Origin of the sequence: Paenibacillus sp. 2RAB27 (assembly GCF_052115445.1) — a bacterium.
Classification (GTDB): Bacteria; Bacillota; Bacilli; order Paenibacillales; family NBRC-103111; genus Paenibacillus_E.
Genome location: NZ_JBFRGR010000010.1, coordinates 57,672 through 173,014 on the forward strand (window position 1 = coordinate 57,672; position 115,343 = coordinate 173,014).

Genomic DNA, 115,343 nt, shown 5'->3' on the forward strand with positions numbered 1-115,343 from the left:
ACGTTCTTCTTGCTCGTTTCGGGTATTATCGGTACGTTCAAAGTTTTCGATGTCATTTCCGTACTTACGAATGGCGGTCCTGCAAATTCAACAAGTGTTGTGGTATTTCGTTTATATGAAACAGCCTTCGTTAACCTACAATCTGGTTATGCCTCTGCGATGGCAATTGTGCTTGTGATTCTGGTTCTTTTGATTACGCTAATTCAATGGTTCGGCCAACGTAAATGGGTCAACTACTAAAATAGAATGGAGGTACACACATGGATAACAAAAAAAGTACCAAAAAGATAATTGTAACGATACTGATGGCTCTCTTCGGCATCCTGTTCATGACGCCATTCCTTTGGATGATCTCGGCATCCATGAAGCCAGAAGCCGACGTATTCATCTTCCCAATCCAGTGGATTCCGAAACATTTTAGCCTAATTGAAAATTATAAAACAGTTTGGACGACGAAATTTCCGTTGTACTACTGGAATTCGATTAAGGTTTCAGTCATTACGACAGCATTATCCGTACTATTTTCATCCATGGCAGCTTACGCTTTCTCCAAAATTAAGTTCCGTGGTTCGAATGTTCTCTTTGTTCTCGTTCTTGCTATTTATATGATTCCAAGTCAGGCGATTCTGGTGCCACAATTCCTTCTGCTTCGTTCGATGCACCTGTACGATACGCATCTAGGACTTATTCTTCTAGGGTCTTTCAGCGTACTGGGTACATTCATGCTCCGTCAGTTCTATCTAGGTATTCATGATGAGTACATGGAATCTGCAAGGATTGATGGTGCAGGTCATGCTCGCATTTTCTGGACCATCTGTACACCGCTTGTACGTCCTGCGATTGCAACATATGCCATTCTGCGCTTTATCTGGACGTGGAATGATTACCAGAATCCATTGATTTTCCTAAGAGACAAGTCGTTATTCACGCTTCCACTGGGCATTCATTCCTTTGCCGATTTGAATGGCGAGTTCTACTCCCTCATCATGGCCGCATCTGTTTCAGCGATCGTGCCTTTGTTGATTATTTTCATCATTGGACAGAAGCAAGTTATCGAAGGGATTTCCATGGGTGGGGTAAAAGGTTAAACACTGGTTACAAGCAAGATGTCAAAATAAGAGTGCATGAGGTTAAAATATTGCCTAGTGTGCTCACACCAAGTTTGTTACGATTCGTCATGTAAAGGTTTTCAGTCATTCGCAGCATATACAAATATCTTCTTGGAGGGGTTCATATGAAAAAGAGTTTACTCGTATTAAGCGGTGTTCTAGCAATCAGTACTGCACTGGCAGGTTGCGGAAGTAAAAGTGAAGATAACGCCACATCAACGACAACGCCTGGCGGTACAGCAACATCATCAACTAAAGCGCCTGTAACCATTAAAGTACAAGCATGGTACACAGAAGCTCAAGGTAACTGGAACAAAACAGTTGAAGCCTATAATGCAACTCATCCGAACGTTAAAGTCGTTTATGAAAGCATGTCCGAGAAAGGCGATTCCCAAGAAGGGATGAAAAAACTTGATCTACTAGCTGCTTCCGGCGAGCAAATGGACGTTGTGATGTACTCCAGTGCTTCTGATTTCGCACAACGTGTAGGTGCAGGGATTCTTGAACCGCTAGATGAGTATTTGAAAAAAGATAATATCGTTGTGAAAGACGAGTACAAACTTGATCCGGTTGTTAACGGTAAATACTATGCTTTACCTGGTAAAATGATCGAGTGGTTCGTTCTTTTGAACAAAGATAAATTAGATGCGGCTAAGCTTCCTGTTCCGACTGAATGGACTTGGAATGACTATGCGGACTATGCGAAAAAATTAACATCAGGCGAAGGCGCTGCGAAACAATATGGTTCTTACTTCCATAGCTGGAAAGACTATGCGCTTCTTGGTTTGAACAACAACATGGATAACCCTTACTTGGTAAAATCCGATGGCACAGAAAACATTGATAACCCACAAGTTCGTTTCTCCTTGAACCTGCGTAACCAAATGGAGAACGTGGACAAATCGTCCGTACCTTACTTCGAAGTTGTTTCGCAAAAAATGGCTTACCGTGACGTATTCTACGCAGGTAAAACAGCTATGCTAGCAACAGGTAACTGGATGGTTGGTGAGCTAGCGCAAAACGCGAAGTTCAACACGGTATTCGCTCCGTATCCGAAATATGATGCAAAAGATACAAATGGTTTGACAGAAGTAGGCGCTGACTTCATGGGTGTAGCTGCAAACTCCAAGAACAAACAAGCGGCTTATGACTTCGTGAAATGGTACACAACAGAAGGTATCCAAACACAAGGTCTGTTCTTCTCCGGTTGGAAAAAAGCAGATATTAACAAAAACGTAGACGCGATCCTTGCAAGCGGCAAGCCAGATCAAGTTAAGTTCATTGACAAAACTTCCTTGCTGTCTACTTTAAAAGTGAACAAATCCACAAAATTGGTTGTTCCTCCAACGTATGCCTTGCAACAAGAGAAAGAATACTTAACGCAAGTTGAGTTGTTCTTGACAGGCAAACAAGATTTGGAAAAAACAATTTCTACAGCGAAAGCTAAAATTGAAGATATCAGAAAAAGTAATGCAAAGTAATCGGTAACGATTAGGCTAGCTTTACTGGTATAATGTGTATAGGAAGCAAGAGGAGGCCACCCGGCCCCTCTTTTTTCCCATTTCCAAAGGGAGAGGCAGGAAACGTTAGTGCTGCAATGGTTTCGTACATTATCTCTTCGCAATAAATTAATGCTAACGATCCTAGTTTGTCTAGTATTACCATCGATCGTGTCGATGAATGTTTCTAATTTTTTTACAAGAGATGCTGTGCGCACACAAGTGGCAGACAATTCACGAGAATCGATGCGAATTGTGAGTCAAATTGTTTCATCACAAATGAAGAACATGCTCTATATTATGAACTTCATGCAATTTGATCAAGATCTGCAGGAACCCATTCTGAATTTAAGTCATGTGGATGCCAGCACGTCCATTGGGGACATTTTTGTAAATAAGAATACGATTGATAAAAGGCTCTCAACGGTTATGAGTCCACTTGATAAAATGTATGTCACGTTGCTACTCCCGAATGGGCAGTATGTGGCTTCGTACACGACGATTAATTTCGATCCGAGAACGTTTATGCAGAAAAGTTGGTTTCCAGAAGTCGAACAGATATCTGGTTATAATGTGAAGTGGATTGGGGCAGAGCCAAATTACAGTAACGAGTCAAGCCAGCCCTACGTACTGGCTGCGGCGAAGAAGTTGAAGAAGAATGAATTGACGAAAGGCTATGTCATTGTGGGGCTAGAGATGACTCCGCTACAACAACTGTTCAACCAATATGAGAAAACGGAATCCATGGCGATTATTGACGGTCAGGGACGAATCATTGTAGATCAAGACAACTCGACGATAGGTCAGTCATTTCCCTACTACGACCAATTGCCCGATGAGAATGAGGCGGCTTTTGTGAAGGTGAATGGGGAAGATCACATCTTGCTTAGCAGTCAAATTACACCGGAGTGGAAACTCGTAAATATGACTCCGTATAAGAATGCTGCCCAACAAATCCAGTCATTTCGGAAGACCGATTTTGGTATACAGCTGTTTTTTCTAGTGTTGTTCGCTATGGTTCTGTTATATGTGGTAGGAACCCTTACGAAGCCGATCGCGAAGCTTGTCCAAACGGTAGTGCGAATTGAATCCGGACAGTTGAGTGAGCGATCTAACATTAGTGGCGGGGATGAAGTCGGTCGACTTGGGTACGTATTTGACCGTATGATTGATCGCATCGAGCAGACATTAGTTGAAAATCGGAGAGAGCAAGAGCTCAAACGTAAAGCAGAGCTGGCAATGCTGCAGGCGCAGATTAACCCGCATTTTCTGTTTAATGTTTTGAATTCGATCCGGTTGAAGATTATGATGAAAGGCGACGAGGAAAACGCGGAGTTGATTAGTTCATTGTCGGCTTTGTTGCGGATGACGATCAATCGGAACAATGCCTACATCACGCTTCATGAAGAGATTGGCATTAATGAGCATTATGTGCGACTCTTGAATTCGCGGCACGGCGACCGGGTTGTCCTGCGGGTATCCGCGGCTTCAGAAACGCTGCTGGTTCAAATACCGCGCTTCCTTTTACAACCGATTATCGAGAATGCTTATATTCATGGGCTTAAAAGTAAAGCTGGTGAAATCACAATCGCTTCCCGTATTGCTGAGGATGGCAGACTCCAGGTGTGGATTGAGGATTCTGGTATCGGCATGTCACCAGAGCGGTTAGCGGAGCTGCGCAATCAATTAGAGGTTGGCCCGATGGTGCATGTGGAAGAAGAGGCAAGCAGTCCAACGTTATCAGGTATTGGTTTACATAATGTTTTTGAACGGCTGCGAATCATCTATGGTCATCAATTTGATTATGAAATTGAAAGTAAGCTAGAGCAGGGAACTCAGATCATCTTGCGCTTTCCACAGCAACCCAAAAAGGAGGTGTGACCATGTATACGGTCATGATCGTCGATGACGATGTCCCAGTTCTTGAATTTTTGCAGGCTACGATTAAATGGGAAGAGCTAGGGTATCAATTAACGGGTGCTTTTGCCAATCCCCTAGAGGCATTGAAGGCAGGTCAGCAAGCAAAGACCGATGTGCTGTTGAGTGATATTGGGATGCCAGAAATGAACGGACTAGAGCTCATTAAAGCGCTGCGTCAGGATGATCCGAATGTGAAGGCTGTCATTCTCTCGTGCCATGATGAATTCCATTACGCGCAGGCGGCGGTTAAGCTGTCTGTGAGTGAATATATCCTGAAGGAAACGATGAATGCAACGAATATTACGGAAGTGCTAGTCAGGCTCAAAGAGCAGCTGGATGCCGAGGATCGGCAGCAGTCCAAGAGCCGCAAGCTGGAGAAAGAGGTGTCTCAGCAACGCGGCGCGTCGAAGCGCCAGTTCATCCGAAGTACTGTGAATGAGCCATTATTTGACGCTGTAGAGTGGAGCACCAAAGCGGAGGATTTTGGGATAAGGCTTACGAAGCATGCGGTTCTGCCTGTTTTCGGCTATGCCAATCGGGTGAAAGAGGCGAATAGTCGGTTTCAATCGACAGATTTATTCGAATATACGATTCAGAATATCGTGGAAGAGCTGCTCGTGGATCAAAAGGAAGTGACCCTGTTCACCTACGATACGGGTGAAATTGTATTGTTATTCCCACATTTCTCGGAGCTGCATGTGAACAACAGCCAGAAGATGGAGCAGACGCTGCGGCAGCTGCAGGCTTGCTTGCAGAAGTATGCGAAAATCTCCTTTTCGTTCATCACGGGAACCCCGGTGAAGGATGTTCGGGCGTTGAAGGATCAATTAATTCGCATGGTAGAGGCTAAGGCGATCCGATTCTACATGCCAGAGTCCTCGATCAGCAAGCTTGAGCATTTGCGGGAAGGATTCGGGGACGGCGGGGAACTGCTCGCTCAGTATGCGCAAGCGTTGGATGAGTTCCGCGGTGTGGTGTTCGATGAGCGTGCAGAAGGGATTGATGCCTTCGTCTCGAAGTGGGTCGATTACATCCAGTACAATCGGTTCCGTCCCCTAGAGGTGAAGGATTGGCTGCTCAAAATGATCCTCGATGTGCGGATGCGCCTCAAGTCGCTGCAGCACTATCAATCGACGTTTTCCTCGGAGTTGCTGCATCACGATGTGCACGAATTGTCCTCCATCCGCGAAATGGAGCTGTGGCTCAAGGATTATTTGCAGCAGGCCATCGAGTGGGCGGGACAAGTGTATCGCGAGTCGCATAATCGTGAAATTCTGGAATGCCAGCGGTTCGTGTACAACCATCTCGATACGAAAATATCACTAGAGGATGCCGCGGCGCATCTGCATCTGCACCCGAGCTACTTGAGCCGCTTGTTCAAGCGAGAGACTGGCGAGAACTTCATCGAGTACGTGACGCGGATGAAGATGGAGAAAGCGAAGGAGCTTCTGGAGATCACGGATAAAAGCGTAGAACAAATCTCGGATATGCTCGGCTACGAGAATAAAAACTACTTCGGCAAGCTGTTCAAGGCGCATACCGGCTTCGTGCCGAATGCGTATCGGGGGCAGACGAAAGGGAGCTAGCTAGTGATCCCCGCTGTGAAAGCACAAAAATCCTGCAAAAAACTTGCAGGATTTCTTTCTAAGTGTGGCTAAAATTGTGCGGAAGGGAAGAATCTCCGTCGGCCGTCGCGGGCTAGCGCACAAATATTGTGCGGAAGGGAAGTATCTCCGTCGGCCGTCGCGCGCTAGCGCACAAAAATTGTGCGGAAGGGAAGTATCCCCGTAGGCCATCGCGGACTAGCGCACAAATATTGTGCGGAAGGGAAGTATCTCCGTCGGCCATGGCGGGCTAGCGCACAAATATTGTGCGGAAGGGAAGTATCCCTGTCGGCCGTCGCGGGCTAGCGCACAAATATTGTGCGGAAGGGAAGTATCCCCGTCGGCCGTCGCGCGCTAGCGCACAAAAATTGTGCGGAAGGGAAGTATCCCCGTAGGCAGTCGCGGGATAGCGCACAAATATTGTGCGGAAGGGAAGTATCTCCGTCGGCAGTCGCGGGATAGCGCACAAATATCAAAATGGGCGGCGCATGCCGCCTTTTTTCACATGTGATGGCTTATTTACATGTTCCGAAAAAACGCTCAGCCGCCTCTCCTACATGCTTCACAGTAAACGTAGCCGCGGTAACTGAACTTGCCTCACCGTTGCGAATTAATATCGTGGTTCCGACTCCAGCGCGCAAACCTGCTTCGATGTCACTCTCTTTATCACCTATGATCACCGATGAGGCAAGATCCAACTGAAACTCTCGCATAGCTTGCAGAATCATACCCGGATTAGGCTTTCGGCAACAGGCATCTTGTTTGTATTCGCCAATGCCATGTACCGGGTGATAAGGACAAAAATATACGTTAGCGATCCGGATTCCATGTGCCTCGAATTGCTCCGTCATCCATGCCGTTAACGCCATAAAGTCGTGCTCCGTGTAAAATCCCCGCCCAATCCCCGCTTGGTTGGTTACGATGATGAGTAGAAATCCAGCATGCTGGAAACGTAAGAGTGTTTCGAATATCCCCTTGCTAAACTCGAAATCCTCTACTTTGTAAACATAAGATTTATCAAGGTTAATGACACCATCCCGGTCAAGCAAAAGCGCCTTCGGTCTCATCCGTCCCGACCTCCGGAGCCAAGCTCAGACTTCGCACGCTCATAGTCTTCCGGAATGCCGATATCGATAAAATAACCTTCACTCAGGAAGCCATACAGGTTAAGCTTCTGTGCACCAGGATTTCCTAGAAATTTTTCAAAAGAAAATGGGGCGGACAGATGGAACGGATCCCATAAATCGGTACGAGCTACGTAGACACCACCATTAATCAAGCCAGATTCGCACATCCGCTTCTCCTGAAAGCTGAGCACCCTACAGTCCGAACTTACGATAACGGCACCGTATCGGTCAAATTGTTTCATCGGCTTAAGTGAAAGCGTCAAGTCTGCAGCGCGGTCACTATGAAACTGCATCAACTGCGGGATATCGACGTGGAACATCGTGTCTCCATTTACTAACAGCACCTGATCGCTGGCAATCTGAGTCATCGCCTTCTTCAGTGCTCCTCCGGTTCCTAGCGGTTCTTCTTCCACCGAATAGGCGATTCTTATTTCTCCGAAGCTATGGCCGAAATAGGAGCTAATGGCTTCATGTTTGTATCCAACCGCCAGGATCACCCTGCGAACCCCTTGCCTCTCCAATCGCTCGAGAATATATTGAAGAAATGGTTTGCCCCCTACGGGAGCCATCGGTTTGGGTAAATCCCATATAACTCCCCGCAAACGTGTCCCCAGCCCGCCAGCTAAAATGATGGCTTCCATAGGGTTAAAATCCTTTGCCAAATATGGATTCTTCTACGATCGCGCACAAAATATGGCCAATCAGAATATGCGCTTCTTGAATTCTCGGGGTTTCTTGGGAGGGTATCCGTATGCAGATATCGCAGAGGGCAGCCATACGGCCTCCTGACTCACCAGTTAATCCAATTGTCGTGATGCCCATAGCACGGCACATTTCTAAACCTCTGATCACATTGGGCGAGTTACCGGATGTGGAAATGCCAATAAATATGTCTCCACGTTGGCCGTTAGCTTGAATTTGCCGTGCAAACAACTGCTCATATCCGTAGTCGTTACCAATTGCAGTAAGAATGGAGGTATCCGTCGTAAGCGCGATGCAAGGCAGGCCGGGACGGTCGAAATAAAAGCGACTGACGAATTCGCCTGCAATATGCTGGGCATCGGCCGCACTTCCTCCATTACCGCCGAGCATTATTTTATTACCGTTTCGGTAAACCTCGATCATTTTTCTTGCTGCCTGCTCAATTAAACGAAGTAGATCGCTATCTTTTGAAATCGCCCTTTTAATCTCCATCGCCCGTAAAATTTCGCTGCTAATATACGCTTTCAAACTTATACCCTCCATCCTTGCGTTCCGCTCTTTGTAAAATGGAATTGAAATACTTTACCTCCTAATTCGTTCAAGCGATGTACAACCTGTATGCGTTTGACGGGATCCACGATAAACATCATAAATCCGCCACCCCCTGCTCCAGATACCTTGCCTGCTAGTGCACCGGCATTCATCGCCGTATCATATATGAAGTCAATTCGTTCGTTCGTAATAGAGGTGGCCATCTTTTTTTTGGCACTCCAGGATTTTCCCAAGTGCTCAGCAAACTTGTTGATTTCACCCTTTAATATACATTCCTTAATCGAGTAAGCCTCCGCTTTCAAGGTATGGGTTGCTTTTAGGGTGGACTGTTTGTTATTCCGTGTATTGCGGACTTGTTCGTCAATGATCTTGGCAGATTCCCTTGATGCTCCTGTGTAATATAAAATCATAGAGCTTTCCAACTCACTGATAATCCAGTTTTTTATCCGAAGTGGGTTCACAATGACCMGATTATTTTCATAAAACTCAATAAAGTTGAATCCACCAAAGGTGGCTGCATATTGATCCTGCTTACCGCCACCCCATCCGACATCGATACGCTCAATGTCATAGGCTAGTTGAGCAATTTCATACTCCCCGAGCGGCAGATTAAGCCATTCTACATAAGCCTTCAGCATAGCGACCACCATCGTGGATGATGAACCGAGACCAGATCCTGCGGGAGCGTCAGAATAGGTGGTCATCCGAAAAGAGAGTGGCTCGTCCTGCCTAAACTGTTTAACAATCCGGTTATACACGCCTTTATGCAAGCTTAGACGGCCATCCAACTCTAGTTCTGGGAGAGGGACCGTGGTGAATTCTTCATTGAGATCCGCAGCGACAAAAGTAAGGTTACCTTCATCGAGGACCTCAATCGTGCAATAAGCGTATAAATCAATCGTCGCATTCAGTACGCATCCTCCGAATAAGTCGCAGTAGGGCGACACATCCGTTCCGCCTCCGGCTAGCCCCAATCTTAAAGGAGCTTTAGATCTGATGATCATGTGCTTCCTCCGTTCCATGTTGTCCAATATACTTCATAACCAATTCAGCATATGTTTGAATAAGACAACTTGTATGGACGTATGGCGCAGCGTCGAATATTTTCCACCCTTCGTACTTTTTGAAAATAAACGTTTGTCCCATTCAGACCTTTTACAGAGGGAATAGTATAGCTATGTGATAATGAAGTGTGCCGGGAGGTGTTGTGGTGAAGCTAAAGGCTAGGAGAACGAAGAGAAAGATATTGGGGTCTATACGCGTGCGTAAGCTCCGTAGATCTAAACCAGGCCGGCGTCTAGTGCTCAAACGTGGGAAATCCGTACGTTCAAGGTGGAAGAATCGGAGAAAACGGTCAGTTATGAAGCTTTATAAACGCAACAGGAACCGACGGTTCAAAGGTCGCCGGATCCATAAAGGATTGCGACTCGTGAATAGGCTGGTGGTACCGAGCTCATCTCAGCCATTGGTCAGTATAATTATTCCGGTCTACAACAAATGGCGTTTTACTTACAAATGTTTGATGTCCATCGTTCAGCATACACATGGAATTCCTTATGAGATCATCGTGATGGATGATCGGTCAAACGACTTAACAGCCCGTATCGGACATTATGTCAAAGGAGTCACTGTCATTCGCAACAAGGTGAAGAGGGGATTTCTTCATAACTGCAATCATGGGGCAGCGATTTCCAAAGGAAAGTATGTATTGTTTTTAAATAACGATACGATCGTGACTCCCGGTTGGTTGGCACATCTGTTGTCTTTACCCGAGCAAGATCCAACCATTGGAATTATAGGGTCTAAGTTGATATATCCGGATGGGAGACTTCAGGAGGCCGGCGGTATTGTCTTTAATAACGGGTATGCAAGGAATTACGGTCGATTAGATAGTCCAGACAAACATGAATATAATTATGTTAAGGAAGTGGATTATATCTCAGGGGCATCGATCATGATTCGTAAAGAGGTATGGAATCGAATAGGTGGTTTTGATCAGCATTTCGCACCTGCTTACTCAGAGGATGTGGACATTGCATTTAAAGCAAGACAACATGGGTTCAAAGTTATCTACCAACCCAAATCTGTTGTCGTACACTATGAGGGCGTATCCCACGGCACAGACCTTAACACAGGGATAAAGAAATATCAGGTGATTAACCAGCAGAAATTTAGAGAAAAATGGGCGGGCGTACTGCAGCGGGATCAACTTGCTGATGGTGAGCACCTCTTCTGGGCGAGAGAACGCTCAAGGAGTAAAAAAACCATCCTGGTTATTGATTACGGCGTTCCAAGTTTCGACAAAGATGCGGGCAGCCGAACGACATTTATGTATCTGAAACTATTTGTGGACATGGGCTTTAATGTCAAATTCTTACCAGATAACTTCATCAAACCGGAGCCTTATGGCACAGAACTAGAACAGCTTGGCATTGAGATCCTTTACGGACCGCAAGATCGTGGGTATTACGAGCACTGGATTGTTAGGCACAATGAATACATTGATTATGTTCTTTTGAACCGGCCCAACATTTCACATCACTATATGGATCTAATCAAGACTTATACCCGTGCAAAAATTCTGTATTATGGTCATGATATGCATTATGTCCGAGAGCTGAGGCGATTCGGTTTGGAGAACAACCGCGAACTGCTGCAAGCCTCCGAGTTCATTAAAAAGCTGGAGTTCGACATGTTCAGCAAAGCGGATACGGTTCTGACCTGCAGCGACTCGGAAAAACGAATTATCGAAGGGAATTTTCCAAATAAACAAACGGTATTACTTCCAGCCTACTACTTTGATCATACGATACCGACAACAAGGCAATGGAGTGAACGCAATGGTCTGCTCTTTGTTGGCGGCTTCAACCACAGCCCTAACACCGACGGTATGTTGTGGTTTTGTCGCGATATTCTGCCTATTGTCCAACAAGCGATTCCACATATACACGTATTCATCGCCGGTTCCAATCCACCGCCCGCTGTAGTAGGCTTACAATCGGATCGGATTACTGTCACCGGATTTATACCAGATCATGAACTAAAACAACTGTATGGGAATACGAAGATTGCCGTCATTCCACTTCGGTACGGTGCAGGCGTGAAAGGCAAAACGGTGGAAGCTATGCGCCATCATATGCCATTAGTTACGACCAGCACGGGGATAGAAGGGCTCAAGAATATTAGGCAGATTATTGAACCTGTGAACGCCCCTCATGCATTTGCTGAACAAATTATCCAGTTATACAACAATGACAGTCTATTAGCGCATAAGGCCGAACAAAGTAGGATGTACGTGGAAACTTACTTCTCCAGAGCAAAAGCCTTAGAGAGTATGAGGTCAGCCTTATAGTGCAGGAAAAACGTAGAGAAATAAAATAAACGGCTACGCCGTCCTCTTAGGACGAGAGCGTTTATGGAGAAATATAGCCGACTTATCTGGTGAAACTTATAAATTCTTATATTTTGATAAAAAGTGACTGAAAGTTTCGACTTTCAGTCACTTTTATCTTTTTTCACATCTTTTTAGCAAAATAACGTTCCATAACAGCTGGATGTTTCCCAGTGAAAGGCTTCGTCACGATGTCATATTCGATTCGACCCACCGATTTTCCTAAATATTGATCGACATCGCGTCGGCGGTTATCATTCGCTTTCACTTGGGTACCGAAAGCATAATGGTAATGGAAGGCTGAAATAGGCTCAGCCCTATTGGGGATTTCCCACATGTAACGTCCGAACAGATGCACTTTGCAGTGATTCTTGGCATCGTCGTATCGTATACCCATATGATTGCGCCACATAAGCCATTTATTGACAGACCAGTGTTCGTCGTTCGGTGCACTTATTCGTATGGTTTGGGGATTCATCCAGAATTGCACCCACGGAAATGAGATAGCATCTGCTTCTTTCTGGGCCATAAGCCGAGGCAAGGCATCACGGAAGCTATCATCCATGATTTCATCTGCATCGATCGCCATAATCCAATCTCCAATTGCTTGGTCAACCATGAAATTCCTTACGACGGACTCGTTCCAGTCATCGGAGTAGGGTAAGCCCGTCTGCTTAATATGGAATAGCCGAATATTCGCACGGTTTTTCCACTGATTGATGATATTTATACTGTCGTCGGTGCTTCCTCCATCCACAAAAAGAATTTCATCTGCATAGGAAGCGACACTTTCTAGAAACAGCGGGAGGAACTTTTCCTCATTCAAAATCGGCACGATAACCGAAAGCTTGGGTTTCGGTTCTAATAGCGGAGCGTGTGGAACATTCAGCGGTTCATAAACGACAGGAACATTTAATAAAGGAGGAGGCTGCTTGGCCTGGGGAGTCGATCGTAATGATCGGCTTCTTCGCAGGCGTTTTTTAACTTTTCGCAGTAGACGCTTGCGGAGTTTGACAGTTCGCAACGGACGCTTGCGTAATTTGATTCCATTTTTCCTGCGGCTTCTCTTAAGCAGCTTTTGTTTCCGGTTTGGTTTGGCCGTCTTTCTAACTGCCTGCCGGAGAACTTTTTTCATAGAGGACCTCCTTCGCTGTAAGGTGAGCGATCTGTAATCCAACTTAGTATATTCAGGCGTTTCTACCTACGAATGGACGAATAACTACGTATGAGTTTTTGTCTGCCCAATCGCGGCGAAAGAAAGCAGCAGTGGATAGATAGCAAAGGAGCTAAGCACAAATCTGCTTAGCTCCTTTTATTCGACTATTTACTTTGTCCAATCTACATATAAAATTTCCATCTCATCTAATTATGGTTCGGGGATAGGGTCCTTGGCGTTTTCGTAAGCATGTAGGATCGAATTGAGCAGACCAGGGAATTTTTCTTCTAAATCACCCTTGCGTAATGACAAGAAGCGCTGGGTTCCTTGCACGCGGACGTGAACAACACCAGCTTCACGCATTGTGCGCACATGATGAGACATTGTTGATTTCACGACACTAACATCAATGCCGCCACATGTACACTCTCCTTGTTTGTGGAGATCGGAGACGATAGATAATCGGACGGGATCGCTTAACGCATAGAGGACGGATGAGAGATGCATATCCGCTATGTCTGGGTGAAATAGTACTTTCAGGATGCTTCCTCCTCGTTAACGCTTAGTGATTGCATTTTACCACATTGCGTGCTATATTTCTATTGTTCGATAACAATCGAATTAAAGAAATGATAAGTGCGGGGAATGCATAGTATAAACAAGCCCTACCCCCAAATGAAACGGAGGAACGACCATGCCTACTACCAATACCAATCAAACGACGCAATCCCATTCTGTGGAGGCGTTGTTTCAACCTTTTACACTAGGCAATCTTAAACTTGCGAATCGAGTCGTGATGGCTCCGATGACACGAGCCTTCTCGCCAGGAGGTGTTCCTGGGCAGGACGTGGTGGATTATTACCGCCGCCGCGCGGAGAATGGCGTTGGTCTTATTATTACCGAAGGAACCCTGATCAATCATCCAGCGGCAACCGACAATCCCAATATCCCTAACTTCCATGGAGAAGAGGCGCACGCAGGTTGGAAACGTGTTGTCACTGCTGTGCATGAAGCAGGAGGACGTATCGTGCCTCAGCTCTGGCATGTCGGAATGACTCGCGCGAATGGGTCACTTCCGCACCCGGAAGCGCCATCGATTGGACCGTCAGGCCGCACGTTAACGGGCGAACAAGTGAATGAACCGATGACGCAGGCGGACATCGATCAAGTCGTGCAAGCCTTCGCGCAAGCGGCAGCGGATGCGAAACGGATCGGCTTCGACGGCATCGAGCTTCATGGCGCCCACGGTTACTTGATTGATCAATTCCTATGGGAGAAAACGAATCAACGCACGGATAAGTACGGTGGTAGTATGATGGCTCGCACGCGATTTGCCGTTGAAATCATTGAAGCTTGCCGCCGCGCAGTAGGGCCAGATTTCCCGATTATTATTAGGTTGTCACAGTGGAAATCGGCTGAATATACAGCTAAACTCGCTGCTACACCTGAATTGCTCGGTCAATTGCTTGCACCACTCGTTGAGGCAGGCGTGGATATATTCCATTGCTCGACCCGCAGATTCTGGGAGCCCGAGTTCGAAGGATCTAACCTCAATTTTGCAGGTTGGGTGAAGCAGTTAACGGGCAAACCTACGATTACAGTCGGATCCGTTGGTTTAGATGATGAATTCTTGGGCTCCTTCAGTGGGAAAAGCTCAGGCACAGCTGACATCAATGAGCTGCTTGTTCGCCTAGAGCAGAATGAGTTCGATCTCGTTGCGATTGGGCGCGCGCTGTTGGTTGACCCTGCTTGGGCTGACAAAGTGCGAGGCGGTCGACTCGACGAATTGCTGCCATTCACCGCTGATGCTCTAAAACGTTTATATTAAACCGTCAGACATGTGAAACTAGCTATCTGGCTACAACGAAGCAAGGCAACCGGATGAACCGGCTGCCTTGTTTTTCTTTTTTCCGCTATCAGACAGATGCTCAGTAATTCGTACGCGTAAATGTTGCATCACTTTTCACGGTTGCTGTGCTAGAAGCGTTAATCACTTCGGCTCTCAGTACGTAATTGTAATGACGGATGTAGTACGTAGGCGCGCTATAGGATTGGAACGAGACCTTGCTGCTGTCGGCCCAACAGGTCACAAGGTTGAAGGTGGCATCCTGGTTAAAAGCCGTCGTTCCATCAAATTGTGCAAGGACGATCCCATTACTCGCATTTTTCCGGATAAAATAGCCTGGGAAATTGATGGATTCGAGTGAAACACTAGATGCGTTAGCCAAACCAGGCACCACGCGGAACTGTGAATCCAGAGCAGATGAAACGTTAGGATCTATGCGAAGCGTGTAGTTAGAGTGACGTATGAAGTACGTAGGGAAATTGTACGACGCAAATTTACTGTAGCCAGTGGCATCGGCCGTGGAAGGCCCGAAGAGACGAACCTCGTATAACGTCGGCGTGTACCAGTTGCTCGGGTTGTTGAACAGCACAGCATTCACGAGGTTGATCCGCACATAGCGCGCTGTGAAATGCACCGTATCCGTTGTAAAACTATAGGCGTGGGTTGGCTGACTCTTCCTCCTCCCACTGAATAACTGGAAAACCTCCATCTAAATTGGTGATTTTCGAGGTGTTTGATGAACTAACTGGAAAACATGCAGCTAAATTTGGCCTTTCTCGCCATTTTCACTGAATGGGGTTGAATTAGCTGTACCTTTTCCATCTAAATCCAATTTATGAGGAAAATTGCTTAAAATAACTGGAGAATTTCCATCTAACTTAAGGCGGGGGGAGGTGGAGATGAGAGTAGATGGAGGTAGGTGGGGTAAGTGGAGATGAGAATAGAAGATGAGTAGGTGGATGAGTGTTGATGAGATTCGAGGGAGGCAAGGGGGGAGTGTGGATGAGATTAGGGGAGGCAAGTGGAGCGCGATATTAGGTGGCACAAGTGGAGATTAGATTAGCGGGTGGGCAGGTAGAATCCATACCCTTTTGGAAATCCATCTAGTTCTTTGGCTTTTTGCACAAATTTTCATGTCTTTACAATAAAATAGCAAATTTCGCAATTATCCTATGGTAAAATAAGGTGGTTGTTAGATAGCTTGTCTGTCCGATAAGCAAGCGCTTATGTAGAAAAGATTTTGACTCAGCCAATAAGCTAAGGAGGAATTGTAATGAGTAAGCTCAAAGGATGGAAGTCGAGGTTATGGAAGACAACGTTGGCGTTGACAGTAGCAATACCGTTCCAAGTGCTGGCGACAAGCAGCTGGCAGGCCGTGATGGCGGAGGGACCGACAGATCCAGCGCCGTTCATTGAAGCCAAAGTCGTCAACGGGAATGCAGGGAAGAAAGTGCTTTTTGACAATACACATGAGCAGACAGCTGGAGCAGCGGATTGGGTCATTGATGGGGCTTTTTCGGATTTCGGCAATGCGTTAGCGAACAATGGTTATTATGTAAAAGAACTGCGCAAAACGACGCCAATTACGTTGGCCGATTTGAGCGGTTATGATGTGTTCGTGGTAGCAGAGTCCAATGTTCCGTACAAAACAAGTGAGCAAAACGCCCTAGCCCAATATGTGGCGGCAGGCGGCAGTATATTTTTCATCGGCGATCATTACAACGCCGACCGTAACAAAAACCGCTGGGATGGCTCCGAGGTATTCAACGGCTATCGCCGTGGAGCCTGGACGAATCCAGCAGCAGGCATGAGCGCGGAAGAGTCAGCGTCTTCGGCGATGCAAGATGTAGCTAGCTCAGACTGGCTAGCGACACAGTTCGGTCTGCGTTTCCGCTATAACGCCCTCGGCGATATTAATGCGAATAACATCGTAGCGCCTGCGCAAGCTTTTGGGATAACGACAGGTGTCTCCAGTGTGGCGATGCACGCAGGATCTACGCTAGCCATTATTGATCCGACGAAGGCGAAGGGCATTGTGTACTTGCCACAAACGAATGAGGCTTGGGCGAATGCGGTTGATCAAGGTGTGTACAATGGCGGCGGAGTAGCAGAAGGGCCTTACGTGGCTGTTGCCAAAGCAGGCGCAGGTAAGGCAGCTTTCATCGGGGATTCCTCACCGGTCGAGGATGCAACGCCGAAATATGTGCGCGAGGATACAGGCGCGAAGAAGACGACGTATGATGGGTTTAAAGAAGTGGACGACGGCAAGCTGCTCGTCAATATGGTGAACTGGCTTTCGACCAAAGAAAGCTATACCAGCTTCGCTGAAGTAAGCGGCTTGCAGCTGGATCAGCCGACGGCTTTGCTGCCTTTTGAAGCTCCGGCGGCATCGACGGAACCACAGCCAGAGCCTTGGGCAGCACCAAATGCTGGCTACAAATGGTACGACCGCAGCACGTTCAAGGCCGGCTCGTATGGCGGACCTGCAGCTACGGCGAATACGACGTACAGCTTCGTGAAACAAGCGGTCTTGCCGAACGCGGCAGACTTCCCGATCAGAGTCGTTGTGGATAACTTACCGCCATCGACAACCGTCTCGGGCTTCAGTCTTGGTATTTACCTGGTTACCGGTGGGTCACAAATCGCCAAGGTACAAAATGCAGATGGCACGTGGCCAACAGCTTATGCGTATAGCTCCGCTTTTAGCGTAACGGCAGATATCAACGGACACGCCACGAAGGACCTGAATGTACGCGTTGTTCCAGGAACGACAGCGCCAGCGAATCTCAGATTGCGCCTGAATGGCACGAATCTGAAAACCGAAGCCGTCACGCTTGGTAACGTGCCTGCAGAAAACTTGCCGGAAGAGGAAAATCCGATTCCTGCCAAGATTGCCATTTCCGAAGCACGTGCGAAAGCAGCAGGTACGTTGGTGACAGTTGAAGGTGTCGTTACGACAGAGCCGGGTGCTTTTGGCGGGCAAGCCTTCTACTTGCAAGACGCAACAGGCGGCGTGTATGTATTCCAAAGCTTGAGCGGCTTCCACCGAGGGGATACGGTAAAAGTAACAGCTTCAACAGCGCTATTCAACACGGAGTTTGAGCTTGCTGATCCTGTAGAGATTGTCAAAACAGGCGTCGCTGCACTCCCAGCATCCACCCCAGTATCCGCTGTGACAGCGGACAACCAAGGGCAATTGCTCACACTGAATGACGTGACAATCAGCAATATCATCACGGCAACGCCGACGGGTTCTTTTGAATTCGACGCTGTCAAAGACGGCGTAAGCAACCACATTCGTGTCGATACACGAACAGGTTTATCTTTAAGCACCTTCCCTTACTCAGCGGGGCAAAAGGTGACGATTCAAGGTGTTGGCGCGATTTTCAAAGGTGTATTCCAATTGAAGCCACGGGGCTTGAGCGATTTCAGCGTAGCTGCTGATACCGCAGCACCATTAACGACAGCAACCTTATCAGGTGCACCGAATGCAGCGGGTTGGCTCAAGGATGACGTTACCGTCACATTAACTGCTGTAGATGATCAAGCGGGTGCAGTGACTACGCAATATGGCATCAATGGCGGAACTTCTACGGCATACACAGCGCCAATCTCGATTAGTTCTGAGGGCTCAACAACATTGAGCTATTCCTCTACGGATGCTGCGGGCAATGTTGAAGCGGCAAAGTCCTTGCAAGTGAAGCTGGATAAAACAGCGCCAATAGCGACCCTTACGGAGTCGGGGCATGCCGTCAAGGATGTGACTTATGGAACTTCGGTGACATTTAATTTGGTCGCCAACGATGCCATTTCGGGAGTTGTAACGCAATCCCTGACCTTGGATGGTCAAGCAATTACAAGTGGTCAAACGATTGCCGCAGGCAGTTTAGCCGTAGGTGCACACACGGTGGCATATCTTGTAACGGATGCTGCAGGGAACACGACAACTGCTTCGCAGACATTTAACGTGGTTAAACCATTATCGAACGGCGCTCCTGGCCAGCCTGTTTTATCTTCCAACAACGGCTATACTGGTTTAAAAGATGGCAACTACACGATCACGATGAACATGTGGTGGGGGAATAATGGTTCCATTTTCAAACTATACGAGAACGGTGTTCTTATCTCTACAAAAACACTTTCCGATGCCTCCCCAGCGGCTCAAGTCGCCAAAGTGGATGTATCCGGTAAACCAAACGGTACGTACACGTATACAAGTGAACTTATTAATTTATTCGGTACGACAACTAGTCAGCCTATCGTTGTAACGATCACAGAGGCGTCCCCAGGTAAACCAGTCCTATCACAGAATAATTGGGATGGCGATGGCAACTACAATGTGACCATGAACATGTGGTGGGGCACCAACGCAACAGGGTATCGCCTCTACGAAAATGACGTGCTCATTGATGAGAAAAGTTTGCAAGCCGCTTCGCCAAGTGCACAAAGCGCTGTTACAGCCATCGCTGGTCGCGCAAAAGGTGTTTATAAGTATCGTGTCGAGATGTTCAATGCAGCTGGCGTGACAACGAGCGACGTGGTGAATGTCACGGTTACGAAGTAACCGGAGGACAGAGCTTGAAGGAAAGCCCTTCTGGTCTTAGACCAGAGGGGCTGTTTTCTGTTTCGGCTGAAGGCCTCCAGCTCCCGTCTCCAGCTCCCGTCTCCAGCTCCCGTCTCCAGCTCCCGTCTCCAGCTCCCGTCTCCAGCTCCCGTCTCCAGCTCCCGTCTCCAGCTCCCATCCCCAGATCCACGCCCCAGCCCACTGCTATCCCCTTACTCTCCCGCCAGCCCACCGCCAAGAAAGGGAACGAGAGGACGCTATTTCGCGGAATTAGCTGTGTTTGGCAATATTGGGGAACGAGGGTGCGCTATTTCCGAGAAAAGGGAGGGATTTGCGCCAAAATGGCACAAATAGCGTCCCTACGTTCCCTCCCATTGCCAAAAGCACCGTTTTAGTCGACAATAGCGTACCTAGGTTCCCTTTCACATTCCATCGGGGCTCTTAAGCAGCAGGGCTTCCCTTCAGAATGAACCAACTAGACAAAATCATATCCCAATGGTAGGTTAAATGGATAATTAGGAAAGAATGTGATCGCTTATGTCCATTGCTTCTCAAGCCAAAGAAACAACGAGCGGCAGCCGCTTATGGATGGTGCTGGTGCTCGGTTTACTCGCCTCCTTCGGGCCGCTTTCTCTCGATATGTACCTGCCGGCCCTGCCTGTCATTGCGGGTGATCTCCATACAACAACTTCGCTCGCACAAATGAGCTTAACCGCCTGCATGCTCGGTCTCTCTCTAGGCCAGCTCATTGCTGGATCGGTGAGTGATGTGCGCGGAAGACGCATGCCTTTGTTGGTCGGCCTCCTGATTTATGGCGTCGCCTCCGCACTTTGTATGGTTGCGCCATCGATCTGGGCATTCCTGATCCTGCGCTTTGTGCAGGGGATGGCAGGAGCTGCAGGAATCGTTATTTCCCGAGCGATCGTTCGTGATATGTATGAGGGCGTGGCGTTGACGAAATTTTTTGCACTGCTGATGCTCGTGAATGGTTCAGCTCCTATCCTAGCTCCGATTATCGGCGGCCAGCTGCTGCAATTCACCTCATGGCGCGGTGTATTTCTTGTGCTTAGCTTGATCGGTGTCGTGATGCTCATCATTGTTGTACTTGGGCTAAAAGAAACCCACCCGCCGGAACGCCGCTCCAAAGGCGGGCTTACGAATACCCTGCGCATATTCCGAGGTCTGCTCACGGACCGTTTGTTCATGGGCTATGCGTTAACGCAGGGGCTCATCTTCGCTGGTATGTTCGCCTATATTTCGGGGTCGCCGTTTGTTCTGCAGGATATATTTGATGTTTCTCCCCAAATGTTCAGTGTGATCTTCGCCGTGAATGGGGCTGGCGTCATCCTAGCCGGGCAAATTACGGGACGACTTGCGGGCAAAGTCAGCAATCACCGTTTGCTAGCCGGAGGCTTAGTGATAGCTGTTCTAGGAGGACTGCTGCTGCTCGTGGCAACGCTTAGTGGGGCTGGGCTGATTGTGATATTGCCAGCGTTCTTCCTCATCGTGGCCTGTATTGGTCCTGTTTCGGTTTCAACGTCCTCTTTGGCGCTGCAAAATCAAGGCAAAACAGCCGGCAGCGCCGCAGCCTTGCTGGGCTTAATGACCTTCGTCATCGGCGGTTTAGTAGCACCGCTAGTCGGTCTTGGCGGCAGCCAGACAGCTGTACCTCTAGGCATAATCATCGCCGTCATGGAGCTGGGTGGTGTACTCTGTTTCGTGTTCATGACGCGAGAAAAAGCGTAAGATCGACTCACTTTTTTTAAAAAATTCAAGGATTTTTCACAATTAAGGTTTATACTGAAAGAAGAATTGACCAAATTGTGAAAAAGGTGGCTAACACGGATGAAGCGCATTCATAAAACGTGGATTATCGGCACACTCGCAGCTGGATTATTGATCAGTGGCGGCTTCGTACTTCAGCATAATCAAGCGTTTGCTAACGACACCAACACGACACCAACACCTAAGAAATTTCAGGATAAACATAGCTTTGAGAGGCAGCAAGCACCAAGGGGCGGTTTTGATTTTGGTAAAGGCGGCGGTTTTGGAGGCGTAATCGATTTTTCTTCCATCCTTGGCTTGGATAAAGCGACTCTTAAAGCAGAAATTGATGCGGGCAAAACCCTCGTTCAAATCGCACAGGAGAAAGCCAACCTCAGTGAAGACGCGTTGCTTGCTAAATTGACAGAGGCAGAAACGAAGAAAATCGATACAGCACTTAGCGAGGGCAAAATCAAGCAAGAACAGGCAGATAAGCTCAAAGAAGGACTTGCGGATCGTTTGAAAAAAATGGTAGAAGCCAAACCTCATGCAATGAATTTCGATAAAAAGCCGATGCCTCGCGGCGGCAACATGCCTAACATGCCAATGCCCGGTGGCGTTGGGGTTGCTCCGCACGAAATCGCTGCGATTCTCGGTATAACCGAAGAAGAACTGGCGACTGAGCGTAAAGCAGGGAAGTCCCTTGCCGAGATCGCAGCTGCGAAAGGCCTCACGGAGGATCAGTTGATCGCTAAGCTCAAAGACAGCCTGACAGATGAACTGAAAAACTTCGTCGAACGCAAAGGCGGCGGTGAGCGACCAGTACCACAGCTCCGTGAAGACGGTGGTTCGTTCAAAGGTAAGCCAGGCCACGGTGGGGAGCGCAGACCAGCTCCGTCGACACCGTCAGCAACACCTTCGGCTACGTAATTCGTACTCATGATCGACTTATAGAGATAGCAAAAGGTTGCCACATTCGATTACATCGAGCGATGGCAACCTTTTTCGCGCTGAGTTGGGCGCGATGGAGGGAAGCGGTTAGTTGGCGTGGAAGTTTTTCACAGGAAGATCATGTGGCGAAGGAAGAGAAGAGAAGCTTGAAGGAGGAGTGGCCGATATGGAAGAGCTCATTGGGCATTGTCGCACATGTGAGAAGCCCATTTATTGCAAAATGGGATTTCTGGATGGCGTCGTGCAGGCGGATAAATCGTTAGTATGCTATGAATGCTCGAGTGAGATGCCGAAGGAGAATCTGACTGTGGAGCCGCAAAAGTGAGTGGTTAGTTGAGTTAATTAGTGAGTTCCAGTAAGAACAGATTAACAGTATTAACTATTAACCGTTGATTCACATGCGGAACAACTTAGTTGCTCCAACCGCTGATTCACGGCAGTCTAACTTAGACACGCTAACTGGTGATTCCCGTCAGAACAAATTAGCTTGCTCATAATTCCCAATTCCGATGGACATTTGTTTATGCCTGCTACCGATGCTCCCTTCACTTTCTATTCATTTCAATCTACTCTAATTCACTCTCATGTACTTTAATCCACTCTTCACAGAACTCTCACCCTCACTCTGCAACTTGCACGTGATCAGCACCAAGTTTCTCACCCCCGAACACAATAGAAGTCACCCAACACCTCCTAGCCCCTAAATAGTGCAAGTAATCCATCACTTCCTCCTTCACTCTCCCAACATTGCAATTTACCCAACATTAGATGGAAAAAGTACAGCTATTATTGATATATTTCGCTGAAATAAACATTTAGCTGGATAACATGTAGTTATTTTCAGCTGTTTTACTCAAAATGGTGAAATGTTGACGAATTAGCTACATGAAATACAGTTAAATGGATTTATAACCGAGTTTCGCCGAAATTAGCTACAAAAAATACAGTTATTTCAGCGGCGGCGGAGGCGGGGCGATAGGGATAGCTTAGGCGGGGGGGGGGGTTAACGCGGGCTGCGCCAAGTGCCCAGCCGCGCCCCTACCGCGGCTAATACAAAACCCGCCACAAGTAAAACGTGGCGTAAGCTTCCCATCCCCGCCAACCCTCCGCGAGCTGGCGGATCTCTTCAAGCGAGGGCTTGGCCTCCAGGCCAAGCACATGCTTCAGCGCGTTATGCAGGCCGACGTCGGCCAACGGGAACGCAGCGGGGTTGCGCAGACAGCGCATCCCCACATAGTTGGCCGTCCAGGGGCCGATGCCGCGAATGCGCAGCAGATCTTTTTCCATGGCGAGGAAATCGCTCATCGCAAGCAGCCCAGCCTTGGATAACGATCCTTCCGCCATGAGATTGGCAACGCCAATGAGGTACTCTGCTTTTTTACCCGTGAATTGTAAAGCGGTGAGATCTTCTGTCCTGAGAGCAGCAATCCGCTCCGGCGTCGGGAACGCCCAATACGTTCGTCCCTCCCAATCTAGYGATGTGCCGAAGGTTTCGACTAGGCGTCTTTTGAGCGTATAGGCGAAAGCCAAGTTAATCTGCTGACCGATTATCCCCCAGCTCATCGCCTCAAACAAATCGGGAATCCCCATCAGACGCAGCCCTCGGAATTCCTCCGTCACTTGCTGCAGGATCGAATCCTCCATCGCATACAATGGCGTCAAATCCGTCCCCAAATCAAACCACTCCCACACATAGCGAGCGATATCATCGCGGACCGCAGCGGTTAAACTAGTACCACTATAGTGGACAATTCGGATATGTAGCTCCTCGTCGTCCTCACTGTGGACAGCGATAAGCGCGAGGTTATCCCCAACTGGCAGCAGCTTATAGATACTGGAGTTATCCACAACGAATAGGCACTCATTGGTGGAGCGGCTTAAATAACCGATATTTTGCTCATATCGAAAAGGCCCAGGCAGAGCTAGCGAGAGCGTGCTCGATGGTTCGTGCCATTGTAGGCGGGATGGGTCAAAAGCTTGCAGGTGTGGCATCATCATTCTCCTTATTGGTAGGAAGTCTTACTTGCATTATCGCCGAGAGCGGCTTTTGTAATCTTGCTTTCTCATCTCGGAGCCCTTACAACCACAGGTCTGTTTGGGTATACTGAGCTTATAAAAGGAACGCAAAGAGAGGGGCATCCGGTATGCAGGAGCGGTATTGGCAAGCCATCGTTGCGAATGATGCGGCGTATGACGGGACGTTTTATTATGCGGTGGCGACGACAGGGATCTTCTGCCGGCCTTCCTGCAAATCGAGACTTCCAAAGCGGGAGCATGTGCGTATTTTTCATCACAGCCAAGCAGCAATGGCAGCAAGTTTCCGTCCTTGTAAAAGGTGTCGGCCTGACGGCATCCGGCTTCCCGATGAGGCATGGGTTGCGGAAATGAAGGCGCATATCGAAGAGCACTTCGCTGAACCGCTGTCGTTAGCGACGCTTTCGGAGCATTTCTATGCGAGTACGTATCATCTGCAAAGGACTTTCAAACGAGTAGCTGGCGTGACGCCGCTTATGTATATCCAAGAGGTCCGGCTTGCAGCAGCAAAAAAGCTTCTAATCACCACGGACATGCCCGTGCAGGTGATCGGGTCACGGGTGGGTATGGCGAATGCTGCGCATTTTGCGACATTGTTTCAGAAGAGAACAGGACTTACGCCGACAGAGTTTCGGCAACAGCCTATGCATTAACGATAACCGAGTTGGGAGGTTGGTTGCAACATGGTGAGAGAAGTTGCGGAAAGTGTGGGTACCCAAACGATTTACTGGGGTGCGGTTCGGGTGCAAGATCGTCATTTCGTGATGGCGGTAACGGATGTAGGGTTGGGTTACTTGCAGTTTCAGAAAGGTGACGCGAGAGATGGCGTTGACGTTGAAGCGTGGCAAGAATTCACCCAATGGGCGAGAAAGATTGGACATCCGAGCGGCTGKATTCAGCAAGCGGATAAGTTAAAGCCTTACATGCTGCAACTGGACGAATATTTGAGTGGGGAGCGAACAAGTTTTGAACTGCCATTGGATCTGCGGGGGACGGAGTTTCAACAGTCGGTGTGGAGAGCGCTGCACGAAATTGCGCATGGTGAAACGGTGAGTTATTCACAGGTAGCCCAAATGCTAGATAGATCCAGTGCCGTACGTGCGGTTGGCACCGCCATTGGCGCAAATCCTGTACTTATCGTTGTACCTTGCCATCGCGTCGTAGGGAAGGATGGCGCACTGACGGGCTATCGCGGCGGTTTGGGGAATAAGGAGAAGCTTCTGCATTTGGAGGCGCAGGGGAAGTAGGACGTTGAATTTCTATCCTATGTAGGAAGGGTTTTTCAACTTTGTGGGAGTTGTTTATTGTCACTTATCGATGACAGTAAGCGGCTCCTATTCGCCGTTATTGATAATAAATTCACTCTCATTCACGCCTCCATGCATAAAATCCCAAATATAGATAAAAATACGGGGAAGGAAATGAATGGGAATAGGAAGCTGAAATCATCTTGAGTGTATGTACAGGGACAGGGGGCGAATTGCGTGACCTTTTGGAGTTGGAATAAGCTACGGACCAAACAAACATCCCAAAGTCAGCATCCTCGTATGATCCCGCTGAAGGATTCACCTGCTCATCAGATTATGGAAGCCAACCATGAGGCGAGTGTCAGCACGCAACTGGAAGCGACGATTACATATGTTCAACAGATACTCGGTGAAAATGACGATTTCATCATACGCCGGTTTTGCATATTTTCCGATCAGCCAGCTGTCGTGATGTATTTCCCTGACTTGATTGATAAACAGTATTTGAACGATCATATTTTAAAGCCGCTGATGCTAACGTCTTCTCAGGAATTTGCTAAAGCAGTAAGCCGCCCCATGAAGGAGTTTCTCTTAAACGATATCCTTTATGCGTGTGAAGGAAGAACGGAAACAGGGCTGAATGAAATTATCCAGGCCATCGTTGAAGGGAAAACGGTTCTTCAAGTTGACGGAATAACGGATGCATTTATCTTCAGTACACGCCATGTTGACAAGCGATCGATCACGCAACCAGAAACGGAACAGGTGATCCGTGGCGCAAGGGAAGGCTTTATCGAAATGTTGGGTACGAATCTAGCCCTGCTTCGCTACCGTCTCCCCACGCCGGACTTACGGATAAAAACGATTCGTATAGGACGTATCACCAAATCCAAAGTGGCGCTCTGCTACATTGACGGCATTGTGAATCCTGCACTCGTAGAAGAAGTGTTCAGACGTTTATCGTTGATTGATATTGATGGCATCCTGGACGTTGGATATTTGGAACAGTTTATCGAAGATAACCATTTATCCCCGTTCCCGCAAATTCAAAACACAGAACGACCGGATAAAGCGGTCGCCAATCTTTTGGAAGGCAGAGTCATCCTGCTTGTTGACGGATCACCGTTTGCCCTCATATTGCCTACGGTATTCAGTCAATTTTATCAAACGGTCGAGGATTACTCAGAGAGGTATCTTCTCGTCAGTTTCATACGGCTGTCACGCTTGGTAGCCCTGGTTTTCTCGCTGATTTTCCCATCGTTATATGTGGCCTTAATTTCGTTTAATCCAGAACTCATCCCTACCGAGTTTGCGGTAGCAGTAGCCGGGGGGAGAGCGGGAGTGCCTTTCCCTTCTGTTATCGAAGTTCTGATCATGGAGATATCCATGGAAGTACTGAGGGAAGCAACACTTCGGCTGCCGCAGCAGGTTGGTGGAGCCCTCTCCATTGTTGGTGTGCTTGTTGTTGGGCAGGCAGCGGTTGCGGCAGGATTTATCTCTCCGATCACGGTTGTTATCATCGCTTTGACGACGATTGGTTCCTTTGCCACACCGGCTTACAATGCGGCCTTGGCCCTTAGACTGCTGCGCTTTCCACTTGTGATTTTATCTGGCATATTCGGTCTATATGGGGTGATGATCGGGTTGATTCTGATCGCCAACCATATGCTTTCCTTAAAGTCGTTCGGTGTTCCTTACTTAAGCCCGCTAGTCCCAGGTAATTTCCAAGGGATGAAGGATACGCTAGCTCGGCTGCCGCTGTGGTCCATGCCGAAGAGGCCGGCACTTTTACACACACCTAATGACACCCGTCTTGGGAAAATAACAAAAGAAATGAGTGAAGAAGCGCCAAACAACACATTAGACCCTTTGAAAGTCGGAGATACAAGGAGGAACGTAACCAATGGAGCATCCTCGCCAGGTAACAGTCATACAAGCGGCGATCATACTGATTAGTACAATCATTGGGGTGGGGGTGTTAGCCCTCTCGTTATTTGCTGTCAGAGCAGCCGATTCCGGGGCGCCTCTTGTCACTTTGCTAGGCTTTTTGGTTGGTTTATTAGGACTTTGTTTATTAACCAAGCTCGGGATGCGTTTTCCCACGAAATCTATTATTGAGTACAGCGAGGAGCTGATTGGTAAATGGCCTGCGCGTGGATTTAGTGTTTTGATTATCATGTTCTTTTGCTTGATTACAGCCCTGGCATCACGTGAATTTGGAGAGGTTGTCGTCACTTCCGTTTTAACTAAAACACCCCTAGAAGTGACGGTGATCGTTATGTTGCTGCTAGCGGCTGTTTCTTCTCGCGTAGATATAACGACATTTACATACTTTCACCATTTTTATTTCCCGATCATCGTATTTCCGGGACTAGTTATTGTCGTGCTCTCCCTAAAGAATGCACACTTAATTAATCTTCTGCCCCTGTGGGGCAATGAACCAACCGGTATGCCATTGGGAATTCTCACGATGGCTGCCTTATTTCAAGGCTCATTTGTCATGACGATCGTCATACCTGCGATGCGCAGGCCGGAGAAAGCCATGATTGCTGGGTTTATTGGTATGTTAGCAGCTGGGTCCTTTTATATCCTTATCGTGATTGCTACCGTAGGCGTCTTCGGAGCTGAGGAAATTAAAAAATTAGTCTGGCCGACACTGGAATTAGCCAAGACGACATCATTGCCCGCCAATATCCTGGAGCGTTTAGACGGTGCATTTCTTGCTGTATGGGTTACCGCAGTGTTCACGACATTGTTGTCTACCTATTATTTAGCCATTTATTTCTCAAGCCAGCTTTTACGTTTGCGAGATCATAAAATGTTTGCCTTCTTGCTTGTTCCCTTTATCTATGTTATTGCGATGTTCTCACAAAATCTGCTGCAGATGTATGAAATCATTCAAATTGTCGGTCGCTGGGGACTAGTCTTCACAGTTGCGTATCCATTGGTCTTATTTGTTGTGGCCATGATTCGAAAGAAAAAAAATCGGGGTGATCAACTTGTGGCAAAATCTGATTAAACAGATTCTTGTTTTCGTGTTGGTTGCCCCTTTGCTTACAGGCTGCTGGGATCGCCTAGAAATCGAAGATCGCGCTGTCGTCCTGGCGATTGGCATTGATAAGGCGAAGCCAGGTGATGAGAAGGAAAGCAGCAATGCTACGCATATTCTGAACCTGGATCCAGAGGCTAACAAGGGACTCATTCGTATCACCGTCCAAATTGCTGTTCCGGGCCGCATTCCGCTAGGTGCAGGGAGCGGAACCGGCAACCCTTCTGGGGAAAAACCGGTTTGGGTGTTGACCAGCGTCGGATATACCATTGATGACGCATTATTGAATCTTCAGCAACAGCTCGCAGATAAGTTGTTTTTTGGCCATTTACGGGTCATCGTGATTTCGGAAGTTGTAGCCAAAAAAGGGATCGAGAATGAAGACGACTTCTTTCGGCGTCAACCTCAGGTCAGAAGAACCGTTTGGATGGTCGTATCCAAAGGAAACGCAGCCGACATCATTAAAGCCAATCCGCAATTAGAGCGCGTTCCGACTTTATATTTGCTCGCTACACTGGAACATTCTAGAGAAAGGGGCACTCTGCCCAACATTTTCATGGGTGTCTTTTTAAGTGCGAATTCTGCCAAGGGGCAGGAAGGGATGCTTCCTTATATGGAATTAAAGAAGGAATCGAACATTGAGCTTGCTGGGATGGCCTATTTTAAAAACGATAAAATGGTTGGCGTCACAACACCCTTGCAAATCGGACATTATATGGCGATCAAACAAATCAACCCAGGGGGGTATAGTGTTATTCAGGAAATGCCAGGCTCAAAAACGTTGGTTATTTTTAAATCTACTCACCGAAAGTCGCGAATAACGACAACTATCAAAAATGGAAAAGTGCATACCATCATAAAATGTCAAATCGAAGGGGATTTAACGGAGAAATCGAATGAGAAGGTACTCATTACAAAAGATAATTTGAAGAAGCTGGAGGAGAAAATTCAAGAAGACGCTAACGTGGGATTCGGGAAATTAATTCAGCAGACTCAGAAGGATGGCAGTGACATTTTCGGTTTCGGTGAATATGTGCGCGCGACGCAGCCAGCCTACTGGAACAAGGAAATCAAAACCGAGGAATCATGGCATGATCAATATAAAGAGATGTCCTTCGATGTCACGGTACACGTTAAGATTAGACGAATTGGGACGAAAACCAACTAGGGAAGGATTCGGCCAATGATTACCTTTAACAATTACACGGTTTTGCTGCTGTTGGTCTCTGGGTTGCTAGTGTTAGTTTTCGATGTAAAAAATTATACGAAGGCCAACATGCTCAAAGAGAAAAAAGCAGCTTTATTTGCAGGATGGTTCAATATCTCTTTAGGAGTCCTTTCGTTCTTCGGCTATCTGGTGTATGAGAGGTGGTTCTGGAAATAAAGGGAGGTGTATCCATGCAGGTCGATGTGAAGCGTAAGCAGTCGAAGTCGATACTGACGAAAGCGAGCGGATTTCTCGAAGGCTACTCGCATACGTTAAATCCATACACGGGCTGCGCATTTGCCTGCTCCTACTGCTATGTGCGGCAAATGCCGGTGGCCTTGTTCCGCAGCGAACCCTGGGGCAGCTGGGTTGACGTGAAGGAGAACGCGCCCGCACTCCTTGCCAAGGAGCTGGCGCGGGCCAAGAGCAAAGGGCCCGTCACGATCTTCTTCTCCTCGGCGACGGACCCTTATCAGCCGATCGAGTACAAGGAGCGCCTCACCCGTGCGCTCCTCGAGGTGATGTCCGTGGCGCAGCCGGACTTCTTGTTCGTGCAAACCCGCAGCCCGCTCGTGACGCGGGATGCGGACCTGCTTCAGCTGCTCGGCGACCGCGTCCGAGTCAGCATGACGGTGGAGACGGACCGCGAGGATATCCGCCGCGCGTTCACCCCGTCCGCGCCGCCGATCGCGGCGCGGCTGGAAGCACTACGCGAGCTCGCCGCTCGCGGAATCCCGGTGCAGGCCACGATAGCGCCAGCGCTGCCCAGCTCGGACGGCTTCGCCGAGCGGCTGGCGGGCATCGTGGATCGGGTGTGCATCGACGATTACTTCATGGGCGATGGCAGTGGGGGAGGGCGCACGGCACGCATCGGCGTGCGCGCCATTTATGACGCGCTGGAGCTGACCGACTGGTACAGTCGGGATGCGTATCGGCGCGTACACGAACAGCTCCTGCGGCATTTCCCGCAGGAGCGTGTCTTCATCAGCCAGGCGGGATTCCTCCCCTAAGGGCCCGCCGATCTTCATTCTGTTATTGCCCCGACCGGTTGCTCATCCTGCACCTCCGTATGATCCCGGAGCCGCTGCTTAAATTCTTTAGGCGAGCATTGATTGTATCGCTTGAACAGCTTGTAGAACTGAGCCATATTCTGAATGCCGGCTTCATAGCTAATTTCCATAATACTGAGATCCCCAGTGAGCAGGAGGCGCTCGGCTTTTTTGATACGTTTATAATTCACATAATCAATAAAGGATAGTCCCATCACTTTTTTAAAATACTTAATAAAGTAATGATAACTCAGATTTAGAATGCGGCACACATCTTCGACCGTAATCCGCTCTGTCAAATGCTCGTCGATATACGTCAGAGCTGGGCGTAAACGTGAGATGCCGGAATCCTCAGTAAGCCCAGCTAGATCACGTTTATCATTGCGCAGAAGGAGCAACAGGAGGTGCTTAATGGCAGCAACAATGGCTAGTTCATAGCCGACGGTACGCGTTTGTGACTCCTCATGAATTTGCCGGATGAGCTGGTAAGCGTTTGCTCTAACCGTGCTATTTGAACGAAAAAGTTCATTAAACGGTTCGAGGGAATGCGTCAACTCCGAAAATAAATGCAAATAAGCGAGTGTACTCAAATCGAAATGCTGTGTCAGATCAATTTGAAATACAATTTGGTGCAGGGGCGCTTCGGAGTATTTATGTGTGCGATGGGGCTGTGAGGAACCAAGCAACAACACATCCCCTGCCTCCATAATCGTGTAGGCATCTTTCGTTTGGATGCCGAGTTGACCCTGGGTTACGACGAGAAACTCAACTTGCTTATGCCAGTGCCAGGTCCAAGGGTCAGGCAAGCCACATTGGGGAGAGTCGTATTGGATTTCCCATATTTTCAAGAAAAGAAGCGGGTTCTGGTACACGACTTCTTCATTTCTAATTTCAGTTAAATTTGCAGGACTAAGAGTAGGGTTCATAGGCATGGAATACCTCACTAAGCTGGACATTTTCGAATAAGATTTCGTCTCAGTAAGTATAACATTGCGAGACATCCGATGACACTATTGAATAAGAAGTAAGCACAATTCTGCCTTTCCTTGGCACTTGAGAAAACCTATACTCAGAAGTAAGAATGAATACGCTATCGTGGAGGCATGAAATGATGAGTAAACCATTAAATGTAACCGTTTGGAACGAATTTCGTCATGAAAAAGAAAACGAGAAAGTCCGCGCTGMCTATCCTGATGGTATTCACACAGCCATTGGCGAGGGACTGAGCGGTTCCGTCCAAGTCGCCTATGCAACATTAGACGATCCCGAGCATGGTTTGACGGAAGAAGTCTTGAACAACACGGACGTCCTGATCTGGTGGGGGCATAAAGCACACGGCGAAGTACAAGATGAGATCGTAGCTCGTGTTCAAAAGCGTGTGTGGGCAGGCATGGGCTTAATCGTCCTGCATTCCGGCCACTTCTCCAAAGTGTTCAAAACCCTTATGGGCACATCTTGTGATCTCAAATGGCGCGAAGCCGACGAGAAAGAGCGCCTATGGGTCGTTGCTCCAGGTCATCCGATCGTGGAAGGCATTGGCGAGTACATTGATCTTGAGGCAGAGGAAATGTACGGGGAGCATTTTGACATCCCACAACCGGATGAACTTATCATGGTTTCTTGGTTCGAAGGCGGCGAAGTATTCCGCAGCGGATGTACGTTCCATCGTGGGAACGGGAAGATTTTCTACTTCCGTCCAGGCCATGAAACATACCGTACGTACTACAATGAGCAAATCCGCCGCGTTATCTCCAATGCGGTTCAGTGGGCAGCGCCAACTACGCGCGAGTACCCGAAATACGGTAACCACAAGCCATTGGAAGAGATTAAAGCGAAGGTTAATGCTTAAAATCATAGCGTAGCGAAGTATCGAGCATGCTCCCAAATCTTTGGGGGCATGCTTTTTGCTGTTATCAATGAGTTGATTTTGCTCATCTTGTGATTTAAACTTCATACATAGTTGAGCGACCTCCTGGCCGATTAATCCTAAAAGAATAAGTAACATTGAGCGACGCCTCTGGGATGACAATCATGTTATCTCAGGAGCTTTTTTGTCGTAACCATACCCAATAAGGAGTGAATCCAATGTCAACTCAGATCGAGGATCTATATGCGATTACGCTGTTTGATGTTAAAAAAATACAATACTACTCTCGGATCATGTTTGATTTCGATCAGCCTTATCTGACGGTATCTTACATCAAAAAAGGAGAGGTTATTACAACAGACGACGGTAAAGAGTATATAGCCAAAACCGGAGATGTTATGATTCATCGCCCCCATACGCCTTTTAATGTTATCTCACAGGAAGAAGGTGTTCATTACCTACTCAGCTTGAAAATACATGTCAGGGAAGGCGAAGATTTCTTCCAGCTGTTTCCTTTGAATAAAGTGATTAAAATTAGGGATTCCGCTCTGTATGAGAAGAAGTTCGACGAGCTTCAAGACTTATGGCAGCAGAAAAATGAGGAACTCTCTTCTATGCAGTCCGTCTTTCTAGCGCTCTTTCTGATTCATGAAATTGTAGAAAGCTCTAAAATCGGTGATAAGCGCAAATCCAGAGAGACGTTCGAGATCGCCCGATTTAATTATGCCCTGCATTATATTGAGAAAGGGCTGGAGCGCAATATTACTCGCGAGGAATTAGCGGAAATTTACCATATGAATCCGGTCTATTTTAGCCGGGCCTTTAAACAGGTGTATGACCTAACGCCGATGCAGATGCTTCAAAAAATGCGCGTCATGCAAGCCAAACGAATGCTGGGAGACCCCGAGAATACGATTGAATTTATTTCTCAAAAATGCGGCTTCTACGATGCGTCTCATTTCAACCGTGCTTTTCAAAAAACATTCCGCATGTCCCCTAATCAATTTCGAAAAAGTATCAAAAGTACAAAAAGTGGAATCGCGTCTACATGGTCTGAGGATAAATTGTAAGTTAACATAATAGTTAAATCGAAGGCATCCAATCCTCATTGCGCACCCTACACGAGCTTTCGTTCAGGAAGTAATTTTTTCAAAAATAAAGGGGGATATACCATTGGTACAAAAACGGAAGTATGCTGCCTTATTCATCGGATCTGCTCTAATTGTAGAAAGTATGACGGCGTGTTCAGCTTCAAATCCGAATCCGAATAGCACAGTAACTCCTGTTGCAACAGGAACTGCCGGGGACAAAGCTCAGACGTCGACATCCGGAGAAAAAGTTACCTTGCGCGTGATGGACTGGGCAGACAGCGAGAAGCCTTTTCGTGAAAAATTTATCAAAGATTTTGAAGCCAAATATCCCAACATCAAAATCGAATATACGCTAATGAGCGTCGATCAGTTTCAGAATACCATTACAACCGCGATTAAATCGGGGGATGCACCAGATCTATACCCAATACCCGGTAACATGTCATTAAGCATGGCGGTAAAGGGAGAGTGGTATCAGCCGTTAGATCCTTATATTGATGACGCTTTCAAAAATCAATTCGCAGATGGCGCCTTTGTTGAAGGCTCGACCATGCTAAATGGGAAAGTCTATTCCATTCCGGCCCTGGCGAGTGTGCCGAGTACGCTCGTATTTTACAATAAGCAGTTGTTTCGAGATGCCGGATTAGACCCCGAAAACCCGCCAAAGACGTACACAGAATTCCGCCAAGCCGCTAAGAAAATCACAGAAGCAGGTAAAGGCAAAGCTTTCGGTATCATCGAGGGCGGTAAACAAATCGGTCGATGGAAATTAGCGGCTATGGACTGGTCGGCACTGGGAGGCAGCGGTCTAAATCAACAATCGCCGATCAGTTTGATCACGCATGTTGCTAACTATGACAGTAAAGAAGTACTTGATGTCATGAATTTATTCAAGGGGTTGAAGGATGACGGAAGTTTCCATCCGAAGACGATGAGCATATCTGCACCTGAAGCTCGAGCATTATTTGGAGAAGGTCAAGCCGGTTTTATATTGCAAGGGGAATGGTCGATTGGCGTATGGAAACGTGACAACCCTAACTTGGACTTTGGTGTCATGGCGCCACCTGTTCCGGATGCAGGTCAGAAGGGCTTCCTGCCTAGATCCAGCTATAGTCCTTGGATTGGCATGTCCAAAACAACGAAGCATCCCAAAGAAGCTGCCCTGTATTTAAAGGAGTACTTCAATAAAGATTATCAGTCCGTGCTTGTTAAAGCGGGAGATCGCTTCTCTATTCTCAAAGAGGTCAATGAGAGCTCATCGGAAATACCACAATTCAAGCAGTACTATGACATTGCTCAGAAGTATTCGCGTTTAGTGCCTAATCCGCAAATCAGGAACCCTGAGCTTGCAAGTGTTTATGGGAATTACAAGGATGTTCAGCCAGGTGTAGGTGATATTCTCCAAGGCGTTGTTGCTGGGGCAATTAAAGAACCCAATGCTGCACTTAAACAGTTATCTGATATTGTCGATAAGTCATTAGATACAGCGATTGCTAAGGCAAAATCGGAAGGTGCGAAGGTAGATAAAAATGATTTCATTTTCTCTAACTGGAGTTCTGACAAAAATTACTCACAGCAAGATTATAAGTCAATTCAATGACGGGGAGTTCGCGCATCATGAAAACCAAGTGGAGAATTGAATTATGGTGTTGGTTATTCCTACTTCCTACTGTAGCCCTTTTCGTTCTGTTTCAAGGCTGGCCGATTGCGGCCAGCTTCTACTACGCCATGTTGGATTGGTCGGGTTTAACGTCAGATTCAACTTTTGTCGGACTACGTAATTTTGTTGACGTGGCGAAGGATCCTTATTTTTGGAATGCGTATAAAAATAGTTTTAAATTCATGTTGGGTGTCGTGCCATTAAATCTCCTTGTACCCTTAGTACTTGCCGTCGTTCTGAATCGTCCAAGGCTTAAGGGCGCCAGCATATATCGGACGTTAATCTTCTTGCCGGTAGTCACGACGACATCGATTGTCGGTATTATCATGGTTTTCATCTGGGGCAGTGACGGAGCGGTGAATGATGCGCTTATGAAAATAGGTTGGCTCGAGACACCGATTAATTGGTTAGGCGACGCCAAATGGTCGATGTTTACCGTTATTCTCATCTCGGTGTGGAAAAACTTAGGGATTAACATGATTTATTGGCTAGCCGGATTGCAGAGCATCCCGAAGGATCTTTATGAGGCGGCTGAAGTGGATGGCGCAAGAGGGACCAAATTATTCGTTTATATCACGATACCTCTTCTATTGCCGATAGGAGCCGTCATCTTATTGCTAAATGTCGTCAACTCGCTGAAGGTGTTTGATTTAATTAAAACGATGACGAACGGGGGCCCCTTCTTTGCCACGGATGTTGTGTCCACGTATATTTACAGGTACGCATTTTCCAGTGAAATGGGATTGCCTCAATTGGGATATGCTTCGGCTGCGGGTCTGTTCTTTGCAGTAACGATTAGTATTCTAGCCATTATCCAATCCGTGCTGAATAAACGAATTAAAGGTCGTGCAAAATCATGAAGATCATTCGATTATCCATGTTTCACGTCGTCATGACTGCTTTTTGTCTCGTATGGATCTATCCGTTCTTATGGATGGTTTCAGCGTCCTTCAAAACCCAGAGTGAGTTTTTTGCAAATGGCCTTAAGCTGCTTCCGAACAGCTTTCAGATGGGCAATCTGATCAGAGCGTGGAATGAAGCGAACTTTGAGCGGTACTTTCTAAATAGTGTGGTTATCTCCATCAGCACCATCCTTATCGTACTTATCGCAACAGCAACTTGCGGCTATGTGCTTGGCAGGTATACGTTCAGAGGGAAGAAGTTGCTCTTAGGGGTACTAGTTGCCAGCATGTTTGTTCCCATGGAGTTTGCGATTATTCCGATCTATGATCTTATCAAACATTTGGGACTGATGAACAATTTGCTTGGGGTTATTCTTGCGGAAGCGGGAGGGGCGCATATTATATTTATCCTGCTTTTCTCAACTTTCTTCAGTCAGATTCCTAAGGAGCTGGAGGAAGCTTCCATCATGGATGGATGCGGATTTTTAAGAACATTTCTTACGATCATGCTTCCGTTATCCAAGCCCATCGTCGGCAGTGTGACGATCATGCAGTTCATTTGGTCTTGGAACTCGTTCATGATTCCTTTAATACTAACGCTCAGTTCCCCCAATCTCCGTCCTCTTGCTGTTGGATTGTATGCATTAAGGGGAGAGAACGTTGTAGATTGGACAGGGATTGCGGCTGGAGGTACGATCGCCATTCTTCCGATTATCGTTATTTTCTTGTTCTTGCAGCGCTACTTTGTAGATGGGATTGCTGGGGCAGTGAAGGGTTAATGAATAGATACAGCATGTACAATAACATAAGTGAAAGGCTGGTTACATAATTTATGAGAATCCTTTATTTGGATTTAGATTCTTTGCGTCCTGATCATCTCGGCTGTTATGGTTACCATCGTGCGACCTCACCGAATATTGATCGTATCGCAGCCGAGGGTGTTAGATTTAACAACTATTACTGCTCGGATGCGCCGTGTATGCCATCGAGAACAGCTTTAATGTCTGGCAAATTCGGCATCCATACAGGCGTTGTCGGACATGGCGGGACAGCTGCGGATATGAGACGCGAAGGAATGGAGCGCGGTTTCAGCGATCGATTAGCGTCGGAGAGCCTTCCTGGCGTATTGCGCAAGATTGGCATGAAAACGGCATCGATCAGTACCTTTGCAGAAAGACATTCCGTGTGGACGTTTAATGCAGGGTTCAATGAAGTTTTCAATGTGGGGGATAAAGGGGGAGAATCGGCTGATAAAGTGCTGCCGATCGCACTCAAATGGTTAGAAGATAATGCGAAGACAGAAGATTGGTTCTTGCATCTGAATTTCTGGGACCCGCATACGCCGTATAGAACGCCAGACCACGTAGGCAATCCTTTTGTTGACGATCCCATGCCGGCATGGATCACAGAAGAGGTGTTTCAACAGCACAAGCTCAAAAATGGGCAGCACAGTATTGAAGATATGAATAAGCTTGCCAAGTCGCATTATTACAGACATCCAAGGCATAGCCAAATGATTGAGGAGCATAATGATTTAAGGACGATTATTGACAATTATGATTGCGCAATTCGCTATATGGATGAACATATCGGGCAGGTGCTGCACATGCTTGATCAACTGGGTGTATTGGAGGATACAGCGATTATAGTTAGTGCGGATCATGGGGAGAATATGGGGGAATTAGGCATTTACTCCGAGCACGGAACAGCGGATCAGGGGACCTGCCGAATTCCAATGATTTTCCGCTGGCCAGGTGGCCTTAAAGGAAATGTAGACGAAGGTCTCCATTATCAACTTGATCTCGCCCCTACACTGGCAAGCTTGCTTGATACGGAGAAACCTGAGTCATGGGATGGCTTGAGCTATGCAGAAAGTATTACGGAAGGTACACAGACAGGCAGACCTTATCTGGTAGTATCCCAGTGCGCACATGTCTGCCAGCGAAGCGTCAGATTTGAGAATTGGTTATATATCCGAACGTATCACGACGGTTATCACGGATTTCCCAAAGATATGCTGTTTGACTTGGACAATGATCCCTACGAACAGTACAATCTTGTTGAAGAAAGAAGCGATATCCATATGAAAGCTGTCTATTTGCTGAATGAATGGCACGATGACATGATGCAGTCGATGAAAGAAGACATAGATCCGTTGTGGACCGTTATGAAAGAAGGCGGACCTTACCACGCGAAGGAATATAAGCAACTGATGGATGCTGTGAAATGATTGTTGTTGTAGTTTAGTAGTCTAACGACAAGAAAGTACCTACAACGAAACCTTGTAAAATCAAGGTTTTTTTTCTTTTGTAGGGATTGCAGATATGTTTTTAGCCTACCATAACATGTCTTACTTAATGGCAGCTGAGAAAAGTGGCGGCTTGTGGACTATTTATACTCGATATTTTGATTTATATAATTTCGAACCGTGGGCTTATACGAGTGGAGGAGTTTCAACTCTTCCAAGCAATTTCGTTAGTTTAGTAGTTAATTATGCCGTTAGTGCGCAAAATGTAGGAGCAATTGTTCCTTATAACGTAGCTGTTTATACCAGAAACTAACTCTGCTGAATGCGGTAAATAAAGAGTTATACACAATAAAAATGAGTTGCATTCATCAATTTATCATGAAAGAATGTGTGTATTTTCTATGAGTAAAGCCTAAATCATTGCACTCGATGAATCTAATCAGAGGGTCTTCGAGTGCAATGAAAAGGTGTATTGTTAATGTTTGATGAAAATAAAGTATTAGACTGGAATCGTTGAACTGGCGCGGTTTCTGAGTTATAAAATGGTCAGCTTATGAAAATAAGTATTAGACTAAGTAATGTCCGCTGTGGCGACAACGGGACCTAATGGAACAGAAACCCGCATTCTATAAGGCTTCGCAGTCTATAACTATTATTGAGTCTAACACTTTATTTTCAGTCTAATACTTTATTATTTGCGGACAGTTAAGTCGTTGAATGTTGCATGACAACAGACCATTTTTTCTATAGTTTTGCTCTTAGATTTCATTCGTTTTTCTTCGAACTGGTCCAAATAATCATAACTCAAGTTTTACTTCTGCTTTTGTTATGATATTATTTTTATGACTACATTGGGTTTTGTACGACCCTTATAATATATTTAGGTGGTATAACAGTCCTGTAGTTAGAATATTTATTTGTTGGGGTGATATGAATTTGACAAATAATGAGCTCAACAAAATTGGTAAAATAGTCGGATTCTTAATTTTAGGTTTTACCATATTAATTGTAATTCTCTTTTTGATATTCTACAAAGGAATTCTCGATCTCGATAAAAAAATGAGAGGTTATATTACTTTGCCAAACAAATTTAATGTCTTTCAGGTCAGTTTAGAAGGACCTTATGAAATTGCTGAATGGAATAATGATGATAAACAAGTAGTAAAACCAAACATTTTAGAGATTGCTTGGGATGAACGGTATGTAATATTTAAACGTGTAGATGGAAAGGGGGAAGAAATTGGTGTTCTAGATACTACAACAAAAAAAGTTAAAAGCCTTTCTTACAGTTCTGATAATTTACAAAATTTGAAGTCAGAGTTTAGTATAGCTCAAGATATTACTTTAAAAAGTATAACTAGTTTGTGGTATGATGAAAACTCCAAAAGAAGATAGAAAATAGCTTTATTGCTCAAATATTTTAATAACAAGTAGCTATGTAGCGATACTATCTTCCGTAGCAAGCGATACAGAACAACAAACAGCTGCCCACGCATGAGGTTACTGCTGCTGCGTTGCAGAAATTATTGTATCTTAACCATACCCAAGTGTTCTTTAAACCGCCGCTCACATTGCTCGCAGCCATGCTTCCCTAAAAAAACTTAAAGAGGAGCCGCATCTCCAGCAGCTCCTCATTCCTTATTGTGCGATTGTATTTTTCTTTACCTTATTGAGTAAATCCTGGACATCACCAATCATTTGGAGAGATGCTGTAGGCCAAACGAGAAGTGAGAGCTTATACAGCATGTGCAGGGATTTTAAGAGATATAGCTTTTTATTGTACCAAGGGAAGTCGGTTGATAAGTGTGCAGGCCCCGTGTAGTCCCCTTCAATTGAAACAGCATTATCATGAGGTCTTATATAGATATTACGATGTTGAATTGCACTCATAGGTATAATGATTTTATAAGTAAGTTGAGTTGATTCCGTGCAGTGGGAATTCCAAAACGAATTGAAATCTGGCTCATCCGAGTTGTTCTCATGTGAGAGATGAAAGCACACAAATTTTCCCTCTCTGTCTTTAGGGTACATAGAGTAATTTGATCTTCTGCTACCATTTGCAAACAGCTGAATTGTACCTGTGTTTTTGTATTGGTTCACATCATTTTCGGATAAGTAGTCCGTGTAATGAATCTAATTTCGGTTCGCGAAGCGTTGGTATTCCTCGGAACTTATTCGCCGGTTGTAGTAACCGTCGTGTCGCATTACATAGAGTGCTCACCATAACTAATGCGTGTAATAGGGAAGAGCTACATAGAAACCCTGCAGAGGCAACCCTTGGCTATTCTTTTTAATAATGGCTGCACATACTGTAGGTGATTTTCTTGTCGTGATTTTTGTTATTGCACATATTGTAGGGATTTTCTTGAGGTGAAATTCTGTTGTTTTGATGTTTGTAGGGATTTTCTTGTCGCTAATGAGGGTAATTTCTTGTCGTTAGACTTTAGTAGTAGTGATCCCAACCACTTGCTTTTACAAAAAAAGTGGTCTATAATTCATTACACGATCGTTGAATGAAACAATGAGAGCGAGATTATATGTATGAAAAGAGTGCCCAAAACAAGCCGCGATCTTCAGGCTGCCGAACGTAGAGAGCAAATCTTACTGGGTGCTAAGCAACTGTTTGCCGAGCATGGCTATCACGGGACGTCGATTCGCGCAATGAATAAGCATATCGGGATCACAGATGGCTTGTTGTATCACTATTTTCCAGGGGGAAAGCAGGAGATATTGGAGACCATTTTCCATGAGGCTCAGCGAGATCGCATGGAGCTTATGGACCAGTTAATTAAAGGGATCCATCCAGGCCAGCCGTTGGAAGAAGCGTTATATCTGTTTATCTCAAGATTGGTGAGCACCCTTGTTGGGGATCCGGATTTTATAAAAATTATGCTGCGTGATTCAGATAATATCTTATCTGAGGATAAGAATTTTATGACCCAGCTAATCATGCAGCGCCACCAGGCGTTAACGGAAGCTCTGACGAAAAGAGCTGAGGCTGGGGAAATCCGAGAGATGGACTTCCGTTTAGCTGCCAAACAAGTTATTTCCGTTGGTATGATGGCCGTTCTCGGACAATTCACAGCAGTGAATATGATAGAAACCGATGTCGATAGTTATTTGAAAAATATGGTCGCTTTCACCGTATCACTTTGGAGAAAGTGATTCTTTTTTAGTAATTTCGTTCACACAACGTTGAATGAAATATATGAAATTATAAATCAAAGGAGGCTTTACAATGAATCATTTTTTTAAACAGAAACATCCGTATCTAGCTATTATTGTCGTTTTCCTTGTTATTCTTTTACTAGGGGTTGCTCAACTCGGCTCGACGGTGAATCCTGTTCCAAAGAATCTGCCCGTGCTGTTAGTTCAGTTGGATACGGGTGAGAAGCTTCCAACCGGGCAAGAAATGAATTTCGGCAAGCTGATTCAGGAGAAGATAACCGCCTCCCCAGCACAAGCTGACACCGTATCTCCACTCAAATGGGCGACTTTAGCCAGTGAACAAGAAGCGATCGATGCGATGGATCGAGAGCAAGCCTACTCGGCGATCATCATTCCGGCAGACTTCAGCCATAAGTTAGCGAGCTTATTATCCCCTCAGCCACAAGCTTCATCCGTAACCGTATACGTGAACCAAGGGATGAATAATACCGCAGCTACGATGGCGAACGGTGTTCTGACCCAGATCCTTAACGGTGTTAACGGTCAAGTTAGAGAGCAGCTGCTAGCACAAGCTAGTCAAAAAGGCGGCACCCTCACAGTAGACCAAACTAAAGCATTTGCATCACCGATTGTTGTCACGAGCAAGAACATAAATGCTGTTGGCACGAACAGTGCGAATGGGAATGCACCTGTTGTATTGACCCAACTTGCTTGGTTTGGAGCCATGGTGACAACGCTGTTACTCTTCATGGCCGCTGGCAAAGCAACACAAACGGGCTCGCGCGCGCATCGCTTTGGTATTCAAGCGTCCCAATTGCTTAGTGGTGTCGTCATCACCGCGGCTTCTGCTGCCAGTATTCTACTTGTAGCAGGTAAATGGTTGGGCTTAACCATCCCAAGTTATTGGGAGATGGGGTTATTCCTTACTTTTGTCGGTTTTGCCTTCTTCCTATTGCAAACGGCCGTTGTCAGCTGGTTAGGTTTAAAAGGAGTGCCACTGTTCGTGCTGGTTTTCTTCTTCGGTGCACCAGTGCTTTCCCTGCCAGTCGAATTATTACCAACATTTAGCCAAGACTGGCTGTACTCATGGTTGCCGCTTCGTTTCTCGGCGGAAGGACTTCGTGATTTGTTCTACTTCCGTCAGAACTTGAATTTGAGCAGTCCGATGTGGACGTTAGGCATCATTGGTGCCGTGGCTATCGTGGTTATTTTCTTATCCCTGTTGAAAAAGCACGAGCAACCTGCAGCTAAGGTAGAGGCTTCTCGTTCTATGTAACTCGGTCTTTCTGTTGTAGATACAACAGAAATGTGATTCAGGCGAAGGAGGGTCACCCTCCCCACTATAGTCCCTTCTAGTTAGTAGGTCATTTATGGGGTTAACTAACCAGAGAGGGATCGAGGATACGCTATTTCACGATTTATGAGCTGTTTGGCTTCGAAGGGGAACGAGGGTGCGCTATCCTGCTACTTTGGGAGGAAATACAGGTAGTAAAGGCAAAATAGTGTACTGACGTTCCCCTTCACGCGATAAGCACCTCGTTATTGACCAATTAGCGCACTCACGTTCCCTTTTCCTGTGGCCAATATGAGGCCGATGACAATAAGCCTCCAACCTGACAATCAGGTTGGAGGCTTTTCAGTTTATAACATCAACGCAAATCATTATAATGCTGCATCTTCAAGAAGTGAATGGTGACCGTAGTCCCCACGCCAACCGCTCCCGTAATCGACAGATCATGTCCCAGTTTCAGCGCCATTTGTTTGGCTAAGTAGAGTCCCATCCCGGTAGAGCGGCTGTGTGTTCGGCCATTATTCCCGGTGAAACCTTTATCGAACACGCGCCCTAGATCGGCGGCATCGATCCCTATCCCTGTATCTTGGATGATGAGTCGTTTCTCGGAGTCGGTTTCCTCGGAACGGAAGGTGATACTGCCACCATTGTCGGTGTAAGTCAAAGCATTCGCAATGATCTGGTTTACGATGTAGCCCAGCCATTTGCTGTCACTGTTCACGCTCAGGGCCAGCGACTCCATATCCGGACGTATCCGTTTGGTGATGAACAGTTTGGCTACTTTCTTGATGCTCTCCTTCACTAGGGGCGTTAACGACAACTCCGAGATGAAATAATCTCTGGAGAAGGAGTCGATTCGCGAGTAATAGAGCGCTTGCTCGACATAACTATCGATCTTGCTAAGCTCGTCCTCGAGCTTGTCTACGAGGTATTCCGCGGTTTTGCCGGCGCGGTTCTCCATAATGAGACGGCTGGCTGCAATGGGCAGCTTCACTTCATGGATCCAGGAGAGGATGAACTCCTGGTGATTGCGGATTTCCGCTTGCAGGAGATGCGTTTCGTTGGCTTGATCCTTAGACAGCTGCGTTAACAGCTGTAGATAAAGCTCTTGCTCGTTGGTTTGAGGTTCGGGCATCGCCGCGATGGCCCAATCTTGATGTTGGTTTTTGCCAAGAAATGCATTGAGCTCCTTGTAGAAGGACTTTCGATAGAAGTAGCCAAAGGTTATATACAAGGCAGCGAATAGAAAACAGCCCGCATTCGTATAGGTGATATTATTAAGGGCGGCCTGCCCTTTTACACTGACAAGCATGATCATTGAAATGAACAGCATCGTCACCGCATACATTCCTATGAAATATCGTTTATCCTTCAAATAGGAGAGAAAGCTCATGGGATCATATACCCTTGCCCTTTCTTGGTGGTGATGAAATCATCGCGTCCAAGTTCAGCAAGCTTTTTGCGCAGGCGGGTAATATTAACGGTTAACGTATTATCGTCAACGAAACTTTCATCCTCCCAGAGGCCTCGCATCATCTGCTCTCGGCTGACGATAGCGCCTTGATGCTGCATGAGAATGGTGAGAATTTTGAATTCATTCCGGGTAAGCTCTGTTTTCTGATCCCCACAAGTGATGTCACCATCTTTCAAATTCAGGACGACGCCATTATGGGTCATTACGTTAGCCGATGTCTCCATGTAGGAGTAGGTTCTGCGCAGCAGGGCATTGATTTTGGCCACGAGGACGTCGGTGTAGAAAGGCTTCTGGATAAAATCATCGCCACCCATATTCATCGACATGACCATATCCATTGGTGTATTACGAGACGAGAGGAAGAGAATGGGGACATTCGAAACTTCCCTGATTTGGCGGCACCAATAGAATCCGTCGTATGCCGGTAAATTAATGTCCATCAGCACGAGATGGGGATTTTCGTTCACATACACGGTGAGCACCGCGTCGAATTGTTCGATAATAATCGTTTCAAAGCCCCAGCGGCCAAGGGCTTCAGCCACCGTATCGCGTATCGTTTTATCATCTTCCACGATCATAATTTTCACAGACAGTCGATGCCTCCTCAAGGGACGAATGAGCCGATTATACCACTTCATCAGAAATGGTAGCATAATCATGACAAAATTGTAAGGTAAGGCTGAGGAGTTGTAAGTTACTTCGATGGTTGCAAGGTCCCGGAGATAGTAGGATAGAGGTATCAGGAATCAAACCATGCTAATTGGAGGAATGACCGATATGAAAACGATCGTGGAAGCGAAACAACTGAAGAAAGTGTACGGCACCAAAGGCAATGTATTTACAGCGCTGAAAGATATCGATTTAACCATAACGCAAGGTGAATTTGTAGGTATTATGGGCCCGTCTGGATCGGGCAAAACAACCCTGCTAAACATGTTAGCCACGATCGATCAGCCAACCTCAGGGGAAATCATCGTTGACGGGATTAGTCTTACGAAGATGAAGGAGGCAGAGCTGGCGAACTTCCGCCGCGACAAGCTGGGCTTCATTTTTCAGGACTATAACTTGCTGGATACGTTGACTGTGAAAGAGAACATCATTCTCCCGCTTGCCTTAGCAAGAATGAATGTGGCTGAATTGGAGCGCCGCGTAGCGGTGATCAGCAAGAAGTTCGGCATTGACCCGTTGCTGGATAAGTACCCCTACCAAATTTCTGGAGGGCAAAAGCAGCGAACAGCCGCATGCCGCGCCATCGTGTCGAACCCCAGTCTCGTACTGGCCGATGAGCCGACAGGGGCGCTGGATTCCAAGTCTGCGACAGAGCTTCTGGAAAGCTTGCAGAGCTTGAATGTGCAGGATAAATCGACGATTCTCATCGTGACGCATGATGCTTTCGCAGCCAGCTATTGTACACGTGTTGTCTTTATTAAAGATGGTCAATTATTCACGGAGTTAAATAAGGGGAACGCTTCGCGCAAGGAGTTTTTCAACAAAGTCATGGATGTGCTCTCGGTGCTAGGGGGTGGGGCAAGTGACCTTATTTAGTCTGGCTAGAAGGAATGTCATCGGTAATCTGAAAAATTATTTGATCTATTTCATCTCGATGATTTTCAGTGTCGTGATTTACTATACGTTCGTTTCCTTGCGCTACAGTGAGGAGATTGCGGCGAATATGCAGAAATGGGAAGGCATGAAGTCCGTTTTCACACAAGCTTCGATCGTGCTCATCCTGTTCGTTGCGGTGTTTATCTGGTATTCCAACTCGTTTTTCACCAAAAAGCGGAAGAAAGAAGTAGGCTTGTACGCGTTGCTTGGCGTGAGGAAGCGTAAAATAGGCACCATGTTATTTTATGAAAATATGATCATGGGCATTGGCGCCGTTGCAGTAGGTATCGTGCTGGGGACGTTACTGTCCAAGCTGTTTGCGATGATGTTCCTCAAATTGCTGGATTCAACCGTTGAAGTCAGCTTCAGTATTTCTTCTGAGGCGATTGTGAACACACTAATCGTATTTGCCATCATCATCGTCGTTACTTCGATCCATAGCTACCGATTGATCTATCGCTTTCAGCTCGTGGAATTGTTCAAGGCAGAGCAAGAGGGGGAGCAGGTACCGAAGCCATCGGCATTTTCAGCAGTTTTGGCCATGGCCCTATTGATTCTCTGCTATTGGACAGTGTTCCAGCCTATGGCGACTTCTGCCCAGTTGGGACGGAACCTCCTCATTATCTTCGGCACCTTGATCGCTGGCACGTATCTGCTATTCCGGTATGCACTCATTTATATCTTGAAAATCGCCCAAAAGACGAAGTCTCGCTACTATAAAGGCATAAACATGATCTCCACAGCGCAATTGATTTATCGCATTCGTGGAAATACGCGAATGTTCACGATGATTGCGCTGCTCAGTGCGCTAACGCTTTGTGTCGTTACAGTGGGTTCAAGCTCCTATTTCACGATCACCAAAGAAGCAGAGGAAGAAGCTCCTTTCAGCTACATGCACATATCACAAGGTGCAAGCTTCGATGGGCAAGTTAGCACTATGCTGGAGCAGGATACAGAACATCCAATCGAAGCCAAGCTAGATGTACCGATTATACGAGTTACGGCGGACGTGACGAATTTCTACTATCGTCCATCAGGTCACTCGCCAAGTTCAGTTCCAATCAAGATGGTGTCAGCCTCCATGTACAATCGTACCTCAGAGGTGTTGAATAGAGAGGGTCAAGTGGTACTCCAAGATCAAGACATCGCGGTCATACAGCCGAGATATTCGACCTTCACCTTGAATGAAGTGAAGGGAGACACGATTACTTTCAATACTCAGGGGGGCAAGCAAACGCTAACGGTCCAGCAACTCATCGTAGGAAGAATATTGCCATGGAGCTTCCCCGATCTCGTCTTCATCGTCAGTGATTCCCTGTATGCCAAGCTGGTCCCAGGATCAGAAGAAGTGACGTACAAAGGGTATGTTGTTAAGAATCAAGGGTCAACGAAGCTGACCTCTAATTCCCTAATGAAGCTGAAAACAGAGCAGTACGGGCTGTCCTCCTACTATTATCAATATCGCCAAAACATGGAGTCAGCAGGCATGGACATATTCACGCTTGGTTTCCTAGGACTTGTCTTCCTGGCTGCGACGGGCTGTATGATTTACTTCAAACAGCTGACGGATGCGAACGAGGATAAAGAGCGCTATGCGATGCTGCGCAAAATCGGTGTCAGCCGCAAAGAAATTAGGACGACGATCGCCAAACAGACCCTGTTCGTATTCATGCTGCCGCTAATACTAGGTGTTGCGCATAGTATCATGGTTCTCAGGGCGCTGACGACGATCAAGCTGATTAGCGGTGAGATCCTCATTCCGGTGATTACGACGACGGTCCTTTATGCAGCTATTTATTTCTGCTACTTCGTGCTATGTCTCGGAGCCTCGAACCGTATCGTCAGCAGGTAAAATGGTGAAAGTGACACCGTCACTTTCATTCTTAGCCTGAACGCTCATCGCATGATGATCCATAATTTGTTTCACAATAGCCAGGCCGAGTCCGAACTGCCCCTTGCCGCCGGTGCGGAAAGGCTCGAACAGATTATCCGCGATTGTCTCATCGAGCAGCGGACCGTCGTTACTCATCCTAATTCCAAAATGAGGAGCGGGACTCATGCGGATCCGAATGCAAGTTTCGGCATAACGAAGCTGATTATCGAGCATGTTTTCCAAAGCGATCTTCCATTGTTCCTGATCTCCATGGAGCGTGTGAGGAGCTAGGTTCAGCTCCCAGGTGATCTCAGGACGCTTATAACGGAGTCGTTCGACAACATCTTCGATGACTGCTTTGATTTCAAAAGCATGGAAAGGCTTCTCTTTGGCCGTAAAATAATTCAATTTGTTCAGTAATAACAGATCGCGGATGCGCTTCTCCAGGCGTTCGCCTTCTTTCATAATGACGCCTAAACTGGCACTTAACGTGCCTTTGGGAAAAACACCATCTTGTATGGATTGCGCATAACTGCGGATCACCATGACCGGTGTTTTTAGTTCGTGCGACGTATGCTGCAGGAAGAATTGCTGCGCACGATCTTGCTTTACAAGCCGCTGCCGCATCAATTCAATGGCTTTGCCTAGGCGGCCAATCTCATCTTTACGGCGCCCCGTGTCGATGGGCTCATGCCAATCGCGTTCGGCCATACGTCCCACATGGCGCTCCATCTGAACGAGCGGACGTGTGAAATACCGAGCCAGCAGTAAGCAGGGGAGCCAGCTGATCACGATAAGGCCAACCATCAATAGGATCAGTCGGACGAACATCGACATGATGAGATCATTGCGGTAGTTGCCCCAAGCGTAGGAAACGATAAAGTTGGGTGCTCCTTGGACGATCTCTTTGCGGATGACATAAAAGATACTGTTATTATCAATACTGCGCGTATACTTGGCAACGGGCTGCATCTGGGCCAGCGCATCTTTCTCCATGGCTGCCATGAACGGCTCTGCAGGACGGAGTGTTGTTGCTGCTACGGCCTCCGCTGCTTGTGTGCCACTGATCGTAAAATGCCGAATGGAAGGGCCGGTCAGTGTTGTGCTTTCAAAAGGAGCTGTTATCTGGGCGGAAAGCTTAGAAACTTCGGTCATTGTGGGAGCAGAAGCGCTCGATGAAGCTCCCATTTGCATGATACTGCTTCCGTCAGCGTTAGGGACAACTAGGACGCGACTTCCAAGCGATGGATCGGATCCTGAGATTGAAGTCATGTTCATAGGCTGTGGTGATAGGGGGATAGCGAAAACAGGACTCGCAACTCTTGTTGCTTCCATCTGGAGACCACTTTGGGTATCCATCAAAATATCATAAAGCTGCTCCGTGAAAAATCCCTTTAACGTCCAAGGCAATAACACCGCGAGCAGTGTGAAAATGAGTAGGGTTAATGCGGCGAATGCTCCCCATAATTTCATGGCGAGCGGCCACTGGCCTAGTCGAAGACTCATGCTTTCACCATCCTATACCCGTATCCGTATACGGTTTCTAAACGCATGTCGGGCAGCTTGCGGCGCAGTCTGCGTACTAAATCATCAACGACACGATCGGTGCCGAAGTAGTCGATGCCCCAAACCGCGCGCAGCACTTGCTCGCGTTCGAGCACCTGTCCTTGATGCTGCACGAAGTAGAGCAGCAGTTCGTATTCCTTCGAAGTCAAATCGAGTGTGGTGCCACCATTATCACTTACGGTGCGAGCGGGCTCGTCGATCGTGTAGGAAGCTAGCGTAGTAAGCTGCGCGCGGCGCTCCATGGAGGCTGTCAGCACGCTGTTCCCTTGCCGTGCGTATACGCGCTCTAGCAGCTTGCGGCAGCGGATGACTAGTTCGCGTGGCAGAAACGGCTTCGCCAAATAGTCGTCGCTCCCAAGCTCAAGACCAATGATGCGATCGATATCGGCATCGCGAGCTGAGATGAAGATCACGGGCTGTGAGGGTTGATCGGCTTTAATCTCTCTGATGAGTTGGAAGCCATCCACGCCTGGCAGCATGATATCGAGGACCCACAAGTCCGGCCGCTCCGAGATCGCTTCTCTGGCTGAGGTTCCATCGGGGAACGAACGCACCTGCCACCCCTCTTTCTCCAAATAGGCGCCAAGTACGCCTCTTAAATGTTCTTCGTCTTCTACTAAAAAGATGCTATACATCGTATATCACGCCTTCCAAGCCTTTTAACATGTGGAAAAGTGGAGCCGATTCGCCATGTTGTGCGATCGGTTCCACTATACTTCATGCTTATTTATTTTTTCTCAGCTTCCGTTTGCTGTTCTTTGATTTTTTTAGTCATGTCACGCATGTCTTCTGTTCCCTTTACAAAATCCTTCAATAAATCCGGCAAGATCGCACGGATTGCATTTGCATCATCCGCTTCTACCGCCTCTGCTAATTTTTGTTGAAGTTTCATGCTTTCAGACTCTACAGGCTTTGCTATCATTATATCACTCGCAACTCCATCCTCAACTGGAAGAAGACGGGTAATCTGCTCTGGAGCTGTCCCATCGGACTTCGTAATGCTTGTAACGAAGCCTTTGGTGGTAGCTGCTACCCCTTCGGGTAGGTTTTTCAGCTCATCAGCAGTGAGAGCAGGTAGTAGAGGTAAAGCTTCGATGTCTTTTCCACCTTCTAAGGACGTTGTGAATGTAGCATCCGAAGATGGGAATACTTGCATTTTGCCATCTGCATCTTCTTTGGAAATGGTTACTGTTTTAGCGAAAGTGGGTTTTGGCAGATCCGCTTCTGCTTGCTTTCGATCGTCTAGCGCTTTCTTCCAGTCAGTCAGGGTATCTGGTGCGTACGTAGTGGCTAGCATTTTCAAATAGTTGCGCTCATGAGCAGGTTGGTTAAGCAAGCCTGCACTCGAAGAGCGGAAGTGAAGGGCTGGCACTGCTCCAACAGCCTTTACCATTTGGATAGCCCCAGTAGGCTTCGCTTCTGTTGTTGTATCTGCCGCAGATGCACTTACTGCACCGAATGCGATGGTTGTCATAATAGCTAGCAGGCTTGTTTGAACGGCGCGTTTTTTCCATGTTGTTTTCATAGTTTGAAAACTCCTTTCGATTTATGTAGCATGCAGGGATGGTTGATTTCCCTTACACCCTTACTGTACCGAAAGATTATGGACATCCTATCGTAACATTGTGGGAAATTGTGTGTTGATAAGAAAACACCACCCCAGGGACAATGCCACTGTGGGGTGGTGTATATAGAAAGGTTCATTCTCCACTTTATCCGATTTCGGCTTTCCCACCCCGGCTAAATGGAAAACATACAGTTAATTCTCGCAAATTCCTCCAAATTTCAAGATTAGATGGAATTTATGTTGTTAGATCATTGAATTTCATCTGCATTCACTTGAAATCTTGAAATTACATGGATAATTTCCAGTTAAATTATGGAAACACGAAGTAGACGTGAAATTAGCTGTACAAACTACAGTTACTCTAGTGTTTAGCCATGGCTGCCCGCATCCCTACACGAGAGAGGAGCGCCAACGTGGCTGCTGGCGTATACAAAAAGGGACGTACTTCTCAAGTACAGTCCCTTTTCCTGTATTTCTCCATAAACGCTCCCGTCCTTGAAGGACGGCGTAGCCTTTTATTTTGCCTACATATTCAAATGCAGCTTACGTGTATTCAACATCCCAGCAAGACCCGTTGGATCTTGACTCACTTTATATTGCACGAAAGCCTCCGCTTGCTCAGAAGTGCGAAGACGAAGCGGCTTAGGATCCATCTCCGTGACGAGTTTAACGACAACATCTGCAACAGACTCTGAGGTTTGCGGCACGGTATTGCGTTTGGAGAAATTATCCAAATATTGCGTTATGATCGGTTTGTAGTCATCTTCCAAGATGCCGCCGGTTTTCTGCACGTGCCCCAGTACCGTAGCATTGAAATTCGTCGCAATCGCACCAGGCTCCAGAAGTGTGACATCAATACCAAAGGCAGGCTTATAGTAGGTAGCTAAGCTTTCAAGCAATCCCTCTACAGCGAATTTTGCAGCGCAGTAGATTTCATTGAAGGGTTGACCGACCAAGCCGCCAACACTCGTTGTCGCGATAAGATGAGCCGAATCCGATTTCCGAAGCAAGGGAAGGCCTGCTCGAATTGTATGCATCACTCCGTATACATTCGTATCGAATACAGTTTGAATTTCCTCGAAAGTCGCCTGCCCCAGCGCACGCAGAAAACCAAAACCTGCATTACAAAGCAGTACATCGAGATGACCATGCTTGGTTTCAATCTCGCCGAAGGCTTTTTCCATAGAAGCGGGATCCGTTACTTCCATTTCCATAAAATGAAGGTTTGAGATACCACTATACTGCTCTTGATCGCGAGCGACATTACGCGTACCTGCATAGACGGTCCAGCCAAGCTCGGCAAACTTCAAGGCGGTTGCAAGTCCGATACCTGAGGATGCCCCCGTAATAGCCATTATTTTATGCATACGATAAACTCCTTATGTGTTTATTTGTTTAACTGTTTAGAAACTAAACAATATACCTGAAAGCCGAATTCGTCAAGAGGAAGATGAAAAGGGTTGTCACACAAGTCCACCAATGTAGTGGGAACGAGGATGCTCTATTTGCGGAAAAATAGGTGAAATCGTCATCGTAAGGGAACTACCGTATCTTATTTCTTTGAAAACTCTCATAACTCACGAAAATTGAGCCTGTAGTGCCTTTACGTTCCCCTTAGTTCTCGTTTCGTCTGATTACGGCCTAATAAGGCATCTTCGTTCCCCTTCGGAGTCTGTTTCGGCTAATTTTAATGAGTTGGAAGAGGAAGCAGCTCTACTAGTAAGACATATAAAAAAGCTGTCCATTATGTAGAAGAATCTACTTATGGTTACAGCTTCTTTAAACAGGCATTTTAGCTAATAGCTGTTGCAATGCCGCGAGCTCTTCTTTTGTATAAGAAGTAAAGAGCTGTTCGATTTTCTTATTATACGCAGCGAGAATGTGAATGATGAGCTCGTTCCCTTTATCCGTCATTTGTAGAAGATGACTGCGGCGACTGGTCGGATGGGGTTTGCGGACAAGTAGTCCTTGCTCCTCCATTTTATCCAATAGCTGTGTAATCGCTCCCCGGGTTAACCCGAATTCGTTGGCCATATCCACCGCGATGCAGTCGGGATGCTTGCGTAGATACTCCAAGACATACATCATAATCGGTGATATCTGAAATTGAGGCAGTACCTGCGTTAAGTAGGAGGAAATGACATTCTTGATTCCGCGAAATTTGGTCGTCATCCATTCATGGTCAGGTGTTGTCATACGTAGCCGCCCTTTAGTGTTTAGTGTCTACCTAGTATGCCAAAAAAAATGACCCACAGCAACGGGCTGTGGGTCTAAGTATATATATTTTAAAGGGGGGTTGGTCTTTATTATAGGCAAGTTACATTAAAACAACATGAAAGTTAGATTTCATTTTCATTACAAATTTGTCAGTGGTAAAATAAGTTGGAAAGCAAACAAAAGCTTGAACCGGAGAGCGGGGTATTTCCAATTGAAGCATTATTCCATGAGGTCACATTTAACGATTACATTTGCCCTGATGGCCTTGATTCCGATCCTGATTCTAGGCGGCTTTCAGGTTTCGCAAATTAAGCATATTACACAGGAAACGAACCAAAACCAGCGGCAGACGACGTATCGCCTTGGAGATGCGGTGGAAGCTTATATGTCCTATCATCGCAATGCCGTTGAAACCTTGGCGGCTACGATCTCGGCATCGGATGCGGCTTTTCGAACTCGGGAGAGTCTGACGTTGAAGCTGCAATCGCTGCAAGAGAATCTGGAGGGATTCACAGGCATCTATGTGGTCGATGATAAAGGTACGATCAAAGCAACACACCGGATGTCGACGGATCTGATTGGTGTTGATGTTAACGATCGAGACTATACGGCACGTGTGAAGGCTGGACAGAAAGCGATTATATCTTCGTTATTCAAAGGCCCTGAGAGCTTGAACCAACCAGCTATAGCGATTGCCGTACCGATTTACAAGGGCAGCAAGCAGGTGGATGGCTTCGTATTAGCTGTACTTGAACTAGGGCCAATTAAGACGCTCGTTACCAAATACGATTATGGGACAGAGGCGTATCCTGTTGTGCTGGATCATGCCGGCAAGCCGATTTATCATCCGAATGCAGCGTTAACGGAATCCATGGCGGATTTATCCAAGGAGCCCGTCGTCGCCGATGCCAAAGTGCACAAACAAGGCGAAGGCACCTACACATTAAGCGCCTCATCGCATAAAGAACTTATTACATACAAGCTTATTCCAGACTTGAATCTCATTGTATGGGTAAGCAGGTCGACCGCAGCCGTCAATGCAGCATTCACGGAATCTTTACGGATCACGTTGCTGTTGTTAGTGTTTACGCTCATTTTAACCTTACTGCTAGGCAGTCTGTTGGCCAAAAGATTGAACGGCACGATCCACGCCTTAGTCGGCTATACACAGCGATTAGCTGGAGGATCATTCGCTCAGCCAGACCAGAAGGTTGTACCGCGAGGAGCACCCGCAGAGCTGCATCAGCTTGCCGAGCATTTCTTCCGCATGGCCGCGCAGATCAAGGAAAACCAACGCGCCTTGCTGCAGCTGAATAGCGAGCTTGAGCATCGCGTAGAAGAGCGCACACAACGATTGCAGGACGAGCATGCGACGCTGAATGCTGTTTTGGAAAGCATGTCAGATGCGATTGTCCTAATTGATGTGCAGCATAACGTGCTGTATGCCAATCATCAGATGGCGGAAAGTTTCGCGATTCCAATGGGTGAATTGTCCCATATGCCAGAAGCTGATTTATTTGAGCGGATTGCTGAGCTATTGCCTGAAGATCAGGACGAGCTCCAATTATGTAAGTTGACAGCAGAGCCGAGAGTTCAGAGCGCCTTAACGGTGAAAACAGAGCAAGGCAAGCCACGCTTTATGATGGTATCCGCGTTTCAGGTTGCGCGGGAGGGGCGGGTATTTGGCCGCGGCTACGTGTGGCGTGACAGAACGAAGGAGCATGAAATCGATGCGCTGAAGAACGATCTCATCTCACTAGCGTCGCATGAATTCAAAACTCCGATTACGAGTATCCGCGGCGGTGTGGAAACATTGCTGCGCAGGGATGCCCACTGGGATGAGGACTTTAAGCTGGAGCTGCTGGAAGGCATTCACGAGGATATAGGCCGAATCCAAGATCTTATCGATGAGTGGCTGGATATATCCAAAATCGAATCAGGTGCGATGGGGATACATCCGCAACCGTTGAGGCTAGCCGCCGTAATCGAAAGTGCTAGACATAGACTGCCTGAAGATATCAGCGCTGCACGACTTCAATTGGAGGTTGCGTTATCTTCGGATACGCCTCTAGTTTTTGCAGATAAGCTCCGGATGGAACAGGTTTTCTTGAACTTGTTCATCAATGCAGTTCGCTATAACGAGCGGGAACCGATCATTCAGGTGACCACACATGCAGATGAAGAGTATGTCTACGTTCACGTACAGGATAATGGGATCGGTATCGCAGAGGAACATTTGGAGAAATTATTCGATCGCTTCTATCGCGTGGACGTATCGTCCAGTCGTCAAACCGGGGGCACGGGGCTTGGGTTGGCGATTTGCAAAGGAATTATGGAAGCCCATGGCGGAGCCATTCAGGTTGAAAGCCAACTGGGTGAGGGAAGCCGATTCACTTTGATGATTCCACGGTTTAATGGGGGAGATGAGCTAGCATGAGCGCAAAGAAAATCATGATCGTCGACGATGAGCCCAAAATCATTCGGTTCATCGCGGCGAATTTGAAATCCTTAGGTTTCGAAACGGTGGCCTGTCAGAGCGGGGCCGAGGCGCTGGAGAAGATGGAAGCCGTCGATCCAGATTTGATATTGCTGGATCTAATGATGCCGGGGATGGATGGCTTCGAAGTATTGCGCAGACTGCGCGCTTATTCGAGTGTGCCTGTTATTATGCTAACAGCAAGAAGCAATGGTGCAGATAAAGTGCAGGGGTTGAATCTCGGGGCGGATGATTATTTGACCAAGCCGTTTTCGCTGGACGAGCTGTTCGCCAGAGTCAATGCGGTGCTCCGTCGCTTGGATGGACGTATGCCTTCACCATCTACGGTGAGTGAATTGACCGTTGGACCTGTGAACGTCAATCTAGCTCAGCGACGCATCCGACTAGGTGGAACGGACGTGAAATTCACCGAGACGGAATATAATTTGTTCGTTCTACTCTTGCAGTATGAAGGCAAAGTCATGACGCATGAGCAGTTGTTGAGCGAGATTTGGGGAAGTGAGTATCGCGATGAGGTTGAGTATTTGCGCGTTACCATCGCGCGCATTCGGCAGAAGCTGAAGGCCCACACCGAAGGGCAGGAAGTGATTGTGACCTACCCTGGTGTTGGTTATATGGCGAAGGGGGATTGATTTCCGGCGATACAGGAAGAAAGCGGCTCTTGAGCAATTCAATACCTACCGAGATACTTTTATAAAGTTGGCGAAGAATTAGGGCATGATGATGTGTGAAATGCTGGTCGCGAGTAGAGTAACCACTGTCTTCCAGGTAAATAAATGGATTTTATACAGTTAAATATTGAGGTTTTCCGTACAAACGCAGATTAGATGGAAAAACTGTAGTTAATTTCGACCACTTTAGCCGATATGCACCAAAGAGGCAATATTAACTACATATTTTCCAGTTAAATCGATTATTCTAAGAAATTTCACCTTAATAGATGTATATTATCCAGTTAATCAGATTTGTGAATCAAGACTGTCTCCAAACCTAGGAACTCTAAGGATCGGCTAAGACTAGTTATTCGTCAACAGCTGCACATCAAGCGGGTAATCAGGCAGCTCGAATTCACGTGTCGTGCCTGCTGCCAGGTCGACCACCGTCATTCCATTCCAGCCCGTATCGGCATAAGTGACGCCCCCTGTGAGATAGGCATAGCGCCCATCGGCGCTGCTGGCGACCATTTGGTGCATGCGAGTTAACGGGATTATCTTTTCCTTATAGGTATTGGCGTCGAGCACAGTCAAATTGGGCTTGCCCGTAGCACTGCCTGCCGAACCGATGCCAACGACCAGCAGCTGCTTGCCGTCCGGGGTAAGCGTGACACCTTCTTGGTGTGTGTTCCCCGTCAAGGGCTCGGTTGTGTAGCTGCCGCTCTTCGGATCCAGCACCACAAGGCCGCGGCCTTGGTAAGGCAGAAGTAAGCGGCCGTCAGCTCGAACTGCGGCATAGTGCGGCTTCTCGAAGCCCCCTTTACCGAAAGGAGCAGCTTCTAACGTGCGAGCTTTGAGGTTGGAAGGATCAACAGCCGTCACGGTGTAGCCGTCGTGATCGATACTGTAGACTTCGCGACCGTCAAGGCTGGTTACAACGTCAAAAGGTCGTACGCCAACAGCGACTCGGCCTGTCATTGCAAGCTTTTCCGAATCTAAGATCTCAAGTTGGCTCTTACCTCCATCGAGATACACACCGACATATATGAATTTACCGTCTGGCGATACGGCAACTCCCATGCCGCCCGAGCGGTATTCACCAAAGCGTGGTGGTTTACCCACATTAGCCTGATAAGGGACAAGCGCAATTCGTGAACGAAGCTTTGTATCGATGACGGCTACGCCTTCAGCAGTCGACACATAAGCGCGATGATTCGGCCCTTCTGCGATGGCAAAAGGGGCCGTTCCTACGACAAGTTTCTCCATCCGGCCTGAAGCGGGATCGAGGAAGGACATGTAGTCACTTTTCGAATGCGTCACCATCAGGGTTGTATCCACAGCCGCTGGAGGTGAAGGGCTCGCAGTCGCCGGTAAGGAACTTGTCGCCGGTGTTTGGGTTGCAGCAGCAGTAGGAGAAGGCGTTGCTGTCTTCGTTGGGTTGATGGTGTTGACTGCGTTCGGCTGTTGGCCGCTACAGCCAACTAACACAAGAAACAGCGTGAGCGGTGTTAAGCGTGCGAATAGAGAACTATTCATGAATGCCATATAGAAGGTCACCTCTGGATTTAGAGTAAAAGAAGCCAAGGAAACACAGTACCTGTGGATAAGTTTAGCAAACAAAGGTAAGGAAGAGAACCTGATCACAGGTCATCTTCCTTATCTTTTTGTCATTCGATTGTTGAGGTTACACTTACTTTTTCAAGTTTAAAGTGACGCCTGTTGCTGTCGCCCATGCACCTACTGGCGCAACTGTGTATGTTGTGTCTGGAACCAACTGATCATTGTTGAGAAGCGTGAACGTACCCACGGCACCTTTGCGTGTCGTCAAGCTGTATTCAGCAGTCAGAACTTTGCCATCGGCAGCAGTTAGGGTTACGCGGCGGGAAACGAAGATTTCATCCTTCGGATCCTGCGTTAGTGTGACTGCAATTGTCTTCGCATCAACCGCGGCAGCGGATTGAAGCTGGAGCGGAGCGAATGCTTTTGCCGTAAAAGTAGGGTTCTTTAGGGTCGCCCAGTCTGCGGAAACCGTATAGGTCACACCAGGTTTGAAGGTCTCTCCGTTAGGCAAAATGAACTTCGGCGCTTGGCGACCATCGGTTGCTTGCGTGAATGGCAAGTAATTAGCTGTCATCGTTGCACCGCCCGCAGGGGTGATTTGAACTTGGCGATTACGCATGGAAGATAGGATCTGGTAAGTCATGCCGTTGTAACGATTCGATGCATCAACGATAAAGGAACCAGGACGACCCTTGCTGTAAGCGGCGATGACATAACCATAATCCGCAACACCGTCAGTCAGATGGGATTCAACTTCGAATAGATCATTGGCAACCTGAGCCGTGGAATCCAAACGGATTTTCTCTGTGCTAGCTGTGAATGTTACAGCAGGTTGACCTTTATAAGACAGTGAGTACGTTGTACCTGCTTTTTGTGTTGGAACTGGAACGATATAGGTGGATACAGCACCTGTTTTTAGGCGCGGCACGTTATTGATAGCAAGGCCATTGTCGAAAACAAAGTTTTTGGACGCCGGATCTAGCTCTAATTCTGCCGTCGGAATCGGTGCTGAGAAGGTCACCTGTAGGGAAATAGCATTCAAAACTTCCAGTTTCGTGACACGAACAGGAGCGACTTTCTGAGCATCAACGAGAAGCAAGGCAGCTTGACCGCGTGTAACTTGGCTGCTTAGTGATGCGTAGCTTGGCAACTGGCGAATCGTTGCAACGTCAACTTGAAGCACCGTCGCAATGATGCTGCTCAACTGCTCGGCCGTGATCGTCTGCGCCCCAGCGAATTGCTGGCCGGACACACTATTCATAGCGCCTAATGACTGAAGGGAAATGGCGTAGTTATAGTACCAATCTTTTGAAGTCACATCTTGAAAAGGACTAGCTGTCGTTGCATCCACAGAAGTATTTACGTGGAAAGAGAGGGCTACCATTTTGGCAATCTCACTGCGTGTGACGGCTTGATTAGGTTTGAACGTATTGTTCTCATAACCAGACAGTACCTGCTGCTGAGCTAATTGCTCAATCGCAGTTTGGATTTGCGCAACACTTGCGGAATCCGTGAAAGGATTTGCTGCTAGGGCATGGTAAGGAAGAATGGCGGATATTAGGGCAGTTGCTGAAATCGTGAGAGCGGCAAGAACTTTTTGTTTATTTTTCATCGAGAAACACTCCTCAAGTGGATTGGATTTGTTTGTTGCGCTGTTGTCTACAGGACTAATCTTACTAATTCAAGCATAACAATCGCATAAAAATGAGGAGTGAGACATTACAATTTCGTAAAAATGAGTAGCGGCATTTTTATTTTCCACAACATTTTTGCTAATGGTAAAATAGAGCTATCTTAATTTCGAAGGTGGACTGAAACCAATTGAAGCAGAAGATCGAATATGACAATCTCATTCCAATTAATGCGTATCTTTGGTGTCCAAAACCGTATCCACAACCTCTTCATTTCCATTCTAGCTTGGAAATTGGCTTTTGCCGGGGAGGGAGAGGGCAATTTATTTTTGAAAATAAACGATACGAAGTTCGCAAAGGCGATGTCTTTATTGTCAATAATACGGAGCTTCATATTGCTCAATCCGCACAGCACGATCCAAGCCAATATATTTTTCTGAATTTCGATCCGAGTCTCCTTTTTGAAGAAGATGAACGATTATTACTGCCATTTGCCTATCGTTCTGAGAGATTTGAGAACCATATTGGGGCTGGAACACCGCTTGCGGGGCAAATCGGGGTACTCATTCAACAGATTTATGAGGAGCTTGATGCAAAGGCTGAGGGTTATCTAACGCTTACTCGTTGCAAATTGCTAGAGTTGGGGGTTATCTTACTTCGCCATTACAGGAGTGCTTTCAGCAATGAGCAATGGAAGAATATGTCCAATTCGCAGCGCGAGATCAAAGAAGTGATGCTTTTTGTGAAAGAACGGTATCAAGAGCCCCTTCAACTTACCGATGTTGCTGAGCATCTAGGCTGGAGCACCGCGCGGACAAGCCGCCTTTTTAAGGAGCATACTGGCATCAGCTTTATTGCTTATATGACGCAGCTGCGCATTAGCGAAGCTAAGAAACAGCTTGTCACGAGCCTCGATAGTATCGCAGACATTAGCTTTTCCAGTGGGTTTCAGAGCTTGGCCTCCTTCTATCGAGCCTTTAATTTGGATGCCGGACTATCTCCTCAAGAATATCGTAAACAATTTGGCGTGAAGCAATTATTTTGAGAAGTGCGAAAGAAATTGAGAAGATTCGCTAAAGCCAAATTCGTATAATCAGCTTAAAATCTTATATTAAAGGTGGTTTTACGATGGCTGGCTGGGAAAAATTAAAGGGAATTGTACATGCGGAAATCAAACAAAGGGGAGAAGAGGGCTGCGATGTCAGCGGATTTCTAGACAAGTGGGCTGCAGCCGGAGATGACGAAGCGAGGCTGATGGCGGTTTATCACCAGTTGATGGAGCTTGAAATTAGCGCTGATTTTACATATACAGAGCCTTCAGATCTACCTGGCATTCTTGCGTTACGACCTGAAGGACCTAGACAACTAACAGTTGATAAATCCGAAGCCGAATGGCTCAACCAATTCCACGGTGCGTGGCTTGGCAGGAGTATTGGATGCGCATTAGGCAAACCGCTGGAAAATGGTCATTTTATGTACGGCAGTGGTGGGAGACACGGATGGAAAAATATCGAGCTATGGTTCAAAGGAGCAGATGCTTGGCCAATTAGCGGTTATACCCCAGGGAGTTCGCGGGCGTCTGCCGAGTACGGTTTGAATTTGAATGAGTGGTGCCATAAAAGCTTGAAAGAACGTATTCAGTTTATGGAAACCGACGATGATATCCGTTACACCGTGTTAGGCTTGATTCTTCTAGAGGAAAAAGGTTTGGATTTTGATAGCTGGGATATTGGCAAACTGTGGCATATGTATCTTAGCTATCAGCAGGTATGTACAGCAGAGACGCAAGCATATATGAATTTCGCTCAGGTAACCTCGCATATGCAAGGTGAAAAAACGGAGGACTGGGCACAGAAGAGTGATTGGGTGCGAACTTGGTTAAATCCGTATCGGGAGTGGATTGGAGCACAGATCAGAGCTGATGGCTTTGCTTACGGCGCGGCAGGAAATCCAGAGTTGGCAGCTGAATTAGCTTGGCGGGATGCTTCCTTTTCCCATGTGAAGAACGGCATTTACGGGGAAATGTTTGTGGCTGCCATGATTGCAGCAGCTTTTAACGAAACGGATAATGAACGCATTGTGGAAATAGGACTTAGTGAAATTCCAAGCAACTGCCGGCTGGCTCATGATATTCGCAAAGCAGTAGACATTGCACGCAGTGCAGTTGACCAATTGGATCTTGTCGATCGCATCTGGGAAGCGTTCAAGCACTATCATTGTGTGCATACGAACAATAATGCAGCCTTAGTTGCTGCGTCGCTGATCTTTGCGAAGGATGATTTTGAGCTGGCTATTACGACAGCCGTTCTAGGTGGTTGGGATACGGATTGCAACGGTGCTACTGTTGGATCCATTATGGGGGCGAAGCTCGGGGCTGATAAGCTTCCGGCCTCTTGGGCAGATCCGCTCCACGATACGCTATATTCAGAAGTGAGAGGGTTCCATCCGATCGCGATTTCGGAATGCGCGAGACGCAGCTTTGAGGTGTTTAAGAAGATATCGGCCGAATATGAGGCTAGACAATAGCTTTCATTGATTTAAATCGGTGGATCAAAGACTGGACTAAAGGGCTGGTCTTTTTTGATTTTATTCTCAGAAAAGTGAGTTGATCGGAGGGGAGTTTCGCAATTCTCCTGTGTGTCAGATGAATAGATGGATTTTCTGCTGTTAAATATTGGTTTTTATTGAACAAACGAAGAACAGATGGAAAATCTGCAGCTAATTTTTACTATTTTACCTAATAGGAAGAAAAAGGAGAGATTTAACTACAGGTTTTCCAGTTAAATTGAGTTTTCTAGGAAATTTCTCATAAATAGCTGTACATTTTCCAGTTAATCAAATTTGTGAATTACGAGCACCTCCTAACCTGCAAACTCCACACAATGAAATTTATTATGGGTAAGCGTGATTTGTCAGAGTTCGACAAATTTACACAGGAGTTAGATGCTAAGGGCGGGAAGACTGCGATTGATGCTTTAAATGAGTGGTTTACGAAGAAGTAAAATTAGGTGAAGAAATGAAAGAGCCATCCTCAAGTAGATTAGCTACTTTGGGGGTGGCTCTTATTTGTTTGGCGAATATGAGGTAAGGTACTAGGCGAATAAGATTGGATTAGTGAGTCAACGCATCCTGCGAATTCTCTGTCTTCACGATGCTATGTGAAGATGAACCTGTAAGGCGCTGTGGCGGGAAGACTTGGCGAACAGGTGCAATGATGAGTGCAGCTACGACCGCTTTAATCGCATCTCCAGCGAGGAATGGATAGCATCCTGCGGCCATTGCATCTGCAAAGGAATAAGCAGGTACTTTATACATTAACCATGGTACGCCAGCTAAATATGCAAAAAGGGAACCGAAAACTTCAAGAACAAGAAATGCAGCAATATAGCCCTTGATGCCTTTCAGACGAATACGAGGTAAAATAAGACCAATGAGTAGGGCGCATATCGGCCAGATCATGATAAAGCCACCGCTTGGTCCGAGCACTTTGGCAATACCGCCAGTCCCAGCTAGAAGGGGAAAACCCAGTGCAGTAAGAACAACGACAAGGGCCATACTTAGAAATCCGTATCGTGCGCCTAGTAACCCTCCAGCGAGCATAACGGCTAATGTTTGAAGTGTAATGGGTACAGGTGACGTAGGAAGAGGAATTTTGATAAAGCTGAATAACACGAGAATTGCTGCAAATAATGCGCTGAAAATTACACCACGTAACGTAAGTTTCATATTGTTGATCACTCCTGTTTCTGGTATTGTTATTGTATTGTCAACCAAATTACTGGTTAACAAGTTGACAATACAGATGATAGCACAACTGCTAGAAAAGTGAAAGGAACTTTTTTACATATGCCAACAAGAGAAAAATTAATGTCATTAAAGAACGCTTCGATCGTCTATCGAATGGAATCAGGAGAAGGGCGGCGTGTATGGTCGGGCGTCTCGCTAGACATTCATAGAGGTGAGTGGATCGCTGTTGTGGGACCCAATGGGAGCGGGAAAAGTACACTTGCTAGCGTGCTGCTAGGCTTGAATCCGTTGTCGGAAGGGCAAGTTCAGCGTAGAACGGTCGATGTGACGCAGGCGACAAGAGGCGTGCTCCAATTGCCAGAAGCTCAATTCCTAGGAGAAACAATAGGGGAGGAACTAGATTTCTTGCCACAAGCGCAACAATTAACGGCTGAGGAACGCAGGAGCTGGTATACGGAAGTATTAGCTGCTGTAGGCTTGTCACTTTCTCCAGAGCGTACAATGGCTACCTTATCTGGGGGACAGAAACAACTTGTAAATCTCGCTGCTGCACTCGCAGCAAGTCCAGAGATTCTGCTTTTGGACGAACCGACGGCCATGCTGGATCCAGCATCTCGCAAAGAAGTTCGGGAAGCTGTGCGCCAGGCGCATCAACGTGGAACGACGATTGTATGGATTTCACATCGGTTGGAAGAGGTGGCGGATGCGAGTCGTGTTGTCGGATTTGGAGCAGGAAGGATTACCTTTGATGGGGATCCGCGTGAGTTTTTTTATGGGGAAGCTGTGGGGGAATCTGAGAAATTAAAGAAATCTGAGAAATCTGAGGAAACCGAGAAAATCGAGAAATTTGAGAAATTAAAGAAATTCGATAAATCTTCGCCTTGTGTGGAACTTGGCTTTGATCCGCCCTTTGTGATTCAAACGGCGATGCATCTGCTAGAACAGGGTCTCACTTTAGACCCTCTTCCGCTGAACATGGAAGAATTGGCGGAGGTGATCTCATGCCGATCGTTTTGAAGGATGTAGGGGTAACAGCTCCTGATTCTCCTGAGGTGACACTGCTCCAGGATATAAGCTTTACGCTGCAGGAAGGATCCGTGACTTTGCTTATCGGCCACGCAGGTTCAGGGAAATCAACGTTACTGCAAGTGATGTCGGGTCTACTTAAGCCACAAGCCGGAACGATTACGGTGGATGAACAGCCGATTTGGCTGAAACCGATGAAAGCCGATCCCAAGCAATTGCTTCGCATCGGCTTAACGTTTCAATTCCCCGAGCAGCAATTGTTTGCACGCAGCATAGCTCAAGAATTCGCTTATTCGCTTCGGCCGTATAAACTTGAAAAGGAAGAGCGGGATCGCCGCATTCGCGAGGCGACCCATGCGCTCGATCCGCATGGCGTCTTCGCCATGGATCGCTCGCCCTTCGCGCTCAGCGGCGGCGAGCAGCGCCGGCTCGCGCTGGCGACCACCTTCGCCACGGCGCCGGATTGGCTCCTCATGGACGAGCCAACTGCCGGCCTCGAGGCGGCCGCCGTGCGCGAGCTGCTGCGCATGCTGCGCGAGCGTGGCGGTCGTGGCGGGCTCGTCGTCGCCACGCATGATCTGGACACGTTCTTTCCGCTAGCGGACCGTGTCCTCGTTCTAGACCATGGCGAGCTCGTCTTCGACGGCTCGCCGCAAGAGCTCTGCCGCGCGCCCGAGGTGCTGGCGCGCGCCGGGGTTGGCCTCCCGAGCTGCGCGGAGGCCTCTGTGGAGATGGCGCGCGTTGGCATCGCCATCGCGCCGGATCTGCTCACGCCGGCGCTTGCCGCGTCGGCGATCTTGGCTGCGCTGCGCGAAGCGGGCAGCGCCAGCGCTTCTGCGCCAGCGGTGGCGCAGCCACCGCGGCCCGCGCAGCGGCCGGCGCCGGAACCACCCGCGCCGCAGGCGGGGTGGCTGGGGCTGGACCCGCGCGCGAAGTGGCTGCTCTACCTGCTGCTCGCCATCGGCACGATGGGGCAGCAGGGGTGGGGTAGCCTCGCGGTGGCCGCGGTGCTCGTGGGCTGCGCGTTTCTCGGCCTCCCGCGCAGTGTGTTGCGCGGAATCCGCAAGATCGCAACGTCGTATGCGATTTTCTTGATCTTTTCCGTTGCGCTGGCGGGGATCGAATTCTCACCGCTTGGCTACTCGGTTGACAATGGTTGGAGCACCACCTTTATTCTGACGCGATTATTTGTCGTCTTGATGGCAGGCTGCTGGCTCGCCATGTCGACCCCCTATAGCCAGCTCGTGCAGGGACTGAACTGGGCATTGAAATATTTGTACAAAGTAAAGTTGCCCGTGGCATCCTTCTCCTTGGCGGTTTCGTTTGTTTTCCGCTTCATCCCGCTCATTATGCGGGAGTGGCAGCAATTCTCGATGATCGTGCGAGCACGAGGCAAAGCCTCTGTTCGCCCAGGTAGTGTTCGAGTGCGCGACATTCCTGCATTGGTCGTTCCACTTTTACTAGGAATGTTCCACAAAGCAGAGCAAATGACGGTTGCGATGGAGATGAAACAAATCGATGGCACAACGTTGCTTCTCCGGAAGAACACGCTGGAGTGGCGGAGAACGGATACGATCTTAGTGGTGATTGCTTTATTTGCTTGGGTGCTTTTGCTTTTTACTTAACAGTAGTAACAACCTAGCAGTATCAGTAGTGTCATTAGCCAACAAGTAGCAACAAGTAGCAACAAGTAGCAACAAGTAGCAACAAGTATCCAACAAGTATCCAGCAAGTAAGATGCTAACGGACACAGCAGATGTTATTAGGTTATATTCGATTGCTTAGCTAGGCTAACGGACATGGATGACCTTATTTGACTGAAATCAGGGAACTTTCGGCTTGTTAGGGCCGTTTAACGGCTATCGTGTCCGTTAGTTTCCAAAAAGCCCATCTTTGGGACAAATTACGTCACTCGTGTCCGTTAGAATTTGTACTTCTCTGTTCCTCCACTTCTCAGTTCCGCTTTTCAGTTCGTACGCAGTCCTCCGCTCCTTACCCTGTTCCACGCTTCTCCGTAACTCCGAGTTCTCCGTTCCTCAAACTGTCTTCACGCCTCTCGATCCGCACCTTGTCTATCTCTGCGCCACTAATCTCCTCCAACTCCCCACCCATTCTCAAAATCTAGGAATATTTTTCTCAATCACGGCTTACAAATAGAGTGATAGATGATTCCTCGAGAAATGGGTGGTTTGCTATGAACGTCCGAAGGAAGAGGTTCCTATTTTACACGGTACTAGCGGGGTTGTTTACGCTTCTTTTCCTCTTTTTCATCAGTGGTCTTAATTCTTCAACAGCTCCCACCCTCATAGAAGTACAAGCCGAAGAACTCATCCAATCTTCCGTGTCTACGCCTGTACCCGCTGAGGTTTCTTCCCTCCCACCGGACAAACCTGAGCAGCTACTCCCAGCTCAAGTGGACACAATTCCAACGGCGACGTCATCTGATCAGAGTGACGTGATTCCAGCACCAACACCATCCGTGCAAGAGTTGACAGCCCCACCTCAGCCAACTTCCGTTACCGTGGACACCTACATGCCCAATGGGGTTGTTACTCCATCAGCTTCATCCAAAGTCAGCATTCCTGTCCTCAACTATCATAGCGTCACAATGGATCCAGGAAATGTGGTCGTTATTTCTCCAGCCAAGCTAGAGGCGCAGATGAAATATCTGCACGACCATGGGTATACGCCTATTTCTCTCACAACATTCATTAACCTTATAGAAAAGAAAAGTGGTCATGCAGCGCCAGATAAGCCTGTACTGCTTACTTTTGATGACGGCTATGTGGATAATGTGGAGGAGGCGATGCCGATTCTGGCCAAATACAATTTCCCTGCTACGCTCTTCATGTCACCAGGCATGGTCGAGGACGCTGGTTATTTGAATTGGGAACAGGTCAAGCAGCTCCAACAAGCAGGTTGGGACATCCAACCGCATGGTATGACACATCCTCATCTGCCTAAGCTTTCTGCAGCACAACAAGTCTATGAGATCACAGAAGCTAGAAAGTTAATTGAGGAGAAGCTAGGCACACAAGCAGACGTATTCTGCTATCCCTATGGTGAATATAACGAAACAACGTTGAAGGTCTTGAAAGATCACGGCTTTCGGTATGCGTTTACGATCGACCAAGGCTACACAACCAATCAGCAGTCCCCTTACTTGCTCAAAAGGCTGTTTATCAACGGAGAAGAAAGCCTGAAAGCCTTCATCAACAAGCTCCCGAAATCCAATTAGGGAGACCATTTTCTATCACAATGAGACCAAAAAGGAGCTAACCCCTACAAATGGGCTAGCTCCTTTGGTGTCTTGCTCTAGTTATCTCAAACGGTGACAATAAGCCTCAAGTTCATGAAACGGCACCGTATAGAGGGCTAAGGTGTTCACAATGGTTTTCGTCGAGCCGGGCAGAGCAAGGAATTTGGCGAAAAGCCGATCCTGCCCCTCCTCGGCCGCGGAAGTCCAGAACTGAACCTGCCGGACGCCGGGATTGCCTGCTTTAATGGCATGTACCAGTGCACGTAGTCCTTGTACGAATAAAGATGATCTTCGCAGCTCTTTTTCAATAAAGGCGACCTCGATCTGACAAATATGCTGATCCTCGTAATCGCCGGGACCAGTGCCGTAACCGAAGCCGACAGCGCCGACCATGTCGTAGGACTCCTCGCTGATGATGAGCATGGCTTTACCTAGAAAGAGCGGACTACTGATGAAGCTGAGCTTCATGCCGAAAGTATAAGGCAAATTGAGTTCGTCATGATGGCGCAGCAGGAAGTTCATATAGGCCTCATGATCCATTTCAAATTCGCAGACTCGAAATTCGAAGGACATTACTGTGGTTGTACGCGAAGTGAATCGTTAACCTTAACGATTTTACCGAAGCCGCCGCCTTTTTTAGAACCTTTGTCGAGAGTTGGGGGTACTGGAAACATACGGATTGCCTCCTTTTTGTCGTAATTTGTTTTACCTTTTTCCATTATATCCTAGTAAATTTCTTTAGGGTATCCCTGAGATTGTTAATTTTCTCACAAAAAACGACCTCTTTGCCGTGACTGCCTTCGCGTTCGAAGCGTGATCTTGTAAATTTGGCATACAGCCGACAGAGATAGTCGTTCTCGGCCAAGGCGGCAAGCCTGAACTCCTGGACCTGTGGATGTCCCTCCATGATCTGATTTACCATATAATTCAGTCCTTGGATAAATAAGCGTGACCCTCGATAAGCTCTATCTGCAATGGCAATATCTACTAAGGCAACATCCTTATCCTGAAATTCCTGTTCAGGTGTTCCGTAGTAATAGGCTACGATTCCGACCACACGGTTATCGGCATCTTTTGCACAAATCAGATTGCCCTGAGTCACGTAGGAATAGATGAGAGTAACCATTTCTAACGTAGAATAAGAAGCATGCAGGTCGCGCTTATGGGATAACATGAATAAACTGGCCTTGGCGAAATCGTCATCACTGACACACTTTTGGTAACTTATCGTCATCTTGAATCTCCTTTCTGACTTCCAGTCATTATCCGATTCGTTTCTGAAGTGTTTGTTCCAGAGATTGTAGAATCTGCGGGTGTTCAGCCATTAAACGGTGAAAAGCTTCTTGTCTGACGGACAATAGCACCGAAGGCCCCATCGCCCTTACTGTTGCATTTCGAGGTACATTGTGAAGTAAGGCAATTTCGCCGAAATGATCCCCATCTTGCAGTACGGCGACCCGTCGTTCCCCACCATCAGGCATACGTTTTATAATTTCAAATTTACCACGGACAATAATGTAGAATTTGTTGCCCTCATCGCCTTCGCTCACAACATTCTCGCCTTCTTTACAGGTTTCAGTTGTAAATAACATAGCGATGTTCTTAAGCAGCGGGGGTGCAATACCTTCGAAGAAGGGAAGCTTGGCAAGCCTATCCATATCCACCGTGGCGTAGAGTCCGTCCTCAGATAGGTTAAATCCGAACTGCTTGTCCCAGAGACTGCGATAGAGATTGCTCTTATGAAGAAGCTCACGGTGGGTACCAGAGTCCACAATTCGCCCGTCATGGAAAACATAAATGCAGTCGGCGTTCTTAACTGAGGATAAGCGATGTGTCACGGATACAATGGTCTTCTCGGATCTAAGCCGATCAACGAGCTGATTAATGTCTGCTTCGGTAGCTGGATCCAATGCGGATGTTACTTCATCGAGCAGCAAAATGTTCGGCTTCCTTAGGAGCGCTCTTGCAATCGATAAACGTTGGCGTTCGCCACCTGATAGTGAGCCCCCTTCATGATGCACCTGTGTATCGTATCCGTCAGGCCAACTTGCAATGACATCATGGATGTTTGCCTGCTTGGCCGCCTCGATCATTTCATCTTCCGAAGCACCGCTATCCAATAGCAAGTTATCCCGAATGGTCGTATTAAATAAGAAGGTATCCTGCGTAACGAGTGTGGACTGTTTTCGTAAAGAAGCTTCACTTAGGGTGCGAATGTCGTAGTCATCCATAGAGACAGAGCCTTGCTTCGGATCATAAAAGCGGGACAACAGCTGCAGGGCAGTACTTTTGCCAGAGCCGCTGGTGCCAATGAAAGCGACATAGCTACCCGCTGCAATTTGCAAGCTTACATGTCGTAATTGATCGGACTCCTCGTTATAACCAAAGGTCACATCATCCATCCGAATCGAGGGAAGAGAAGAAGGCAGCTCTAGAGGATGGGGAACCTCCCGAACGCTGGGTTGATGATCCATAATTTCTTGGATGCGCCGAAAGCTAATATTGGAATCGATAAGGTTTGGGATGATGTAGGCTAAATTAGAGCCTGATTGTCCTACACTTAAGAATAAGGTGAAAAAGGCCATAAAATCGCCTATCGTCATCATGTCATGGAAGATCAAATAACCGCCGAAGCCAATCATAATTCCGTTCAAAATCAAAAGTGATATAAGCGGGAGCCGCTCCATCATGGAATTGGTAAGTTGCAATTTTAGGCCAAAGGAAAAGAGCTCATGCACCTGTTTACKGGCTCGCTCTTGAAACCTTGCTTGCAGATGTAAACTTTTAATCGTTTTATGTCCCTTAACCATCTCATCAATCGTATTCGTGAAACGTTCCTGTGCCTCTTTGTAGTGAATATTGGCGACTTCCGCGCGCCCTTGGAGGAGTCTTGGCCCGATAAACATCAGCATGGAGCCGGCAAGCATAGCTAGTGTGAGCTTCCATTCAATAGAGAATAGTAAAATGAGTCCAAGCAGAACACTTAAAGCTTCCTTCAGGAAAAATGGGAATGCGATGCGCACCACTCTTTCCACGGAGCCCATATCTGCCGAGAATCGGGTGACAAGATCGCCAACTCTGTATGTTTGATGGAATGGGAGCGATTGCCGCTGTAGGTGTGTAAACAGCTCGATCCGTAGTTTTTTGATGATCTGGCCGCCGAGATTTCCTAGTGCGTATTCTCCGCCAATACTTGCACAAATATTGAGAAAGCCAGTGGCAAGCAGTATGGTCAAGATGATTGCGAAATGATGAAGATTTTTGGGTATAAAAGCTTCGTCCACCAGATATTTCAGGCTCACAGGAGCGGCCACCGAATATCCGACTTCTAGGAGGAGGCAGAATAAAAAAATGCTGGTCAGTCGCTTATAGGGAATCCAAAGGTTCAAAAGGGTTCTTAGGAAATTCAGGAATCATCGCCACCTTTCAATAGAATAAGATTACAGCACTTTTTTGGGGTTGTAAACGACACGATTTGTCATAATTCGGTAAAAGTAAACGGTAGGATAGAGCTTTATTAATTTATGTTCAAGTGTTTCCCGCAATCGCACGGAGCCTAATGAATTCTCCCTCACCCAACGTGTATAATACAATTAACCATCCTTTTAAAAGGAGATTCCATGCATGAAAGAAACCAAAACAGCCTTCGAATCCATCGACGCCTACATAGCAACCTTTTCCCCTGAGCTTCAGGAGAAACTCCAAACGATCAGATCAGTCATTCAAGAGTCCGCGCCAGAGGCCACAGAAAAGATTAGTTATCAAATGCCTACCTTTGACCTGCATGGTAATCTGGTGCATTTTGCGGCATTTAAGAATCATATTGGCTTTTATCCAACACCGAATGGGATTGATGAGTTTGAGGAGGAGTTGGCGCAGTATCCGAGGTCCAAAGGGGCTGTGCAATTTCCGCATAATCGACCGCTGCCACTAGCGTTAATCAGCAGGATCGTGCAGTATCGCGTGGCAAAGAATATTGAAAAAGCTCAGTCGAAACTAACGAAAAAGAAGTGATCTAGCACAGCTGGAGGGGGACTTAATAGGATTACGCATCCTTCCCAGAGAGATATAAGCAATCTAACCAACGGTGGTGAAGTTATGGAACAGCCGTACACGATCTACGAACAACAAATGAAGGGCAAGCTTAAACGTTGGGAAATCCGTCTGCAAAAGCAACCCAACTTGATCGAGCGCGCCTCCAAATCCGTTCAAAATCGCATCAATCAAGTGATTCCCGAGAAGATTCACAATACGATCACCGCGACGGTGAAAGGGATTGTGCAAACGACTTCGTTCGGCATTCATTATATGCCTGCGACGGAGCCACTGAAGGGCGTATCCATGGCGGACCGCGATGCGAAAGCCGAGGAGCTGCTGTCACTGTACAAGAAAATCGCTGCTGCCGAGGGTGCAGGTGCAGGAGCTGGCGGTATTTTGCTTGGCCTTGCCGATTTCCCGATTCTAATCGGGATTAAGTTGAAGTTCCTTTTTGAATTAGCGCATATTTACGGGTATTCGACTAGGGACTATAGAGAAAGATTGTTCATCCTGTATGTATTTCAGTTGGCGTTCTCCAGTTCGAAGAAGAAGCCAGCGCTGCTTCATACGATTAAGAATTGGCCTGCAATTTCACAGACCTTTCCTCCAGCCGCCGACTATGCGAGCCAAGTGGATTGGCTGCAGCTGCAGCAGGAGTATCGGGACACGATAGATTTTCGCAAAATGCTTCAGCTCATCCCCGGCATCGGGGCTGTCGTTGGCGCTTGGGCTAACTTTGGCTTGCTGGAAGAGCTCGGGGTGGCAGGCATGAACTGCTATCGGCTGCGCAACTTGCAAGACAAAGCTAGGAACGCCAGCAAGTAATAATTGCATGACATTTATCTTGGTGCTCTGATTAAAATGGAACATAAAAAACCTGAACGACAGTCGGATTAATGTCCAACTATTGTTCAGGTTTTTCTTGTTGTGCTTATTCATGATTCATCTGAGGGTAAGTCTTTGGGAACCAGCTTGAAAATATCCCCCGACTCGAACGAATCAATAAGCCTATCAAGCCATTTGTAATAATGAATAGCTGAATCTATTTTATCTAAATCCTGTTTAACAACAGCTTGTAAAGGGAGACTGTCAGGAAATTGTTCGTTCAGCTTTCGGAACTCATTTTTGGATTTGGTAAGCGCAAGCAGGTTAACTTCTAAGGCCTTTCGCCATTTGAGGCTAAAGAAATCAGCGAAAGTTTGGAACCAGTCGGATTCAACCTCATATAGATCCTTACGGGAACCTTTTTCCCACACTTTATTAACCATTTTCAGATCAACCAGCGTCCGCACGCCTGTGCTCATGCTGGTTTTGCTCATTTCCATAGCTTTTCCCATTTCGTCTAATGTCATAGGCTTGTCTTGAAATAAAAGTAAACCGTATAAATGACCGGTAGATTCACTAACACTATATAAATCCATGTTATTTCCAATAGATTCTATGATTCGTTTTCGAGCCTTCTGTATGACGAGATCTTGTTCTACGCTGATGCCCTCTATATGATTCATTATCTCCTCACCCTACCTTTAGGTTTACATCGTTATTGTAAGAAACAATTTTGAAAAAGTAAAGAAAAACACCTACTAGGAATAGTATACTAAACTTCGTGAAAGTTTGTACAGTTTTTTCTGTTTGAACTGTTTGTACAGAATTTAAGGTTGACATAAATGATGATTATTCGTTAGACTTGTTGGACGACATGCAAACAGAAGAAAGGAGTGAGCAAATGTCGGTTATCCAAGTTAATCAGGTGACAAAAATATTTGGTCCCGATCCCGCATCTGTTCTTCCGTTGCTCTCACAGAAACAAACGAAAGAAAAGATTTATAAGGATACGAAGCATACTGTAGGAGTCAATGAAGCTAGCTTCTCTGTTGAAGCAGGTGAAATATTTGTCATAATGGGGCTCTCAGGCAGTGGTAAATCAACATTGGTTCGACTTTTGAATCGGTTGATTGAGCCAACGAGCGGAAGTATCACAATTCACGGTAAGGACATTGTTCGCATGAATGATGAGGAGCTTAGAAATGTCAGACGAGAACAAATCTCAATGGTATTTCAGAAGTTTGCCTTATTTCCTCATCGAACAGTCGTTGAGAATGTGGAATACGGGCTAGAGGTTCAAGGGTGGGATAAGCAAAAAAGGCGTGTGAAGGCGCTAGAGTCTTTGAATTTGGTAGGATTACAGGCTTGGGCAGACAGTAAGCCTTCGCAATTAAGCGGCGGCATGCAGCAGCGGGTTGGGCTTGCGCGGGCTTTAGCCAATGATCCGGATATCCTTTTGATGGATGAGGCTTTTAGCGCATTAGACCCTCTTATTCGGAAGGATATGCAAGATGAACTCGTAGAGTTGCAAGATAAAATGAAGAAGACCATCATTTTCATTACACATGATCTGGATGAGGCTCTTCGTATTGGAGATCGAATTGCGCTAATGAAAGACGGCGTTATTGTCCAAATCGGCAAACCAGAAGAAATTATGATGAACCCAGCAAATAAGTACGTCGAAAGGTTTGTGGAGGATGTTGATCTATCCAAGGTACTGACCGCAACGACAGTCATGCGCCGGCCTGAGACCATAGGCCTTGATAGAGGGCCGCGTGTGGCGCTGCAGCTCATGAGGCAAAGCGGGATATCTAATTTATTTATTGTAGACAAGGGCAAGAAGTTAATTGGTGTTATAACAGCGGAGGATGCTTCGGGTGCTGTTCGCTATGAGAAGAGTCTCGAGGATATTGTGATTCGAGATATACCAACTGTCGGCCCGGATCAACTGCTGCATGAATTATTTGAAGTTTGCAGCAATGCCAAGTATCCTGTGGCAGTCGTGGATAGCGATGGGAAAATTAAGGGTGTTATTGTTCGCGGCGATGTTCTTGGGGCTCTTGCAGGTAACGTTGTGGCAAGAGAGGATGTGAATAACGAATGACTAAAGTTCCATTGGATGATTGGGTTGAGAAGGTTGTTGATGGGTTAGGAGCTAACTTATCATGGCTCTTTGATTTCATGTCACTCCTCATAGAGGGAGTTGTGGATGCATTTTCTGCCGTTTTTCATTTCCCTCCAGCGCTGGTACTTATCGCTTTGATTACGATTCTTGCTTATTATCTTGGCAAATGGCCATTCGCGCTATTTGCCGCCGTAGGATTGTTATTAGTCGATAATCTTGGCTTGTGGGAACATACGATGGACACACTGGCTCTGGTTATGACCTCAGCAGTCATTTCCATTCTCATTGGTATTCCTTTAGGCGTATGGTGTGCACAAAGCAACCGAGCACGAGGGATCATCACACCAGCGCTTGATTTCATGCAAACCATGCCTGCTTTCGTTTATTTAATCCCTGCCGTTACCTTTTTCGGACTGGGTGTGGTACCTGGGGTCATTGCATCCGTTATTTTTGCTGTACCACCGACGATTCGGCTGACGAATTTGGGTATAAGGCAGGTTGCTGAAGATTTGGTTGAAGCCGCAGATGCTTTCGGTTCAACCCCTATGCAAAAATTAGTAAAGCTGCAATTTCCGTTAGCGATGCCGTCTATTATGGCGGGAATTAATCAAACGATTATGCTTGCGCTCTCGATGGTTGTTATTGCTTCCATGATTGGGGCGCAGGGGGTAGGGGCTGATGTGTATAGGGCTGTTACTCAAATCAAAATTGGTCAAGGCTTTGAAGCCGGATTGGCTATTGTTGTATTAGCTATTTTACTTGATCGCATCACACAATTATGGATGAAGAAAAAAAGGAGTGTTTAAAGATGTTGAAGAAAGCCGCTAAGACATTAATATTCGCTAGCTTGACCAGTTTACTTGTCGTGACAGGCTGCTCGAAAGATAATGCTTCAGAATCTAGTGTAGGCAGCAGTGTGAATCACAAAATTATCGGAATTGACCCTGGTGCAGGATTAATGAAGCAGACGGATCAAGCGATGAAAGCCTATGCGCTTACCGATTGGAAATTAGTTGAAGGCTCTAGCGCAGCCATGGCGGCAGCGTTAGATAAAGCGTATAAAGCGAAGGAACCGATCATCGTGACGGGGTGGACACCTCATTGGATGTTCGCTAAGTATGATTTGAAATATCTGAGAGATCCTAAGGGTGCATTTGGTAAGGATGAAGAGATTCATACGATTGCGCGCAAAGGTTTGAAGGAAGCAGCGGCGTCAGCATATGCAATGCTAGATCGATTTGAGTGGACGCCGGAGGATATGGCAGTGGTCATGTCAGCTGTGGTTGACGGTAAGAAGCCCGAAGACGCAGCTGCGGATTGGGTTGTGGGCAATGCAAGTAAAGTGGATACTTGGGTGAAAGATCTTTCGCCAGAACAAGGTAAGAAGCTGAAATTAGCTTATGTGGCTTGGGATTCGGAGATTGCCAGCACGAATGTCGTGAAAACCGTATTGGAAATGAAGCTCGGGTATAAAGTAGAGATGCTGCAAGTAGAAGCCGGACCGATGTGGGCTGGACTTGCTGATGGAAGCGCTGATGCGATTGTGGCTGCATGGCTCCCGACTACGCATAAGGATTATTTCGAGAAGTATGCCGCTAAACTAGAAGATCTTGGTGCAAACTTAAAAGGGACCAAATTGGGTCTAGTTGTACCTGCCTATATGACAATCAGTTCTATTGAAGATTTGAAAACGAAATAGCCTAAATAGTAGAGCGAAGTCTATCGATAATCTTATCGATAGACTTTTCAAATTAGGTCATTGGGAAGTGATATTTGCAGAACACGCGCATACACTAGAAGAGAGTCGGTTACCGGCTCACCTTGTGATAAATTGTGATTATTTTCACAAGCATATATGTGATTAATTTCACAACTGGAGGAGTGTTGAGGCAATGAGCAAACCCAGAATCGTGATCCTAGGCGCAGGCTATGGCGGACTTGTCACAGCGATAAGGCTGCAGAAGAAGATGAAAAGAAATGAGATGGACGTGACACTGGTCAACAAACATGACTATCACTTTATTACAACGCATCTGCATATGCCGGCTGCCGGTACGGATCATCATGATAACGCACGCGTGACTATTTCGGATTTGATTGATGAGCGGAAAATTCGATTCGTGAAATCGACAGTAAGAGAGATTGTACCTAGTGAGAAAAAGATTGTGCTGGAAGATGCGACGCTGGACTATGACTATCTCGTGATTGGACTCGGGAGTGAGACGGAAACCTTCGGAATCCCAGGTATGCATGATTATGCCATGTCGATCAAAAGTATTAACAGTGTCCGCTTTATTCGGCAACACATTGAGTACATGTTCGCCAAGTCCAAAATGGCTCCGAAGCGCAAAGATTATCTGACCTTCGTCGTTGGCGGCGCCGGTTTCACGGGTACCGAATTCGTCGGGGAGCTGGCGGATCGCATTCCTGTTTTGTGCAAAACGTATGATGTCGATCCTGCTGATGTCCGGATTTATAATGTGGAAGCTTCCTCGTCGGCGCTGCCTCCCGGGTTGCCGGAGGATTTGGTCGAATATGGCATGGAAGTGATGCGCCGCAAAGGGGTGCAGTATAAGCTATCGACCGCGATCAAGGAATGCACATCGGATGGGGTTATTCTGAGCAACGGCGAGTTCATTCGCGCGGGCACGGTAGTCTGGTCGGGAGGAATACGCGGCAATTCATTGCTTCAGGAGGCGGGTTTCGAGGTCCAGCGGGGGCGGGTCAAAGTTGATAGTTGCTTGCGCTCCTATCAATTCCCGGAGATTTTCATCACCGGAGATTGCTCGATCGTCACGAGCCCAGAGGGTACACCCTATCCGGCCAATGCGCAGATTGCTGTCCAACAGGGCTATAATGCTGCTAGGAATCTCATACTGACGGTTCGTGGCAAAGAGATGAAGCCATTTGTCTATGATTTCAAAGGGACGGTAGCAACCTTGGGCCGCGGTGAAGCCGTTGGTTTACTCAAAGTGAAGAAAGTAAAAGGCCGCTTGGCTTTATTTATCAAAAAAATGATCGATGCCCGTTACTTGTTTCTTATCGGCGGCATTCCACTCATTTGGAAGAAAATGATTTGGAAGCAGAAGTCCACGACTCGCAATTATCATGTGCCGAATTAGCGCGCGTATAACGTAAAATCCCCTTCAAGTAGATACTTGGAGGGGATTTTCAGCCTTTGTACCCACTAACTATAGCGATTGGATCGATATTGAGTTGGAGACACGCCTTCTCGTTTGCGAAAAGCTCGCGAAAAATTATTCTCATCCACAAACCCAACCTGCTCAACAATTTCCTTAATAGAAAGATGGGTCGTTTCGAGTAACTCCTTGGCTTTTTCAATGCGAATTTTTGAGACATACTGCATCAAGGGAAGACCATTTTTAATTTTGAAATAGCGTGTTACATAGGAGGGGGTAAGAGACAGCTCCTCAGCAACGGTAGAGAGGCTTAGATTAAAGTCCATATAATTCTGGGATACGTACTCTAACATAGACGCATATAAGCGATTATTATTGGCATCTTCACCTAAGCTGTCTTGAATACTGCGTGCCGCATCAAGCAGATTGGCACAAGCCTCTGCAACAGTTTTGGACTGGAATTCTGCCAACGATTCTAGTTTATATTTGATCGCTTCGCGATGGGATAGCGGAATATTATTGACGAGTTGGTTTAATGTAAAAATGATTTGTTGAAACGTTAGGCGGAATGTTGGAGCATCCTCCAACCGAGTAAAACGTTCTTCCATCTCTTGGATTAGCAGTTGCAGATCCTCTGAGTTCTTGGAGCAGACCATAGCATGGAGTGCATCTGCTGAGTCAGAAATTTGCTGCTTATCGATCGTCGTATGATCGAGTTTCTGCTGAGACCACTCAGAAGGTGTGATGATGGATTGTTTACCAGCAAAAATCCGATATTCAGCAAGCGATGTTGCCGAGTTGAAAGATTGATGCAAGTCATTCGTAGGTTGAGGTTCTCCTACCATGCAGGATAACGAGAGGGCAAAATGCCTATTCATGAACGCGATGATCTGCTCGGAAAAAGCACGACTGCGAGCCTCCCATTGATCTGCAAATTCGTTATTCCACGAAACAATGCCTACAATTCCATTATCGATAGCCAAATCAAGCGCATAATTGACGCCGTGCACACCTGATAAATTTTCCAAAACGTTGCAAATGGTATATTTCATCAACCACTGTTCACTAAGCGGCTCTTTACTTACCTTTGAATTGTAATCATCAAAAATAATGACTAGAACACTACTTGTATGCCGTGTATCAAATAGTTGATGCAGGGCGCTTCGGTTATCTTGCGTCGTATTATCTACGTTCAACTTCCCCATTAATACTGCAAGCAGCAACTGGTTCCTCGTTAAAACCTCCTGATTATGCATCATACTGGACAAATGGATGCTCTCATCTCTCATCTGCTCGATATAACGAGTAAGTTGGTCTAATTCATCGGTATTGCCTTTCGTCAACTTGTCGGATGGCAAGGTAGGGAAACGGTTAGATAGCTCTTGGATCGGTTGATAATTTTTGCGTGCAGACCTGAAGCAAAGCACAATCCCTAGAGCAAGCGATATGAGAAATATGGTTAGTGAAATCGTGAGTGCCACATCATATTCGTGAAAATAATCACTACGGCGAATGGCGTTCACCACATGAATGTTCTGTTTCGACGACGTTTCCTGCATGAAGAGATAGCCAGGGATCCGTGCTTTCGAGTTTTGCGCTGCTATTGCTAGTTCACTCCACGCTAGATCAGAAGATCCTTTTACATACAGAAAAGGCATATTGGATTGGTCAAAGGCAATCAGGCTGCTACCACTGTCAATGGTTCGTTGGAAATTACTTACCAGGGCCGGATAGTTCAGTTTGTAGATCATAATCCCACTCGAAAAGGGCGTGCTGTCAAGCGGAACTAGGAGAAGCAGAACTTGTTCCTTACCGTCAGGATTATTTTCATTGGCTAGTGAGGACAGAAGTAAGGGTGATCTTAGCTGCTCCAACTTGCTCTGTAAAATTTCTGGCGAAATTCGGCCATCGCTGACGAGTCGGCTATAGCTCTCAGGTGAGTAAATTCCCGTATCGGTGAAAATCGTGTTTTTTAGCGAGCTATAGGCTGTATTTCGGTAGAATAGACCAATGGAATCAAGATCAGCAGACAGCGCCTTTAACTTCTCGAGTTCATCGGCGATTACATACGGATATTGTAAGGACTCTTGTAATTGATAGGGAAGCAGTTTGGTATCCCGTGACAAGGTTAACGTCAATTTCTGCAGGTCTAATATGCGCGTATCCAGCAAACTGGTCGTATTGGCCATAGATCGATGGGTATTATCCATCAGCCGATTATAGGTATTGGATAGCGAAATGATATTGGTCACTAAGAATAACAGACCGGTTACGGCCAGAATCAGAAGGTGCCCTAGAAGAAATTTTCGATAGAGCTTGGACTGAATCGCTTTCCGCAATATAAACACATCCTCTGGTCGAATAGGTCTTGATTTCTTACGAGTATATAAATTTTGCGCTATGTTATCAATTCATGGCAGGCAAAAAGCTGAAAATTGACTAGGTATTGAGAAAAATGCAGGGTGCCATTTATGTGCTAAAACCATTTTTTGCTGTGAAAAGCCGATTATCAATTGTTGTCGGAGGTTTCAAACTTACGTATACTCGGAGCCATAGGAAATCGATTCAGGCGCCGAATCGATTCTGAGTGTCAACTTTTCTAGCGTTCGACGAAGGAGGCAGCTATATGACTGCGAAGACCAAGGCTGCACATGCACCCCTACCTAAGTCTAAACCGAGAAGGTTTGGGTTGCAAAACAATTGGGATTATCTCATTTTTGTTATCCCCGTTGTCCTTTATTTTCTTATTTTCTGTTACGGACCTATGTATGGTGTACAACTGGCATTCAAACGCTTCAATCCGATCCATGGAATTATGGGAAGTCCTTGGATTGGTTTGGATAACTTTGAAAGGCTTTTCAATTCATTTCAGTTTTATCGCATTGTTAAGAACACGCTGGTTATCAATCTATTTAAAACGCTGATCAGTTTTCCTATTCCAATTATCCTTGCCCTCATGTTCAATGAGATGAGAAAAGAGAGATTGAAGAAGACGCTGCAGACGATCACTTATGCACCGTACTTCATCTCGACGGTCGTCTTTGTCGGTATTATCAATTTATTTCTCGGCGGGGAAAATGGGTACTTGAATCATTTGCTGGGGATGATCGGAATTGAATCGATTCCTTTTTTAACGAGTCCTGACTACTTTCCTGGTGTCTATATCGGTTCTGACATCTGGCGGAATAGCGGTTGGAATTCCATTATTTTTATCGCGGCGTTAGCTGCCGTAGATCCCCAGCTTCATGAATCTGCGCAAATCGATGGGGCTAGTCGGTGGAAGCGGATGATTCATGTGAATCTGCCGTGTATTATGCCAGTCATTGTCATTCAATTTATTTTGCTCATGGGGAAAATGATGACTCTCAGCTACGAGCGTATTCTTCTTATGCAAAATAGCTTGAACATGGAAACCTCAGAGGTCATTTCCACTTATGCTTACAAGACAGGTCTAATCAATATGGATTATGGATTCTCTACCGCTGTGGGCCTCTTTAACAATGTCATCAACATCATTTTGCTGCTTGCGGCCAACAAGATTGCCAAACGATATAGCAGCAGCAGTCTGTTCTAAAAGGAGAGGTGAACATGGAGGTCGTTTCCCACAAAATTCGAGAGTCTAACGGAGATCGGATCTTTCTGGCTATTACTTATGTACTTATCGGGATTCTGGTGTTAATTGTGCTTTACCCGCTGATCTATGTCGTTAGTGCCTCATTCAGTGATCCCAAACTGGTGATCGCGGGCAAGATAGGATTGATCCCGAGCGGATTCAACGTGGAAGCCTATCGACGGGTATTTACGAATACGGAAATATGGATTGGCTATCGTAATACGCTGCTCTATACGACCATAGGAACGTTAGTCAATATTTCACTGACCATGATGGGCGCATATCCGCTGTCACGCAGAAATTTCCGATGGCGTCGCGGGCTTATGATATTCTTCACCATTACGATGTTTTTCAGCAGCGGTATGATCCCCATGTACCTGCTTGTTAAGAATTTGGGACTTTATAATTCGATGTGGGCATTAATATTGCCAACGGCGATCAGTGTATACAATATGATTGTAGCTCGTACGTTCTTGGAAACCAACATTGATGAGCAACTCTATGAATCGGCCTATATGGATGGCAGCGGCAATATCAGATCGTTTTTCTCCATTGTGCTGCCCCTGAGCGCGCCGATCATAGCTGTTCTTGTGTTATTTTATGCCGTGTATCATTGGAATTCCTATTTCGAGGCGATGATCTATTTGAAAGAACGTTCGCTGTATCCATTGCAGCTCTTCTTGCGGGAAATTCTAGTTATGAATCAGTCTGATAACGTGATGATGGATTCGATCGAGATGGATACAAGCAAATTTCTAGTTGCTGAAGGTGTCAAATATGCTGTTATTATCGTATCCAGCGGACCGATTCTTATGTTGTATCCCTTCCTTCAAAAGTATTTCGTTAAAGGGATGATGATTGGTGCTCTTAAAGGTTAATGTGATAAATAAATTGAGGAGATGACTAACGAATATGAAAAGAAAATTAGTCTTGCTGACAGCTGCCATGCTGATCACGTCAATTCCAGTACTAAGCGCTTGCAGCGATAAGGATAAAGGTGCAGAGCCTGTTACAACTGGTGCAGCGAATAAAGAGGCGAATATCAATAAAACAGGTATGCCAATTGCAAAGGAGCCAGTTCAATTGAAAGGGCTTGTCTCCAAATATGAGTTGGTCAAGGATTGGAACGAGCATAAAGGATTGAAAAATTATGAAGCGAAATCCAATGTCATCATTAAATGGGATACGGTACCGCAAAATGCGTTTGATGAGCGCAGAAATTTGATGTTTGCCTCCAATGATCTTCCGGACTTTGTTATGCGGGCGAATTTGTCGCCGCAATTGATTACTTCTTACGCAGCAGCAGGTCAGATTATCCCGTTGGATCCTTTGATTGAGGCGGGCTATGCGCCGAATCTGGCAGCGCTTATGAAAGAAAATGATGGGATTCGCAAATCGATTACTTCAGCTGACGGCCATATTTACTCGCTTCCGAATATTAGCGAAGCAGATGGACGTATCTCTTCCTCGTGGATCAATAAGAAGTGGCTGGACAAGCTTGGGCTTCAAATGCCGACAACAACGGACGAATTTTATAAGGTGTTGAAAGCTTTTAAGGAACAGGACCCTAACGGGAATGGCAAAGCAGATGAAGTTCCGATCTCAGGGTACAAAGAGGGCAATAAGAACTACGGTGATCAATTTATTAAATCGTTCTATGGCAGCTGGGGATTCGGAGCGAATTCCGGGATCATCGCACCTTTCATGGATGTTGATAACGGGGGCAAAGTTCGTTATATCGCAACGGACAATACCTTTAAAGACATGATTACCTTCTTTAATAAGCTCTGGCAGGAAGGTTTAATCGATAAAGAAATTTTATCGCAGGATATGAAGCAGGAGATCGCGAAGGTTGATGATGAGCGTGTCGGCTATGTAGCGAAGGGCAACAACAATTTGTGGATGGGCAAAAATCGGAATAATTACGTGCAGAACCCTCTCCTAAAAGGGATCGACGGCAAAGTGTATTGGACGGGCATCTCCCCGAAAGTTCGGGATTTAGGTTCATTCGTGATTACGAGCAAAAACCCGAACCCAGCAGCAACACTGCGCTGGGGAGATTATTTCCTGAGTGAAGAAGGGACGGCTCTGGCTCGACTTGGTATCGAAGGCGTTACGTATACGATCGGCAGTGATGGATTTTATAAGCTGAAAGACGAATTTGCCAAAAATCCGAACGGACTCACAGTGGATGAGGCGCTCTCGGAATATACGATTTTCCAAGGTGGTGGCATTCCACAGCGTGTGACGCAAAAGGTTGACCAAAGTGCTGCTGTTCTACCAGAAATGATTGCGAATAAAGATGTCATTCGTCCTAACTTGGTGCCTGACGCGAAGTTGATGATTCCTACTTTTACCGAAAAAGAGAATATCGAATTAAGCTCATATGCAACGGATATCGAAGCTTATGCAGATGAGAATATTGTTAAATTTATTACTGGCGCTAAACCGCTTAGCGAATGGGATAAATATGTAAGCACGTTAAATAAAATGCAGCTTGATAAATATCTGGCGATCTATCAAGCAGCGTATAACCGCTGGAATCAGAAGTAATCAGTGTATAGGAGGAGGGACAAACCATGAGGTTTTACGGCACAAGCGCAGCCGAAGGCATACCGAACCCATTCTGTTTCTGCTCTGTTTGCAGTCATGCACGCAAGGTAGGAGGAACAGAGATTCGCCGACGTTCGATGTTCCGAATCAATGAGGGGATATGTATTGATTTGGGCGCGGATTCTTTTCAACAAGCAATCGAATATGGCGACTTTACCAAGCTTCAGCATGTCTTAGTGAGTCATACCCATGAAGACCATTTCAATTATATGATGATGAATGTTCGAAATATGTCGATAGAACGATTGAAGGAGCCGCTGCATTTCTACTTTACAGATCAAGCCTACGAAATCGTGGAATTCTATCGTCAAAGCCGACCAATCATGAAAGGCATGACTTCTGATTTGGAAGCGCGCGGCGTAGTGGCTTTCCATAAGCTTGAGTTTAACCAACCCGTTACCATTTGCGGTATGAAAGTAACGCCGCATCGCGGGAATCACATCGGCAATATGGGGGAAAGCTGTGCGAACTATCTGATTCAGAATGAGGATGGTCAGAAGCTTTACTACGGCGTGGATACAGGCTGGTACTTGCCGGAAACGTTCAAGCTGCTTGAAAATGTTTCCCTTGATGTGTTGATTAGTGAATGCACTTTTGGGCTAACTAGTGGTAGGGGCCTCCATCCAAACGGCCATTTGGACGCCTTTAGCTGTATGGAATTATTTCGCAAACTGTTAGAGCAAGGGACTTTACATGCTAACTCTCGCATTTATCTTACCCATATTAACCACTTTACCTCTACACATGCAGATCTAGTAGGCTGGATTCAGGAACAGCAATTCCCATGTCCGATTACGGTCGCATGGGATGGCATGGTCATATGATTAAAAACGCGCACCGATAACGTATCGGTGCGCGTTTATGCTTTTATTCAGTTGCGGTTGCAGCCACAACTGGGCTTCCTACCGAATCCGTTGTGACGAGTCCCGTAAGCCTCTTTTTTGCATAGCTTCTGTATAGAATCGAGCTTCCTATCGTTATAAGCGCAACCACCGCCATCCCCCAGATGAGGTTGTCAAAAGCACGTTCGAGCGGCAGGGCTTTTTGCCAGACCAGTGCGCTTCCCGAGAGCGCAACGGCGAACGCGCCGCTGAAAAATTGCAACAATTGGAACAAGCCCATGCCCGAGCCGATGCGATCTGTGGTCAATTGCCGGGAGAGCTCATTGGATACAGCACTGGAAAGTGTCGTAAAGCTGATGCTGACCAGGATGTAGAGTGCAGCAATCCAGTAAGAGGAATAGCTTGCAGTCAGGGCAAGCCCTACGGTTGAAACTAGCATCAACCATGGTACGTAGCGGAGTAACGCCGTATTCCCATAGCGGTCAATGATGCGACCCACGCGATTGGAGACGAGCATAGCCAACAAAGCGCCAGGGAAGAGCAATAGTCCCGAAGTAAGCGGAGCTAAGCCGAAAACCCGCGCAAGCATCTGTGGCGCAAGGAACAAGAAGCCAAAGCTGATCATATAGGAAAACACGCCGATTGCGCTGAGCGCCATATAGGGTCTGTCGCCGAATAGGGCAGGCAGCACGAACGGTTGTGAGGCTCGGCGAATGCGCAGAGTGAATAGGACAATCGCGATGACGCCTGCTAGGAGTGCGATCAGACTCTTAGACGTAAGGAAGAGCAGCAACCCCGTCGTCCCAATCCCGAGGAGCAGAGCTCCGATGAAATCGAACGAGCCGCTTTCTGGTTTTTCTTTTGGCAGCAGGATGAGAAAGATAGGAATTAGCAGCAGCGTTACCGCTGTAATGACGAACAGGAAATGCCAGCCCAAATACTGAACGATGGATCCCCCTGCGACGGGACCTAGTCCCAAGCCAAGAGAAGCCGCGGAAAGGATGAGCGACATGGCTCTGCCTCTACGAGACAACGGAATGTAGCGGGTTACGAGTACGATACCAAGCGAAGGGATCGCACCTGCGCCGGATGCTTGAATCAACCGCGTAAATAGCAACAGTCCGAAGCTGTCCGTGAACAACCCTAGAATGGAGGCGCCGCCTAGCGAGAGCAGGGCAATGACGTAGAGCCTGCGAATAGGCACGAAGTCGGACAAGCGGCTGTAGGTGATCGATGCGATGGCGAAAATGATTGAATACCCCGTAACAATCCACGATGCCGTTGAAGGACTGAGCTCGAATTGTACGGAAATTTTGGGCAGTGCCAGATTGAACATCATCGTGTTCATGATAACAAGTACAATTGTAAAACAGAGCAACCAGGAGACAGGCGTTTCTCGTAAGCGGCCAGGCATCTCAGGTTGAGCGTGTGTTGTTCCTTGAGCTGAAGAGGTTGCGTTGTCTGACATGGTACACCTTCCGATCTAAACTATAATATATTTTGTGACAGTTTATCATGGCGGGTAGGGTGTGTCAATGAATTGGCTTGTATTAAATTAGTAAATTGTTGAATGTTTATACATATAATTGTATTATTATTCATAAAACACATGGAGGAATACAATGGGACACGTGATAAGAAAAGTGGAACTTGAAGATTTGGAGGCATTAACAGAGTTGATGTGTGCCTATATTGTAGGCTTTTATAAGAAGCCACAGCCGCTGATAACTTCTATTCATCGACTGATTAGAAACTTGCTTCAGGAACAAGGCGGTATACAGTTTGTTGTCGACCAAGAGGGAGAACTCGTCGGCTTTGCGACCTTGTATTTTTCTTGTAGTACGATGAAGGCAAATCCCATTACGATCATGAATGACCTCTTCCTTCTCGAGTCTTACCGGGGGACCGCTGCAGAAGAAGACTTGTTCCAGAAGTGCCAAACCTACTCCAAGGAAAACGGCTATGCCTACATGTCATGGATCACCGCGCCAGACAATCATCGTGCACAACAGTTTTTTGACAAAATGGGCGGAACTCGCGTGGATTGGGTCAACTACACGATTATTTAAAGGAAGCGGTTGTTAAATAACTCGGTTTCAGTCAACCACGCTACAATGGTAGTGCCCTAAAGTGAAAAACCTCATCATCCAACGTAATATTCGCACGAACTAGCAACTTTGATGGATTGCAAACTTGTTGTTTAGTCAAAATACCCTGATTAGCTACGAGAATGGAAGATAATCAACGAATCAGGTAATTGTAAGCGAATTATCGGGTGAAACGTGAGGTCGGAGAGTGCTTTTTACGTTTTTTCCCTCCTTTACTATGTTGGTAGAAGAGAGTAGTATTCAACACGTACATGAACAGTTGAATATTTCGCTTAATTTTCTTTTAAGAAAAGCGGGGGAACCACGAGTAACATGGGGTGAATAACGGTACGGATTCAGTACCTTTTAGGGCAGATTTCTCGCGGCCCGAACCCGGCAGCTAACCTCGTAAGCGAACGTGAGAAAGGAGAACGTGTGTTCAAAACACAAGGTCGATCCTTGTGTTTTTTTGCGTCCATTTTTCAAAAATATAGTATTGATATGGCTTTAATTGGAGGAACAACGGCGAAATGACAAGTGATTCATTGAAAAAAATTGTGTTCGGTAAGCCGCTAAAGTCGAGTGAGATTGAGTCGGAGAAAATGCCTGTCTGGAAAGCCCTCCCTATCTTGTCGTCAGATGCCTTATCATCCGTATCGTATGGGACGGAGCAAATTCTGTTAGAGCTCGCGACAGTGGGGGTTGCAGCTTTTGCCTTCTCGTTGCCGATTGCGGTTTCGATTATTGCTTTGATTCTACTGCTCGTGTTGAGCTATAGACAGGTGATCGAAGCGTACCCGATGGGCGGCGGCGCCTATATGGTGACGAAAGAAAATTTAGGCATGGTGTGGGGACGTCTTACCGGTGTCTCTCTGCTAATCGACTATACCTTAACCGTAGCCGTTTCGATATCGGCTGGTGTCCAGGCAATTACCTCGGCATTTCCATCGGCTGTACCGTACATTGTTCCGCTGACCATCTTACTGGTTTGGATTATGGTCTGGCTGAACTTGCGAGGTACTTCCGAATCAGGAACGGTATTCGCGATTCCAACGTACTTTTTTATTCTTTGTATCTTGTTGTTAGTGGGTAAAGGTATTTTCGATTTACTGACAGGATCTATGAATACGCATGCGATCGAATTCGCACCAAGCTCAGCGACGAACTCATTAACCCTATTCGTACTTCTCAAAGCGTTCTCGTCCGGTTGTTCAGCTGTAACGGGGATCGAAGCGATCTCTGATGCCGTACCGCATTTTAGAACGCCATCTGTCAATAATGCCAAACGAACACTCCTCTCTCTAGGCGGCTTGTTGGCCATCGTGTTCGGTGGTGTAACACTGATTGCCTTAGGGTATGGGGTGGCACCGGATCATAACGGTCATACATCGGTTCTTTCGATGGTGACGGAGCAGGCCTTTGGCCGAGGCGTTATGTACTACGCGACGCAAATCGCGACCATGCTCATCTTGGTGCTCGCTGCGAATACAAGCTTCAATGGCTTCCCGATCTTGGCGTCCATCATGGCCCAAGACAAAAACTTCCCGCGCATGTTCTCCTTCCGTGGGGATCGGCTTTCGTATCACTATGGCATTATTACGCTAGGCGTATTAGCCAGCCTGCTATTGATTGGCTTTAAAGGTAAAACCGATGCACTTATTCCGCTTTATGCGATTGGCGTGTTTTTATCTTTTACACTTGCTCAGACGGGGTTGGTTCGGAAATGGCTCAAAGAGCGCGTATCTGGCTGGATTGGGAAGCTGATCATCAACGGGCTGGGCGGTATCGTCTCCCTAGTAGTTCTTATCATTTTCTCCGTTACCAAATTCAGCGAGGGTGCTTGGATTGTCATTATCATTACACCGATCCTCCTCTGGCTCATTACGAAAATTAGTCACCATTACGACGACGTAGCCAAACAGTTGCGGATCGATATCACACAAGACCGTGTATGTACCAAAGAGCCGGTCATTATCGTGCCTGTGGCTGGGATTCACAAAGCGGTAGAGCAGACCCTGAACTATGCCAAATCGCTCTCGCCTAACGTCATCGCGTTCTATGTCTCCTTCTCGGATGAGGACGAAGAATCGATGCAGGAGAAGTGGCAGATCTGGGATCCAGGTGTTCGACTCGTAGTGTTCAAATCACGCTACAGAACGATTCTGAAGCCGCTGGCTGAATTCATTGATCGCATCGACACTCATATGTCGGAGAAGCAGTCGATCATGGTTATTCTCCCGCAATTCATGCCGAAGAAATGGTGGCACCGTCTGCTCCATAATCAATCTGCGGCGCGGATTCGTTCGAAGCTTCAAGCCGATAAGGATATCGTTGTTGCAACAGTGCCGTATCATTTACATCAATAGAAGTGTACAATAATAGGGAGAACTTGTAGACGAGGTGACCTTATTATGGTGAAAAAGAAAGCAAAGATTACGCCAGCTGCGGCTAGCGTGCAAGATAAACCTGCAACGCTGAAGGATCTGCTGCGTCCGGAAATACTGGAAGGGCTCAAAGCCCAGGCTGACGCGATGAAAGCGGAAGAGCAAGCGAAGAAGGATGCAGAGAGAGCCAGGGTAGAGGCTGCTCGCAAGGCGGAAGAGAAACGTCTTGAGAACGATTTCGCCTATCAGCTGGAGAAAAGTAAATTAGACTGGCGGAAACATAAATGAGGGGGCGCACGATGTGCCTCCTTTTCTTCATAAGTGCGATGGTAGCGCTTGCAGGATGTGGGGTGGAGCAACGTGCTGCAGAAGTGGAAACGGCGGTTGATTCTACATCTACATCTATAGGAACACCAACATCAACATCAACATCAACATCAACATCAACACCAACATCAACACCAACATCAACACCAACATCAACACCAACATCAACATCAACACCAACACCAACGCTTGCACCATCAGCCGCACCTCCTGTCCCAACCTTCACGTCAGTGGAACAATCATTGATCGCTCGTTATGCCTCTGTGATGCCAACGAAGTGGGGGGAGCGTGTCCCTGGTGTGAAAACACGCTTACATACGAAGGACAAAGTGATTGCCCTTACCTTTGATGCCTGCGGCGGGAAGGAAGGCAGTGGCTATGATGAGAAGTTGATCCAGTATTTGATTCAGGAGCAGATTCCAGCTACGTTATTCATCAATGCAAGATGGATTGCTGCGAATCCGTCAACCTTTCAAGATTTGGCATCGAACCCTCTGTTTGAGATCGAAAATCATGGCACTGAACACCGCCCCTTATCTGTGAACGGCAAGCTGGCTTATGGAATTGCGGGAACGAAGAGCGTCAAAGAAGTCATTCATGAAATGAATGACAATGCGGATCAGATAGAGAAGCTGACAGGGAAAAGGCCCCTATTTTTCCGATCGGGTACGGCATTTTACGATGAGGTCGTGGTATCAGTTGCGCATGATTTAGGGTTCGAGCTAGCGGGATACTCCGTACTTGGGGATGCTGGAGCGACGTATAACACGGAGCAAGTGTACAACGCTATATCGAAGGCTCCGAGCGGTTCCATCGTCCTTGCGCACATGAATCATCCCGAGAAGGATACCGCTGAGGGTGTCATCAAAGCGATTCCGCAGCTGCGTAAATTAGGCTATAACTTTGTAAAGCTTTCGGCTATGCAACTGACCTGATAATAAGAGGAAGTGGTGTAATAAATAGTTTACAGGAAAGCGTTTTCATGATACTATTTGCCTAATTTATTATCATCTCATCTATGGGGTTGTTGTCAGCATGAATAGACTAAAATTGGGAAATCCAACGAATTTGGCGTTTACTGTTCTTTTAATTTCTAGCGTTTTATTGTGCCTCTATGTTGTATTGCCAATGTCGTTGCCGAAGTCTTTCGAGCAGACCATAACACCAGAACAAGCAATGAGAGAAGAACAACATGTGCCTTCTTATGAACAGCTAGCAGAACCAGTTGCTGAACAGGAACTAGAAGTAAAGCAAGAAGCAAAACAAGAGGTAAAACAATTCGCACAACAGCTAGAACTCGAAACGCAACAATCGGGGCAGCGTCAAGTAAATGCACTAGCTTTTGACCAAGCAGATTATAGTAAACAAAAGGTTCATTATACCGACAAAGTCATCGTACTCGCCTATCATCACATTGATGAAAAAGAGAACGGGATTACAATTTCTCCAAAAAGGTTTAGAAGTCACCTGCAAAGATTGAAGAAAGAAGATTACAATGTCATCTCCATGGAACATTTTCTGCATTTTATGAAGGGTGAGGCTAAGGTTCCCCAAAATGCGGTTGTCATCACGTTTGATGATGGCTATGAATCCTTTTACACCCACGCATATCCTGAACTACTAAACTTTGGTTTCCATGCTACTAAATTTATCGTTGTTGATTCTATAGATCATCCTAAGGCACCACGTCTAACATGGGATCAGATGAGAGAAATGAAGCAGAACGGGATGAGTTTTTACTCTCATACGTACGATCATCATGACAAAGTCAAGGCGGGTTCTGGGAATACACTGATGCCAATGCTTACAAATCCCATTTATTTGGAAAATGAAAAAAGAATTGAAACGGAAGATGAGTATCGAAAGAGAATAAAACAGGATCTGTTAAAAGCTGAAAACCGTATCGAGGAAGAGTTAGGACCGCAGTATCGTCTACTTGCCTTTCCTTTTGGTGCCTATAATGAAACGGTCATTGGGGTAGGAAAGGAATTAGGCATTGAACTTTTCTTTACGACCAAAGAGGGGATCAATACTAAAGGAAGTAATGAGATTTATAGAATCCACGCAGGGACGGCGTACATGTCAGAAGATGATTTGATGTGGCGAATGAAGTTATATCATAAAAAGTAAAACAATAGCTGGGAGCCGCATTGAAGCGGCTTCTTTTTTGTTCCCAACAGAGTCCTATCTTTTTTTCATCTCAAAAAACTCACAAGCCGCCCGATCATAATAGGTCAAATCGCTGACGCGCGTTTGCACAACGACTGTCGTATCACTGAAGCGTAGAACAACCGCATTGGAATCGACAATATGGTCATCTTTAAAAATCCGAACAACACCCTGTCGGTCAATGACCTCCTGGAAATCTGAATCCGTATGTAATCGTTGATTCCTTGCCATGAATGTTTGATCCCCTTACCTCATTAAAATAGTTCCTTCTATTGTACCACAAGGTGGCAAAATGCCCGAATTTAGACGAACGCCTACGCCTAGCCGAGCATAGAATGTAGCACCAATTGCTGCTTGGGCTGAGAGGGTGTGTGGTGCAGGATGGATATTCAACTTTTACCGATTCATTGGGTCTATTTAGTGTTCATTGGTTTCATTCTTACGCTTCTTATTAAACGTAGAGACACGACGATGATTTGTGTGGTGGGTATTTTTACATTAGGGTTGTTAGCAACGGAAACGTTGAGCGGCTCTGTATCGGGTGTGTTTAATAGCTTTATTTATGCAACCAAAGAGTTAATGGGGACGATTATGATTATCTCCATTATCGTGGCCATGAGCCGCGTCTTAATTCGCACGGGTATTAATGAAACGATGGTGGCGCCGCTGACCAAATTTCTGAGAACGCCAGCATTAGCCTTCTGGGGTATCGGCATCATTATGATGGTGACATCCTGGTTTTTTTGGCCTTCACCTGGGGTAGCTCTGATTGGTGCTGTGCTGTTGCCCGTCGCTGTTCGCGTTGGCTTGCCGGCACTCGGTGCTGCGATGGCAATGAATCTCTTCGGACACGGGATTGCACTATCGGGGGATTACATTATTCAAGGGGCGCCTAAATTGACAGCGGATGCAGCCGGTTTGCCAGTTGCTTCTGTCATGGAAGCGAGCATTCCGCTCGTCATTGTGATGGGACTTGTTACGACGATCACAGCTTTTTGGCTGATGCGGCGCGATATGAAGAACGGTAAATGGCTCAGCGGGCTCATCGATAGCCGATTAGAGGAAAGCGGCGGGCTTGTTCCTGTTGACGAAGAGAGCAAATTGCTGATCGGAGAGCGCTTAAAGCGGACGCTAGCTATCGCAATCCCTGTGCTGTTCGCTCTAGATGTTATTGCCATGTTTGTCTTGAATTTGCAAGGTGGTGATGCAACCGCTCTCGTGGGTGGTACAGCGGTGTTTATCTTAATCGCAGTCACTTTAATCGCTCACCGCAATGCGGGTGTGGAGAAAATCACTTCCTATTTAATAGAAGGCTTTGTTTTCGGCTTCAAAGTCTTCGGACCTGTCATTCCGATTGCAGCCTTTTTCTATCTGGGTGACTCCGCGATTACGGATCTTTTCGGCAAAATACTGCCAGAAGGTTCACACGGAATCGTGAACGATCTTGGCGTGGCACTCGCAGGTGTCGTGCCGCTCAATGGAGCCATTGGTGCCGTGACGCTAACCGTCGTCGGCGCCATTACCGGCCTCGATGGCTCCGGCTTCTCGGGTATTTCCTTGGCGGGCTCCATCGCGCAGCTGTTCGCGACCGCCATTGGCTCTGGTGCAGCGGTGCTGACCGCGCTCGGGCAAGTGGCCGCCATCTGGGTCGGCGGCGGGACCTTGATCCCGTGGGCGCTCATCCCAGCCGCGGCGATCTGCGGCGTAAGTCCGTTCGAGCTCGCGAGACGGAATCTGAAGCCCGTGCTCATCGGCTTAGCGGTGACAACGATCGTGGCGATGTTTTTGGTTTAAGTAGCGTGCGAATTGTGAAGAGCACGACAGGGAAAGGCCCCTAAGCCATGTATGTGGCGGGGCCTCTTTTTGTCATTTTTATCATCTAATCTCGATTCTGACTCCAGAACGAGTCCCAGAACCAGCCGCAACCCCGACCCCAATCTACTCCAACCCCAATCCAACCGCTATCCCACCCCGTTCCACACAGCCTCTAAATCACCAAACTCGCGCCATGAACACAGCTGTGAAACTAGAGAAATGCAATAATACAACCTTTTATCTCGAGTTAGCCACTCTATCTGAAATAAGTGCAAATAGGCATCAATTTCTGCTGTCAATCGACAATTGGGTACCTTTTCGGTCCAAAAGGTTGCCTTTTTGCATCAATTCGCCCATGTTCAACCGTTTCCTCCGGGAAAAGATGCCCTTTTGCATCTTTGAACATCCAAGCTCGCACTTAGTGAATGCAGAATGGTACTATTTCCGCCAAAAAGTTGAACAATCTGCCTTATCTGCCACATTAAACGCGATCATTTTCTCAAGTAAGGAATAATCAACTGGACTATTCCACTTGATACGCACCAATTCCTTCGTGTGATCGTAGCCAGCTTGTACAATATCATCCGTGAACTGAATAATCCCCGCCTTTTCAGGCGCAATAGCCAAATGAGGTTTGGCTACGCTAAACCCAATAATAAATGTGCCGTGGTCGGTGAACATTGGTTGATTCCACGCGATTTTTGACTCCAAATTCGGGAACTTCTTGGCTACCCAAGTTAAAACTTCCTCCGTTCGATCCCGATGTTGCGGATTATCGATACGCCCTAAAAACTCTGCGAAAACTTCCATGGTATTCCTCCCTAAATTGACATGCATAATCCTATTAGTAAGCCCAAAATTGCATAAATAATCATAGATTTTCCACGATAAGAACAATTTTAGATTAGTGCTTGAACCTTACGTTACGTAATGATTTATACTACAGTTAGCGAAAATATTTCAAACCTATTCATTTTTGGAGGGATTAGACATGAGTCAAATTAATGAAATAAACAAAACCGCAGCACAAGTCGGTGACCGTGAGATTGTGATCAACCGTGTAATGGATGCTTCACGCGAGCTTATGTTTGAAGCTTGGACGAAAGAAGAGCACCTGTCGAAATGATGTAATTAGGATACCACAAAACGGAATTACAAGCCCCAATTCGTGGTAGTTGAAAAGGATAAATTAACCAGTTGTAACCATTTTTGACTTAAACATATGAAACCACTTGGGCCTCATATCGTATCATGAGTATATGAATGACAAGGAGGAAATTTACACATGTCCATATACAAGCGCATGCTCGCGAGCGTCGGGATCGGCGCGGCCCAAGTAGATCTCATGCTCCATCAAGATACGGTGAATGCCGGGGAAATGATCAGTGGCGTCGTTAGGATTCAAGGTGGGCGCGTTGATCAGCAAATCACTGATGTGTACGCCTTCGTTATGACGCGTTACCTGAAGGAGCAGAACGATACGAAGATCCAAATAGAAGCTCCTGTGGCTAAGTTCCAGCTTACAGGGGGATTTACCGCCCAGGCAGAGCAGGTCTATGAGTTACCTGTCTCGTTCCAGCTCCCTAACAATACGCCAGCAACTTTGGGAAGAACCCCTGTGTGGATACAAACGGGACTTGATATTAAAGAAGCGATTGATCCGAAGGATCAAGATCAGCTTCAAGTAAGACCACATCCACATTCCGAGGTTGTACTCGAGGCTGTCAATGAACTCGGGTTCCGACTCCGTGAGGTGTCATGCGAATATGCGCCATCTATTGGTAGAGAGAATGGAGTACCTTTCGTTCAAGAATTCGAATTTGTCCCCACCATGCAATTCCGAGGCCAACTGGATGAATTGGAAATCATCTTCTTCCCGGACGAGGACGGCGTCGACTTGCTGTTGCAGATCGATCGCAAAGCGCGCGGGTTAGCCGGCCTATTTGCCGAAGCAACGGGTACGGATGAAAGGTTTGTAAGGGTACGATTCGACCGCAATCACCTAGATTCCGGAACTAGCTACGTTGCAGATGAATTAGCCGAATTAATCCGCAGGTTCTTATAAGATTTCATAAGCATCATAATAGTGATAAACGATAAGGAGCCTTTCCCGTTGAGGGGAGGTTTTCTCAATTTCGTGAATTCAGATCATGCAATATAGGGTTGCCTATTGTCCATCTTTCGCAGTATCCTTGCATATAGATGAGTAGACGATGAAGACCAAGGGAGCTGAGACAGATGGAAGTCAAATTTTGCAGTAGCTGCGGAGCTGCCATGGAAACGCGTGATGTGGATGGAACGGAGAGACGGGCCTGCACAGCGCCAGAATGTAGTTTTGTTCATTGGGGCAACTATAGCATCGGTGTCGGAGCACTTGTGATGAAGGATGAGAAAATATTACTTGTGCGCAGAGCACAAGAGCCAGGGAAAGGCCGTTGGACGAACCCTGGTGGCTATATTGAGCAGCATGAATTGATTCAAGATACGATTGTGCGAGAAGTTATGGAAGAATCAGGCGTCGAAGCATCCGTCTCACGACTGGTTGCTGTGCGCGATCTGCCGAGAAGCATACATAACGTGTACATTGCCTTCGAAATGTCCTACATTAGCGGAACCCCTCAGCCGGATGGCGTCGAGGTAGATGCGGCAGGCTTTTATAGCCTCGAAGAAATGGCTTCTATGCCAGTGGCAGATTTCACGAAGTGGCTCATTGATGTCGCCTTGCACTCCAAAGGGGACGGTCTTATTGAGGATAAAGAACCTGCCATTCCGATGGCTGGATACGGCTTGTATCGTGTGCCTAAGGTTAACAACGTATGATCGAACTTCGCGGACATCACTTGCTCTGTTTGTTAGGCTACCGAGGTATGGGGTATTCCCCAGCATTTTGTGAAAATATGACGACGGTCTATGAGCAGCTGCGCACAGAGCCTGAGACGATGATTCGCGTTGTGCTTGGACCTGATGATCTGTGCGCTGCGTTTCCGCAGGATCAAGTTGCCCATTGCGAGAATCGGACGGTGTACCAGCGAGATGCGGAGATTGTTGCTAAGCTTGGCTTGGAGGTGGGGATGGAGCGTACTTGGTCCGTCATTTGCGGTCAAGTTGCTCTTGAAGTAAAGCCAGCAGACATCAGCAATCTCTGTGCGACATGCCGTTGGGAGTCTTACGGCGTTTGTGCAGATGGCGTACGTATTATAGGGGAAGGCGGCGCATTGCCGCCTGTACCGAAGAAATAAAAGGACTTGCGCGTAAGCGCAAGTCCTTTTATCATACAAAAATACTGACATCGGAACCTATCTCCAGCTTCTCAGCTGGGGAAGAGAGAATGTTTGCGACCATCCGCATCTCATCGATAGGTTGTAGATAGGATCTTAACTGGCGACTATCCCTCTGGTCGGGCTGCAGCCACTTCTCCATCTGTTCCTCATCAAGAATAGCCGGCATGCTTGTGTGGTACGGCGAGACAACGGAATTGGATTCCGTCATAAGCATCATGCACGTGCGAAGTTCCTCTCCACCTGAAGGGGCTTGCCAAATGTCGTATAGCCCAGCAATGCCGAACGTGCCGCTCCGCATTTTGAAACGAATCCACTCCGTCTCCTTACCTTCGGTTCGCCCCACGTAGAAACTGCTGCAGGGGATGACACAACGTTGTTTTTTGACGATGCGCTCGAACACGATATTGGAGAAAATGGAATTGCGATCACCGCATACAGCATCCTTCGCCCAGAAAGGCATCAAACCCCAGCGGAATTCATCTAATATACGTTCTCCCTTGCGATTGATCATCACGGCAGATACAGATTCAGTTGGGCGCACCTCATACCGATTGGAACTGTAGGATAAGAGCCGATCGACGCGGAATTGCTTCATAACTTCGTGAACATCAGCCAGAACGGCTATAGAATGACACATGATTATCACCTCATTTGATTTTGGTTAGTGTTTTCCTAAAGCAACCAATTCATGTATGAGGCTTAACGCTTTTTTCCACGACAGCTCAAATGAAAAAACCAGCAGCACTTTGCTCCTGGTTGTAAAGGTTACTCGGCTATAGGTATTTGAATGTCCGCAGCATGTACATGTATGCGGTTCTTGCCGTTGCGTTTGGCTGTGTACAAGCATTCGTCGACAAGCTGGAACCAAGCCTTTTTCATCGTATTCCGATTATAGGTTGCAAGTCCAATGCTCATCGTCAGTTTCTGATCAGGCATTTCAGGGATGACCGTGTCGCGTATCGATTCCATAATTTTTTCGCAAATGGCTAGTACATCTTGATGCGATTTCCCAACGAACAATACGGCAAACTCCTCGCCGCCATATCGAAAGGACATATCATCTGGACCAAGCACTTCTTTAAGAATGGAGCCAATTGTTTTGAGAACAACATCGCCAACCCAATGTCCATAATTATCATTAATGAGTTTGAAATTATCGATGTCCATCAAGGCAAGTACTAAGGGTGTATCATGTGGCATATGTGAAATGAGGTGGTCCGTATGCTCTTGAAAAGAACGGTGATTAAACAACTCGGTAAGCGCATCAACCTTGGAAAGACGATCAATCATGACGTTACGAATCAGCAGATCTTGCTCGCGTATGACGGAGTGTTTAAGCTTGGCGAGCAGGTCGAGTCCACGGCTCATAACGGTAAAACAAAGAATAAAAGTTGACGTCAAGATGGTAAGCGAGGCGATAACTTCGTAAGGGTTCGTTGTTTGTTCTTGTAAGTTTTGAATAGATATTAGAATCAATAAACAAACAACACCGAGACTGTAGGCGAAAATAACATATTTTTTATGAAAATAAACCGAGGCTAATAAAATTGGCATGCAGAGCAGCTCAAAGCTGCGTGTCATTTCTGGAATGCAAAGGATGAATATACTAACCATGGTCATAGTCCATATGATCATGATAAACTCACTATAGTTCTTCAAATAGTGCATCGACAAATAGCCTACACCCATAAGAAGAAGCAGTAATATTGTAGGGAAAAGCTGAAAACGCACAAAGCTATTAAACCAATCCGACGGCTGCTCATTAATTTCAAAGCATAGAGCAATCGTAGCAGCTACTTCATAAATAATGAGGATCCACCATAACGTTAGAATGAGTTTTCGATTCCAAGTCGGATCATGTGTTGGAAATTGTTCCATCAGAAGGTGGCCACTTTCCTTTCAGGGCAGTAGATGTCGAAATGATTTGTGCCTTATCCTGATATTGTAAAGAATAACCCCCTCTTTACGCAAGCTATTAATGATGTTAAACGATTTGTTTTGAAAAAAAATATATAGTCATTGGAGAGGCCTATGACAGCTCTAGGGTATGTGCATGCGTGGGAACATTATAAGGACGAGCTTCAACTGCTAGATAAGAAGCTGGAGCTTCTCTATAAGCGACGTCAAAAGCTTACACCTGATCCGCAAACAGATTCATTCCGCGGGATGTTTGTATCGGAGGATGAATTTATTCGTCTCATTGGCGGCTTTGGCAGTGAAGAAGAGATAGATGAGGATGAACAAGACGTACTCAGTATGATAGAGCAGCTTGAGAGTGCCATTGTAAGTCGCCTTGCAGAAAGCCGCAAGGGGGGCACATTTCTGCCGTTGGCTTATTTATCGAGAGTCTTCGGCTTCTCATCTATAGAAGAACGCATCGTCATGCTGGGGCTTGCTGTGGAATTAGATCGGAAATATGAACGGATTTTTGGCTTTCTATTAGACGATCTAACTAGCAAAACGCCAAATATTAGCTTAGCGCTGCAAATTGCTTGTTCAAGTCCGGAGGACATGAGGGCTGCTCGTACGACTTTTATGGCACCTGACGGTAGATTGGCTCGCTATGTGCTGCACCCAGACACATTGGTCGCCAGTGGTCAGACGCTGTTATCTAGACCCTTACAGCTGGATAAACGGATTGTGACCTTCCTACTGGATTCAGGGGAGCTAGATCCAAAACTTAAGCCAGCTGTCGAGATGATCTACCCAGATGATGAGATCTCCCCATTGCTGGTGCAGGAGGATTTCCAGCAGCAATTACACGGATTCATTACTGACATGTATCAAGCGCCTGCAGCTGAACGCAAACGGCTTGCCTTCCATCTCTGGGGGAATGCTGGTTCTGGCAAAAAGCTGCACGTGAAGCATCTCAGCCGCTCCTTCCATAAGCCGCTGCTATTGGTAGATCTTGCTGATGTGCAGCTGCATGCTGCGAGCTTTGAAGATCAGGTTAGCGTTATTATCCGAGAAGCGATTCTTCATCAAGCCATCCTGTGCTTCACACGGCTGGAGGTGCTTTACCCTGCAGAGCCGGACTTGGCTGCACAGCAGCGGCTCGGGCGGTTCCATGAGCTGCTCGACGGCTATGGCGGCATGGTGTTTCTCTTAGCCGGGCGATTCAACCGGCTAAGCTGGAAGCCCAAGGAGCGGCTGCTCCTTGAGCATGAACTTACCGTGCCTGACGAAGGCGGGCGCGAGCGCCTTTGGCGGGCATTCGCGGAGGAGATCGGCGCCGGCGCGGATGTGGACTATCGGGTGATGAGCGGTAAATTCCGCTTCACCCCGGGGCAAATACGCCGCGCGCTCTCGCTGGCGCGCGGGTACTCGTCCTGGCAGGATGCAGCTGCCAGAGATGGTGGTTCAGGCGCGTTGCTGCGCAGCGACGCGCTGTATAAGGCGTGCTACCAGCAGGTGCAGCACAAGCTGGAGCGCAAAGCGACCCGCATTGAGCCTCGCTATGGGTTTGGGGATGTGATCCTCCCACCCGAGCAGAAGGATCAGCTCCGCAATGCGTGCAATCAAGTGAAGTATCGCGGCGTCGTGTACAACGATTGGGGTTTCGAGAAGAAGCTGGCCTACGGCAAAGGGCTCAGCATGCTCTTCGCCGGTCCGCCGGGCACCGGGAAGACGATGTCGGCACAAGTCGTAGCTGGTGACCTGCAGCTTGAGCTGTATAAGGTTGACCTCTCGCAGGTGATCAGCAAATACATCGGTGAAACCGAGAAGAACCTGCACGAAATATTCGAAGAAGCGCAGCTGAGCAACGCGGTGCTGTTCTTCGATGAGACGGATGCGCTTTTCGGGAAACGGTCCGAAGTGAAAGATTCACACGACAAGTATGCGAACATTGAAACGGCTTATTTGCTTCAAAAAATGGAGGAGTACCAAGGGATCACGGTGCTCGCTACCAATCTATTAAATAACATTGATGAGGCCTTTCTGAGGCGGATCAATTATGTCATTAAATTTCCATTTCCGGATAGTGAATATCGGGAGAAAATTTGGCAGTCGATGTTTCCGCCAGCTGCACCGCTTAGCCATGATGTGGATTTCAAATATCTCGCACAGCGATACGAGATTGCGGGAGGGAATATCAAGAATGTCGTTCTCTCTTCTGCATTTTTGGCAGCTGAAGCGGGTGAATCCATCCGAATGCAGCATATTATCAAATCAATTCGGCATGAGTTGCAGAAATCGGGTAAAATTCTCGCACGACAGGAGTGGGAGGATTACTAGAACAGGCAGATAAAGGGCAATTTTACAATTTTGTAAGATTGTCCTTTGTCGGTTGTATACACCGATTTTCAGCCAAAAATCGCCATTTTTCGGGACAAAAGCTTAAATAAATACTAGAATCCTATAGTCAACCTGACGGTTTAGATTTATAATAGAAAAAGATACACAAAGTGACAGATTAAGCATCTTTTTTACAAGATTTATAGGTATTTAGAGGCAGGAAGTGACACTCATAGGCAATTATTCTGTCATCGCTGATGTAAGTGCATCTTTAGTCAAGCTACTTAGAGAAAACATGACCCCAGATCCCATTCCGCAACCAGAAATGATTGGTCTCGCATCGCCTGTAGATAAAGGTGATTTCTATCTTTCACTCTATCTTTATAATGTTCGTGAGAGCGGCAATAATCGCCAAACCCATATGATTGCTAGAGGGACGAACGAAATACAGTTTCCTCCGATGGTTGTCGATTTAAGTTACATGGTTACGGTACAATCGCCGGCTGAGCTTTCTTCGCGAGCGTTGGATGAGCATCGCATTCTAGGCAGAGCGATGCAAGTATTCTACGATCATTCCATCCTTCGAGGTTCGATGACAGTGGGCACATTAGCTGAGCAAGATGAAGAAGTTCGTATAATCATGGATCCTTTTAAAGGCGAGAGCCTCATGAATATGTGGAATTTCTCAGACACCCCTTACAGACTCTCCGTTGCTTACACGGTGGGGCCTGTACATATTGATTCTACGCGCATCAAAACAACAAAAAGGGTTTCGGAAACCGATTTTCGTATTCAAGGTTAGGAGGATTCCACACGTGGATCAGATTCGAATTTCACAATTGAGATCCCGCGTTTCCCTGGTTGTGTGTGTGATTGACGCACTAACCTCTCAAGCTCCTCTTGGCAACACGACCACAGTTCACCTAGAAGGCACCCGTTCGAAAGCAATTCGTAAATCGAATGGTTCCTATATATTCAACGATTTATCCCCCGGCGAATACCGTTTATCGGTACATAGCGAGTATTATTTTCAAGAACAAACCAACATCACAGTTAACGCACACAATTTTATCGAAGTTGTTCAAATGAAACCGTTACCTTCGTACCCTTTTTCTCAAGGGGCAGGACTGATTCGCTTCATGCTTCAGAACGCAGCTGGCTCTCCAATTCGCAATGCTCACTTACAGTCAACCGTGCTGACGGAGGACTGTGCACGCGCGCGCGTTATGGTGGATCAAGCCGACAAAGGTGCTAATGAAATGGCATTAGGTTCATTTACAGGAGGCATTGTAGTTGGTGATGTGTACCTGCTGCGAGGGAGAGGTTCCCAACCGGCGGAAGAAGTCATCCGCATTTCCGAAGTGCTGGAGCACCAGAAACGGTTTCGACTTGCGAATCCATTGACGAAATCGTATTCTCGTGGCGCGATGCTGCTTCCCATTCAAGAAACCCGTAGTACGGAACGTGGAGAGGTTGTGATTGCTTTTCGAGGTAATCGGATCCCGACGTTTCATACCGAGTTGGTTATCACGTATGGGATGGATAGCGAGCATAAGATCAAGGATCTCGCAGTAGTAGAAGGCACAACAACTAACCTTGGCACGATACATCTCGCGTAACCCTAATTAGTAGAATGGACACGTCCATCTTCTATACAAAATGACAAGCAGAAAGGAGAGAACTGGTTTCATGTCTTTGGCCATATTTAATAAGTAAGCAGTGCCATCTGACTGAACTGGGGAACAATGGCTGACTATTTATCACCTGGAGTCTATGTGGAAGAGTTTGACAGCGGAGCACAACCGCTTGAGGGTGCAAGCACAAGTACGGCCGGGTTTATAGGGCTTGCGCAAAGAGGTGAAATTGAAGGTGTCCCTCAACTGGTTACGAGCGTAGCTGATTTCCACCGTTTATTCGGGAGCTACTTGTCCGAGAATGAATTCGGCGAATATCGTTTCCTTTCTTATGCAGTAGAGCATTTCTACTTAAACGGAGGTAATCGCTGTTTCGTAATGCGTGTAGCGCCAACTGACGCGAAAGTAGCAACGAACAAAGCGGCTTCGAATAAAGAATCAGCAATTATTGAGATTGCTTCCAAGAACCCTGGAACATGGGGGAATCAAGTTCGTATCGTGGTTGTGCCAGCTAGCAAAGCCAAGACGCAAATCTATGAAGTGCTAGGTGAAACACAATATCGCGTGAAAAACAACGCTGGCTTTAACGTTGGCGACGTTGTTGCTTTTGAAGCAGCAGGCGTGAAACAATACAGCAAAGTTGTCGCTTCCCAAGATAACATTATCTCTCTGTCTGAGGCTCTTGATGGCGATGTAGTTGATAGCGGACTACTTCCATCTAAAGTATTAACGACAAGTGAATTCACGCTTCACGTATTCTATGGTGACGAAGCTGAGACGTATGAGAAGGTATCCCTGAACATTACGGCAGCGAATCACATTGAGAAAATCGTTTCCCGTTCCAACATTATTACGGTGAAGGACTTGACAGAAGGTCAAGATCTTGGCGCAATCGCTCCTTTCGAGGTGCTTTCCGGCGAGAACGAAACAGCTGGCAAATTCCAAATCGCTTTGTCTGGCGGCAGCAACGGTTCCATCGCGAATGTAACGCCTGATATTTACATGGGTGTTGACCGTGGTCCTGGTAAACGTACAGGGATTCAGTCTTTCATCGATAACGATGTCGTGTCCATCATTGCGATTCCAGGTGTAACTGAGCCGACGGTTCAATTATCCCTTGTAGCGCACTGTGAAAACTTGGGCAGCCGCTTTGCGGTTCTCGATATTCCACGCGAGAAAACCAAGGTAGCGGATGTTATGACACACCGCAACATCTTTGACAGCTCTTATGCAGCGATGTACAACCCGTGGTTGCAAGTTTTCGATCCATTAGATAAACGCAATATTTACATACCGCCATCTGGTTCCGTCATCGGTATCTACTCCCGTTCCGACCAATCCCGTGGTGTTCAAAAAGCGCCAGCGAATGAAGTTGTTCGCGGAGCAGTTGGCCTAGATTGCCAATATAACAAAGGCGAGCAAGATATTCTAAACCCACAAGGCGTTAACTTGATCCGTCATTTTGCTGGACAAGGTATTCGTGTATGGGGTGCTCGTACAACATCGTCGAACGGTTTATGGAAATATGTGAACGTAAGACGTTTGTTCATCTTTATCGAAGAGTCCATCAAGAACGGCACGAACTGGGTTGTCTTCGAACCGAATGACGAACAGCTTTGGGCACGTGTACAGCGGACGATTGATGCGTTCTTGACGCGGGTGTGGAGAGATGGTGCTTTGATGGGCGGAAGTCCTTCTGAAGCGTTCTACATTAATATTGGCCGCAGCACAATGACACAGGATGACATCGATAATGGTCGACTGATCTGCGTAATCGGGGTTGCTCCGGTGAAACCTGCCGAGTTCGTGATCTTCCGTATTACTCAGAAAACAAGAGAAGAATAGTCTAACGTTAGATATTACGCATATTAGGAAAGGGGTATATTATGGCTGGCGAACGTAGGGATCCATACCGCAATTTTAGATTTAGAATTGAAGTAGAAGGTATTCAACAAGCTGGATTCAGCGAAATTTCTGGATTTGATGCTTCCTTATCGGTAATTGAATACAGAGAAGGAAACGAAACCATCACGCCTCGGAAACTTCCGGGTCTTGCTAAATACGGTAACATCTCATTGAAATGGGGAGTTACAGACTCCATGGATATGTACAACTGGATGTCAGAGTCCATTCAAGGTAAAATCTCCCGCAAAACGGTTACGATTATCGCGATCAACGAAGAGGGCGGAGATGTAGCTACTTGGCAGGTTATCGAAGCATGGCCATCCAAGTACTCAGCACCAAGCTTCAAAGGGACTGGGAACGAAGTTGCCATCGAGAGCTTAGAACTTGCACATGAAGGTATGACACGTACGAAGTAAACGAGGATAAACGAAACCGTCGTCCATTAGGGACGAAAGCGTTTGTCAAGGTTGATACGAAGTGAAAAGTATATAGATTATACTTTTGCTATCTACGATAGTTAGAGTAGGTGCCGGAGCGAATACCTCCGGTTCCTGACTCTTCTTTTTGTTAAAATAGAAGAATTTATTGTTTGTAACCACGAAGGAGGTAAAGACATCATGGCTTTCAAAACAGAATATGAATTTGAACTTCCTAGAGGGTATGTAGATGACAATGGTACGCTTCACAAAAAAGGTGTTATGCGCTTAGCGACAGCGGCGGATGAAATTTTACCGATGCGTGACCAGCGTGTTCAGCAAAATCCAGGCTATTTAACGATCATTTTGCTTACACGTGTCATTACAAATTTAGGGGACTTGCGTGCGATTGATACTCGAGTCGTTGAGAAGTTCTTCACAGCAGATTTAGCATTCTTGCAAAACTTCTATCGTCAAATTAACGAAATGGACGCACCAAGGGTTCATACTAGCTGCCCAAAATGTGAGCATGAGTTCGATGTGGACGTGTCTTTTTTGGACGAGATGGCGTAACGGGCTACCCCATTGACAAAATATATGAAGAAGTAGGCTTCATTGCTTATTATTTTCATTGGTCACATGATGAAATTATGTCCATGGAACACCGTGAACGCCGTACGTGGTGCGAGGAAATTTCCCGCATCAACCGTAATTTGAACGAAGAAGATAAAAAACAGCCAGACAATCCGTTTGATGTGTTTCGGTAAGAGGTGAGTAACAAACAATGGCAAAGAGTTCATCCAAATTGCATAATGTAGGCGGCAACTTTCGTTTTCTCGTTGAGCTCGATGGATTGATCGTCGGAGGTTTCTCCGAGGTGACGGGCATGAAATCAGAGATCGAAGTAAAACCGTATTGGGAAGGTGGCTTGAACACCCATCCACACTACATGGTTCAACATACGAAGTACCCGAACATTGTGCTCAAGAGAGGTATCAGCAACGCCAGCGAATTGTGGGATTGGTACAACAATGCTGCACAAGGCAAAATTAGTCGCAAGAATGGCTCTATTCTTTTGTACAACGTCGAGGGCAAAGAGATGTGCCGTTGGGAATTCACAAGCGCATTTCCTGTGAAATGGAACGGACCAGACCTCAATGCAGGCAGTGCCAATGTGGCGATCGAGTCGATCGAATTGGTGCATGCAGGGTTGAAGACGATTTTTAAGAAGTAAGATGATGCCATAACGTTATTCGGTTCACTAGTACATTTTCAAGTAAAATAGAATGATGGTATAACGCTATTTCTACTTTTTAAGTTGATAATGAGCCTGTAGAAGAGCAATAGCACCTTACCATAACGTTATTTGGATAGATTCCGTATTTTTCCGTGAAATAAGATGATCGCAGAACGTTATTGCTACAGTAAAACTTAAGATTATGCTTACGAAGTCAGTTTTCTGACGAAAACTTTTAGGGGGATTGTTCATGAACTCTCGACAATCGCATAAACCCCGTGGGAACAAGAAGAAGGGTTCGTTACGCTTTGCTGAAGGTAAACGCACGAATACTGTCGGCCAGACTTCTCGTCAAGCGAAGCAATTTGCCTCTGGCATTATGGGGAAGTATGGATTCGATCGGAATAATTATTTAGGTATGTTTGCTCTTATTTTTAAGGGCAAGGGATTACTGACAGACAAAGAAATAGCATCTATCAAGGACCCGAATGATCGGGCATGGATTCTGCAATTACAGCTACAACTGCAAAGCTTGAAACATCCAGAATCAGCACCTCTAATAACAAAGCAGCAAACGATTCAGCAAATTCAGAAATTAGTACAACAAAGTGGATATCGGTTACCAAAGCAAGTCCTTATAGATGAAAGTCTTCAGGATGATAAAAGAGTGTCCTCTGAACATATGTCTGCAGCCGTTGATGCGCCTGTCAAGAAGAAGAGGGGACGTAAGAGCAAGAAGGAGAAGGAATTAGCAGCCCAAATCCTAGCGGAACAAGAAATGATTCATGCTGCTAAACGTAATCTTGCACAGTCTAACCAAGAAACAATTAACGTCGTTAATAAACGAAACTCACCGATTATGCAGCGTTCGATGAGGCAGCTCGTTGCTTCGATAGGTATGTTAGCTCATTCTACAAGCAGCAAGATGAATCAACCGAGCCCTATGGTGAATGGCGTTCAACATACAGGTCACAGAACAAATAGTAGCCAGAAAACAGTGAATTTATTATATAAACAAACTTTGCGTGACAACAAGGATAATGGTCTAGTCCGTTTAAGTGAGCAGGATGGTCATCCAACAGCTAGGGCGAATCATTCTAACGTTGCTCAGCATGTGGAAGCCATTCGGAGTACTTCCGTTTGGCTTGAACAGTTCCAATCTGGGAAGTTGAGTTTGGGACGAAATGACGATGAGGCTGGTGCCCGTTTATCTAGGCAGAGCATGCTGCAGTCGAATCCTTCTTTTCTCAATGTGGCTAAACTGATTTTGCAAGAGGTAACGCAGACGCCAATGAGTCACCGCGGGTTGACACAGCAAGGTTCGCACAAGATGAGTGATTCTGAGATGCCAAGATCTAGCTCTACAGATTCTCAAACCATTGGAATTAGAAGATCGTTAAAGCTGGGAGAAGGTCCTTTTTCGGAAGAGTCATCACCAGGTACAGTTCGCTTTATTCGTAGTTTGCTGAGCAAACATGCTGAAGGGCAGGATGCTCAAGTCAGCAAACGACAGCCCGCTGAGCAAGATCAGGTGGAAGGCTCTATACGCACAAGAAGAAGTGAATCTTCCATTGCGAAGGGTTTTCTTTCTTCCAGCCTACAACCAATGGCGATAAATGCTGCAAGCTTAACATCAAAGTTACCTAGATCTATGCATGCTTCTGCAAGCCCATCTACTCCTAGTCGTTCTAGAAATAGGGGAGTTGATACGAGCACGAAGATTTGGCGTACGACAGGTGATCAACAGGAAGACGCTAAACCACAGCCGTCTTCACACGTGTTGCAAGAGCAAGGCACATTAACGGAAGTCGTCCAGAGATTACAACAAGAACGTAATGAAATACGGCTACAAGAAGCGGCATTAAGTCAGTCGCCAGTGATCGAACAACTGCGTATTCAGCAAGAGCAGCAGGAAGTGCAACAGCGGGTACAACGGGAAGAATTGCAAGGGCAACAAGAAGTGTTGCAACGAATACAAAGAGTAGAACCACGAGAGCAGCAGGAAGCTCATGAACAGTTTACGCAAGCTCAGTCACAAATTTCACAAGAGAATGAGCAGACTACTAATCTAGTGCGTGAGCGGGAACGACAAGATTTTCAGCAGCGACAAGTTAGAGAGAATCATCAGGAATTGCCGGAACTACATGCAACGCAAAACAACCAAGTAGTTGGCTTACAACGTGAGCCTCAGGTAAGTCTAGGGGCGCAGGTAAACCTTGAAGAACCAGTGCAACAAGCTAAGCTAGAGCAACAAAAGCAGGGTGTGGATATTGCAGAGTCCGTGATTTTGCAACCGCTTGAGCAACCTGTTAAGCGAAAAAGAGGACGACCACGCAAAAATAGCAGCGTCCAACAGACAAATACAGAAACAACGAAAGAAACAATCGTTGGATCCTCAGAGATCGCGCCTACTCCTATGGATGAGCAATCCTTAGAGAAGACGACATCCGATTCTGAGACTGTGGGATTGCCAGAGCAGGAAAGAGTAGCATCCGAACCTGTTCAGGTTGTGACAGCATACCCAAGTCAGGTGTACAGAAAACCTGCACTTATGGAAAATCGTCCAAAAGCTCAGAAAATTCAAAGCAACGAGAACTGGTTGCAGCAGCTCGTTACTATACAAAGACAACCCTCTTCTAATAACGATTTTTCCATTAGGAGTACAAATAGTGTTAACAAAGATGGCTTGCAAGTCGTAACGAATAAGGCTTCAGCCCAATTATCAGTAAACGTAGTTAAGCCTGATATAGGTTCAGATGTGTTGGCTAGATCTACAAGTAAGCTTAGAGATCAGCGCATAGGAGAATCCGCCATAGTTCCTAGGAATACTAGTCGAACATCGATTGGAAAGGAACAGCGAGGAAGTAATCGGCTGCACCGTCAGCAGGGAAATCGAAGCGTAGATAGTCAAAGCTTACCTATCCAACGAGAGCAGGATGTATCAGAAAGTAAACCGCAAAGAGCAATTCCTGTAGAGACCAGATTGAGGGATGAATTCCTTCCTTCTGCTGCTACACAAGGGTTACAAGAAGACAAAACTAGACAACATCCGATTAAACAAGAAGACCAGATTCAAAGCAATAGGCTAGTGGTGAGTGACAAGCAACCCACTGAGAAGTTAACCTCTGAGATTTCAGCTAAAATGGCAGAAGCGAGCGTTCGATCCATAGGAACGTTGCTTTCAACACCCATACAACAGAGAAGCACAGAAAATAGAGAAGTTGTTCGTTTATTACGCACTACTTTACGCCAATCCGGAATAAGCAACAACAGGATGGCAGATCCACAACAGTCTGGTTTACGAGAGGACCATGCAGGTTCGGGTCCACAAGGGATGACAATCCGCCAAACCTTAGCTGCAGAAATCGCAGCAAAGGTAGCACAAAGCAGCTTGACCTTCGTGAATTCAAGCAAAGCGGCCATGAATGGCCCTCAGTTGCTTCAACGCAGATTACGCCAACCAGTTAGTTTGGTGCAAGAGGGTGGCAGTCTGATTTCAACAGAAGCGTCGAGGGAGAATAGGCTTCACAGTGCTGTGGGAGCAAGTGAAATACAACCAAGTGTCAGTGAACAGGCTACTGACAAACCAACGAATGAAACAGCGGTTGTTGGGATCGTTCAGCCAGCTAGTTATATTCCTCTTGATATAGTTAGGAGAGCAGGAAGCCCATCTCGAGTTAATCAGGTGAAGGAGCAGCAAGCTAGTATACAGCGAAAAATCGACTTAGGACAGTTTATAGCTCGAAAACCAAACCTTAGCTCTCGCAACCAATCATCTTCAACAAGCAGCGAGGGTGATTCTACGATTGCGCGCACAACTGGTGCATGGATGAGAAGTCAGCTTACGCTACGGGCCGGGCGAATCGAGAATGGTACGGTAACAAGACGAGCTAGTGAATCACATGATACGCAGTCATTGGAAATGACTAGTGGTGCACAGCAAAGAAACGTGCAGCAGTTAGCTGATGCKGATCTGAAGGACGAGAGACAGTCGAATAGCGTTGAAGGCGTTGAACGAACAAGAGAAGCTGTGACAGGGGAAGTAGGAGCACGCGCTTTTTCGGTCAGTGAGAATCCAATTTCAACTAGCAGAATGACTGATGCACATATTGAACCACAAAATTCCGATGCTGCTACACAGATCCAATTGAGCCGAATAGATGGCGAGGTCGACACACAATTTAACCAGCCGGCAAGAGAGGTTGTGCGAGGGCAGCTTGTACAACAACCGACTTTTGTTGAAAATAGCAGACAATCGAATCCGAACAACAAATTTGAACACCTCCTGCAAGCCAGAAGTATAAGCAACTCAGTATTAGGAAAGCTCGTTCAGCGTTCACTAGGGAGTACGAACGGCCTTCAGGTAAGAAGAGCTAATCAAGCAGCAGACAACGTTCAATCACCTAGAGTAATAGGTGAAAGTGAATTCGCACGTAGAAATCTCGTGCAAAGATCATCTGAGAACGAAATTAGGCGGAATGCAGGACAAGTTGCTATACGTGGGACTGAAGGACGGATGGACAGAACGGTTGATTCAGCGCCGATTCGTTCCGTGCAACGCGCTTCTGGTAGATCAACAGGTTCATCTCCGATTAATCGATCTGTTGATCTTACAAACCATCAGACGCTTAGTCAGAATATGTTGGGAAGTTCGAACCGGATATCAGGTACAGCAGGTATTGGTACTGGCAATCTAATTCAACGGGCGAGTGAGAGTAGAATTAGGCAATTAATCAATAAAGCATCTGCCCAGGATATCAGGCAAGGAGTTTTGCAGGGGGCTGATGGTGAAGTATCACCAAGTCGTAGAGCAATGAACTGGACCCGGGCGCAAGCCGAACATCTTCAGCGACGCATAGTCGTCGATGGCAGTGAGCGAGCGCCTATGCGGGAAGCACATGGTTCGGAGCATCGCTTGGAAGCGGAACGCTTGCAAGTGGATTCGGCGGAGCAAACCATCAGGGCAATGGTGAGCGCGCAGGTAGAAGAGCGCGCACAAGGGTTAGAGCCTGCGGCCGCTTCGCGGGCCGCAGAGACGGTCTCGGTCGCGCGCGCCGCACGCGTGCCGAGGGCTCGCCAGAGCACGAGCATGACACCGCGTGTCATGCCGCTGCTGGCGAGCAGCGCAGGAGCGCTTCGCGCTGCTCCTGCGGGGATGGCTGCGGCTTCGCCTGCCGCAGCGGAACACCGACTGCCCGCCCGCGGGACGGGCAGTCTTATACAGGCGGCTTCCTCTGGCGGAGCCGCCGCAGCAACAGCTGGCGCGCTGAGCGGCGCCAGCATCACGAACAGCAGCAGCCAAGGCTGGGCTGCTGCTGCATTAACCAAGCCGCTGCCCACGCAGGTGCAGCGGCTTGCCAGAACCGTCGGCGGCATGCAGGGCAGCGCCGACCTGCACCAAGGCACGCCAGTGATGAGCGTGCCGATGCAGTCCCGCACGCAGCAGCCGTCCATTGGCGCAAGCCACCAAGGCACAGCAATGATAAGCGTGCCGATGCAATCAGCAAGTCAAGAGCATCTCGCTTCACCACTCAGCATGCTGGAGCATAAACAAGCACCAACGAGTCAGCTTGCGAACGCGCCGCTCGACATGGACTGGCTGCGCACCAAAACGAGCGCAGACTCAGAACCAACACCAACAGTGCCAGTCGATCAGACGCCGCCGGAGCTAAGTGAAGAACAGCTGAAAGAGCTGATTAAACAGCTTCCACAGCTAGATATCTCCAAAATCGCGGACAAAGTGTACCGCGAAATCGAGAAAAAAATGAAATTCGAACGGCAACGCCGAGGTATATAAGTTTCACATAGTAAGTCGGCTATATAGCTCTATATGAAGTGGAGTTAGTCGATAAAACCGACTAACACCATCACAATGTACTCGCACCAAGAAAACGGTGTAGCCAGTTATTTTATATCAATATGACAGAAAGGACAGATTCCTATGGCACTCAAGAAAGCAATGATTATCGTTCACAAAGGCAGTAAAACCGAAAATGTACAGGTCATGTTCAATCCGGGCGAGTATACAATCGACACTGGTAATGAGTATTCTTGGAAAACAGTGCCGGGTCTGTCCATGCCAATCGCTCAATTCGTGAGCGGGGGGACGTCGTCACTCACCATGGATTTTTTCTTTGACACCTATGAAAAAGGGACAGACGTCCGTCAGTTGACGACGAAAATTTCAGGACTACTTGATGTTGAGAAGGAGATCCATGCACCGCCACTTTGCCGGTTTGTATGGGGCTCCTTGGATTTCAAGGGAGTCGTTGTGAATGTGAATCAGCATTTTACCATGTTCTTGGATACAGGCATTCCAGTTCGCGCTAAGCTGAAGGTGACGTTTAAATCTACCCTAAGCAAGAAAGATCAACTGAAGCAAATTCCGCGTCATTCGGCAGATCGAACGAAGTTGAAGATGCTTAACCAAGGCGATCAACTGTGGACGATAGCTGCTAATGAGTACGAGGATCCAACGATGTGGCGAGAAATTGCCAAGGCGAATGGGATCGATAATCCAATGAAAGTAGCCACGGGACGCCGCATTTCAGTTCCGCGGTTGGATTAAGCCGATGGCCTTAGATCTGGATACGAGTTCTTTTACCTTTGACGACCTGGCCAAAAAATATGGTGATTTTTACGCCCCTTATTACGATATTAAAGTGGATGGCACGAAATTGTCGGATGATATCGCACTAGATAATCTACGTGTGGAGACAACGATTGATGGTACGGCAGACTCTTTTTCTTTTCGAGTAGCTAACGCATACGATATTACAAAGAATGATTTCCAATGGCTATCTACCTTCACATTAGGTAAAGCCATTGATATTGGCTTAGGTTATGTAGATAAATTCACACCTGTTTTTACGGGACAAATTACTTCCGTCGTTGTAGATTTTCCAGAAGACGGCGCCCCTGGTCTCGTTGTGCGTGGGATGGATATTTCTTATCTCATGATGAAAGGGACGAAGTCTCGCTCTTGGAATAAGAAGAAATACAGTGACGTCGTTGAAGAGATTGCCAAAACATATGGGTTCAAAACAAACGTGGATGCCACAACAACGGAATTTCCGGCACTTTCACAGAGTCAGATCAATGACTATCACTTCATTCAAAATTTAGCGAATTTAGTTAACTATGATTTCTTCGTTGTGGGGAAAAATTTGTATTTCCGTAAGCCATTAACGGCCATGACTGCCGTGATGACGCTGGAAATGGGGAAGACACTCCGCAGTTTAATGATAGATCACAATTTAGCCGAGCAAATTACGGGTGTAACCGTGCGAGCTTGGGATAATAAAGAATTAAAAGTCATCGAAGGCAAGTCTGCCAGCGTGACGAAGCTCGGAAGCAACAGCAAAACAGGCAAGGATATTTTAGGCTCAAAAGGTGAATTCATCGAGCATATGTATACGAATGTAACTTCTGTGGAGGAAGCGAAAAGCTACGCAGATGCGATATTAAATCGCCGAGCTATGAAGCTGGTTAGCGGCAGCGGGGAATGCATTGGGATTCCAGAGATTCGCGCCGGACGCTATATCAAGCTCAGTGGTGTTGGCAAGACGTTTGACCAATCGTATTATATTACGGGAGCGACCCACATTTTCGATGATGAAGGTTATACAACTCGTTTTCAACTGGGAGGGAATGCGGTCTAATGTTCAAAACTCCCGATATAACAATTGGTGGTATATCCGACTTTGCCAGCCAGAAGATTGGCGGCGTCATGGTGGCTGTGGTTACGAATAACACCGATCCTGATAAAATGGGGCGTGTGAAGCTTAAGCTGCCGATGCAAGAAACCGAAACGGAGACAGACTGGGTCCGTATCGCGACGTTAATGGGCGGTAAAAACATGGGCAGTCTTTTTATTCCTGAGGTGGGAGATGAGGTGTTGGTTGCCTTTCATATGGGTGAACTTCGAATGCCTTTCGTTATCGGAATGCTGTGGAATCCTAAAAATATGCCTCCTCCTCCAGCAGATAAAAATGATCTGCGCATGATCAAGACACGTTCCGGTCATGAGCTTTCCTTCAATGATAAAAGCGGTGATGAGAGTATCACGCTAAAGACGAAAAAAGGTCAAATCATTGAACTAAAGGACAAAGATGACAGTATTTCGATTGCTGACTCCAGCGGGAACAATAAGATTCTGATTAAAGGCGGATCGGCGAATGAAATTTCGGTCGTCAGCCAAACTTCGAAGATCACTTTGAACGCCAAGGGCGAGGTCGGCATTGAAAGTACGAAAGAAATCAAAATTAAATCTACACAAATTAACATAGAAGCATCCGCTACCATGGCGCTGAAGGCAGGGGCAACACTGGACCTGAAGTCAGATGGGATCATTAACATCAAAGGTAGTATGGTGAAAATTAACTAGTGTCAAAATCAATTAGCGAGAGGGCGTGGCGAGATGTCGGAAGCATTTTTGGGACGAGGATGGAAATTTCCGATTCAGGTTGATCCTGCAACAGGAAGAATCCGAATGTCCGAGTATGAGGAAGACATCGCTGAAGCGATTCGCGTCATTTTGGGCACCACACAAGGTGAACGCGTCATGCGCCCTGCTTTTGGGTGCGGCGTTCAGGAATTTATTTTCGGTTTAACCGATGATACGACGCTTCATTTGCTGCAAACGAATATTGAAGAAGCCATTCGCAACTGGGAGCCGAGGGTTCACGAGGTTGAAGTGAAAGCCATTCCAGAAGCGGATGACCCCGCTAAAGTCATGATTCATATTGCTTATCAAGTACGTACAACGAACAACTTGTTTAACCAAGTTTATCCGTTTTATTTATTTGAAGGTTCCAAATAGAAAGAGGATGCGGAAGCGATGACGATACGTGCAGAGAGGAGGTGGAGCTGTGCAACCTCCCAAAATTGATCCCAGAGACATACCTGATCTGATCGCCCAAATGAAGGAAATGGCGCCGTATTATACGCCGGAGTGGCGATTTACACCTGAGAATCCAGATCC

General features: G+C 46.7%; 99 protein-coding genes, 1 pseudogene and 1 riboswitch (2 of these 101 cut by a window edge). Of the genes and pseudogenes, 70 read left to right on the forward strand and 30 right to left on the reverse strand.

Annotation, left to right across the window (positions count from 1 at the left end; genetic code table 11):
- The 5 genes from AB4114_RS16030 to AB4114_RS16050 form a co-directional block, all read left to right on the forward strand.
- Positions 1-240: the 3' portion of a carbohydrate ABC transporter permease gene (locus tag AB4114_RS16030; protein WP_441989341.1), read on the forward strand. The gene continues 705 nt to the left of window position 1, outside the view; only the last 240 of its 945 coding nucleotides appear in the window; the start codon falls outside the window, past its left edge; its stop codon occupies positions 238-240.
- Between the two features lie 20 nt (positions 241-260).
- A complete protein-coding gene (locus AB4114_RS16035) occupies positions 261-1,088 on the forward strand; it encodes a carbohydrate ABC transporter permease (protein ID WP_441989342.1) in 828 nt (275 codons plus the stop codon).
- Between the two features lie 146 nt (positions 1,089-1,234).
- Positions 1,235-2,590: an ABC transporter substrate-binding protein gene (locus AB4114_RS16040; protein ID WP_441989343.1), complete on the forward strand. Its 1,356-nt coding sequence runs from the start codon at positions 1,235-1,237 to the stop codon at positions 2,588-2,590.
- A gap of 108 nt (positions 2,591-2,698) precedes the next feature.
- On the forward strand, positions 2,699-4,489 hold the full coding sequence (locus AB4114_RS16045; protein ID WP_441989344.1) for a cache domain-containing sensor histidine kinase: 1,791 nt from the start codon (positions 2,699-2,701) through the stop codon (positions 4,487-4,489).
- A gap of 2 nt (positions 4,490-4,491) precedes the next feature.
- Complete coding sequence (locus AB4114_RS16050) at positions 4,492-6,114, forward strand: response regulator transcription factor (RefSeq protein WP_441989345.1); 1,623 nt, start codon at positions 4,492-4,494, stop codon at positions 6,112-6,114.
- Between the two features lie 533 nt (positions 6,115-6,647).
- On the opposite strand, the gene AB4114_RS16055 is transcribed toward AB4114_RS16050, so the two are convergent.
- The 4 genes from AB4114_RS16055 to AB4114_RS16070 are packed head-to-tail and all read right to left on the reverse strand — an operon-like array spanning position 6,648 to position 9,517.
- The gene (locus tag AB4114_RS16055; protein WP_441989346.1) at positions 6,648-7,199 is read right to left on the reverse strand and encodes a D-glycero-alpha-D-manno-heptose-1,7-bisphosphate 7-phosphatase; all 552 of its coding nucleotides are present in this window, start codon (positions 7,197-7,199) and stop codon (positions 6,648-6,650) included.
- Positions 7,196-7,900 (reverse strand): nucleotidyltransferase family protein, encoded by a 705-nt coding sequence (locus tag AB4114_RS16060; RefSeq protein WP_441989347.1) that lies wholly within the window; start codon positions 7,898-7,900, stop codon positions 7,196-7,198. The genes AB4114_RS16055 and AB4114_RS16060 overlap by 4 nt, the downstream gene beginning before the upstream one ends.
- A 4-nt stretch (positions 7,901-7,904) precedes the next feature.
- Positions 7,905-8,489, reverse strand: a complete 585-nt coding sequence (locus AB4114_RS16065; RefSeq protein ID WP_441989348.1) for a D-sedoheptulose-7-phosphate isomerase — start codon at positions 8,487-8,489, stop codon at positions 7,905-7,907.
- Between the two features lie 2 nt (positions 8,490-8,491).
- On the reverse strand, positions 8,492-9,517 hold the full coding sequence (locus AB4114_RS16070) for a GHMP family kinase ATP-binding protein (protein ID WP_441989349.1): 1,026 nt from the start codon (positions 9,515-9,517) through the stop codon (positions 8,492-8,494).
- A gap of 425 nt (positions 9,518-9,942) precedes the next feature.
- Between AB4114_RS16070 and AB4114_RS16075 the strand changes: the two genes are divergently transcribed.
- The gene (locus tag AB4114_RS16075; protein WP_441989350.1) at positions 9,943-11,865 is read left to right on the forward strand and encodes a glycosyltransferase; all 1,923 of its coding nucleotides are present in this window, start codon (positions 9,943-9,945) and stop codon (positions 11,863-11,865) included.
- 163 nt (positions 11,866-12,028) lie between these two features.
- Here AB4114_RS16075 and AB4114_RS16080 read toward each other — a convergent pair whose 3' ends face one another.
- Together AB4114_RS16080 and AB4114_RS16085 are read right to left on the reverse strand one after the other, a co-directional pair.
- The gene (locus AB4114_RS16080) at positions 12,029-13,039 is read right to left on the reverse strand and encodes a glycosyltransferase (protein WP_441989351.1); all 1,011 of its coding nucleotides are present in this window, start codon (positions 13,037-13,039) and stop codon (positions 12,029-12,031) included.
- Positions 13,040-13,270: 231 nt separating this feature from the next.
- Positions 13,271-13,567 (reverse strand): ArsR/SmtB family transcription factor, encoded by a 297-nt coding sequence (locus AB4114_RS16085; protein WP_441989352.1) that lies wholly within the window; start codon positions 13,565-13,567, stop codon positions 13,271-13,273.
- Between the two features lie 187 nt (positions 13,568-13,754).
- Here AB4114_RS16085 and AB4114_RS16090 point away from each other — a divergent pair, with 187 nt between their 5' ends.
- Positions 13,755-14,888, forward strand: a complete 1,134-nt coding sequence (locus AB4114_RS16090) for an NADH:flavin oxidoreductase (RefSeq protein ID WP_441989353.1) — start codon at positions 13,755-13,757, stop codon at positions 14,886-14,888.
- A 100-nt stretch (positions 14,889-14,988) separates the two neighbouring features.
- Here AB4114_RS16090 and AB4114_RS16095 read toward each other — a convergent pair.
- Positions 14,989-15,561, reverse strand: a pseudogene (locus tag AB4114_RS16095) (AbfB domain-containing protein); the annotation flags it as partial.
- Positions 15,562-16,179: 618 nt separating this feature from the next.
- On the opposite strand from AB4114_RS16095, the gene AB4114_RS16100 reads away from it, so the two are divergent.
- Complete coding sequence (locus AB4114_RS16100) at positions 16,180-19,470, forward strand: OmpL47-type beta-barrel domain-containing protein (protein WP_441989354.1); 3,291 nt, start codon at positions 16,180-16,182, stop codon at positions 19,468-19,470.
- Here the strand turns inward: AB4114_RS16100 and AB4114_RS16105 are convergent.
- A complete protein-coding gene (locus AB4114_RS16105) occupies positions 19,460-19,672 on the reverse strand; it encodes a hypothetical protein (protein WP_441989355.1) in 213 nt (70 codons plus the stop codon). The genes AB4114_RS16100 and AB4114_RS16105 overlap by 11 nt on opposite strands.
- 335 nt (positions 19,673-20,007) lie before the next feature.
- On the opposite strand from AB4114_RS16105, the gene AB4114_RS16110 reads away from it, so the two are divergent.
- The 3 genes from AB4114_RS16110 (at position 20,008) to AB4114_RS16120 (ending at position 22,510) form a co-directional block, all read left to right on the forward strand.
- The gene (locus AB4114_RS16110; protein WP_441989356.1) at positions 20,008-21,216 is read left to right on the forward strand and encodes a multidrug effflux MFS transporter; all 1,209 of its coding nucleotides are present in this window, start codon (positions 20,008-20,010) and stop codon (positions 21,214-21,216) included.
- Positions 21,217-21,315: 99 nt separating this feature from the next.
- On the forward strand, positions 21,316-22,164 hold the full coding sequence (locus AB4114_RS16115) for a hypothetical protein (RefSeq protein WP_441989357.1): 849 nt from the start codon (positions 21,316-21,318) through the stop codon (positions 22,162-22,164).
- Between the two features lie 187 nt (positions 22,165-22,351).
- Positions 22,352-22,510 (forward strand): hypothetical protein, encoded by a 159-nt coding sequence (locus tag AB4114_RS16120; RefSeq protein ID WP_441989358.1) that lies wholly within the window; start codon positions 22,352-22,354, stop codon positions 22,508-22,510.
- A gap of 722 nt (positions 22,511-23,232) precedes the next feature.
- On the opposite strand, the gene AB4114_RS16125 is transcribed toward AB4114_RS16120, so the two are convergent.
- On the reverse strand, positions 23,233-24,183 hold the full coding sequence (locus tag AB4114_RS16125) for a DNA-3-methyladenine glycosylase family protein (RefSeq protein ID WP_441989359.1): 951 nt from the start codon (positions 24,181-24,183) through the stop codon (positions 23,233-23,235).
- Between the two features lie 146 nt (positions 24,184-24,329).
- Between AB4114_RS16125 and AB4114_RS16130 the strand changes: the two genes are divergently transcribed.
- The 7 genes from AB4114_RS16130 (at position 24,330) to AB4114_RS16160 (ending at position 30,732) form a co-directional block, all read left to right on the forward strand.
- The gene (locus AB4114_RS16130; RefSeq protein ID WP_441989360.1) at positions 24,330-24,872 is read left to right on the forward strand and encodes a bifunctional transcriptional activator/DNA repair enzyme AdaA; all 543 of its coding nucleotides are present in this window, start codon (positions 24,330-24,332) and stop codon (positions 24,870-24,872) included.
- 30 nt (positions 24,873-24,902) lie between these two features.
- A complete protein-coding gene (locus AB4114_RS16135; RefSeq protein ID WP_441989361.1) occupies positions 24,903-25,466 on the forward strand; it encodes a methylated-DNA--[protein]-cysteine S-methyltransferase in 564 nt (187 codons plus the stop codon).
- Positions 25,467-25,766: 300 nt separating this feature from the next.
- Positions 25,767-27,422: a spore germination protein gene (locus AB4114_RS16140; protein WP_441989477.1), complete on the forward strand. Its 1,656-nt coding sequence runs from the start codon at positions 25,767-25,769 to the stop codon at positions 27,420-27,422.
- A complete protein-coding gene (locus tag AB4114_RS16145) occupies positions 27,370-28,485 on the forward strand; it encodes a GerAB/ArcD/ProY family transporter (protein WP_441989362.1) in 1,116 nt (371 codons plus the stop codon). The genes AB4114_RS16140 and AB4114_RS16145 overlap by 53 nt, the downstream gene beginning before the upstream one ends.
- Entirely contained in the window at positions 28,466-29,683 is a 1,218-nt protein-coding gene (locus tag AB4114_RS16150) for a Ger(x)C family spore germination protein (protein WP_441989363.1), read from the forward strand. The genes AB4114_RS16145 and AB4114_RS16150 overlap by 20 nt, the downstream gene beginning before the upstream one ends.
- A 15-nt stretch (positions 29,684-29,698) precedes the next feature.
- A complete protein-coding gene (locus tag AB4114_RS16155) occupies positions 29,699-29,899 on the forward strand; it encodes a CLC_0170 family protein (protein WP_441989364.1) in 201 nt (66 codons plus the stop codon).
- A gap of 14 nt (positions 29,900-29,913) precedes the next feature.
- A complete protein-coding gene (locus AB4114_RS16160) occupies positions 29,914-30,732 on the forward strand; it encodes an SPL family radical SAM protein (RefSeq protein WP_441989365.1) in 819 nt (272 codons plus the stop codon).
- Between the two features lie 14 nt (positions 30,733-30,746).
- On the opposite strand, the gene AB4114_RS16165 is transcribed toward AB4114_RS16160, so the two are convergent.
- Positions 30,747-31,703 carry a helix-turn-helix domain-containing protein gene (locus AB4114_RS16165; RefSeq protein ID WP_441989366.1) on the reverse strand — a complete coding sequence of 319 codons (957 nt, stop codon included), beginning with the start codon at positions 31,701-31,703 and terminating at the stop codon, positions 30,747-30,749.
- Between the two features lie 179 nt (positions 31,704-31,882).
- Between AB4114_RS16165 and AB4114_RS16170 the strand changes: the two genes are divergently transcribed.
- From AB4114_RS16170 to AB4114_RS16210, 9 genes are all read left to right on the forward strand, one after another.
- On the forward strand, positions 31,883-32,620 hold the full coding sequence (locus tag AB4114_RS16170) for a ThuA domain-containing protein (protein WP_441989478.1): 738 nt from the start codon (positions 31,883-31,885) through the stop codon (positions 32,618-32,620).
- Positions 32,621-32,856: 236 nt separating this feature from the next.
- Entirely contained in the window at positions 32,857-33,708 is an 852-nt protein-coding gene (locus AB4114_RS16175; protein ID WP_441989367.1) for a helix-turn-helix domain-containing protein, read from the forward strand.
- A gap of 103 nt (positions 33,709-33,811) precedes the next feature.
- A complete protein-coding gene (locus AB4114_RS16180) occupies positions 33,812-35,329 on the forward strand; it encodes an ABC transporter substrate-binding protein (RefSeq protein WP_441989368.1) in 1,518 nt (505 codons plus the stop codon).
- Positions 35,330-35,346: 17 nt separating this feature from the next.
- Positions 35,347-36,249, forward strand: coding sequence for a carbohydrate ABC transporter permease (locus tag AB4114_RS16185; protein ID WP_441989369.1), 903 nt, complete (start codon positions 35,347-35,349; stop codon positions 36,247-36,249).
- A complete protein-coding gene (locus AB4114_RS16190) occupies positions 36,246-37,070 on the forward strand; it encodes a carbohydrate ABC transporter permease (RefSeq protein ID WP_441989370.1) in 825 nt (274 codons plus the stop codon). The genes AB4114_RS16185 and AB4114_RS16190 overlap by 4 nt, the downstream gene beginning before the upstream one ends.
- Before the next feature lie 53 nt (positions 37,071-37,123).
- The gene (locus AB4114_RS16195; RefSeq protein ID WP_441989371.1) at positions 37,124-38,521 is read left to right on the forward strand and encodes a sulfatase; all 1,398 of its coding nucleotides are present in this window, start codon (positions 37,124-37,126) and stop codon (positions 38,519-38,521) included.
- Positions 38,522-39,475: 954 nt separating this feature from the next.
- A complete protein-coding gene (locus tag AB4114_RS16200) occupies positions 39,476-39,934 on the forward strand; it encodes a hypothetical protein (protein WP_441989372.1) in 459 nt (152 codons plus the stop codon).
- A gap of 1,146 nt (positions 39,935-41,080) precedes the next feature.
- Positions 41,081-41,704, forward strand: a complete 624-nt coding sequence (locus AB4114_RS16205) for a TetR/AcrR family transcriptional regulator (RefSeq protein ID WP_441989373.1) — start codon at positions 41,081-41,083, stop codon at positions 41,702-41,704.
- Positions 41,705-41,777: 73 nt separating this feature from the next.
- Complete coding sequence (locus AB4114_RS16210) at positions 41,778-42,983, forward strand: YhgE/Pip domain-containing protein (RefSeq protein WP_441989374.1); 1,206 nt, start codon at positions 41,778-41,780, stop codon at positions 42,981-42,983.
- A gap of 373 nt (positions 42,984-43,356) precedes the next feature.
- On the opposite strand, the gene AB4114_RS16215 is transcribed toward AB4114_RS16210, so the two are convergent.
- On the reverse strand, positions 43,357-44,391 hold the full coding sequence (locus tag AB4114_RS16215) for a sensor histidine kinase (protein ID WP_441989375.1): 1,035 nt from the start codon (positions 44,389-44,391) through the stop codon (positions 43,357-43,359).
- A complete protein-coding gene (locus AB4114_RS16220) occupies positions 44,388-45,059 on the reverse strand; it encodes a response regulator transcription factor (RefSeq protein ID WP_441989376.1) in 672 nt (223 codons plus the stop codon). Before AB4114_RS16220 ends, AB4114_RS16215 begins: the two co-directional genes overlap by 4 nt.
- A 190-nt stretch (positions 45,060-45,249) precedes the next feature.
- Between AB4114_RS16220 and AB4114_RS16225 the strand changes: the two genes are divergently transcribed.
- Together AB4114_RS16225 and AB4114_RS16230 are read left to right on the forward strand one after the other, a co-directional pair.
- Positions 45,250-46,017 carry an ABC transporter ATP-binding protein gene (locus AB4114_RS16225; protein WP_441989377.1) on the forward strand — a complete coding sequence of 256 codons (768 nt, stop codon included), beginning with the start codon at positions 45,250-45,252 and terminating at the stop codon, positions 46,015-46,017.
- Positions 46,004-47,929: an ABC transporter permease gene (locus AB4114_RS16230; RefSeq protein ID WP_441989378.1), complete on the forward strand. Its 1,926-nt coding sequence runs from the start codon at positions 46,004-46,006 to the stop codon at positions 47,927-47,929. The genes AB4114_RS16225 and AB4114_RS16230 overlap by 14 nt, the downstream gene beginning before the upstream one ends.
- Here AB4114_RS16230 and AB4114_RS16235 read toward each other — a convergent pair.
- The 5 genes from AB4114_RS16235 to AB4114_RS16255 form a co-directional block, all read right to left on the reverse strand.
- Positions 47,891-49,456: a HAMP domain-containing sensor histidine kinase gene (locus AB4114_RS16235; protein WP_441989379.1), complete on the reverse strand. Its 1,566-nt coding sequence runs from the start codon at positions 49,454-49,456 to the stop codon at positions 47,891-47,893. The two genes, AB4114_RS16230 and AB4114_RS16235, sit on opposite strands and share 39 nt — an antisense overlap.
- On the reverse strand, positions 49,453-50,151 hold the full coding sequence (locus AB4114_RS16240; protein WP_441989380.1) for a response regulator transcription factor: 699 nt from the start codon (positions 50,149-50,151) through the stop codon (positions 49,453-49,455). Before AB4114_RS16240 ends, AB4114_RS16235 begins: the two co-directional genes overlap by 4 nt.
- Before the next feature lie 92 nt (positions 50,152-50,243).
- The gene (locus AB4114_RS16245; protein ID WP_441989381.1) at positions 50,244-51,041 is read right to left on the reverse strand and encodes a hypothetical protein; all 798 of its coding nucleotides are present in this window, start codon (positions 51,039-51,041) and stop codon (positions 50,244-50,246) included.
- Between the two features lie 566 nt (positions 51,042-51,607).
- Positions 51,608-52,450 carry an SDR family oxidoreductase gene (locus AB4114_RS16250; protein WP_441989382.1) on the reverse strand — a complete coding sequence of 281 codons (843 nt, stop codon included), beginning with the start codon at positions 52,448-52,450 and terminating at the stop codon, positions 51,608-51,610.
- Positions 52,451-52,862: 412 nt separating this feature from the next.
- Positions 52,863-53,279 carry a MarR family winged helix-turn-helix transcriptional regulator gene (locus AB4114_RS16255; RefSeq protein WP_441989383.1) on the reverse strand — a complete coding sequence of 139 codons (417 nt, stop codon included), beginning with the start codon at positions 53,277-53,279 and terminating at the stop codon, positions 52,863-52,865.
- Positions 53,280-53,526: 247 nt separating this feature from the next.
- On the opposite strand from AB4114_RS16255, the gene AB4114_RS16260 reads away from it, so the two are divergent.
- Positions 53,527-55,737, forward strand: a complete 2,211-nt coding sequence (locus AB4114_RS16260; RefSeq protein WP_441989384.1) for a sensor histidine kinase — start codon at positions 53,527-53,529, stop codon at positions 55,735-55,737.
- The gene (locus tag AB4114_RS16265) at positions 55,734-56,429 is read left to right on the forward strand and encodes a response regulator transcription factor (protein WP_441989385.1); all 696 of its coding nucleotides are present in this window, start codon (positions 55,734-55,736) and stop codon (positions 56,427-56,429) included. The genes AB4114_RS16260 and AB4114_RS16265 overlap by 4 nt, the downstream gene beginning before the upstream one ends.
- A gap of 384 nt (positions 56,430-56,813) precedes the next feature.
- On the opposite strand, the gene AB4114_RS16270 is transcribed toward AB4114_RS16265, so the two are convergent.
- Positions 56,814-57,995, reverse strand: coding sequence for a YncE family protein (locus tag AB4114_RS16270; RefSeq protein WP_441989386.1), 1,182 nt, complete (start codon positions 57,993-57,995; stop codon positions 56,814-56,816).
- Positions 57,996-58,140: 145 nt separating this feature from the next.
- Positions 58,141-59,622: an S-layer homology domain-containing protein gene (locus AB4114_RS16275; RefSeq protein ID WP_441989387.1), complete on the reverse strand. Its 1,482-nt coding sequence runs from the start codon at positions 59,620-59,622 to the stop codon at positions 58,141-58,143.
- Positions 59,623-59,831: 209 nt separating this feature from the next.
- On the opposite strand from AB4114_RS16275, the gene AB4114_RS16280 reads away from it, so the two are divergent.
- Both AB4114_RS16280 and AB4114_RS16285 read left to right on the forward strand, forming a co-directional pair.
- Positions 59,832-60,686: a helix-turn-helix domain-containing protein gene (locus tag AB4114_RS16280; protein ID WP_441989388.1), complete on the forward strand. Its 855-nt coding sequence runs from the start codon at positions 59,832-59,834 to the stop codon at positions 60,684-60,686.
- Positions 60,687-60,769: 83 nt separating this feature from the next.
- Positions 60,770-62,167, forward strand: a complete 1,398-nt coding sequence (locus AB4114_RS16285) for an ADP-ribosylglycohydrolase family protein (RefSeq protein WP_441989389.1) — start codon at positions 60,770-60,772, stop codon at positions 62,165-62,167.
- 585 nt (positions 62,168-62,752) lie between these two features.
- On the opposite strand, the gene AB4114_RS16290 is transcribed toward AB4114_RS16285, so the two are convergent.
- Positions 62,753-63,367: a biotin transporter BioY gene (locus tag AB4114_RS16290; RefSeq protein WP_441989390.1), complete on the reverse strand. Its 615-nt coding sequence runs from the start codon at positions 63,365-63,367 to the stop codon at positions 62,753-62,755.
- Between the two features lie 141 nt (positions 63,368-63,508).
- On the opposite strand from AB4114_RS16290, the gene AB4114_RS16295 reads away from it, so the two are divergent.
- From AB4114_RS16295 to AB4114_RS16305, 3 genes are all read left to right on the forward strand, one after another.
- Positions 63,509-64,405, forward strand: a complete 897-nt coding sequence (locus tag AB4114_RS16295) for an energy-coupling factor ABC transporter ATP-binding protein (protein ID WP_441989391.1) — start codon at positions 63,509-63,511, stop codon at positions 64,403-64,405.
- On the forward strand, positions 64,390-66,039 hold the full coding sequence (locus AB4114_RS16300; RefSeq protein WP_441989392.1) for an ATP-binding cassette domain-containing protein: 1,650 nt from the start codon (positions 64,390-64,392) through the stop codon (positions 66,037-66,039). The genes AB4114_RS16295 and AB4114_RS16300 overlap by 16 nt, the downstream gene beginning before the upstream one ends.
- A gap of 569 nt (positions 66,040-66,608) precedes the next feature.
- Positions 66,609-67,652, forward strand: coding sequence for a polysaccharide deacetylase family protein (locus AB4114_RS16305; protein WP_441989393.1), 1,044 nt, complete (start codon positions 66,609-66,611; stop codon positions 67,650-67,652).
- Between the two features lie 81 nt (positions 67,653-67,733).
- On the opposite strand, the gene AB4114_RS16310 is transcribed toward AB4114_RS16305, so the two are convergent.
- The 3 genes from AB4114_RS16310 to AB4114_RS16320 all read right to left on the reverse strand — a co-directional run bounded on the left by AB4114_RS16310 (position 67,734) and on the right by AB4114_RS16320 (position 71,062).
- Complete coding sequence (locus AB4114_RS16310; protein ID WP_441989394.1) at positions 67,734-68,195, reverse strand: hypothetical protein; 462 nt, start codon at positions 68,193-68,195, stop codon at positions 67,734-67,736.
- A gap of 196 nt (positions 68,196-68,391) precedes the next feature.
- Entirely contained in the window at positions 68,392-68,907 is a 516-nt protein-coding gene (locus tag AB4114_RS16315; protein ID WP_441989395.1) for a hypothetical protein, read from the reverse strand.
- Between the two features lie 28 nt (positions 68,908-68,935).
- On the reverse strand, positions 68,936-71,062 hold the full coding sequence (locus AB4114_RS16320) for an ABC transporter transmembrane domain-containing protein (protein ID WP_441989396.1): 2,127 nt from the start codon (positions 71,060-71,062) through the stop codon (positions 68,936-68,938).
- A 235-nt stretch (positions 71,063-71,297) separates the two neighbouring features.
- On the opposite strand from AB4114_RS16320, the gene AB4114_RS16325 reads away from it, so the two are divergent.
- Both AB4114_RS16325 and AB4114_RS16330 read left to right on the forward strand, forming a co-directional pair.
- Positions 71,298-71,687, forward strand: coding sequence for an iron chaperone (locus AB4114_RS16325; protein WP_441989397.1), 390 nt, complete (start codon positions 71,298-71,300; stop codon positions 71,685-71,687).
- An 84-nt stretch (positions 71,688-71,771) separates the two neighbouring features.
- Positions 71,772-72,536 (forward strand): EcsC family protein, encoded by a 765-nt coding sequence (locus tag AB4114_RS16330; protein WP_441989398.1) that lies wholly within the window; start codon positions 71,772-71,774, stop codon positions 72,534-72,536.
- Positions 72,537-72,646: 110 nt separating this feature from the next.
- Here AB4114_RS16330 and AB4114_RS16335 read toward each other — a convergent pair whose 3' ends face one another.
- Positions 72,647-73,219, reverse strand: coding sequence for a GbsR/MarR family transcriptional regulator (locus tag AB4114_RS16335; protein ID WP_436238867.1), 573 nt, complete (start codon positions 73,217-73,219; stop codon positions 72,647-72,649).
- Positions 73,220-73,437: 218 nt separating this feature from the next.
- Between AB4114_RS16335 and AB4114_RS16340 the strand changes: the two genes are divergently transcribed.
- The 4 genes from AB4114_RS16340 (at position 73,438) to AB4114_RS16355 (ending at position 77,783) form a co-directional block, all read left to right on the forward strand.
- Positions 73,438-74,640, forward strand: coding sequence for a quaternary amine ABC transporter ATP-binding protein (locus tag AB4114_RS16340; RefSeq protein ID WP_441989399.1), 1,203 nt, complete (start codon positions 73,438-73,440; stop codon positions 74,638-74,640).
- Entirely contained in the window at positions 74,637-75,467 is an 831-nt protein-coding gene (locus AB4114_RS16345) for an ABC transporter permease (protein ID WP_441989400.1), read from the forward strand. Before AB4114_RS16340 ends, AB4114_RS16345 begins: the two co-directional genes overlap by 4 nt.
- Positions 75,468-75,472: 5 nt before the next feature.
- On the forward strand, positions 75,473-76,360 hold the full coding sequence (locus AB4114_RS16350) for a glycine betaine ABC transporter substrate-binding protein (protein WP_441989479.1): 888 nt from the start codon (positions 75,473-75,475) through the stop codon (positions 76,358-76,360).
- A 193-nt stretch (positions 76,361-76,553) separates the two neighbouring features.
- Positions 76,554-77,783: an NAD(P)/FAD-dependent oxidoreductase gene (locus AB4114_RS16355; RefSeq protein WP_441989401.1), complete on the forward strand. Its 1,230-nt coding sequence runs from the start codon at positions 76,554-76,556 to the stop codon at positions 77,781-77,783.
- A 65-nt stretch (positions 77,784-77,848) separates the two neighbouring features.
- Here AB4114_RS16355 and AB4114_RS16360 read toward each other — a convergent pair whose 3' ends face one another.
- Entirely contained in the window at positions 77,849-80,140 is a 2,292-nt protein-coding gene (locus AB4114_RS16360) for a helix-turn-helix transcriptional regulator (RefSeq protein ID WP_441989402.1), read from the reverse strand.
- A 287-nt stretch (positions 80,141-80,427) separates the two neighbouring features.
- Here AB4114_RS16360 and AB4114_RS16365 point away from each other — a divergent pair, with 287 nt between their 5' ends.
- Genes AB4114_RS16365 through AB4114_RS16380 form a run of 4 tightly spaced genes read left to right on the forward strand, consistent with a single transcriptional unit; the run spans position 80,428 to position 84,851 of the window.
- Positions 80,428-81,375 (forward strand): ABC transporter permease, encoded by a 948-nt coding sequence (locus tag AB4114_RS16365; protein WP_441989403.1) that lies wholly within the window; start codon positions 80,428-80,430, stop codon positions 81,373-81,375.
- A 14-nt stretch (positions 81,376-81,389) separates the two neighbouring features.
- Positions 81,390-82,292 (forward strand): carbohydrate ABC transporter permease, encoded by a 903-nt coding sequence (locus AB4114_RS16370; RefSeq protein ID WP_441989404.1) that lies wholly within the window; start codon positions 81,390-81,392, stop codon positions 82,290-82,292.
- 34 nt (positions 82,293-82,326) lie between these two features.
- Positions 82,327-83,967, forward strand: a complete 1,641-nt coding sequence (locus AB4114_RS16375; RefSeq protein ID WP_441989405.1) for a hypothetical protein — start codon at positions 82,327-82,329, stop codon at positions 83,965-83,967.
- A 26-nt stretch (positions 83,968-83,993) separates the two neighbouring features.
- Positions 83,994-84,851, forward strand: coding sequence for an MBL fold metallo-hydrolase (locus tag AB4114_RS16380; RefSeq protein ID WP_441989406.1), 858 nt, complete (start codon positions 83,994-83,996; stop codon positions 84,849-84,851).
- Positions 84,852-84,894: 43 nt separating this feature from the next.
- Here AB4114_RS16380 and AB4114_RS16385 read toward each other — a convergent pair whose 3' ends face one another.
- On the reverse strand, positions 84,895-86,337 hold the full coding sequence (locus tag AB4114_RS16385) for an MFS transporter (protein WP_441989407.1): 1,443 nt from the start codon (positions 86,335-86,337) through the stop codon (positions 84,895-84,897).
- 154 nt (positions 86,338-86,491) lie between these two features.
- On the opposite strand from AB4114_RS16385, the gene AB4114_RS16390 reads away from it, so the two are divergent.
- The 5 genes from AB4114_RS16390 (at position 86,492) to AB4114_RS16410 (ending at position 91,797) form a co-directional block, all read left to right on the forward strand.
- The gene (locus AB4114_RS16390) at positions 86,492-86,938 is read left to right on the forward strand and encodes a GNAT family N-acetyltransferase (protein WP_441989408.1); all 447 of its coding nucleotides are present in this window, start codon (positions 86,492-86,494) and stop codon (positions 86,936-86,938) included.
- A gap of 298 nt (positions 86,939-87,236) precedes the next feature.
- Positions 87,237-87,386: riboswitch (cyclic di-AMP (ydaO/yuaA leader) on the forward strand.
- Positions 87,387-87,486: 100 nt separating this feature from the next.
- Positions 87,487-89,322: an APC family permease gene (locus AB4114_RS16395; protein WP_441989409.1), complete on the forward strand. Its 1,836-nt coding sequence runs from the start codon at positions 87,487-87,489 to the stop codon at positions 89,320-89,322.
- A gap of 45 nt (positions 89,323-89,367) precedes the next feature.
- Positions 89,368-89,628: a YqkE family protein gene (locus AB4114_RS16400; RefSeq protein ID WP_056612190.1), complete on the forward strand. Its 261-nt coding sequence runs from the start codon at positions 89,368-89,370 to the stop codon at positions 89,626-89,628.
- An 11-nt stretch (positions 89,629-89,639) separates the two neighbouring features.
- Complete coding sequence (locus AB4114_RS16405; RefSeq protein WP_441989410.1) at positions 89,640-90,602, forward strand: polysaccharide deacetylase family protein; 963 nt, start codon at positions 89,640-89,642, stop codon at positions 90,600-90,602.
- Between the two features lie 100 nt (positions 90,603-90,702).
- Complete coding sequence (locus tag AB4114_RS16410) at positions 90,703-91,797, forward strand: polysaccharide deacetylase family protein (RefSeq protein ID WP_441989411.1); 1,095 nt, start codon at positions 90,703-90,705, stop codon at positions 91,795-91,797.
- A gap of 54 nt (positions 91,798-91,851) precedes the next feature.
- On the opposite strand, the gene AB4114_RS16415 is transcribed toward AB4114_RS16410, so the two are convergent.
- Positions 91,852-92,067 carry a hypothetical protein gene (locus tag AB4114_RS16415; RefSeq protein WP_056612196.1) on the reverse strand — a complete coding sequence of 72 codons (216 nt, stop codon included), beginning with the start codon at positions 92,065-92,067 and terminating at the stop codon, positions 91,852-91,854.
- Positions 92,068-92,217: 150 nt separating this feature from the next.
- Here AB4114_RS16415 and AB4114_RS16420 point away from each other — a divergent pair, with 150 nt between their 5' ends.
- On the forward strand, positions 92,218-93,630 hold the full coding sequence (locus tag AB4114_RS16420; RefSeq protein WP_441989412.1) for a hypothetical protein: 1,413 nt from the start codon (positions 92,218-92,220) through the stop codon (positions 93,628-93,630).
- A gap of 459 nt (positions 93,631-94,089) precedes the next feature.
- Here the strand turns inward: AB4114_RS16420 and AB4114_RS16425 are convergent, their stop codons facing one another.
- Positions 94,090-94,461 (reverse strand): iron chaperone, encoded by a 372-nt coding sequence (locus AB4114_RS16425; protein WP_441989413.1) that lies wholly within the window; start codon positions 94,459-94,461, stop codon positions 94,090-94,092.
- Positions 94,462-94,642: 181 nt separating this feature from the next.
- Between AB4114_RS16425 and AB4114_RS16430 the strand changes: the two genes are divergently transcribed.
- The 4 genes from AB4114_RS16430 to AB4114_RS16445 all read left to right on the forward strand — a co-directional run bounded on the left by AB4114_RS16430 (position 94,643) and on the right by AB4114_RS16445 (position 96,890).
- Entirely contained in the window at positions 94,643-94,777 is a 135-nt protein-coding gene (locus AB4114_RS16430) for a hypothetical protein (protein ID WP_441989414.1), read from the forward strand.
- A 159-nt stretch (positions 94,778-94,936) separates the two neighbouring features.
- Positions 94,937-95,716: a sporulation protein gene (locus AB4114_RS16435; protein WP_441989415.1), complete on the forward strand. Its 780-nt coding sequence runs from the start codon at positions 94,937-94,939 to the stop codon at positions 95,714-95,716.
- A gap of 173 nt (positions 95,717-95,889) precedes the next feature.
- Positions 95,890-96,471: an NUDIX hydrolase gene (locus tag AB4114_RS16440; RefSeq protein WP_056612210.1), complete on the forward strand. Its 582-nt coding sequence runs from the start codon at positions 95,890-95,892 to the stop codon at positions 96,469-96,471.
- On the forward strand, positions 96,468-96,890 hold the full coding sequence (locus AB4114_RS16445) for a DUF1284 domain-containing protein (protein WP_441989416.1): 423 nt from the start codon (positions 96,468-96,470) through the stop codon (positions 96,888-96,890). The genes AB4114_RS16440 and AB4114_RS16445 overlap by 4 nt, the downstream gene beginning before the upstream one ends.
- A gap of 31 nt (positions 96,891-96,921) precedes the next feature.
- Here AB4114_RS16445 and AB4114_RS16450 read toward each other — a convergent pair whose 3' ends face one another.
- Together AB4114_RS16450 and AB4114_RS16455 are read right to left on the reverse strand one after the other, a co-directional pair.
- Positions 96,922-97,569, reverse strand: coding sequence for an SOS response-associated peptidase (locus AB4114_RS16450; RefSeq protein WP_441989417.1), 648 nt, complete (start codon positions 97,567-97,569; stop codon positions 96,922-96,924).
- A gap of 128 nt (positions 97,570-97,697) precedes the next feature.
- Complete coding sequence (locus AB4114_RS16455) at positions 97,698-98,810, reverse strand: GGDEF domain-containing protein (RefSeq protein ID WP_441989418.1); 1,113 nt, start codon at positions 98,808-98,810, stop codon at positions 97,698-97,700.
- Between the two features lie 153 nt (positions 98,811-98,963).
- On the opposite strand from AB4114_RS16455, the gene AB4114_RS16460 reads away from it, so the two are divergent.
- From AB4114_RS16460 to AB4114_RS16525, 14 genes are all read left to right on the forward strand, one after another.
- A complete protein-coding gene (locus tag AB4114_RS16460; protein WP_441989419.1) occupies positions 98,964-101,168 on the forward strand; it encodes an ATP-binding protein in 2,205 nt (734 codons plus the stop codon).
- Positions 101,169-101,391: 223 nt separating this feature from the next.
- On the forward strand, positions 101,392-101,970 hold the full coding sequence (locus AB4114_RS16465; protein ID WP_441989420.1) for a DUF4255 domain-containing protein: 579 nt from the start codon (positions 101,392-101,394) through the stop codon (positions 101,968-101,970).
- 13 nt (positions 101,971-101,983) lie between these two features.
- A complete protein-coding gene (locus AB4114_RS16470; RefSeq protein ID WP_441989421.1) occupies positions 101,984-102,787 on the forward strand; it encodes a carboxypeptidase-like regulatory domain-containing protein in 804 nt (267 codons plus the stop codon).
- A gap of 126 nt (positions 102,788-102,913) precedes the next feature.
- Complete coding sequence (locus AB4114_RS16475) at positions 102,914-104,647, forward strand: phage tail sheath family protein (protein WP_441989422.1); 1,734 nt, start codon at positions 102,914-102,916, stop codon at positions 104,645-104,647.
- Between the two features lie 41 nt (positions 104,648-104,688).
- Positions 104,689-105,123 (forward strand): phage tail protein, encoded by a 435-nt coding sequence (locus tag AB4114_RS16480; RefSeq protein WP_056612231.1) that lies wholly within the window; start codon positions 104,689-104,691, stop codon positions 105,121-105,123.
- Between the two features lie 201 nt (positions 105,124-105,324).
- Positions 105,325-105,696 (forward strand): hypothetical protein, encoded by a 372-nt coding sequence (locus tag AB4114_RS16485; RefSeq protein WP_068664310.1) that lies wholly within the window; start codon positions 105,325-105,327, stop codon positions 105,694-105,696.
- A 20-nt stretch (positions 105,697-105,716) separates the two neighbouring features.
- Positions 105,717-105,890, forward strand: a complete 174-nt coding sequence (locus AB4114_RS16490) for a DUF6760 family protein (RefSeq protein ID WP_441989480.1) — start codon at positions 105,717-105,719, stop codon at positions 105,888-105,890.
- A 17-nt stretch (positions 105,891-105,907) separates the two neighbouring features.
- Positions 105,908-106,357, forward strand: a complete 450-nt coding sequence (locus tag AB4114_RS16495; RefSeq protein WP_441989423.1) for a phage tail protein — start codon at positions 105,908-105,910, stop codon at positions 106,355-106,357.
- Positions 106,358-106,610: 253 nt separating this feature from the next.
- Complete coding sequence (locus tag AB4114_RS16500) at positions 106,611-112,157, forward strand: hypothetical protein (RefSeq protein WP_441989424.1); 5,547 nt, start codon at positions 106,611-106,613, stop codon at positions 112,155-112,157.
- A 144-nt stretch (positions 112,158-112,301) separates the two neighbouring features.
- Complete coding sequence (locus AB4114_RS16505) at positions 112,302-112,928, forward strand: CIS tube protein (RefSeq protein WP_441989425.1); 627 nt, start codon at positions 112,302-112,304, stop codon at positions 112,926-112,928.
- A 4-nt stretch (positions 112,929-112,932) separates the two neighbouring features.
- Positions 112,933-114,021, forward strand: a complete 1,089-nt coding sequence (locus AB4114_RS16510; protein WP_441989426.1) for a phage late control D family protein — start codon at positions 112,933-112,935, stop codon at positions 114,019-114,021.
- Positions 114,021-114,746: a phage baseplate assembly protein V gene (locus AB4114_RS16515; protein ID WP_441989427.1), complete on the forward strand. Its 726-nt coding sequence runs from the start codon at positions 114,021-114,023 to the stop codon at positions 114,744-114,746. The genes AB4114_RS16510 and AB4114_RS16515 overlap by 1 nt, the downstream gene beginning before the upstream one ends.
- A gap of 33 nt (positions 114,747-114,779) precedes the next feature.
- Entirely contained in the window at positions 114,780-115,181 is a 402-nt protein-coding gene (locus AB4114_RS16520; RefSeq protein WP_441989428.1) for a GPW/gp25 family protein, read from the forward strand.
- 49 nt (positions 115,182-115,230) lie between these two features.
- A protein-coding gene (locus AB4114_RS16525; RefSeq protein WP_441989429.1) for a baseplate J/gp47 family protein crosses the window boundary here: on the forward strand, positions 115,231-115,343 show its 5' portion. The gene runs 2,962 nt beyond the window's last position; the window shows 113 of its 3,075 coding nt (coding positions 1-113); the start codon lies at positions 115,231-115,233; its stop codon lies off the right edge, out of view.

Coding starts and splice junctions, on each gene's coding strand:
- AB4114_RS16035 (WP_441989342.1), top strand. CDS start 261: ATGGATAACAAAAAAAGTACCAAAAAGATAATTGTAACGATACTGATG.
- AB4114_RS16040 (WP_441989343.1), top strand. CDS start 1,235: ATGAAAAAGAGTTTACTCGTATTAAGCGGTGTTCTAGCAATCAGTACT.
- AB4114_RS16050 (WP_441989345.1), top strand. CDS start 4,492: ATGTATACGGTCATGATCGTCGATGACGATGTCCCAGTTCTTGAATTT.
- AB4114_RS16055 (WP_441989346.1), bottom strand. CDS start 7,199: ATGAGACCGAAGGCGCTTTTGCTTGACCGGGATGGTGTCATTAACCTT.
- AB4114_RS16060 (WP_441989347.1), bottom strand. CDS start 7,900: ATGGAAGCCATCATTTTAGCTGGCGGGCTGGGGACACGTTTGCGGGGA.
- AB4114_RS16080 (WP_441989351.1), bottom strand. CDS start 13,039: ATGAAAAAAGTTCTCCGGCAGGCAGTTAGAAAGACGGCCAAACCAAAC.
- AB4114_RS16085 (WP_441989352.1), bottom strand. CDS start 13,567: ATGCATCTCTCATCCGTCCTCTATGCGTTAAGCGATCCCGTCCGATTA.
- AB4114_RS16090 (WP_441989353.1), top strand. CDS start 13,755: ATGCCTACTACCAATACCAATCAAACGACGCAATCCCATTCTGTGGAG.
- AB4114_RS16100 (WP_441989354.1), top strand. CDS start 16,180: ATGAGTAAGCTCAAAGGATGGAAGTCGAGGTTATGGAAGACAACGTTG.
- AB4114_RS16110 (WP_441989356.1), top strand. CDS start 20,008: ATGTCCATTGCTTCTCAAGCCAAAGAAACAACGAGCGGCAGCCGCTTA.
- AB4114_RS16115 (WP_441989357.1), top strand. CDS start 21,316: ATGAAGCGCATTCATAAAACGTGGATTATCGGCACACTCGCAGCTGGA.
- AB4114_RS16120 (WP_441989358.1), top strand. CDS start 22,352: ATGGAAGAGCTCATTGGGCATTGTCGCACATGTGAGAAGCCCATTTAT.
- AB4114_RS16130 (WP_441989360.1), top strand. CDS start 24,330: ATGCAGGAGCGGTATTGGCAAGCCATCGTTGCGAATGATGCGGCGTAT.
- AB4114_RS16140 (WP_441989477.1), top strand. CDS start 25,767: ATGATCCCGCTGAAGGATTCACCTGCTCATCAGATTATGGAAGCCAAC.
- AB4114_RS16145 (WP_441989362.1), top strand. CDS start 27,370: ATGGAGCATCCTCGCCAGGTAACAGTCATACAAGCGGCGATCATACTG.
- AB4114_RS16155 (WP_441989364.1), top strand. CDS start 29,699: ATGATTACCTTTAACAATTACACGGTTTTGCTGCTGTTGGTCTCTGGG.
- AB4114_RS16160 (WP_441989365.1), top strand. CDS start 29,914: ATGCAGGTCGATGTGAAGCGTAAGCAGTCGAAGTCGATACTGACGAAA.
- AB4114_RS16165 (WP_441989366.1), bottom strand. CDS start 31,703: ATGCCTATGAACCCTACTCTTAGTCCTGCAAATTTAACTGAAATTAGA.
- AB4114_RS16175 (WP_441989367.1), top strand. CDS start 32,857: ATGTCAACTCAGATCGAGGATCTATATGCGATTACGCTGTTTGATGTT.
- AB4114_RS16185 (WP_441989369.1), top strand. CDS start 35,347: ATGAAAACCAAGTGGAGAATTGAATTATGGTGTTGGTTATTCCTACTT.
- AB4114_RS16190 (WP_441989370.1), top strand. CDS start 36,246: ATGAAGATCATTCGATTATCCATGTTTCACGTCGTCATGACTGCTTTT.
- AB4114_RS16195 (WP_441989371.1), top strand. CDS start 37,124: ATGAGAATCCTTTATTTGGATTTAGATTCTTTGCGTCCTGATCATCTC.
- AB4114_RS16205 (WP_441989373.1), top strand. CDS start 41,081: ATGAAAAGAGTGCCCAAAACAAGCCGCGATCTTCAGGCTGCCGAACGT.
- AB4114_RS16210 (WP_441989374.1), top strand. CDS start 41,778: ATGAATCATTTTTTTAAACAGAAACATCCGTATCTAGCTATTATTGTC.
- AB4114_RS16215 (WP_441989375.1), bottom strand. CDS start 44,391: ATGAGCTTTCTCTCCTATTTGAAGGATAAACGATATTTCATAGGAATG.
- AB4114_RS16225 (WP_441989377.1), top strand. CDS start 45,250: ATGAAAACGATCGTGGAAGCGAAACAACTGAAGAAAGTGTACGGCACC.
- AB4114_RS16235 (WP_441989379.1), bottom strand. CDS start 49,456: ATGAGTCTTCGACTAGGCCAGTGGCCGCTCGCCATGAAATTATGGGGA.
- AB4114_RS16240 (WP_441989380.1), bottom strand. CDS start 50,151: ATGTATAGCATCTTTTTAGTAGAAGACGAAGAACATTTAAGAGGCGTA.
- AB4114_RS16245 (WP_441989381.1), bottom strand. CDS start 51,041: ATGAAAACAACATGGAAAAAACGCGCCGTTCAAACAAGCCTGCTAGCT.
- AB4114_RS16250 (WP_441989382.1), bottom strand. CDS start 52,450: ATGCATAAAATAATGGCTATTACGGGGGCATCCTCAGGTATCGGACTT.
- AB4114_RS16255 (WP_441989383.1), bottom strand. CDS start 53,279: ATGACAACACCTGACCATGAATGGATGACGACCAAATTTCGCGGAATC.
- AB4114_RS16260 (WP_441989384.1), top strand. CDS start 53,527: ATGAGGTCACATTTAACGATTACATTTGCCCTGATGGCCTTGATTCCG.
- AB4114_RS16265 (WP_441989385.1), top strand. CDS start 55,734: ATGAGCGCAAAGAAAATCATGATCGTCGACGATGAGCCCAAAATCATT.
- AB4114_RS16270 (WP_441989386.1), bottom strand. CDS start 57,995: ATGGCATTCATGAATAGTTCTCTATTCGCACGCTTAACACCGCTCACG.
- AB4114_RS16275 (WP_441989387.1), bottom strand. CDS start 59,622: ATGAAAAATAAACAAAAAGTTCTTGCCGCTCTCACGATTTCAGCAACT.
- AB4114_RS16285 (WP_441989389.1), top strand. CDS start 60,770: ATGGCTGGCTGGGAAAAATTAAAGGGAATTGTACATGCGGAAATCAAA.
- AB4114_RS16290 (WP_441989390.1), bottom strand. CDS start 63,367: ATGAAACTTACGTTACGTGGTGTAATTTTCAGCGCATTATTTGCAGCA.
- AB4114_RS16295 (WP_441989391.1), top strand. CDS start 63,509: ATGTCATTAAAGAACGCTTCGATCGTCTATCGAATGGAATCAGGAGAA.
- AB4114_RS16300 (WP_441989392.1), top strand. CDS start 64,390: ATGCCGATCGTTTTGAAGGATGTAGGGGTAACAGCTCCTGATTCTCCT.
- AB4114_RS16305 (WP_441989393.1), top strand. CDS start 66,609: ATGAACGTCCGAAGGAAGAGGTTCCTATTTTACACGGTACTAGCGGGG.
- AB4114_RS16310 (WP_441989394.1), bottom strand. CDS start 68,195: ATGAACTTCCTGCTGCGCCATCATGACGAACTCAATTTGCCTTATACT.
- AB4114_RS16315 (WP_441989395.1), bottom strand. CDS start 68,907: ATGACGATAAGTTACCAAAAGTGTGTCAGTGATGACGATTTCGCCAAG.
- AB4114_RS16325 (WP_441989397.1), top strand. CDS start 71,298: ATGAAAGAAACCAAAACAGCCTTCGAATCCATCGACGCCTACATAGCA.
- AB4114_RS16330 (WP_441989398.1), top strand. CDS start 71,772: ATGGAACAGCCGTACACGATCTACGAACAACAAATGAAGGGCAAGCTT.
- AB4114_RS16335 (WP_436238867.1), bottom strand. CDS start 73,219: ATGAATCATATAGAGGGCATCAGCGTAGAACAAGATCTCGTCATACAG.
- AB4114_RS16340 (WP_441989399.1), top strand. CDS start 73,438: ATGTCGGTTATCCAAGTTAATCAGGTGACAAAAATATTTGGTCCCGAT.
- AB4114_RS16345 (WP_441989400.1), top strand. CDS start 74,637: ATGACTAAAGTTCCATTGGATGATTGGGTTGAGAAGGTTGTTGATGGG.
- AB4114_RS16355 (WP_441989401.1), top strand. CDS start 76,554: ATGAGCAAACCCAGAATCGTGATCCTAGGCGCAGGCTATGGCGGACTT.
- AB4114_RS16365 (WP_441989403.1), top strand. CDS start 80,428: ATGACTGCGAAGACCAAGGCTGCACATGCACCCCTACCTAAGTCTAAA.
- AB4114_RS16370 (WP_441989404.1), top strand. CDS start 81,390: ATGGAGGTCGTTTCCCACAAAATTCGAGAGTCTAACGGAGATCGGATC.
- AB4114_RS16375 (WP_441989405.1), top strand. CDS start 82,327: ATGAAAAGAAAATTAGTCTTGCTGACAGCTGCCATGCTGATCACGTCA.
- AB4114_RS16380 (WP_441989406.1), top strand. CDS start 83,994: ATGAGGTTTTACGGCACAAGCGCAGCCGAAGGCATACCGAACCCATTC.
- AB4114_RS16385 (WP_441989407.1), bottom strand. CDS start 86,337: ATGTCAGACAACGCAACCTCTTCAGCTCAAGGAACAACACACGCTCAA.
- AB4114_RS16390 (WP_441989408.1), top strand. CDS start 86,492: ATGGGACACGTGATAAGAAAAGTGGAACTTGAAGATTTGGAGGCATTA.
- AB4114_RS16395 (WP_441989409.1), top strand. CDS start 87,487: ATGACAAGTGATTCATTGAAAAAAATTGTGTTCGGTAAGCCGCTAAAG.
- AB4114_RS16400 (WP_056612190.1), top strand. CDS start 89,368: ATGGTGAAAAAGAAAGCAAAGATTACGCCAGCTGCGGCTAGCGTGCAA.
- AB4114_RS16405 (WP_441989410.1), top strand. CDS start 89,640: ATGTGCCTCCTTTTCTTCATAAGTGCGATGGTAGCGCTTGCAGGATGT.
- AB4114_RS16410 (WP_441989411.1), top strand. CDS start 90,703: ATGAATAGACTAAAATTGGGAAATCCAACGAATTTGGCGTTTACTGTT.
- AB4114_RS16415 (WP_056612196.1), bottom strand. CDS start 92,067: ATGGCAAGGAATCAACGATTACATACGGATTCAGATTTCCAGGAGGTC.
- AB4114_RS16420 (WP_441989412.1), top strand. CDS start 92,218: ATGGATATTCAACTTTTACCGATTCATTGGGTCTATTTAGTGTTCATT.
- AB4114_RS16425 (WP_441989413.1), bottom strand. CDS start 94,461: ATGGAAGTTTTCGCAGAGTTTTTAGGGCGTATCGATAATCCGCAACAT.
- AB4114_RS16430 (WP_441989414.1), top strand. CDS start 94,643: ATGAGTCAAATTAATGAAATAAACAAAACCGCAGCACAAGTCGGTGAC.
- AB4114_RS16435 (WP_441989415.1), top strand. CDS start 94,937: ATGTCCATATACAAGCGCATGCTCGCGAGCGTCGGGATCGGCGCGGCC.
- AB4114_RS16440 (WP_056612210.1), top strand. CDS start 95,890: ATGGAAGTCAAATTTTGCAGTAGCTGCGGAGCTGCCATGGAAACGCGT.
- AB4114_RS16445 (WP_441989416.1), top strand. CDS start 96,468: ATGATCGAACTTCGCGGACATCACTTGCTCTGTTTGTTAGGCTACCGA.
- AB4114_RS16450 (WP_441989417.1), bottom strand. CDS start 97,569: ATGTGTCATTCTATAGCCGTTCTGGCTGATGTTCACGAAGTTATGAAG.
- AB4114_RS16455 (WP_441989418.1), bottom strand. CDS start 98,810: ATGGAACAATTTCCAACACATGATCCGACTTGGAATCGAAAACTCATT.
- AB4114_RS16460 (WP_441989419.1), top strand. CDS start 98,964: ATGACAGCTCTAGGGTATGTGCATGCGTGGGAACATTATAAGGACGAG.
- AB4114_RS16475 (WP_441989422.1), top strand. CDS start 102,914: ATGGCTGACTATTTATCACCTGGAGTCTATGTGGAAGAGTTTGACAGC.
- AB4114_RS16480 (WP_056612231.1), top strand. CDS start 104,689: ATGGCTGGCGAACGTAGGGATCCATACCGCAATTTTAGATTTAGAATT.
- AB4114_RS16485 (WP_068664310.1), top strand. CDS start 105,325: ATGGCTTTCAAAACAGAATATGAATTTGAACTTCCTAGAGGGTATGTA.
- AB4114_RS16495 (WP_441989423.1), top strand. CDS start 105,908: ATGGCAAAGAGTTCATCCAAATTGCATAATGTAGGCGGCAACTTTCGT.
- AB4114_RS16505 (WP_441989425.1), top strand. CDS start 112,302: ATGGCACTCAAGAAAGCAATGATTATCGTTCACAAAGGCAGTAAAACC.
- AB4114_RS16510 (WP_441989426.1), top strand. CDS start 112,933: ATGGCCTTAGATCTGGATACGAGTTCTTTTACCTTTGACGACCTGGCC.
- AB4114_RS16515 (WP_441989427.1), top strand. CDS start 114,021: ATGTTCAAAACTCCCGATATAACAATTGGTGGTATATCCGACTTTGCC.
- AB4114_RS16520 (WP_441989428.1), top strand. CDS start 114,780: ATGTCGGAAGCATTTTTGGGACGAGGATGGAAATTTCCGATTCAGGTT.